The 114,762-nt window shown below is 62.2% G+C and carries 101 protein-coding genes, 2 tRNA genes and 2 riboswitches (1 of these 105 cut by a window edge); of the genes, 54 read left to right on the top strand and 49 right to left on the bottom strand.

All coding sequences use genetic code 11. The features are described from left to right. The first annotated feature begins 405 nt into the window (after nt 1–405). The 7 genes from SM766_RS10110 (at nt 406) to SM766_RS10080 (ending at nt 7,861) form a co-directional block, all read left to right on the top strand. The gene (locus tag SM766_RS10110) at nt 406–861 is read left to right on the top strand and encodes a CopD family protein (protein ID WP_368947690.1); all 456 of its coding nucleotides are present in this window, start codon (nt 406–408) and stop codon (nt 859–861) included. A 197-nt stretch (nt 862–1,058) separates the two neighbouring features. Next, nucleotides 1,059–2,330: a transcription termination factor Rho gene (gene rho / locus SM766_RS10105; protein ID WP_065272000.1), complete on the top strand. Its 1,272-nt coding sequence runs from the start codon at nt 1,059–1,061 to the stop codon at nt 2,328–2,330. 31 nt (nt 2,331–2,361) lie between these two features. Further along, on the top strand, nt 2,362–3,648 hold the full coding sequence (mnmE, locus tag SM766_RS10100) for a tRNA uridine-5-carboxymethylaminomethyl(34) synthesis GTPase MnmE (RefSeq protein ID WP_368947689.1): 1,287 nt from the start codon (nt 2,362–2,364) through the stop codon (nt 3,646–3,648). A 12-nt stretch (nt 3,649–3,660) separates the two neighbouring features. Beyond that, the gene (mnmG, locus tag SM766_RS10095) at nt 3,661–5,535 is read left to right on the top strand and encodes a tRNA uridine-5-carboxymethylaminomethyl(34) synthesis enzyme MnmG (protein ID WP_368947688.1); all 1,875 of its coding nucleotides are present in this window, start codon (nt 3,661–3,663) and stop codon (nt 5,533–5,535) included. Continuing rightward, entirely contained in the window at nt 5,532–6,149 is a 618-nt protein-coding gene (gene rsmG / locus SM766_RS10090) for a 16S rRNA (guanine(527)-N(7))-methyltransferase RsmG (RefSeq protein ID WP_368947687.1), read from the top strand. The genes mnmG and rsmG overlap by 4 nt, the downstream gene beginning before the upstream one ends. Continuing rightward, nucleotides 6,142–6,951, top strand: coding sequence for a ParA family protein (locus SM766_RS10085; protein WP_274829989.1), 810 nt, complete (start codon nt 6,142–6,144; stop codon nt 6,949–6,951). Before rsmG ends, SM766_RS10085 begins: the two co-directional genes overlap by 8 nt. 13 nt (nt 6,952–6,964) lie before the next feature. Then, nucleotides 6,965–7,861, top strand: a complete 897-nt coding sequence (locus tag SM766_RS10080; RefSeq protein ID WP_065271997.1) for a ParB/RepB/Spo0J family partition protein — start codon at nt 6,965–6,967, stop codon at nt 7,859–7,861. Here the strand turns inward: SM766_RS10080 and SM766_RS10075 are convergent. Genes SM766_RS10075 through rph form a run of 4 tightly spaced genes read right to left on the bottom strand, consistent with a single transcriptional unit; the run spans nt 7,851 to nt 10,696 of the window. Continuing rightward, nucleotides 7,851–8,204, bottom strand: a complete 354-nt coding sequence (locus SM766_RS10075; RefSeq protein WP_274867859.1) for a YbaN family protein — start codon at nt 8,202–8,204, stop codon at nt 7,851–7,853. The two genes, SM766_RS10080 and SM766_RS10075, sit on opposite strands and share 11 nt — an antisense overlap. Nucleotides 8,205–8,208: 4 nt before the next feature. After that, nucleotides 8,209–9,363 carry a radical SAM family heme chaperone HemW gene (gene hemW, locus SM766_RS10070; RefSeq protein ID WP_368947711.1) on the bottom strand — a complete coding sequence of 385 codons (1,155 nt, stop codon included), beginning with the start codon at nt 9,361–9,363 and terminating at the stop codon, nt 8,209–8,211. An 8-nt stretch (nt 9,364–9,371) separates the two neighbouring features. After that, nucleotides 9,372–9,986, bottom strand: a complete 615-nt coding sequence (gene rdgB / locus SM766_RS10065; RefSeq protein ID WP_368947686.1) for an RdgB/HAM1 family non-canonical purine NTP pyrophosphatase — start codon at nt 9,984–9,986, stop codon at nt 9,372–9,374. Continuing rightward, the gene (gene rph, locus SM766_RS10060) at nt 9,983–10,696 is read right to left on the bottom strand and encodes a ribonuclease PH (protein ID WP_065271994.1); all 714 of its coding nucleotides are present in this window, start codon (nt 10,694–10,696) and stop codon (nt 9,983–9,985) included. Before rph ends, rdgB begins: the two co-directional genes overlap by 4 nt. Nucleotides 10,697–10,839: 143 nt before the next feature. Here rph and hrcA point away from each other — a divergent pair, with 143 nt between their 5' ends. Both hrcA and SM766_RS10050 read left to right on the top strand, forming a co-directional pair. Next, nucleotides 10,840–11,904 (top strand): heat-inducible transcriptional repressor HrcA, encoded by a 1,065-nt coding sequence (gene hrcA / locus SM766_RS10055; RefSeq protein ID WP_065271993.1) that lies wholly within the window; start codon nt 10,840–10,842, stop codon nt 11,902–11,904. 9 nt (nt 11,905–11,913) lie between these two features. Beyond that, nucleotides 11,914–12,474, top strand: coding sequence for a nucleotide exchange factor GrpE (locus tag SM766_RS10050; RefSeq protein ID WP_065271992.1), 561 nt, complete (start codon nt 11,914–11,916; stop codon nt 12,472–12,474). A gap of 101 nt (nt 12,475–12,575) precedes the next feature. Here the strand turns inward: SM766_RS10050 and mutS are convergent, their stop codons facing one another. Both mutS and SM766_RS10040 read right to left on the bottom strand, forming a co-directional pair. Continuing rightward, nucleotides 12,576–15,209 (bottom strand): DNA mismatch repair protein MutS, encoded by a 2,634-nt coding sequence (gene mutS / locus SM766_RS10045; protein WP_368947685.1) that lies wholly within the window; start codon nt 15,207–15,209, stop codon nt 12,576–12,578. A gap of 112 nt (nt 15,210–15,321) precedes the next feature. Further along, complete coding sequence (locus SM766_RS10040) at nt 15,322–16,143, bottom strand: flagellin N-terminal helical domain-containing protein (protein ID WP_065273645.1); 822 nt, start codon at nt 16,141–16,143, stop codon at nt 15,322–15,324. A gap of 324 nt (nt 16,144–16,467) precedes the next feature. On the opposite strand from SM766_RS10040, the gene SM766_RS10035 reads away from it, so the two are divergent. The 3 genes from SM766_RS10035 (at nt 16,468) to SM766_RS10025 (ending at nt 22,094) form a co-directional block, all read left to right on the top strand. Continuing rightward, entirely contained in the window at nt 16,468–18,723 is a 2,256-nt protein-coding gene (locus SM766_RS10035) for an NADP-dependent malic enzyme (protein ID WP_274833181.1), read from the top strand. A 9-nt stretch (nt 18,724–18,732) separates the two neighbouring features. After that, nucleotides 18,733–19,605, top strand: coding sequence for a ribokinase (locus tag SM766_RS10030; RefSeq protein WP_368947684.1), 873 nt, complete (start codon nt 18,733–18,735; stop codon nt 19,603–19,605). A gap of 305 nt (nt 19,606–19,910) precedes the next feature. Beyond that, nucleotides 19,911–22,094, top strand: coding sequence for a methyl-accepting chemotaxis protein (locus tag SM766_RS10025; RefSeq protein WP_368947683.1), 2,184 nt, complete (start codon nt 19,911–19,913; stop codon nt 22,092–22,094). A gap of 113 nt (nt 22,095–22,207) precedes the next feature. Here the strand turns inward: SM766_RS10025 and SM766_RS10020 are convergent. Then, nucleotides 22,208–22,294 (bottom strand) — tRNA-Leu (locus SM766_RS10020). A 242-nt stretch (nt 22,295–22,536) separates the two neighbouring features. Between SM766_RS10020 and SM766_RS10015 the strand changes: the two genes are divergently transcribed. Continuing rightward, nucleotides 22,537–23,526 carry a complex I NDUFA9 subunit family protein gene (locus SM766_RS10015; RefSeq protein WP_368947682.1) on the top strand — a complete coding sequence of 330 codons (990 nt, stop codon included), beginning with the start codon at nt 22,537–22,539 and terminating at the stop codon, nt 23,524–23,526. A gap of 87 nt (nt 23,527–23,613) precedes the next feature. Here SM766_RS10015 and SM766_RS10010 read toward each other — a convergent pair whose 3' ends face one another. Further along, complete coding sequence (locus tag SM766_RS10010) at nt 23,614–24,417, bottom strand: undecaprenyl-diphosphate phosphatase (RefSeq protein ID WP_368947681.1); 804 nt, start codon at nt 24,415–24,417, stop codon at nt 23,614–23,616. 238 nt (nt 24,418–24,655) lie between these two features. On the opposite strand from SM766_RS10010, the gene SM766_RS10005 reads away from it, so the two are divergent. The 5 genes from SM766_RS10005 to queG all read left to right on the top strand — a co-directional run bounded on the left by SM766_RS10005 (nt 24,656) and on the right by queG (nt 33,553). Then, complete coding sequence (locus tag SM766_RS10005; protein ID WP_065271985.1) at nt 24,656–26,095, top strand: NAD(P)-dependent oxidoreductase; 1,440 nt, start codon at nt 24,656–24,658, stop codon at nt 26,093–26,095. A 75-nt stretch (nt 26,096–26,170) separates the two neighbouring features. After that, complete coding sequence (gltB, locus tag SM766_RS10000; RefSeq protein WP_368947680.1) at nt 26,171–30,703, top strand: glutamate synthase large subunit; 4,533 nt, start codon at nt 26,171–26,173, stop codon at nt 30,701–30,703. A 311-nt stretch (nt 30,704–31,014) separates the two neighbouring features. Further along, a complete protein-coding gene (gene mtgA, locus SM766_RS09995) occupies nt 31,015–31,749 on the top strand; it encodes a monofunctional biosynthetic peptidoglycan transglycosylase (RefSeq protein ID WP_368947679.1) in 735 nt (244 codons plus the stop codon). A gap of 64 nt (nt 31,750–31,813) precedes the next feature. Next, nucleotides 31,814–32,479, top strand: a complete 666-nt coding sequence (fzlA, locus tag SM766_RS09990) for an FtsZ-binding protein FzlA (RefSeq protein ID WP_065271982.1) — start codon at nt 31,814–31,816, stop codon at nt 32,477–32,479. A 21-nt stretch (nt 32,480–32,500) separates the two neighbouring features. Next, the gene (gene queG, locus SM766_RS09985; RefSeq protein ID WP_368947678.1) at nt 32,501–33,553 is read left to right on the top strand and encodes a tRNA epoxyqueuosine(34) reductase QueG; all 1,053 of its coding nucleotides are present in this window, start codon (nt 32,501–32,503) and stop codon (nt 33,551–33,553) included. A 109-nt stretch (nt 33,554–33,662) separates the two neighbouring features. On the opposite strand, the gene SM766_RS09980 is transcribed toward queG, so the two are convergent. The 3 genes from SM766_RS09980 to SM766_RS09970 all read right to left on the bottom strand — a co-directional run bounded on the left by SM766_RS09980 (nt 33,663) and on the right by SM766_RS09970 (nt 38,016). Beyond that, nucleotides 33,663–34,463 (bottom strand): carnitinyl-CoA dehydratase, encoded by an 801-nt coding sequence (locus tag SM766_RS09980; RefSeq protein WP_065271980.1) that lies wholly within the window; start codon nt 34,461–34,463, stop codon nt 33,663–33,665. Then, nucleotides 34,460–36,499 (bottom strand): acetate--CoA ligase family protein, encoded by a 2,040-nt coding sequence (locus SM766_RS09975; RefSeq protein WP_368947677.1) that lies wholly within the window; start codon nt 36,497–36,499, stop codon nt 34,460–34,462. Before SM766_RS09975 ends, SM766_RS09980 begins: the two co-directional genes overlap by 4 nt. 353 nt (nt 36,500–36,852) lie before the next feature. Then, entirely contained in the window at nt 36,853–38,016 is a 1,164-nt protein-coding gene (locus SM766_RS09970; protein ID WP_065271978.1) for an acyl-CoA dehydrogenase family protein, read from the bottom strand. 78 nt (nt 38,017–38,094) lie between these two features. Between SM766_RS09970 and SM766_RS09965 the strand changes: the two genes are divergently transcribed. Next, the gene (locus tag SM766_RS09965) at nt 38,095–39,033 is read left to right on the top strand and encodes a GlxA family transcriptional regulator (RefSeq protein ID WP_065273644.1); all 939 of its coding nucleotides are present in this window, start codon (nt 38,095–38,097) and stop codon (nt 39,031–39,033) included. A gap of 3 nt (nt 39,034–39,036) precedes the next feature. Here the strand turns inward: SM766_RS09965 and SM766_RS09960 are convergent, their stop codons facing one another. Both SM766_RS09960 and SM766_RS09955 read right to left on the bottom strand, forming a co-directional pair. Further along, on the bottom strand, nt 39,037–40,236 hold the full coding sequence (locus SM766_RS09960; protein ID WP_368947676.1) for a hypothetical protein: 1,200 nt from the start codon (nt 40,234–40,236) through the stop codon (nt 39,037–39,039). A gap of 43 nt (nt 40,237–40,279) precedes the next feature. Continuing rightward, nucleotides 40,280–41,050: a class II aldolase and adducin N-terminal domain-containing protein gene (locus SM766_RS09955; protein ID WP_368947675.1), complete on the bottom strand. Its 771-nt coding sequence runs from the start codon at nt 41,048–41,050 to the stop codon at nt 40,280–40,282. Nucleotides 41,051–41,232: 182 nt separating this feature from the next. Between SM766_RS09955 and ade the strand changes: the two genes are divergently transcribed. The 4 genes from ade to SM766_RS09935 all read left to right on the top strand — a co-directional run bounded on the left by ade (nt 41,233) and on the right by SM766_RS09935 (nt 45,997). After that, entirely contained in the window at nt 41,233–43,035 is a 1,803-nt protein-coding gene (gene ade / locus SM766_RS09950) for an adenine deaminase (protein WP_368947674.1), read from the top strand. Beyond that, nucleotides 43,032–44,498: an AMP nucleosidase gene (locus SM766_RS09945; RefSeq protein WP_368947673.1), complete on the top strand. Its 1,467-nt coding sequence runs from the start codon at nt 43,032–43,034 to the stop codon at nt 44,496–44,498. Before ade ends, SM766_RS09945 begins: the two co-directional genes overlap by 4 nt. Before the next feature lie 142 nt (nt 44,499–44,640). After that, nucleotides 44,641–44,934, top strand: a complete 294-nt coding sequence (locus SM766_RS09940; protein ID WP_065271973.1) for an HU family DNA-binding protein — start codon at nt 44,641–44,643, stop codon at nt 44,932–44,934. 163 nt (nt 44,935–45,097) lie between these two features. Continuing rightward, nucleotides 45,098–45,997, top strand: coding sequence for a DMT family transporter (locus SM766_RS09935; RefSeq protein ID WP_274835180.1), 900 nt, complete (start codon nt 45,098–45,100; stop codon nt 45,995–45,997). A 7-nt stretch (nt 45,998–46,004) separates the two neighbouring features. Here the strand turns inward: SM766_RS09935 and SM766_RS09930 are convergent, their stop codons facing one another. Next, nucleotides 46,005–46,529, bottom strand: coding sequence for a glutathione peroxidase (locus SM766_RS09930; protein WP_490363353.1), 525 nt, complete (start codon nt 46,527–46,529; stop codon nt 46,005–46,007). Nucleotides 46,530–46,692: 163 nt separating this feature from the next. Between SM766_RS09930 and msrB the strand changes: the two genes are divergently transcribed. Both msrB and msrA read left to right on the top strand, forming a co-directional pair. Beyond that, on the top strand, nt 46,693–47,142 hold the full coding sequence (gene msrB / locus SM766_RS09925) for a peptide-methionine (R)-S-oxide reductase MsrB (protein WP_065271970.1): 450 nt from the start codon (nt 46,693–46,695) through the stop codon (nt 47,140–47,142). Continuing rightward, nucleotides 47,139–47,654, top strand: coding sequence for a peptide-methionine (S)-S-oxide reductase MsrA (gene msrA, locus SM766_RS09920; RefSeq protein WP_274835181.1), 516 nt, complete (start codon nt 47,139–47,141; stop codon nt 47,652–47,654). Before msrB ends, msrA begins: the two co-directional genes overlap by 4 nt. Before the next feature lie 75 nt (nt 47,655–47,729). Here the strand turns inward: msrA and SM766_RS09915 are convergent, their stop codons facing one another. After that, on the bottom strand, nt 47,730–49,736 hold the full coding sequence (locus tag SM766_RS09915; protein ID WP_368947709.1) for a hydantoinase/oxoprolinase N-terminal domain-containing protein: 2,007 nt from the start codon (nt 49,734–49,736) through the stop codon (nt 47,730–47,732). 125 nt (nt 49,737–49,861) lie between these two features. Between SM766_RS09915 and SM766_RS09910 the strand changes: the two genes are divergently transcribed. Next, nucleotides 49,862–50,749, top strand: coding sequence for an SDR family oxidoreductase (locus SM766_RS09910; RefSeq protein ID WP_368947672.1), 888 nt, complete (start codon nt 49,862–49,864; stop codon nt 50,747–50,749). A 78-nt stretch (nt 50,750–50,827) separates the two neighbouring features. Here the strand turns inward: SM766_RS09910 and dxs are convergent, their stop codons facing one another. The 5 genes from dxs to SM766_RS09885 all read right to left on the bottom strand — a co-directional run bounded on the left by dxs (nt 50,828) and on the right by SM766_RS09885 (nt 55,297). Beyond that, nucleotides 50,828–52,756 carry a 1-deoxy-D-xylulose-5-phosphate synthase gene (gene dxs, locus SM766_RS09905; protein WP_368947671.1) on the bottom strand — a complete coding sequence of 643 codons (1,929 nt, stop codon included), beginning with the start codon at nt 52,754–52,756 and terminating at the stop codon, nt 50,828–50,830. Nucleotides 52,757–52,795: 39 nt separating this feature from the next. After that, nucleotides 52,796–53,680, bottom strand: coding sequence for a polyprenyl synthetase family protein (locus tag SM766_RS09900; protein WP_490363352.1), 885 nt, complete (start codon nt 53,678–53,680; stop codon nt 52,796–52,798). Nucleotides 53,681–53,684: 4 nt separating this feature from the next. After that, nucleotides 53,685–53,933 carry an exodeoxyribonuclease VII small subunit gene (locus SM766_RS09895; protein WP_368947670.1) on the bottom strand — a complete coding sequence of 83 codons (249 nt, stop codon included), beginning with the start codon at nt 53,931–53,933 and terminating at the stop codon, nt 53,685–53,687. Between the two features lie 153 nt (nt 53,934–54,086). Next, entirely contained in the window at nt 54,087–54,788 is a 702-nt protein-coding gene (locus SM766_RS09890) for a response regulator (RefSeq protein ID WP_065271966.1), read from the bottom strand. Next, the gene (locus tag SM766_RS09885; RefSeq protein WP_065271965.1) at nt 54,785–55,297 is read right to left on the bottom strand and encodes a MarR family winged helix-turn-helix transcriptional regulator; all 513 of its coding nucleotides are present in this window, start codon (nt 55,295–55,297) and stop codon (nt 54,785–54,787) included. The genes SM766_RS09890 and SM766_RS09885 overlap by 4 nt, the downstream gene beginning before the upstream one ends. A 161-nt stretch (nt 55,298–55,458) precedes the next feature. Between SM766_RS09885 and SM766_RS09880 the strand changes: the two genes are divergently transcribed. Beyond that, the gene (locus tag SM766_RS09880; RefSeq protein WP_065271964.1) at nt 55,459–56,325 is read left to right on the top strand and encodes a branched-chain amino acid aminotransferase; all 867 of its coding nucleotides are present in this window, start codon (nt 55,459–55,461) and stop codon (nt 56,323–56,325) included. A gap of 101 nt (nt 56,326–56,426) precedes the next feature. On the opposite strand, the gene SM766_RS09875 is transcribed toward SM766_RS09880, so the two are convergent. Next, nucleotides 56,427–56,855, bottom strand: coding sequence for an organic hydroperoxide resistance protein (locus tag SM766_RS09875; RefSeq protein WP_368947669.1), 429 nt, complete (start codon nt 56,853–56,855; stop codon nt 56,427–56,429). Nucleotides 56,856–56,970: 115 nt separating this feature from the next. Here SM766_RS09875 and SM766_RS09870 point away from each other — a divergent pair, with 115 nt between their 5' ends. Both SM766_RS09870 and SM766_RS09865 read left to right on the top strand, forming a co-directional pair. Then, nucleotides 56,971–57,402, top strand: a complete 432-nt coding sequence (locus SM766_RS09870) for a MarR family winged helix-turn-helix transcriptional regulator (protein WP_065271962.1) — start codon at nt 56,971–56,973, stop codon at nt 57,400–57,402. A gap of 139 nt (nt 57,403–57,541) precedes the next feature. Further along, nucleotides 57,542–59,107 carry an alkaline phosphatase D family protein gene (locus tag SM766_RS09865; RefSeq protein WP_368947668.1) on the top strand — a complete coding sequence of 522 codons (1,566 nt, stop codon included), beginning with the start codon at nt 57,542–57,544 and terminating at the stop codon, nt 59,105–59,107. A 106-nt stretch (nt 59,108–59,213) separates the two neighbouring features. Here SM766_RS09865 and SM766_RS09860 read toward each other — a convergent pair whose 3' ends face one another. After that, nucleotides 59,214–59,717, bottom strand: coding sequence for a GNAT family N-acetyltransferase (locus SM766_RS09860; protein ID WP_368947667.1), 504 nt, complete (start codon nt 59,715–59,717; stop codon nt 59,214–59,216). Between the two features lie 91 nt (nt 59,718–59,808). Then, complete coding sequence (locus tag SM766_RS09855; RefSeq protein WP_368947666.1) at nt 59,809–60,750, bottom strand: DMT family transporter; 942 nt, start codon at nt 60,748–60,750, stop codon at nt 59,809–59,811. A gap of 129 nt (nt 60,751–60,879) precedes the next feature. On the opposite strand from SM766_RS09855, the gene SM766_RS09850 reads away from it, so the two are divergent. Next, nucleotides 60,880–61,446, top strand: coding sequence for a hypothetical protein (locus tag SM766_RS09850; protein WP_368947665.1), 567 nt, complete (start codon nt 60,880–60,882; stop codon nt 61,444–61,446). A 132-nt stretch (nt 61,447–61,578) separates the two neighbouring features. Next, a complete protein-coding gene (locus SM766_RS09845) occupies nt 61,579–63,081 on the top strand; it encodes a malonate--CoA ligase (protein ID WP_368947664.1) in 1,503 nt (500 codons plus the stop codon). 87 nt (nt 63,082–63,168) lie between these two features. Here SM766_RS09845 and SM766_RS09840 read toward each other — a convergent pair whose 3' ends face one another. Then, nucleotides 63,169–63,795: a cation efflux transmembrane domain-containing protein gene (locus tag SM766_RS09840; RefSeq protein WP_368947663.1), complete on the bottom strand. Its 627-nt coding sequence runs from the start codon at nt 63,793–63,795 to the stop codon at nt 63,169–63,171. A 73-nt stretch (nt 63,796–63,868) separates the two neighbouring features. Here SM766_RS09840 and SM766_RS09835 point away from each other — a divergent pair, with 73 nt between their 5' ends. Beyond that, nucleotides 63,869–64,303 carry a MerR family transcriptional regulator gene (locus tag SM766_RS09835; RefSeq protein ID WP_368947662.1) on the top strand — a complete coding sequence of 145 codons (435 nt, stop codon included), beginning with the start codon at nt 63,869–63,871 and terminating at the stop codon, nt 64,301–64,303. Between the two features lie 3 nt (nt 64,304–64,306). On the opposite strand, the gene SM766_RS09830 is transcribed toward SM766_RS09835, so the two are convergent. After that, on the bottom strand, nt 64,307–65,341 hold the full coding sequence (locus tag SM766_RS09830) for an ACP S-malonyltransferase (RefSeq protein ID WP_368947661.1): 1,035 nt from the start codon (nt 65,339–65,341) through the stop codon (nt 64,307–64,309). Further along, nucleotides 65,338–67,527, bottom strand: a complete 2,190-nt coding sequence (locus SM766_RS09825) for a dehydrogenase E1 component subunit alpha/beta (RefSeq protein WP_368947660.1) — start codon at nt 67,525–67,527, stop codon at nt 65,338–65,340. The genes SM766_RS09830 and SM766_RS09825 overlap by 4 nt, the downstream gene beginning before the upstream one ends. A 351-nt stretch (nt 67,528–67,878) precedes the next feature. Here SM766_RS09825 and SM766_RS09820 point away from each other — a divergent pair, with 351 nt between their 5' ends. From SM766_RS09820 to SM766_RS09795, 6 genes are all read left to right on the top strand, one after another. Further along, a complete protein-coding gene (locus SM766_RS09820) occupies nt 67,879–68,895 on the top strand; it encodes an efflux RND transporter periplasmic adaptor subunit (protein ID WP_082996059.1) in 1,017 nt (338 codons plus the stop codon). Next, entirely contained in the window at nt 68,892–72,164 is a 3,273-nt protein-coding gene (locus SM766_RS09815) for an efflux RND transporter permease subunit (RefSeq protein ID WP_368947659.1), read from the top strand. The genes SM766_RS09820 and SM766_RS09815 overlap by 4 nt, the downstream gene beginning before the upstream one ends. A gap of 169 nt (nt 72,165–72,333) precedes the next feature. Further along, entirely contained in the window at nt 72,334–74,085 is a 1,752-nt protein-coding gene (gene acsA / locus SM766_RS09810) for an acetate--CoA ligase (RefSeq protein ID WP_368947658.1), read from the top strand. Continuing rightward, complete coding sequence (pdhA, locus tag SM766_RS09805) at nt 74,082–76,085, top strand: pyruvate dehydrogenase (acetyl-transferring) E1 component subunit alpha (protein WP_368947657.1); 2,004 nt, start codon at nt 74,082–74,084, stop codon at nt 76,083–76,085. Before acsA ends, pdhA begins: the two co-directional genes overlap by 4 nt. Beyond that, the gene (locus tag SM766_RS09800) at nt 76,082–77,245 is read left to right on the top strand and encodes a dihydrolipoamide acetyltransferase family protein (RefSeq protein WP_368947656.1); all 1,164 of its coding nucleotides are present in this window, start codon (nt 76,082–76,084) and stop codon (nt 77,243–77,245) included. The genes pdhA and SM766_RS09800 overlap by 4 nt, the downstream gene beginning before the upstream one ends. Beyond that, on the top strand, nt 77,242–77,487 hold the full coding sequence (locus tag SM766_RS09795; RefSeq protein ID WP_368947655.1) for an acyl carrier protein: 246 nt from the start codon (nt 77,242–77,244) through the stop codon (nt 77,485–77,487). The genes SM766_RS09800 and SM766_RS09795 overlap by 4 nt, the downstream gene beginning before the upstream one ends. Here SM766_RS09795 and SM766_RS09790 read toward each other — a convergent pair whose 3' ends face one another. The 3 genes from SM766_RS09790 to SM766_RS09780 form a co-directional block, all read right to left on the bottom strand. Further along, a complete protein-coding gene (locus tag SM766_RS09790) occupies nt 77,488–78,225 on the bottom strand; it encodes a TSUP family transporter (protein WP_368947654.1) in 738 nt (245 codons plus the stop codon). Next, nucleotides 78,212–80,956: a cation-translocating P-type ATPase gene (locus SM766_RS09785; protein ID WP_368947653.1), complete on the bottom strand. Its 2,745-nt coding sequence runs from the start codon at nt 80,954–80,956 to the stop codon at nt 78,212–78,214. The genes SM766_RS09790 and SM766_RS09785 overlap by 14 nt, the downstream gene beginning before the upstream one ends. Nucleotides 80,957–81,026: 70 nt before the next feature. Then, the gene (locus tag SM766_RS09780; protein ID WP_065271946.1) at nt 81,027–81,464 is read right to left on the bottom strand and encodes a hypothetical protein; all 438 of its coding nucleotides are present in this window, start codon (nt 81,462–81,464) and stop codon (nt 81,027–81,029) included. A 207-nt stretch (nt 81,465–81,671) separates the two neighbouring features. Between SM766_RS09780 and atpD the strand changes: the two genes are divergently transcribed. From atpD to SM766_RS09740, 8 genes are read left to right on the top strand one after another with little or no spacing between them, the layout of a single operon-like run. Next, nucleotides 81,672–83,072 carry a F0F1 ATP synthase subunit beta gene (atpD, locus tag SM766_RS09775; protein ID WP_368947652.1) on the top strand — a complete coding sequence of 467 codons (1,401 nt, stop codon included), beginning with the start codon at nt 81,672–81,674 and terminating at the stop codon, nt 83,070–83,072. Further along, nucleotides 83,062–83,451: a F0F1 ATP synthase subunit epsilon gene (locus tag SM766_RS09770; RefSeq protein ID WP_368947651.1), complete on the top strand. Its 390-nt coding sequence runs from the start codon at nt 83,062–83,064 to the stop codon at nt 83,449–83,451. Before atpD ends, SM766_RS09770 begins: the two co-directional genes overlap by 11 nt. Further along, complete coding sequence (locus SM766_RS09765) at nt 83,448–83,741, top strand: AtpZ/AtpI family protein (RefSeq protein WP_347510547.1); 294 nt, start codon at nt 83,448–83,450, stop codon at nt 83,739–83,741. The genes SM766_RS09770 and SM766_RS09765 overlap by 4 nt, the downstream gene beginning before the upstream one ends. Nucleotides 83,742–83,760: 19 nt before the next feature. Then, a complete protein-coding gene (locus SM766_RS09760) occupies nt 83,761–84,498 on the top strand; it encodes a F0F1 ATP synthase subunit A (protein WP_368947650.1) in 738 nt (245 codons plus the stop codon). A gap of 2 nt (nt 84,499–84,500) precedes the next feature. Beyond that, entirely contained in the window at nt 84,501–84,791 is a 291-nt protein-coding gene (locus SM766_RS09755; RefSeq protein WP_065271941.1) for a F0F1 ATP synthase subunit C, read from the top strand. A gap of 4 nt (nt 84,792–84,795) precedes the next feature. Continuing rightward, nucleotides 84,796–85,578: a F0F1 ATP synthase subunit B family protein gene (locus tag SM766_RS09750; protein WP_368947649.1), complete on the top strand. Its 783-nt coding sequence runs from the start codon at nt 84,796–84,798 to the stop codon at nt 85,576–85,578. Beyond that, nucleotides 85,544–87,184 carry a F0F1 ATP synthase subunit alpha gene (locus tag SM766_RS09745; RefSeq protein ID WP_368947648.1) on the top strand — a complete coding sequence of 547 codons (1,641 nt, stop codon included), beginning with the start codon at nt 85,544–85,546 and terminating at the stop codon, nt 87,182–87,184. Before SM766_RS09750 ends, SM766_RS09745 begins: the two co-directional genes overlap by 35 nt. Further along, on the top strand, nt 87,171–88,052 hold the full coding sequence (locus SM766_RS09740; protein WP_368947647.1) for a F0F1 ATP synthase subunit gamma: 882 nt from the start codon (nt 87,171–87,173) through the stop codon (nt 88,050–88,052). Before SM766_RS09745 ends, SM766_RS09740 begins: the two co-directional genes overlap by 14 nt. 39 nt (nt 88,053–88,091) lie before the next feature. Here the strand turns inward: SM766_RS09740 and SM766_RS09735 are convergent, their stop codons facing one another. From SM766_RS09735 to SM766_RS09685, 11 genes are all read right to left on the bottom strand, one after another. Beyond that, nucleotides 88,092–89,030 carry an acetamidase/formamidase family protein gene (locus SM766_RS09735; protein WP_274835203.1) on the bottom strand — a complete coding sequence of 313 codons (939 nt, stop codon included), beginning with the start codon at nt 89,028–89,030 and terminating at the stop codon, nt 88,092–88,094. A 42-nt stretch (nt 89,031–89,072) separates the two neighbouring features. Then, nucleotides 89,073–89,813, bottom strand: a complete 741-nt coding sequence (locus SM766_RS09730) for a FadR/GntR family transcriptional regulator (RefSeq protein WP_065273639.1) — start codon at nt 89,811–89,813, stop codon at nt 89,073–89,075. 96 nt (nt 89,814–89,909) lie between these two features. After that, a complete protein-coding gene (locus SM766_RS09725; protein ID WP_368947646.1) occupies nt 89,910–90,656 on the bottom strand; it encodes a DUF1028 domain-containing protein in 747 nt (248 codons plus the stop codon). Next, nucleotides 90,653–92,443, bottom strand: coding sequence for a gamma-glutamyltransferase family protein (locus tag SM766_RS09720; protein WP_368947645.1), 1,791 nt, complete (start codon nt 92,441–92,443; stop codon nt 90,653–90,655). Before SM766_RS09720 ends, SM766_RS09725 begins: the two co-directional genes overlap by 4 nt. Before the next feature lie 17 nt (nt 92,444–92,460). Further along, nucleotides 92,461–93,342: an ABC transporter permease gene (locus SM766_RS09715; protein ID WP_065271934.1), complete on the bottom strand. Its 882-nt coding sequence runs from the start codon at nt 93,340–93,342 to the stop codon at nt 92,461–92,463. A 1-nt stretch (nt 93,343) separates the two neighbouring features. After that, nucleotides 93,344–94,288, bottom strand: a complete 945-nt coding sequence (locus SM766_RS09710; protein WP_065271933.1) for an ABC transporter permease — start codon at nt 94,286–94,288, stop codon at nt 93,344–93,346. Nucleotides 94,289–94,376: 88 nt separating this feature from the next. Then, complete coding sequence (locus SM766_RS09705; protein ID WP_274833136.1) at nt 94,377–95,903, bottom strand: ABC transporter substrate-binding protein; 1,527 nt, start codon at nt 95,901–95,903, stop codon at nt 94,377–94,379. Between the two features lie 66 nt (nt 95,904–95,969). Next, nucleotides 95,970–97,064, bottom strand: coding sequence for an ABC transporter ATP-binding protein (locus SM766_RS09700; RefSeq protein ID WP_274835207.1), 1,095 nt, complete (start codon nt 97,062–97,064; stop codon nt 95,970–95,972). After that, nucleotides 97,061–98,077, bottom strand: coding sequence for an ABC transporter ATP-binding protein (locus SM766_RS09695; protein WP_274833134.1), 1,017 nt, complete (start codon nt 98,075–98,077; stop codon nt 97,061–97,063). The genes SM766_RS09700 and SM766_RS09695 overlap by 4 nt, the downstream gene beginning before the upstream one ends. Before the next feature lie 342 nt (nt 98,078–98,419). Next, nucleotides 98,420–99,616, bottom strand: a complete 1,197-nt coding sequence (locus SM766_RS09690) for a class I SAM-dependent methyltransferase (protein WP_368947644.1) — start codon at nt 99,614–99,616, stop codon at nt 98,420–98,422. 283 nt (nt 99,617–99,899) lie between these two features. Next, nucleotides 99,900–99,975, bottom strand: a tRNA-Lys gene (locus SM766_RS09685). Nucleotides 99,976–100,163: 188 nt separating this feature from the next. On the opposite strand from SM766_RS09685, the gene dapF reads away from it, so the two are divergent. Both dapF and mtaB read left to right on the top strand, forming a co-directional pair. Next, entirely contained in the window at nt 100,164–101,006 is an 843-nt protein-coding gene (gene dapF / locus SM766_RS09680; RefSeq protein WP_368947643.1) for a diaminopimelate epimerase, read from the top strand. Next, a complete protein-coding gene (gene mtaB, locus SM766_RS09675; protein ID WP_368947642.1) occupies nt 101,003–102,265 on the top strand; it encodes a tRNA (N(6)-L-threonylcarbamoyladenosine(37)-C(2))-methylthiotransferase MtaB in 1,263 nt (420 codons plus the stop codon). The genes dapF and mtaB overlap by 4 nt, the downstream gene beginning before the upstream one ends. A gap of 30 nt (nt 102,266–102,295) precedes the next feature. On the opposite strand, the gene SM766_RS09670 is transcribed toward mtaB, so the two are convergent. From SM766_RS09670 to SM766_RS09650, 5 genes are all read right to left on the bottom strand, one after another. After that, on the bottom strand, nt 102,296–102,718 hold the full coding sequence (locus tag SM766_RS09670) for a GFA family protein (RefSeq protein WP_368947641.1): 423 nt from the start codon (nt 102,716–102,718) through the stop codon (nt 102,296–102,298). Nucleotides 102,719–102,816: 98 nt separating this feature from the next. Then, entirely contained in the window at nt 102,817–103,608 is a 792-nt protein-coding gene (locus SM766_RS09665) for a cytochrome c1 (RefSeq protein ID WP_065271915.1), read from the bottom strand. 19 nt (nt 103,609–103,627) lie between these two features. Next, nucleotides 103,628–104,959, bottom strand: a complete 1,332-nt coding sequence (gene petB, locus SM766_RS09660) for a cytochrome b (protein WP_368947640.1) — start codon at nt 104,957–104,959, stop codon at nt 103,628–103,630. 11 nt (nt 104,960–104,970) lie between these two features. Further along, a complete protein-coding gene (petA, locus tag SM766_RS09655; RefSeq protein ID WP_065271913.1) occupies nt 104,971–105,531 on the bottom strand; it encodes a ubiquinol-cytochrome c reductase iron-sulfur subunit in 561 nt (186 codons plus the stop codon). A 214-nt stretch (nt 105,532–105,745) separates the two neighbouring features. Beyond that, entirely contained in the window at nt 105,746–106,348 is a 603-nt protein-coding gene (locus SM766_RS09650; protein ID WP_065271912.1) for a glutathione S-transferase, read from the bottom strand. Nucleotides 106,349–106,521: 173 nt separating this feature from the next. Here SM766_RS09650 and SM766_RS09645 point away from each other — a divergent pair, with 173 nt between their 5' ends. The 3 genes from SM766_RS09645 (at nt 106,522) to SM766_RS09635 (ending at nt 108,353) form a co-directional block, all read left to right on the top strand. Then, the gene (locus SM766_RS09645) at nt 106,522–106,941 is read left to right on the top strand and encodes a DUF7282 domain-containing protein (protein WP_368947639.1); all 420 of its coding nucleotides are present in this window, start codon (nt 106,522–106,524) and stop codon (nt 106,939–106,941) included. A 147-nt stretch (nt 106,942–107,088) separates the two neighbouring features. After that, a complete protein-coding gene (locus SM766_RS09640) occupies nt 107,089–107,643 on the top strand; it encodes a sigma-70 family RNA polymerase sigma factor (protein ID WP_368947638.1) in 555 nt (184 codons plus the stop codon). Beyond that, nucleotides 107,628–108,353: an anti-sigma factor gene (locus tag SM766_RS09635; RefSeq protein ID WP_368947637.1), complete on the top strand. Its 726-nt coding sequence runs from the start codon at nt 107,628–107,630 to the stop codon at nt 108,351–108,353. Before SM766_RS09640 ends, SM766_RS09635 begins: the two co-directional genes overlap by 16 nt. A gap of 34 nt (nt 108,354–108,387) precedes the next feature. Here the strand turns inward: SM766_RS09635 and SM766_RS09630 are convergent, their stop codons facing one another. Then, nucleotides 108,388–108,996: an FMN-binding negative transcriptional regulator gene (locus SM766_RS09630; protein WP_368947636.1), complete on the bottom strand. Its 609-nt coding sequence runs from the start codon at nt 108,994–108,996 to the stop codon at nt 108,388–108,390. Nucleotides 108,997–109,054: 58 nt separating this feature from the next. After that, a riboswitch (FMN riboswitch) is annotated at nt 109,055–109,313 on the top strand. An 82-nt stretch (nt 109,314–109,395) separates the two neighbouring features. Between SM766_RS09630 and SM766_RS09625 the strand changes: the two genes are divergently transcribed. After that, nucleotides 109,396–109,845, top strand: a complete 450-nt coding sequence (locus tag SM766_RS09625; RefSeq protein WP_065271908.1) for a 6,7-dimethyl-8-ribityllumazine synthase — start codon at nt 109,396–109,398, stop codon at nt 109,843–109,845. 122 nt (nt 109,846–109,967) lie between these two features. On the opposite strand, the gene SM766_RS09620 is transcribed toward SM766_RS09625, so the two are convergent. From SM766_RS09620 to thiB, 3 genes are read right to left on the bottom strand one after another with little or no spacing between them, the layout of a single operon-like run. Continuing rightward, nucleotides 109,968–110,660 carry a thiamine ABC transporter ATP-binding protein gene (locus SM766_RS09620; RefSeq protein ID WP_368947635.1) on the bottom strand — a complete coding sequence of 231 codons (693 nt, stop codon included), beginning with the start codon at nt 110,658–110,660 and terminating at the stop codon, nt 109,968–109,970. Next, entirely contained in the window at nt 110,647–112,203 is a 1,557-nt protein-coding gene (locus SM766_RS09615) for an ABC transporter permease family protein (protein ID WP_368947634.1), read from the bottom strand. Before SM766_RS09615 ends, SM766_RS09620 begins: the two co-directional genes overlap by 14 nt. Continuing rightward, nucleotides 112,179–113,156, bottom strand: coding sequence for a thiamine ABC transporter substrate binding subunit (gene thiB / locus SM766_RS09610; RefSeq protein WP_368947633.1), 978 nt, complete (start codon nt 113,154–113,156; stop codon nt 112,179–112,181). Before thiB ends, SM766_RS09615 begins: the two co-directional genes overlap by 25 nt. Nucleotides 113,157–113,200: 44 nt before the next feature. Then, nucleotides 113,201–113,297, bottom strand: a riboswitch (TPP riboswitch). Between the two features lie 180 nt (nt 113,298–113,477). On the opposite strand from thiB, the gene aroC reads away from it, so the two are divergent. Both aroC and SM766_RS09600 read left to right on the top strand, forming a co-directional pair. Then, nucleotides 113,478–114,581: a chorismate synthase gene (gene aroC, locus SM766_RS09605; protein WP_274829928.1), complete on the top strand. Its 1,104-nt coding sequence runs from the start codon at nt 113,478–113,480 to the stop codon at nt 114,579–114,581. 13 nt (nt 114,582–114,594) lie between these two features. Next, nucleotides 114,595–114,762 carry the beginning of an AEC family transporter gene (locus SM766_RS09600; RefSeq protein WP_368947632.1) on the top strand. Its footprint extends 777 nt past the window's final position, so the window shows 168 of its 945 coding nt (coding positions 1–168); the start codon lies at nt 114,595–114,597; its stop codon lies beyond the right edge, outside the window.

Raw genomic sequence — 114,762 nt, 5'->3', positions numbered from 1 at the left:
CCCGTGGGAAAGCGGTTCGGAAGTTAAGGACGTTTTGTATGGTTTTCCCCGGTTTTGGCAAGCCCACAGGCAAAGCCCGGATTCCATCCCAGTTTCACCCGAATCCATCCCGCGTGGATTGGGATAACTTCAAACCCGGGGATATCCCAGAACTTCACAATCGATCCCTTAGTTATCCCCACGATACTCAAGGTTAAGGATCACTTAACGATCCATAAAACAAAGGCTGTTAAGGATTCTTATACCCTTTCAAGCCGCCAGCTGGTGGAATCTTGTCCACGCTGGGGATAAGGGAAGGAAGCACTCAGTAATCCACGGAAAACAGGGGGCCCTACAAAAACATCATCCTTTAAAACTTTCTTATTTATTTTAGGGTGACCCAAACGAACGGCGGAGAAGACACGCATGGACCTGACAGACTGGATGTACACCCTGTACCCCTATGCAAAGTCGCTCCATATCATGGCCGTCCTCAGCTGGATGGCGGGTCTCTTTTATCTCCCACGTCTGTTCGTGTATCACGTGGAGCACGCTGAGAAGGTGCCACAGACGGGTCCGGTGTTCCTGACCATGGAACAGAAGCTCATGAAGGTGATCATGCGCCCTGCGATGCACACCGCCTGGCTCGCCGGCCTGTTCATCGTCTTCACACCGGGTATGATCGATTGGTCCTACATCTGGCCCTGGACCAAGGGCGCCTGTGTAATCGGTATGACGCTGTTTCACACCTGGCTTGTCTGGCGCATCAAGGATTTCGAAGCCGGGCGGAACCGCCTGACGGGAAGACAGTTCAGGATGGCAAACGAAGTGCCGACGCTCCTGATGGTGGTCATCGTCATATCGGTCATTTTCAAGTTCTAAGGCCGATCTTACGCCCCTGACAGGGTCGGGCGTGCCACAGTTGTCAGCATTGCCTCAGGCGGCCTCTGAGGCGGTATTTGACTCATCGTGGACATGCCCCTATGTATGGCCCTCAACGGGCCCGTCCGGGCATTCGTGTCTTCCGATTTGATAATGACACCTCTCCCCGATGCCGGGGACGCAAAGGCTGTATGTAGATGACCGTCCAATCCCTGAATCTTTCCGATCTGAAAGCCAAAAGCCCCAAGGACCTTTTGTCCATGGCCGAAGATCTGGAGATCGAAAACGCCTCGACCATGCGCAAGGGCGAGATGATGTTCCAGATCTTGCGTGAACGCGCAGATGAAGGATGGGACATTGCCGGCGACGGCGTTCTGGAAGTTCTGCAAGACGGATTTGGTTTCCTGCGCTCGCCCGAAGCGAACTACCTGCCCGGTCCCGATGATATCTACGTCTCGCCCGACATGATTCGTCAGTATTCTCTGCGCACTGGCGATACCGTCGAAGGGCAGATCAAGGCGCCACTGGAAAATGAACGCTATTTCGCGCTGACCAACGTCACCAAGATCAACTTTGAAGATCCTGAAAAGGCCCGTCACAAGATCGCGTTCGACAACCTGACGCCGCTGTACCCGGATGAGCGGCTGAAAATGGAGGTCGAAGATCCCACGATCAAGGATAAATCCGCCCGTGTGATCGACCTGGTCGCGCCCATCGGTAAGGGTCAGCGCTCCCTGATCGTGGCGCCGCCGCGGACTGGTAAGACCGTGATTTTGCAGAACATTGCGAACTCGATTGAGAAGAACCATCCGGAATGCTACCTGATCGTTCTGCTGATTGACGAACGCCCGGAAGAGGTCACCGACATGCAGCGTTCGGTCAAGGGTGAGGTCGTTTCCTCCACCTTTGACGAGCCGGCAACGCGCCACGTGGCAGTGTCGGAAATGGTCATCGAAAAGGCCAAGCGTCTGGTTGAGCATAAACGAGATGTTGTGATTCTTTTGGACTCGATCACAAGACTTGGTAGGGCCTTTAACACCGTGGTTCCGTCCTCGGGTAAGGTTTTGACCGGCGGTGTCGACGCCAACGCCCTGCAGCGGCCGAAACGCTTCTTCGGTGCTGCCCGGAACATCGAAGAAGGCGGATCGCTGACCATTATCGCAACCGCGCTGATCGATACCGGCAGCCGAATGGACGAGGTCATCTTCGAAGAATTCAAAGGCACCGGTAACTCCGAACTGGTCCTGGATCGTAAAATTGCTGACAAACGCGTCTTCCCGGCGATCGACATTCTCAAGTCGGGCACCCGGAAGGAAGACCTGCTTGTCGACAAGGGGGATCTGGCTAAGACCTTTGTTTTGCGGCGAATTCTCAACCCGATGGGTACCACGGACGCCATTGAATTCCTGCTGTCGAAACTGAAACAAACCAAATCCAACTCTGAATTCTTCGATTCGATGAACACCTAGGACCCGGCGGCTCAGGAAAGGACGGCCACACATGGATACGATCTTTGCGTTGGCCTCTGCTCAGGGGAAGGCCGGGGTATCGGTTATTCGTGTCTCTGGCCCACAGGCGCTGGAGGCGATGAACGCGCTTTGCGTAACTGCGGTGCCGGTTCCTGGACGGGGACTGCGGGTGCTGACGGATGCGGCAGGTGATCCTCTGGATGAGGCGCTGGTGCTGAGTTTCGCCGCACCGCATAGCTTTACCGGTGAAAATGTCGTTGAATTTCAGGTGCATGGCAGTATGGCAGTGGTTTCTGCTGTGTTGGATGCGCTTGGCGAAATCGACGGATTGCGGCAGGCAGAACCGGGTGAGTTCACGCGTCGCGCCCTGGAGAACGGACAGCTGGATCTGGCGCAGGTCGAGGGTCTTGCCGATCTGATCGATGCCGAAACTGAGGCGCAGCGCAAACAGGCCCAGGTAGTGCTGTCTGGGGCAATTGGGCAACTGGCCGAACGGTGGCGGAGCGATCTGATCCGGGCAGCCTCTTTGATCGAAGTCACCATTGATTTCGCGGATGAAGAGGTTCCGGTGGATGTTACGCCCGAGGTATCGAGCCTCCTCGCAGGCGTTCAAAAGGATTTGGAAACCGAGGTCGCTGGCGTCAAAATCGCCGAACGCATCCGCTCTGGGTTTGAGGTGGCCATCGTTGGTGCTCCAAACGTCGGGAAATCGACACTTCTGAATGCACTTGCGGGACGTGAGGCAGCCATTACGTCGGAATACGCTGGCACCACGCGGGATATTATCGAGGTGAAGATGGATCTCGCTGGCCTTCCGGTCACGCTTCTCGACACAGCCGGCCTGCGCGATACCGAGGATCACGTCGAAAGCATTGGTATTGCCTTGGCGCGGAAGAGGGCCGAGAATGCTGATATCCGTGTGTTTCTGGCAGAAGCTAGCGAAACGCCTGACGTGGAAATGCAGGACGGAGATATTCGCCTGCTGCCAAAAGCGGATGCTCGGGATGATGCGGAAGATGCAATTTCCGGGAAAACGGGGCAGGGGATCGATAGGCTAGTTGAGCACATTGCGACGGTTTTGAAGTCGCGCTCGGCTCATCCAGGGATCTCCACCCGTAATCGCCACAGGGAGGCTTTGTCTTCCGCGTTGAAGAGCTTACATCAGGCGCAATCGGTTCTCGAGTTGGGACCGGAGCATTATGATCTTGCTGCTGAGGATATGCGGTCAGCAATCCGATCGCTTGAACTGTTGGTTGGACGTGTCGGAGTTGAAAATCTCCTGGATGAGATTTTCTCGAGCTTCTGCCTTGGAAAATGAGGAGTGTTTCACGTGAAACATTCAGCCTATGACGTTGTTGTAATCGGCGGTGGTCACGCCGGCACCGAAGCTGCTCATGCGGCGGCTCGGATGGGTGTAAACACCGCCCTGATCACGTTAAAACGCGAAGGCATCGGCGTGATGTCCTGTAACCCGGCTATTGGCGGTTTGGGCAAAGGCCACCTCGTGCGGGAAATTGACGCTCTTGACGGCGTCATGGGGCGTGTTGCCGATCTTGCCGGCATTCAGTTCCGACTCCTGAATCGGCGGAAGGGACCAGCCGTCCAGGGCCCTCGCGCCCAGTCCGACCGAGCAATCTATCGTCGGGAGATGCTCAAGCTTACCGAACAGCAGGACTGTCTCGATATTATCGAAGGAGAAGCGACCGACTTCATCATGTCCGGCCAATCGGTAACGGGCGTCGTCTTGGCCGATGGATCTCAAATCCGGGCGAAGGCTGTCATTCTCACCTCTGGCACGTTCCTGCGCGGTGTCATTCATATTGGCGATGTGTCGCGACCCGGTGGTCGTATGGGCGATAAACCGTCGGTCAGCCTGGCAGAACGTCTCGATAGCTTTGAATTACCGTTGGGACGCCTCAAGACCGGTACGCCGCCTCGGTTGGACGGAACAACGATTCGTTGGGATGAATTGGAATCGCAGCCCGGGGATGATGATCCAACGTTCTTTTCCTTTGCAACCACGCAGGTGACCGCAAAACAGGTGTCCTGCGGGATTACGCACACCAACGAAAAGACGCATGAGATCATTCGGGAAAACCTTGAACGATCTGCTATGTACGGCGGTCATATCGAAGGGGTCGGACCGCGGTATTGCCCGTCGATTGAAGACAAGGTCGTCAGGTTCGCTGATAAAACATCGCACCAAATCTTTTTGGAACCAGAGGGCGTCGACGATAACACCGTTTATCCAAACGGGATTTCGACGAGCCTGCCGGTGGATGTGCAAGAGGACTACGTGCATTCGATCTTTGGCCTGGAAGACGCCAAGATCATTCAACCCGGATATGCCATTGAGTACGATTACATTGATCCGCGGGCGCTAACACTGGGTTTGGAACTCAAGGAAGTTCCCGGCTTGTTCTTGGCTGGACAAATTAACGGTACAACCGGATACGAAGAGGCCGCTGCACAGGGCCTGGTCGCAGGCCTCAATGCAGCTCGGCGGAGCAGGGAGGAGGACCCGATTGTCTTTGGTCGCTCCGGCAGCTACATTGGGGTTATGGTCGATGACCTGACCACGAATGGCGTGACGGAACCCTACCGGATGTTCACTTCCCGTGCGGAATTCCGTTTGTCCCTCCGGGCCGACAATGCGGATCAACGGCTGACGCCTCTGGCGATTGAGGTTGGCTGCGCGGGGCGGGCCCGCAAAGAAATGTTCCAAAAGAAGATGGAGCGCCTGGATGCTGCGCGAGGTGTTCTGACTGAGTCGGTGTTCACTCCAAAACAGGTTTCCGAGGCTGGTATCCGCGTAAATCAGGATGGCAATAAACGGACCGGCTTGGATGTCCTGGCGTTTCCTGATGTGTCGTTCGAAGATCTTTTTCCTTTGCTGCCTGAACTCGCGAACAGCGATGCTACAACACGACGTCAGTTGGAGCGTGACGCGCTTTATGCAAATTACATCGACCGGCAGGAGCGAGAGATCGCAGCGCTAAAGCGGGATGAGAGCTATCTGATCCCGAGGGATTTTGAATACGTCGGGATCGAAGGTCTTTCCAACGAGTTGCAACAAAAACTGGAGCGAGCCCGGCCTGAAAACCTGGCGCAGGCAGCACGTCTGGATGGGATGACGCCGGCTGCACTGGCCCTGCTTTTGGCAAGGTTGCGGAAGAGTTCCACCCAACGGAGCCGTACTGCATGACAACCGAAGCTTTGTTGGAACGGCTGAATGTTTCACGTGAAACACTCGACCGGCTGAAAATATTCGAACAAGTTTTGCTAAAATGGAATCCGAAGATCAACCTAGTTTCCCGGAACAGCCTGGATGACCTTTGGACCCGTCATATCATCGATTCGGTCCAGGTTTTCCGATGTGTTTCTCCGCCAAACCACTGGGTTGATATGGGAAGTGGCGGCGGCCTTCCAGGTGTTATCGTCGCCATTATGGCGGCAGAGGAATCTCCGAATACCAAGGTTACGCTGATCGAATCGGATCAACGAAAGTCGGCCTTCCTGCGTACCGCGGCACGGGAGTGCGGGGCGAAACTTACCGTAATTTCAAAGCGAATAGAGCAGGCGGACCCGCAAAATGCGGATGTTCTGTCTGCGCGGGCGCTTGCGGATCTGTCGCTCCTACTGGAATTTGCTGAACGTCACCTCAGCCCGACAGGCATCGCCTTGTTCCCAAAAGGTGCAAACTGGAAAAAAGAAGTGGATAACGCGCGGCAACGATGGCGATTCGATTTCGAACCGATTACAAGTTTAACTGAACCCGACGCGGTCGTACTGAAAATAGAGGGAGTTGCTCGTGTCTGACTTATCCCGCCCGGATGGGCCACGTATCATCGCGGTTGCTAATCAAAAGGGTGGAGTAGGTAAGACAACGACGGCAATAAACCTCGCTGCGGCCCTGGTCGAAGGCGGATTGCGCGTCCTCGTCGTTGATCTGGACCCGCAGGGGAATGCATCCACTGGCTTGGGAATTGAGGCCGATGATCGGGATTACACCACTTACGATCTTTTGGTTGATGATGCGCCGCTGTCCGAGGTTATTCGGGCAACTGAGATCGAGGATCTCTGCGTTATTCCGGCGACGGTGGATCTGAGTTCCGCCGATATCGAACTGGTTTCCAACGAAAAACGCAGCTTCCTATTGCATGACGCCCTGCGACAGACGGCGATGGACGAATACGAATGGGATTACATCCTGATCGATTGCCCGCCTTCGCTGAACCTGCTTACGGTGAATGCGATGGTCGCCGCGCATTCGGTTCTTATCCCGCTGCAAAGTGAGTTCTTCGCGCTCGAGGGGGTATCGCAGCTAATGCTGACGATTCGTGAGGTACGGCAGGCGGCAAACCCGGATTTGAGGATCGAGGGTGTAGTGCTGACGATGTACGACCGTCGCAATAATCTGTCGCAACAGGTTGAACAGGATGCGCGCGACAACCTGGGTGAGCTGGTCTTCCGGACTGTGATTCCCCGGAACGTACGGGTGAGCGAGGCGCCGTCCTATGCGTTGCCGGTCCTGAACTACGATACGAACTCGCTGGGGGCGCGGGCGTACCGGGCACTGGCAGAAGAAATAGTCGCCAATCATCAAAGACTGGCAGCATAAAGGGGAGGGCACCATGACAGAAAAAAAGAACAAACCTCGCGGATTGGGACGTGGATTGTCGGCGCTGATGGCCGATGTGAACCCGGAACCCGTTAGCACCCAAGCCGAAGCACCCCGCAATGCCGAAGTATTGGTGCCAATCGAGAAGGTTACCGCCAACCCTGATCAGCCCCGTCGGCAGTTTCTTCAAGAAGATCTGGATGACCTGACGGCCTCTATCAAGGAAAAGGGCGTCTTGCAGCCGCTGATCGTGCGTCCGCGCGATGGCGGCATGTACGAGATCGTGGCTGGTGAACGCCGCTGGCGGGCCGCGCAGGCGGCGCAGTTGCATGAGGTTCCGGTTCTAATCCGGGACTATGACGACGTTGAAATGCTCGAAGTCGCCATCATCGAAAACATTCAGCGGTCAGACCTGAATGCGATGGAAGAGGCGCAAAGCTATAAGCAGTTGATGGAAAAGTTCGGCCACACCCAGGAAAAAATGGCTGAGGCGTTGGGCAAGAGCCGTAGCCATATTGCCAACCTTGTGCGGCTTCTTCACCTACCTTCCGACGTGCAACAGCTTGTTCAGGAACGGAAATTGTCCGCCGGCCACGCGCGGGCGCTGATTACGTCAGACCATGCATCGGAACTGGCCAAGAAGATCGTCAAAGGCGGGCTGTCCGTCCGCGCGACCGAGAATCTGGTGAAAAAGGATGCGGCGGGTACCACTACCAACTCTTCTCCGAAAAAACCGCGCAAAGAGGTGGAAAAGGACGCGGATACCCGCGCGCTTGAAGGCGATCTGTCAGCGATGTTGCGGATGAAGGTATCGATTGATCATATCGCGGGCGGGGAAAGCGGTTCGGTGACGATCAGCTATGAGACGCTTGATCAGTTGGATGAGCTTTGCAATCTGCTCAGCCGCTAGGGCGCGACCAGATAAAGGTCAGCACGCCTGACAAAACCACCGCCTGAATAATCAGGATGTGGGAGGGGGCGCCCAGCATCAGAGACAACAGAAAGACGGCGGCAATCGATCCGGTTGCCGCCTTTTTTGCGGTTGGTCGGATGGCGCCGTTTTCGCGCCAATCCAGGATCATTGGCCCGAAGATGTTGTGAGAGATGATCCAGTCGTGCAGCCGCTCCGAAGAGTTTGCGAAAAAGAATGTTGCCAGAAGCAAGAAGGGCACGGTGGGGAGCAGGGGAAGGATAACCCCGACGATTGCCAATGCTACGCAACAAATCCCTAGTCCGGCGTAGATATAGCGCATTGGGTCAGTCCACCAAGAGATCGCGAAGGATCGCGTTGAGCACCGCACGGCCTTTGTCAGTCGCATGCAGTCTTTGTCCTGAGATAGAGATCATTCCCATCTTCTCAAGGTCCTGCAGCTTTTCATTTCTCAGCGGCGTGCCAGAGAGTTGTGCGTAGCGCTCCATATCCAGCCCTTCCCGCAGGCGCATACCCATCATCAGACATTCGACAGCGGCATCCTCGCGCTCCAGGGCTTCCCGCAGGTTTTCGCCAGAACCTTTGGAAACCGCCTCCAGCCAGGCGCCGGGGGCGCGGTGGGTTTCGGTGGCATAGCGGGCGCCATCCAGCGTGATACGACCATGGGCGCCGGGGCCGATGCCCACATAGTCGCCGTAGCGCCAGTAAACCAGGTTGTGGCGGCTCTCCGCGCCGGGAACCGCATGGTTGGAGACCTCATAGGCGGGCATGCCATGGGCGGCGCAGATGTCCTGTGTCAGCTGGTACATGTCGGCGGCGCTGTCATCGCTGGGCAGGTCCCGCAGCTTGCCCCGGGCATAGCGGTCGCCAAAGGCGGTGCCTTCTTCGATCGTCAGCTGATAGAGCGACAGGTGGTCGATGGACATCGACAGCGCCTCGGTCAGCTCGGCCTGCCAGTCCTGCGGGGTCTGACCTTGCCGGGCATAGATCAGGTCGAAACTGACGCGGTCAAAACAATTGCGCGCAATGTCAAAGGCGGCCTTGGCCTCGGCCACGGAATGGATACGGCCAAGGCGGCGCAGGTCGGCGTCGTTTAACGCCTGAATGCCCATCGAGATCCGGTTCACTCCTGCGTCGCGATAGCCTGCAAACCGGCCAGCCTCGACCGATCCGGGGTTCGCCTCGAGCGAGATTTCGATGTCATTGGCAAAGGGCCAGATATCCCGCGCGGCCTCGATCACGGCGGCAACGGTGTCGGGATGCATCAGTGAAGGGGTGCCGCCACCAAAGAAGATCGAATTCAACACCCGACCCTGAAGTTGCTCGGACACACGTGCCAGCTCGGATTGATAGGCTTTGACCCAGACGCTTTGGTCGATATTTGCGGTGACGTGGCTGTTGAAATCGCAATAGGGGCATTTGGCCTGACAAAAGGGCCAGTGCACATAGAGGCCAAAGCCCCCATTGCGCCAGTCATCCACGGGATGGGTCATTCCCCGAAACACCCTTTGATGAACTTTGCCACGGCGTTTGCCCGATGGCTGATCTTGTTCTTTTCCCAGCGATCCATCTCGGCAAAGGTCACGTCAAAGCCATCAGGTATGAACATCGGATCATAGCCAAAACCAGCCTCGCCGCGGATTGGCCAGATCAGATGACCGGGGGCAATACCTTCGAAAACCTCGTCATGGCCATCGGGCCAGGCCAGAACCAGCGTGCAGCGGAACTGCGCGGTACGCGGGTGGGGGGCGTTCTTGGCTTCCAGCTCGTTATGGGCGCGGGTCATGGCCATCATGAAGTCGCGGCCATTGCCGGTTTCCGCCCAGTCTGCGGTATAGACGCCCGGCGCCCCACCTAGGGCGTCGATGGTGATCCCGGAATCATCCGACAGGGCAGGGAGCCCGGTCGCCTTGGCCGCGGCATGCGCCTTGATCCGGGCGTTGCCGACAAAGGTGTCCTCGGTTTCCTCAGGTTCTGGCAGATCCATTTCGGCGGCGCCGACAACGGAGACGCCAAAGGGCTTGAGGAGATGCGCCATCTCCTCAAGCTTGCCTTTGTTATGCGTGGCGATCAACAGCCGATCGCCTTCAAACTTCCGGCTCATGCGCAGGCTGCCTTTTGCATTTCTGCCAGTTCGGCGGTGCCTTTTGCGGCCAGATCCATCAAGGAATTCATTTGCTCGCGCGAGAACATCGATCCTTCGGCGGACATCTGCACTTCGATCAGTTTGCCGGATCCGGTCATGATGAAGTTGCCATCGACGCCGGCTTCGGAATCTTCAGGGTAGTCCAGATCCAGAACCGGCTGCCCGGCATAGATCCCGCAGGATACGGCTGCCACCGGATCGACCAGCGGGTCGATGCTGACATCGCCGGCCTTCATCAGTTTGTTGACTGCCAGACGCAGGGCTACCCAGCCACCGGTGATCGAGGCGCAGCGGGTGCCGCCGTCGGCTTGCAGCACGTCACAGTCGATGCTGATCTGGCGTTCACCCAGGGCCACGCGGTCCACGCCGGCGCGCAGGGCACGGCCGATCAGGCGCTGGATTTCGACGGTACGGCCGCCTTGCTTGCCAGCCGAGGCTTCGCGGCGCATCCGGGTGTTGGTCGCGCGGGGCAGCATGCCGTATTCCGCAGTCACCCAGCCAAGGCCGGATCCCTTGATAAAGGGCGGCACGCGGTCTTCGATGGTGGCGGTGCACAGAACATGGGTGTCACCCGCCTTGATCAGGCATGATCCCTCGGCATGTTTGGTGAATCCGGTTTCGATGGAAATCGGGCGCATCTCGTTCAATTGTCGTCCAGAGGGTCGCATGAGTAATCCTTTTTTTGCTGGCCTTCGGATAGCCCTGCCTGCGCGCGGTATGCAAGCATGATTGACCTTTGCGTGTGGGCCTCTTTAATGGCAATCCGGAAAAGCCTTCCTATCTATGTAGCGTGTAACCGCTGAAAATGCTCATGACAGACGCAAACAATATCCTGAAAGACATGAACGACCGGTCGCGGGATGTGTTCCGGGCGGTCGTGGAATCCTATCTGGAAAGCGGCGATCCCGTCGGCAGCCGTACCCTGACCCGGTCGCTGAGCGAAAAGGTCAGCGCGGCGACGGTGCGCAACGTGATGCAGGATCTGGAGTTTCTGGGCCTGCTCGACAGCCCGCATGTCAGCGCCGGACGGGTGCCGACGCAGCTGGGTCTGCGGATGTTCGTCGATGGCCTACTGGAGGTCGAGGATCTGAAGGCGCAGGACCGCGAAAAGATCGATGCCACCCTGGGTCGCAATTCCGGCGATGTGAGCGGTATGCTCGACCGTGTCGGGGCGGCGCTTTCCGGGGTGACGCAGGGTGCCTCGCTGGTCCTGACACCGAAGCATGAAGCCGAGATCCGCCATATCGAATTCGTCTCGCTGGGTCATGACCGAGCGATGGTGGTGCTGGTGTTTTCCGATGGTCACGTGGAAAATCGGCTGTTCACCCCGCCGCCGGGGCAGACGCCCAGTTCGATGCGCGAGGCGGCCAATTTCCTGAATGCCCTCGTCGAAGGGCGCACGCTGAGTGACGTGCGCCTCGACATGCAGGAAGAGATCGCCACCCGGCGGCAGGAGATCGACAACCTGGCGCATCAGCTGATCGAAAGCGGTCTGGCCGCCTGGGAAGAAGACGGCAGCGACCAGGCGCGTCTGATCGTGCGGGGACGCGCGAATCTGCTGGCGGATAATGGCGTCACAGAAGAACTGGATCTGATCCGCAGCCTGTTCGACGACCTGGAGCGCAAGCAGGATATTGCCGAATTCCTGGAACTCACCGAAGAGGGCGAGGGCGTGCGCATTTTTATTGGCTCGGAGAACAAACTTTTCTCACTTTCGGGTTCCTCTTTGGTGGTGTCTCCTTATATGAACGCGGATCGAAAGGTGATTGGCGCGGTGGGGGTGATTGGCCCGACCCGCCTGAACTACGGACGGATTGTGCCCATCGTGGACTATACGGCGCAACTGGTCGGCAAATTGCTGTCAGACCGGAGTTAGAGGTGAAAAATGGCAGAGCCCAAGAACGACGATTTTCTCGACGATATCGCAAATGCCGAAGCAGAAGAGCTGGCGGCACAGACCGAAGAATTTGATGACGCGGCGCTGGAGCTGGATGCCCTGCGGGCGGAACGTGATGAGCTGAAGGACCGGTTCATGCGCGCTCTGGCGGATGCCGAGAATTCGCGCAAGCGGGGCGACAAGGCCCGCCGCGAAGCCGAGCAATATGGTGGCTCGAAGCTGGCCCGTGACATGCTGCCGGTGTTCGACAACATGAAGCGCGCGGTTGAATCGGTAACCGACGAACAGAAAGAGGCGGCCTCGGCCCTGATCGAAGGTGTTGAGCTGACCATGCGGGCGCTGCTGGGCGTGTTTGAAAAGCACGGCATCCGCGTTGTCTCGCCTGCGGTTGGCGATAAGTTCGACCCGCAGGTGCACGAAGCCATGTTCGAAGCTCCGGTGCCCGGCACCAAGGCAGGCGAAATTATTCAGGTTTCCGCCGAAGGTTTCATGCTGCACGACCGCCTGCTGCGGCCGGCGCAGGTCGGGGTCTCCTCGACACCAGCATAAGGCTGCCGGGGTTATTGGTGTAAATCGCCTCGGACCCTGCATTCAGAATTGAAAAAGGCGGCCCTTGCGGGTCGCCTTTTTGCATTAATACAGCTTTGCATTTACGCAGTGGTGTCTTTCAGACGGTAGAGCGCCTCCAGCGCCTCGCGCGGGGTCATATCGTCGGGGTGGATACTTTCCAGCAATTCCTCGACCGGTGACGGACCTGCTGCGGGTTTGGGTTCCGGCGGCGGGGCAGCAGCAAAGAGCGGCAGATCGTCGATCTGGATCTTTGCACCAGCGCCTTCGCGGCTGCCTTGTTCCAGCATATCCAGCACATCGCGTGCCCGTGCCACAACCGAAGCTGGCAGGCCGGCAAGCTGCGCCACCTGCACCCCGTAGGAGCGGTCGGCGGCGCCTTTCTTGACCTCGTGCAGGAAGATCACCTCGCCTTCCCATTCCTTGACGGTGACGGTGGCGTTTTCGACGCCCTCCAGCTTACCGGCCAGTTGGGTCATCTCGTGATAGTGGGTCGCAAACAGGGCGCGGGCCCGGTTCACCTCGTGCAGGTGTTCCAGCGTGGCCCAGGCGATGGACAGCCCATCATAGGTCGCGGTGCCGCGCCCGATTTCATCGAGGATCACCAGAGCACGGTCATCGGCCTGGTTCAGGATTGCGGCGGTTTCCACCATTTCAACCATGAAGGTCGAGCGTCCGCGCGCCAGATCGTCCGAGGCGCCGACACGGCTGAACAGCTGGCTGATCAATCCTATATGCGCGGCTTCGGCGGGAACATAGCTGCCCATCTGCGCCAACAGCGCGATCAGCGCGTTCTGGCGCAGGAAGGTCGATTTACCGGCCATGTTGGGACCGGTCAGCAACCAGATCGCGGCGCCATCCCCAGCCGACAGATCGCAATCATTGGCCACAAAGGTATCGCCGCCCTGTTGCCGCAGCGCCTGTTCCACCACCGGATGGCGCCCACCCTCCACGTGAAACGCGCGGGAAGCGTCCACCTTGGGCCGGGTCCAGTTTTCGCCGCGCGCCAGATCGGCCAATGCGGTGATCAGATCCAGCTCTGCCAACCCTTTGGCAGCGGTATTGAGTCGCGCAGCGGTGTCCAGAATGGCGGTGGAAAGCCTGTCATAGAGCCGTTTTTCGATCTCCAGCGCCCGGTTTCCTGCGTTCAGGATCCGGGTTTCGATCTCGCTCAGCTCCACCGTGGTGAAACGCACCTGATTTGCGGTGGTTTGACGGTGGATATAAGTCTCGGACAGCGGCGCCGATAGCATCTTTTCCGCGTGGGTCGCGGTGGTTTCGATAAAATAGCCCAGCACGTTGTTGTGCTTGATCTTCAGCGAGGTGATGCCGGTGTGCTCCGCATACTTCTGCTGCATCCCGGCAATAATCGAGCGTCCCTCATCGCGCAGGGTGCGCGCCTCATCCAGTTCGGGATCATAGCCGGTCGCGATGAACCCGCCGTCACGGGCCAGCAGCGGCGGATCGGCCACCAGCGCGGCATCCAGCAGCGACAGAAGATCGTCAAAGCCAAGGAGATCGCGCACGGCGCCGCTGATCAGTTCAGGAAGATCCTGTCCTTCGCACATCTGGGCGATGGTTTCGGCCTGCACCAGCCCGTTGCGGATGGCGGCAAGATCACGCGGACCACCGCGTTCCAGCGCAAGGCGCGACAGGGCGCGGTCCAGATCCGGCGTCTTGCGCAGCGCCACGCGGATATCCTGCGAAAGCTGCGTCGCCTCGACCGCGAAATCCAGTGCCGCCAATCGCGCGCTGATCACATCCAGCGTGCGCGAAGGGCTGGCCATGCGCTGTTCCAAAAGACGCGCACCACCGGGGGTGACGGTCCGGTCCACCACCGACAACAGCGATCCGGCGCGCCCGCCCGACAGGGAGCGGGTCAGTTCAAGACTGGCGCGGGTCGAGGCGTCGATCTGCACCACGCGATCCTGCGCCTCCTGTACCGGCGGCTGCAACAGCGGCAGTTTGCCCTTCTGCGTAATCTCCAGATAGTCGATCAGCGCACCCATGGCCGAAACCTCGGCGCGGGTGAAGGTACCGAACCCATCCAGCGCACCGACGTTGAACAGGGTACAGATGCGTTTTTCTGCGGCGGTGCTGTCAAAACTCGCCTTGCCCAGCGGGGTGAGCGGGATCTTGTATTCATCTGCCAGCGGGCGGGTCGCATCAAAAGGCGCACCATCGGCGACGATCAGTTCCGAGGGTGCCAGTCGCGCCAGTTCCGGCGACAGGCGCACGCGGGCGATGGGCATCACGTGAAACGCCCCGGTGGAAATATCCGCCCAGGCCAGCGCCGCCTCGTCCCGGAGCTCGGAATAGGAAACCAGGAAGTTGTGGCGCCGTGCTTCGAGCAGTGAATCCTCGGTCAGCGTGCCGGGGGTTACCAGCCGCACCACATCCCGTTTCACCACGGATTTGGAGCCGCGTTTCTTGGCTTCGGCCGGGCTTTCCAGCTGTTCGCCTACCGCGACGCGGAACCCCTTGCGGATCAGGGTCAGCAGATACCCTTCGGCGGCATGCACGGGAACGCCGCACATGGGAATATCCTCGCCGTCGTGTTTGCCCCGTTTGGTCAGGGCGATGTCCAGCGCCTCGGCGGCATTGACCGCGTCGTCAAAGAACATCTCGTAGAAATCGCCCATCCGATAAAAAAGCAACGCATCGGGATGCGCTGCTTTGATCTCAAGATATTGCGCCATCATGGGCGTAACGGTCATGCGAGCTCCCCCGGGGTTATTTGCCCGACATTTACAATGCGGACGGTCCAAGGAAAACCCGATTACCCGGATTTGCAATCTGTTGCGCAGACCCGGGGAGGGGGCCTGTTGATCAGAACAGCACGCCGATCGATTGCGGGCTGTAGTTCGCAATCGACAAAGAGGTGGTACCCAGCTGTTTTTGCACATCAAGCGCAACCAGCCGCGCCGCGGATTCCTCGATATTGGCATCCACCAGGGCGCCGATCCCCTTTTTTGTGGCATCAGCAAGGTTCTGCACGGTCTTGTTCTCTTCTGCCAGTCCATTGGCCGAGGCCCCAAGTGCAGCGGCACCTTCGATGGCAAAGCGCAGGAAACCGGTAATCTCGCTCAGCGCGGTTTGGGCGCTTGCCTGATCCGTGACCTGGGTGCGGTTGTTGATATCGAACAACGGGTCGCTTTCGAAATCGACACCATCCACTGTCAGCAACGACAGGTCTGCTCCGGTTGGAATACTAAGGCCGGTTGCGCCATTGCCGTCCACATTTGTGGCCAGCAGGTTGGCACCGTTGAACTGGGAGGAAGAAATGATCGAATTGATTTCCTCCGTCTTCTGGGCCAGCTGCGCTTCGATCTTGGAATAGTCAACAAGGCCGCTGCTTGCCGTAAGTGCCAGTTCCTTCATTTCGATGACAGCTTCGGAAATCCGTTCCGCACCAGCCGAGGCGACGGCGACGGTGGACTCACCCAGCGACAGCGCATCAGAGGTTGCCCGCAGCCCGGAGACATCGGCCTCCATGATCTGGGAAATCGCCCAAAGCGCGGCGTTGTCTTTGGCGGTATTCACCTCTTTTCCGGTTGCGACCTCGTTCTGGACGGTTTCCAGCTGCTGTGTCGTCCCTCCCAGCAGGTGTAGCGCCGTGGCAGCGCCGGTGTTGGAGTTGATACTGGTCATATCGTGCATCCCAAATTTACCCTGCCCGCCGGTATTGCGGCGGCGGGTGTGACTTTTTCAGAAATGGTCGTATGCCGTTCTGACATGTGCTGTTCTGGCGCCGGTTTGCGGCCTTATAGCCACGCGTCACACAGAAGCTGTTAAGCATTATTAACGGAATGTAGCACGGATCGGTCGAGATTGTGGCGAAAAGCTGACGGAATCTATCAAGTTTTATTTGAAATATTATTGCTTTTTAGGGGTCGTTTTCTTTCCGGATCGGATTGAGAGGGACGCAGGGCTGGGATAAGACTGTGCCCGATTAGGAGAGGACACCTACAGCCCATGCCCAAAGCGAAGATCACAAACGAAGAGGCGCTTGCCTTCCATCTGGAGCCGACACCCGGCAAATGGGAAATCAATGCGACCGTCCCGATGACCACGCAGCGGGATCTCTCCCTGGCCTATTCCCCCGGTGTTGCGGTGCCATGCGAAGCGATCGCGGCGAACCCGGAAACCGCCTATGATTATACCAACAAGGGCAACCTGGTGGCTGTCATCTCCAACGGGACGGCGGTTTTGGGGCTTGGAAACCTGGGCGCGCTGGGATCGAAACCGGTGATGGAGGGGAAGTCTGTCCTGTTCAAACGCTTTGCCGATGTGAACTCGATCGACATTGAGCTCGACACCGAAGATCCGGACAAGTTCATCGACGCGGTCAAGCTGATGGGCCCGACCTTTGGCGGCATCAACCTTGAAGACATAAAGGCGCCCGAGTGTTTCATCATCGAGCAGCGCCTGAAGGAAGAGATGGATATCCCCGTCTTCCATGACGACCAACACGGCACCGCCGTGATCTGTGCGGCGGGCCTGATCAATGCGCTGCATATCTCGGGCAAAAAGATCGAAGACGTAAAAATCGTGCTGAACGGCGCGGGCGCGGCGGGCATCGCCTGTATCGAGCTGCTGAAATCCATGGGCGCGCGGCACGACAATTGCATCGTCTGTGACACCAAGGGTGTGATTTATCAGGGCCGTACCGAAGGTATGAACCAGTGGAAGTCGGCCCATGCGGTCAAGACTGAGCTGCGGACGCTTGAGGAAGCAATGGAAGGCGCCGATGTCTTTCTTGGCGTGTCGGTCAAAGGCGCGGTGACGCAGGAGATGGTTGCCTCCATGGCCGACAACCCTGTGATCTTTGCCATGGCAAACCCGGATCCCGAAATCACCCCGGAAGAGGCGCATGAGGTCCGCGTCGATGCCATCGTCGCCACCGGCCGCTCGGACTATCCCAACCAGGTGAACAACGTTCTGGGCTTTCCCTACTTGTTCCGCGGCGCGCTGGACATCAACGCCCGCGCCATCAACGACGAGATGAAGATCGCTTGTGCCCATGCGCTGGCCGCGCTGGCGCGCGAGGATGTGCCGGATGAGGTGGCGCTGGCCTATGGCAAATCGCTGAGTTTTGGTCGCGATTACATCATACCGACACCGTTTGATCCGCGTCTGATCCACCGGATTCCGCCAGCTGTGGCCAAGGCGGGCATGGATACTGGTGCCGCGCGTCGTCCCATCATCGACATGGAAGCCTATGAGATCAGCCTGAAAAGCCGGATGGACCCGACGGCCTCGATCCTGCGCGGCCTCAACGCCCGCGCGCGTTCTGCTCAGTCGCGGATGATCTTTGCCGAGGGCGACGATCCCCGGGTGCTGCGCGCTGCCGTTACCTATCAGCGGTCCGGCTTTGGCAAGGCGCTGGTTGTTGGCCGTGCCGATGATGTGAAGGCCAAGCTGGAAGCGGCCGGCCTTGGCGATGCGGTACGCGAGCTGGAGGTGGTCAATGCCGCCAATACCCAGCATTTCGACACCTACAAGGATTTCCTGTTCAACCGCCTGCAACGCAAGGGCTTCGACCGTAAGGACATCCACCGTCTGGTGGGACGTGACCGGCACGTCTTCTCGGCGCTGATGCTGGCGCATGGGCATGGCGATGGTCTGGTCACCGGTGCCACCCGCAAATCCGCGCATGTTCTGGATCAGATCAACCACGTCTTTGATGCCGATGCCAAACACGGCGCGGCCGGCGTGACCGCGTTGCTGCATAAGGGCCGGATCGTGCTGATTGGCGATACGCTGGTGCATGAATGGCCGGATGAGAACGATCTGGCGACGATTGCCGAACGCGCTGCTGGTGTGGCCCGGCACATGGGGCTGGATCCCCGCGTGGCCTTTGTCAGCTTCTCGACCTTTGGTTATCCGGTGTCCGAGCGGGCGGAAAAGATGCATATCGCCCCGGGTGTTCTGGACAAGCGCGGCGTCGATTTCGAATACGAAGGCGAAATGACCGTGGATGTGGCGCTGAATGCCAAGGCGCAGGAGAATTACCCGTTCCAGCGTCTATCGGGCCCCGCGAACATTCTGATCGTGCCTGCCCGGCACTCGGCCTCCATCTCGGTCAAGCTGATGCAGGAAATGGGCGGTGCCACCGTGGTTGGCCCGATCCTGGCGGGCGTGGATAAGCCGATCCAAATCTGCTCGACCACCTCGACCGCTAATGACGTGCTGAACATGGCGGTTCTGGCTGCCTGCAACATCGGCTAGGCGGCAACGATGGCAATCTGGAACCTGGGCTCGATCAACGCTGACATGGTCTACGCGCTGCCGCATCTACCGGTGGCGGGTGAGACATTGGCAGCCTCGGGTCTGGACCAGTTTCTGGGCGGCAAGGGGGCCAATATGTCGGTCGCCGCCGCCCGGGCCGGTAGCCACGTCTGCCACATCGGTGCTGTCGGCGCTGATGGCAGATGGGCGGTGGACCGCCTGCTGGAGTACGGCGTCGACACCCGCCATATCGCGCAGATCGACACGCCCACGGGCCATGCAATCATTGCTGTGGATCAGGACGGCGAAAACCAGATCATCCTGTTTCCCGGAGCCAACCGCGCGATCAGCCCGGATCAGATCGGTCAGGCCCTGTCGGCTGCCTCTGCCGGGGATATTCTGGTGATGCAGAACGAGACCAACCTGCAGGTCCATGCGGCGCGGATGGGCCGTGATCTGGGGCTGCGCGTGGCCTATGCGGCAGCGCCTTTTGACGCGGCAGCGGTTGCAGCGGTCTTGCCGTATCTGGATCTTTTGTTCCTGAATGCGGTCGAGGCGCGTCAATTGCAGGATGCAACCGGCAATCCGCCCGAGGCGCTGGGCGTTGAAGATGTGATCGTTACCCTTGGGGCAGAGGGCGCGCGCCATTTCCATGGCACCACAGGCGCGGTGCAGGATATTCCAGCCTTGCCGGTCACGCCGGTCGATACCACCGGGGCAGGAGACACCTTTACCGGTTATGTCCTTGCCGGTCTGGATCGCGGAATGCCGATGGCGCAGGCCATGGCGCAAGCCTCCCGCGCGGCGGCCCTGATGGTGACTCGCCATGGCACCGCCGATGTCATTCCCGATCTGAAAGAGGTTCAGGACAGTCGGCTTTGATGCCTCCCCGGACCCGCACTGGGCCTGCCGAATGGGTAGAATTCTAACGCCAGCCGATCCGGTTTCTCTTGTTATTCTCGGTGATTTAATCGGGCGATATTCCGGTCAGCTTATGCGTCCGGGATCTGTCCGCCCATGGTTCTGAAATCGTAACTTATTCGAATAAATGCTAAATATGGAGCCAAGGTTCAGGCGGTTTCCCAATACCCGTAGGTGCGAAAAGATCAACATGTCGTGATTTAAGTATGCAAATTCTTAAGCCTCTTCGCGCTAGGAAAAGACTCTGTTGATAGGAGTTTTTAACGATGTCCCTCAGAATGCGGATTGTTGTTGCGCTGTTGGTCAGTTCTTTGGTTGCGATCGCGATTGTCACTGTGCCTTTGTTCATGGGCCTGGGGACAGTCTCGGATGAGGGAACACTCCGCGAGCTGCGTCAGTTCGAGGCCCGTGTCAGTTCCGAGATCGAAGGGCGCCAGCGACTCGCCCTGACCACGGCTCAGACCGTGGCTGCCATGTCGGACGTGCAGCGCGCCGTGGCAGAGCAGGACCGAGACACGCTTGACCGGATTTTCGCCCAAAACTTCAAAGGACTGGCAACGACTGCCGGGATCGCTCAGTTCCAGTTTCACACTCCAGAGGCGCTGTCTCTGTTCCGGGTGCACAAGCCCGAGAAGTTTGGCGATGACCTATCCGGGTTCCGCCATTCCGTTGTTGCCGCGAACAAGACGCAGGCGCCAGTTTCGGGCCTTGAACGGGGACGCGCGGGCATCGGTATCCGCGGTATCGCCCCGATCAGCCATGATGGCAGCCACGTGGGCAGCGTGGAAATCGGCCTCAAATTCGACAGCGCCCTGGTTCAAAGCCTGACCGAAGGAGGCGATTCCGCGCTTGAAATCTACCTTTTGCCAGACAGCGATATCAGTTCGTTCTCCAGCACTGGCGAAGAGATCCGCCGACTGACCGGAAGTTACGACGGTCCCGCCCTTCTGGATGCGGCTGCCATTGCAGGTTTTGTGAAAGGCGAGGCGGCAGAGACGTCGGATTATGACCTTGGCGGCCATGCCTATGCGGGCAGCCCGTTTGAAATCCGCGATTTCTCCGGAAATCTGGTTGCCGTGGGCAATGCGCTTGTCCCCTTGGATGCGATCACGGCGATCACCAATACGATCCGCAACACCGGTATCGGCGCGGCCATCGTGGCGATGGTTCTGGCCGGCGCCATGGCGCTGGGTCTGGGGAAATGGCTGTGTGGTCTCCTGAACCGGATCAGCAACCGGATGATTTCCCTGTCTGAGGGCAATCTGAACATCGAGATGACAGGCCTGCCAGACAAAGGCGAAATCGGCGACATGGCCCGCAGTCTGGGCGTCTTCCATGCAGCCCTGGTCCGCCAGCGTGAGATGGAGCAGACTCAAAAGGCACATAGCGAAAATCAGGCCAAGGTCGTTGCCAGCCTCGGCGCGCGGCTGTCGGAACTCTCAAGCGGTGATCTGACAACCCGCATCTCCGACCGGTTCCCCGAGGATTACGAACAGCTGCGTCTGGATTTCAACCGGACCGTCGAAAATCTGAACGGCACGGTGACGAAAGTGGTGGAATCCGCCTCCAGCATCCGCAGCGGCGCGACCGAGATCAGCCAGTCTTCGGATGATCTGTCACACCGCACCGAGAGCCAGGCCGCAACGCTCGAAGAAACCGCCGCAGCGCTGGACGAGCTGACGGCGTCGGTCAAATCCGCTGCCGACGGCGCCCGCAGCGTTGAAAACATCATGAATGAGGCCAAGAAAGAGGCCGAGAACAGTGGTGTCGTGGTGCAAAGTGCAGTCTCGGCAATGACCGAGATCGAGCAATCCTCGACCCATATCGCCCAGATCATCAGTGTCATCGACGACATCGCTTTCCAGACCAACCTTCTGGCCCTGAACGCGGGGGTCGAGGCCGCCCGTGCAGGCGAAGCAGGCCGAGGCTTTGCCGTGGTTGCCTCCGAAGTGCGGGCTTTGGCACAGCGGTCCTCCGATGCGGCGATGGAAATCAAGACGCTGATCGGCGATAGCTCAAGACAGGTGGAACGTGGTGTGGATCTGGTTGGCAAGGCCGGCGAGGCCCTGCAGAACATTGTCGAGCGGGTGAACCATATCTCTGGTCTGGTCACCGATATCGCCGAAGGCGCTGTGGAGCAATCCACGGGCCTTGGTGAGATCAACACCGGCGTGGTGCAGCTGGATCAGGTGACTCAGCAGAACGCAGCCATGGTGGAAGAGGCCACCGCAGCAGGGCACATGCTGAACAGTGACGCCACCAAGCTGGCCGAGCTGGTTGCTCATTTCAAAATCGCAGCCGGTGGTAATATCACGGCAATGCCCAACACCCCTGAAGCAGCGCCAAGCATGCCAACGGCCCATGGGGATGCGGACTGGGACTTCAGCGACGCGACACCTGCCGCTGCCACGGATGGCAACGCCGCCATCGACAAGTGGCAGGATTTCTAAAGCCGGAAGCAGGGCTGAATAGCAGTCTGAGCTAAGAACAAGACATCACTCAAGGGCGCCCTGTGGGGCGTCTTTGAACATCTGAAACTGTAGGGGGTTCCGACAAAGGATTATGGTGCCCAGGAGAGGACTCGAACCTCCACGTCCATACGGACACTAGCACCTGAAGCTAGCGCGTCTACCAATTCCGCCACCTGGGCAGGTGTCGTGCAGCGGCGTATACGCACCGGCGGCGGGAGCGTCAAACGGATTTTTGCATCGGGTGGCAATTTGCAGCCGGATTCAGGGCCCCGCGGCCGGGACCCCGTGAAGGCCGGGGCCGGTGGCGGCGGTAAAGCCAGCGATTTATCATGAAACTGTGGGTCCGGACACGATTTTGCGCCTTGTTTGAAACCCGCTGGCCCGGTAGATCGGGTCAAGAGCTAACTGCAGGAGCCAAAAGATGTCCAAACTGGTCACGATCTATGGCGGATCTGGTTTTGTCGGTCGATACATTGCGCGCCGGATGGCCAAGGAAGGCTGGCGGGTCCGGGTCGCCGTGCGCCGCCCGAACGAGGCGATGCATGTAAAACCCTACGGTGTCCCTGGTCAGGTTGAGCCTGTCTTCTGCAACATCCGCGACGATGCCTCTGTCGCGGCGGTGATGCAGGGCGCGGATGCGGTTGTGAACTGCGTCGGCGTTCTGAACGAGCTGGGCAAGAATACCTTTGATGCCGTCCAGGCCGAAGGCGCGGGCCGCATCGCACGGATCGCTGCCGAACAGGGTGTCCAGCAGCTGGTACATATCTCTGCCCTTGGCGCCGATGCCGAAAGCGATAGCGACTATGCCCGCAGCAAGGCCGCAGGCGAAGCCGCCGTTCAGGAGGCTTTCCCGGCTGCAGTGATCCTGCGCCCCTCGATCATCTTTGGTACCGAAGATCAGTTCTTCAACCGTTTCGCCTCGATGACGCGGATGTCGCCCGTGCTGCCGATTGCCTGCGGCAAGACCCTGTTCCAGCCGGTCTATGTGGATGATGTGGCGCGCGCCGCCGTGGCCGGAGTTCTGGGTCAGGCCGAGCCGGGCATCTACGAGCTGGGCGGGCCGGAAGTGAAGAGCTTTGCCGCGCTGATGCAGGAGATGCTGTCGGTCATCCATCGCCGTCGTCTGGTGCTGTCGCTGCCGCGTTTCGTTGCCGGTATCGTGGCCTTCGGGTTTGACGTGCTTCAGGCCGCCAGCTTCCAGCTGATCGAGAACAAGGTGCTGACCCGCGACCAGCTGAAGAACCTGCGCCGCGACAATGTGGTATCTGAGGGCGCCAAAGGGTTCGCGGATCTGGGGATCAAGCCGGAACTGATGGGGCCAATCCTTCCGGATTACCTGTGGAAATTCCGTCCCTCCGGGCAATACGACGTGATGACCGCTTCGGCCCGCAACCTGAAGGGCGACGCCTGATCGCATTGGCGGCAGGTCCATATAAGATCATGAAGCGCGGTCCATCTGGTGCCGCGCTTTTTCTTTGTCTGATCGGCCAGAGGGATCTCAGCTATAAGCGACGATCAGCAGCACAACGCCGAGAACCACCCGGTAGATCACATAGGGGGTGAAGCTGACCGATCTCAGCAGCCGCATCATCAGGCTAAGGGCTGCAAGGGCCGAGACCAGCGCCAGCACGGCGGCGATGGCGGCGTCGCGCATCAGGGCGGTGTTGGCCTCAACCGCGACTTCGGCGCCGAGCAGCACCCCCGAAGCGATAATGGTCGGGATCGACATCAGCATGGCGATCCGTGCGCCTTCCGTGCGGGTATAGCCCAACTGCCGGGCACCGGTGATGGTGATGCCGGACCGCGAGGTGCCGGGGATCAGCGCGATCATCTGCCACAGCCCCATGATCAGCGCATCACGCAGGCCCCAGTCTTGTGCAGATTTCAAACTCGCGCCCTTTTGGTCAGCCACATAAAGGACGATGCCAAAGATCAGCATGGTCCAGCCGATGACAGCGGTGGAGCGCAGCGCGTCGCTGAAGCCGGTGAAATGCAGGGCGGCGCCAAAGAGGACGGTGGGGATGGTTGCGACGATCAGCCCCAGCGCCAGTCGGGCACCTTCGGTGTCTACATGTCCGCAGGCCAGACGCGGCAACCCAATCAGGCCGGTGCGCACATCCTGCCAGAAATAGATCACCACTGCCGCCAGCGTGCCGACGTGAACGGCCACGTCGATCACCTGCCCCTGATCGTCCAGCCCGGTCAGCGCAGGCAGCAGAATCAGGTGCCCGGAGGAGGAAATCGGCAGGAATTCGGTGATGCCCTGAATGAGGGCGACCAGGACGAGTTGAAAGAGAGGCATGGCCGGGCGCTCCTGTATCGGACCGGAGGGGTCCTAAGCGGTCAATTTTCTTTAGTAAATTTGCGCCCGGATGGGAAGCGCAGCACTTAGGTCCGATTCGGATCTAAAATCACTGTACTTTTTTGCCCCAGCGGGTATCAGAAAGCGAGAACTGACAAAATAGGTCAGTACAGTTGACTTTTAATCCGCCGCGCTTCGATCTATGACGACCGGAGCAAGCTAAAAATGGAGTCCCCCCGTGGCCAAGCAACCAATGCTCAAATTCGTGCAGATTGAACGCGACATGCCCGAGAAGCGGACCGCGGAAGCGCGCAAGGAAGATTTCGACGAAATCTATGCGGAGTTCGCCCAGGCGAAGGCAGAAGAGCAGGCCAGCCGCTGCAGCCAGTGTGGCGTGCCCTATTGCCAGTCCCATTGTCCGCTGCACAACAACATCCCCGACTGGCTGCGTCTGACCGCGACCGGCCGTCTGGAAGAAGCCTATGCCACCAGCCAGGCGACCAATACATTCCCGGAAATCTGCGGCCGCATCTGCCCGCAGGACCGCCTGTGCGAAGGCAACTGTGTCATCGAGCAATCCGGCCATGGCACGGTCACCATCGGCGCGGTGGAGAAATACATCACCGACACCGCCTGGGAAAACGGCTGGGTCAAACCCTTTGCACCGCTGCATGAGCGTAGCGAAAGCGTTGGCATCATCGGTGCCGGCCCCGGTGGTCTGGCGGCGGCGGACATGCTGCGCCGCGCGGGCGTGCAGGTCACCATCTATGACCGCTATGACCGGGCCGGCGGGCTGCTGACCTACGGCATTCCCGGCTTCAAGCTGGAAAAAGACGTGGTGATGCGCCGCAACAAACTGCTCGAAGACAGCGGTGTTACATTCGTGATGAACTGCAACGTGGGCGAGGACATCTCCTTTGCTGATCTCCGGGCCAAGCATGACGCGGTGATCATTGCCACCGGCGTCTATAAATCCCGCGATCTGGCCATGCCGGGCAGCGGCGCGGCGGGCATCGTCAAGGCGATCGACTTCCTGACCGTCTCCAACAAGCGTAGCTTTGGCGACACGGTTGCCGAATTCGACAGCGGTGAGCTGAATGCCGAAGGCAAGAAGGTCGTCGTGATCGGCGGCGGTGATACCGCGATGGACTGCGTGCGGACCTCGATCCGCGAAGGCGCGACATCGGTGAAATGTCTCTACCGCCGCGACCGTGCCAACATGCCCGGTTCGCAGCGCGAAGTGCAGAACGCCGAGGAAGAAGGCGTCGTCTTCGAATGGCTGTCGGCGCCCAAGGGATTTGCCGATGCGGATGGCAAGGTGACCGGCGTGATGGTGCAGAAGATGCGCCTGGGTGCCCCCGATGCCACCGGCCGTCAGGCCCCCGAGGTGATCGAAGGTGCCGACTATGTCGAAGAGGCCGATCTTGTGATCAAGGCGCTGGGCTTTGAACCCGAAGATCTCCCCACCCTCTGGGGCCAGCCCGAATTGCCGGTCACCCGCTGGGGCACCGTCAAGGCCGAGTTCAAATCCGGCGCAACCGATCTGCCCGGGGTCTATGCCGTGGGCGACATCGTGCGCGGGGCGAGCCTGGTGGTCTGGGCCATCAAGGATGGCCGTGACTGCGCCGAGGCGATCCTGGAGCGGTTCAACGCAAAGGCAGCCGTCGCAGCTGAATAAACAAAGACTTCGGTCCCACGCGGATGCGCGCCCCTGAAACAGGCGAGGCGCCCCCGCCAGGCAAAGGAAAATGACATGACGAAATATGATGCAGAATGGGTCCGCGCCGAAGAAGCCAAGCGCAAGTGGATGGCAGAAAACGGTCTCTATTCCGAGGAAGAAGAGCATTCTTCCTGCGGTGTGGGTCTGGTCGTCTCGCAGGATGGCAGTGCCAGCCGCAAGGTGGTCGAAGCCGGTATCAACGCGCTGAAGGCGATCTGGCACCGCGGTGCGGTCGATGCCGATGGCAAGACCGGCGATGGTGCGGGCATCCACGTGCAGATCCCGGTTCCTTTCTTCTATGACCAGATCAAGCGCACCGGCCACGAGCCGCACACCGATCAGCTGATCGCGGTTGGTCAGGTCTTCCTGCCGCGTACCGATTTCGGCGCTCAGGAAACCTGCCGGACCATCGTGGAAACCGAAGTTCTGCGCATGGGCTATTACATCTATGGCTGGCGCCACGTGCCTGTCGATGTTACCTGCCTGGGTGAAAAGGCTAACGCCACCCGCCCCGAGATCGAGCAGATCCTGATCTCCAACTCCAAGGGCGTGGACGAAGACACCTTTGAGCGGGAACTCTACGTGATCCGCCGCCGGATTGAGAAAGCAGCAGCTGCTGCCGGGATCGGTGGTCTTTATATCGCGTCGCTGTCCTGCCGGTCGATCATCTACAAGGGCATGATGCTCGCCGAACAGGTTGCGGTTTTCTATCCCGACCTGATGGACGAACGCTTTGAATCTGCCTTTGCGATCTATCACCAGCGCTATTCCACCAATACCTTCCCGCAGTGGTGGCTGGCACAGCCGTTCCGCATGCTGGCCCACAATGGTGAGATCAACACCCTGAAGGGCAACGTCAACTGGATGAAGAGCCACGAGATCCGCATGGCCTCCTCCACCTTTGGCGACTACGCCGAGGACATCAAACCGATCATCGCGGGCGGCTCTTCCGACTCGGCGGCGCTGGATTCGGTGTTTGAGGTTCTGGTGCGCGCGGGCCGCTCCGCCCCCATGGCGAAAACCATGCTGGTACCCGAAAGCTGGTCGAAACAGGCGGTCGAACTGCCCGAAGCCTGGCGCGACATGTATTCCTACTGCAACTCCGTGATGGAGCCCTGGGATGGCCCAGCCGCGCTGGCGATGACAGATGGTCGCTGGGTCTGCGCCGGTCTGGACCGTAACGGCCTGCGCCCGATGCGCTATGTCGTCACTGGCGATGGTCTGGTGATCGCGGGGTCCGAAGCGGGCATGGTTCCGATCGATGAAGCCAACGTGGTGGAAAAGGGCGCGCTTGGCCCCGGTCAGATGCTGGCCGTGGACATGAAAAAGGGCAAGCTGTTCCACGACACCGAGATCAAGGACAAGCTGGCCGCCGCACTGCCGTTCGGCGAGTGGGTTGAAAAGATCAACGATCTGGACGAGTCGCTTGCCACGGTGACGGAAAAGCCGCTGTTCCAGGGTGAAGAACTGCGCCGCCGCCAGATTGCTGCCGGTTACACCATCGAAGAACTGGAGCAGATCCTTGCGCCGATGGCTGAGGACGGCAAGGAAACCCTCGCCTCGATGGGCGATGACACCCCGTCGGCAGTTCTGTCCAAGAAATACCGCCCGCTGTCGCATTTCTTCCGTCAGAACTTCAGCCAGGTGACCAACCCGCCGATCGACTCCCTGCGTGAATACCGGGTTATGTCGCTGAAAACGCGGTTCGGGAACCTCAAGAACGTTCTGGATGAGGACAGCAGCCAGACCGAGATCTTCGTTCTGGAAAGCCCCTTTGTCGGCAACGCCCAGTGGGACAAGCTGATGGAGAGCCTCAACGCGCCGCTGGTCGAGATCGACTGTACCTTCGTGGCAGGCAAAGGCTCGCTGAATGCGGCGCTCCAGCGCATTCGCGCCGAGGCTGAAGAGGCAGTGCGCTCCGGCTCTGGCCATATCGTTCTGACCGACCAGCATTCGAATGCGGATAAGGTTGCAATGCCGATGATCCTGGCGACCTCCGCCGTGCATTCGCATCTGACCCGCAAGGGTCTGCGGACCTTCTGTTCGCTGAACGTGCGTTCGGCCGAGTGTATCGACCCGCATTACTTTGCGGTGCTGATCGGTTGTGGCGCCACCGTGGTGAACGCATATCTGGCCGAGGATTCGCTGGCAGACCGTATCGAGCGCGGCCTGCTGGACGGTAGCCTGACCGAGAACGTCAGCCGCTACCGCGAAGCCATCGATCAGGGCCTTTTGAAGATCATGGCCAAGATGGGCATCTCGGTGATCTCCTCTTACCGCGGGGGGCTCAACTTCGAGGCCGTCGGCCTGTCCCGTGCCATGTGCGCCGAATACTTCCCGGGCATGACCAGCCGGATTTCCGGCATCGGTGTGTCGGGTATCCAGGTCAAGGCTGAGGAAATCCACGGCACCGCATGGGCAGAGCAGCAGAACGTCCTGCCAATCGGTGGCTTCTACAAGGCGCGTAAATCGGGCGAGACTCATGCTTGGGAAGCCAGCTCGATGCACATGCTGCAGATGGCCTGCAACAAGGCGTCCTACGAGATGTGGAAGCAGTATTCGGCCAAGATGCAAAGCAATCCGCCGATCCATCTGCGCGACCTTCTGGACATCAAGCCGCTGGGCAAGCCGGTGCCGCTGGAGGAAGTGGAAAGCATTACCGCGATCCGTAAACGCTTTGTGACGCCGGGCATGTCGCTGGGGGCGCTGTCGCCCGAGGCGCATAAGACGCTGAACGTCGCAATGAACCGCATCGGCGCCAAATCGGACTCCGGTGAGGGTGGCGAGGATCCGGCACACTTCGTGCCTGAGCCCAATGGCGACAACCCGTCGGCCAAGATCAAACAGGTGGCTTCGGGCCGTTTCGGTGTCACCGCCGAATACCTGAACCAGTGTGAAGAGCTGGAGATCAAGGTCGCTCAGGGCGCCAAGCCGGGTGAAGGTGGTCAGCTGCCGGGGATGAAGGTTACCGACCTGATTGCCCGCCTGCGCCATTCGACCAAGGGCGTGACGCTGATTTCGCCGCCGCCGCACCACGATATCTACTCGATCGAGGATCTGGCGCAGCTGATCTATGACCTGAAACAGATCAACCCGCGCTGCAAGGTGACGGTGAAACTCGTGGCTTCCTCTGGTGTTGGCACCATTGCTGCTGGCGTTGCCAAGGCGAAGGCCGACATCATCCTGATCTCGGGCGCCAATGGCGGCACCGGTGCTTCGCCTGCGACCTCGATCAAATTCGCGGGTCTGCCCTGGGAAATGGGTCTGACCGAAGCGCATCAGGTGCTGGCGATGAACAACCTGCGGGGCCGCGTGACTCTGCGCACCGATGGTGGTCTGCGCACCGGGCGTGACATCGTCATGGCCGCGATGATGGGCGCCGAGGAATACGGCATCGGCACCGCCGCGCTGATCGCCATGGGCTGCATCATGGTGCGTCAGTGCCAGTCGAACACCTGCCCGGTGGGCGTCTGCACCCAGGACGAAAGCCTGCGTGACAAGTTCACCGGCAACGCCGACAAGGTGGTGAACCTGATCACCTTCTACGCGCAGGAAGTGCGGGAAATCCTCGCTTCCATCGGTGCGCGCAGCCTGGATGAAGTGGTTGGCCGTGCGGATCTGCTGGCGCAGGTCTCCCGCGGGTCGGCGCATCTCGATGATCTCGACCTCAACCCGCTGCTGATCACCGTCGATGGCTCTGCCAGCATCGTCTACAACCGCGACAAGGACCGCAACGCGGTGCCGGATACGCTGGACGCGGAAATCGTGCGCGATGCGGCGCGGTTCCTGCAGGATGGCGAAAAGATGCAGCTGTCCTATGCGGTGCAGAACACCCACCGCACCGTGGGTACCCGCACGTCGAGCCACATCGTGCGCAACTTCGGCATGCGCAATTCCTTCCAGCCCAACCACCTGACGGTGAAGCTGCAAGGCTCGGCCGGTCAGTCCCTGGGGGCCTTTGCGGCGCCGGGTCTGAAACTGGAAGTGTCCGGTGATGCCAACGACTATGTCGGCAAGGGCCTGTCGGGTGGCATGATCGTTGTGCGTCCTCCGATGGCCTCGCCGCTGGTGGCAAGCGACAACACCATCGTTGGCAACACCGTGCTTTATGGCGCTACGGACGGTTACCTGTTCGCAGCGGGCCGCGCGGGCGAGCGTTTCGGGGTCCGCAACTCGGGCGCGAAGGTGGTGATCGAGGGCTGCGGCTCCAACGGTTGTGAGTATATGACCGGCGGTGTTGCGGTCATCCTAGGCACCATCGGCGCCAACTTTGGTGCGGGCATGACCGGGGGTATGGCATATCTCTATGACCCCGAGGGTAAGGCCGAGACCATGATGAACATGGAATCTCTGGTTACCTGCCCGGTCACCGTGGCGCATTGGGAAGCGCAGCTGAAAGGCCTGATCGAGCGTCATCTTGAGGAAACCGGAAGCCGCAAGGCCGCGGAGATCCTGCAACACTGGGACATCGAGAAGGGTAATTTCCTGCAGGTTTGCCCCAAGGAAATGCTGAACAAGCTGGCGCATCCGATCTCGGAAGAGCAGGCTGCCGTTCCCGCCGAATAAGCCGGACGAAAACAGTGCTATCAAATTGTCCCGCAGGCGACCCGCCTGCGGGGCTTTTTCTTTTTGGGGAGTCTCTCCGAGTCACCCGAGCAGCAAGCCCCGGTGCCCGCATCGCCTGATGCCCTGCCTGTCCCGGGACAGGGACGGTTCAAGCAGAATGACGGTTTCCCCGCCTGCGGCGCGGAGCCTCCGCAATTCTGCCTGAGCCGTCCCTTTGTCCCGTGCCCGTTTTGGGCATGCGATGAGGGCTCCGGAGCAGCAGGCGGATTTCACGGTGGCAGCCACGGGTGGCTCTGCCGTATAGAGGGGGTATGGCGAAGGCAGCGAAGAAAAAGCCGGGCCCGCGCAGTGCGTCTTTGCTGCGCCGGATGACCTGGCCCTTGAGGTGGGTGCGCAAATGGGTTCTTAGAGCCTTTTTTGCGGCTGCCCTGCTGGCTGTGGCGTTGGTGGCGCTCTATTCGGTGGTGAACCCGCCGATTACTCATACGATCTGGAGCGAACAGCGCAGGCTGGGTGAGGTGGATCGGGAATGGGTCCCGTTTGACCATATCGCACCGGTCATGGCGCGCTCCGTCGTAGCGGCGGAAGATGCGCGGTATTGCCAGCATTGGGGTATTGATGTCACTGCGATCCGTGCGGCACTGGCTGAGGGCGGTCAGCGTGGCGGGTCGACGATTTCCCAGCAGGTGGTGAAGAACGTGTTCCTCTGGCAGGGGCGCAGCTGGCTCCGCAAGGCGCTGGAAACACTGATGACCCCGCTGGTCGAGGCGATCTGGAGCAAGCGGCGCATTCTGGAGGTCTATCTGAACGTCGCGGAGATGGACGAAGGCGTCTTTGGCGTCGAGGCGGCGGCGCGGCAGTATTTCGGCGTCGGCCCTGATGCTTTGTCCGCGCGTCAGGCGGCCCTGATCGCGGCGGTGCTGCCGGATCCCAAGGGCAGATCGGCGTCGCGGCCGTCGAAATTCGTCCGTCAGCGGGCGGCGCAGATCCGGGATGGGGCGGCCACCATCCGCGCAGATGGAAGATCAGCCTGTTTCGAGGATTGAAACTTTTGCCACAAGCGGGCATTGCTGGTTCTATCCCGCACGCTTCAGGAGACTCCACCCGCCAATGGCACGCCTGTATCATGTCCCGCTCTCACCGTTTTGTCGCAAGGTCCGCTTGTCGCTGGCGGAAAAGAAGATCGAGGTCGAACTGGTCGAAGAACGCTATTGGGAGAAAGATCCCGATTTCCTGCGGCGCAACCCGGCGGCCAAGGTTCCGGTGGTGCGTCTTGATGGCAAGATGATGTCGGAAAGCGCGGCGATCTGCGAGTATCTGGAAGAAAGCCGCCCCGAGCCGTCGCTGATGCCATCCGATCCCGATGGCCGCTATGAGGTGCGCCGTCTGGTCAGCTGGTTCGATGACAAGTTCCACCACGAGGTGACCTCGAAACTGCTGTATGAGCGGGTCAACAAGAAGGTCACCGGCGAAGGCTATCCGGACAGTCGCAACGTCAAGGCCGGCGCCCGGGCGATAAAATATCATCTGGATTACATGGCCTGGCTGCTGGATCACCGGCGCTGGCTGGCGGGGGACAGTATGACGCTGGCGGATTTTGCCGCCGCCGCGCATCTGTCATCGCTCGATTATATCTCCGATGTGGATTGGAACCGCTCTGCCGCCGTGAAGGATTGGTATGCCAAGATCAAGTCGCGCCCGGCATTCCGGTCGATCCTGGCTGATCAGATCCCCGGCTTCCGGCCGCCGCCGCATTATGCCGACCTCGATTTTTGATCTGCGCCTGCCGGTGTTGGCATGAGCGCTGCCCTGAAGGAAAAGCTGATCCGCCAGGCGCTGGACGAAGGGTTCGTCGCCTGCCGGATCTGCCGCCCGGGGGATGTGCCCGAGGTGCCAGCGCGGCTGCAGGCCTTTCTGGAGGCGGGGTATCACGGGCAGATGGGCTGGATGGCGGAGCGTAGCCATTGGCGCGGTGACCCGGCGCAGCTGTGGCCCGAGGCGAAATCGGTGATCATGCTCGCCGAAAGCTATACCCCCGACGAAGACCCAATGGCGGTTGTGGGCCAGCCTGACCGGGGCGCGGTCTCGGTCTATGCGCGCGGCAAGGATTACCATGATCTGGTCAAGAAACGCCTGAAACGTCTGGCCCGCTGGCTGATTGCCGAGGCGGAGAAGGCGGGCAATCCTGCCGAGGTGAAGGTTTTTGTCGATACTGCGCCGGTGCCGGAAAAGCCGCTGGGGCAGGCGGCCGGGCTGGGCTGGCAAGGTAAACATACCAATCTGGTCAGCCGGGACTGGGGCAACTGGGCCTTCATAGGCTCTGTTTTCACCACGCTGGAGCTGCCGGTCGATGCGCCAGAGCGGGATCATTGCGGGTCTTGCCGATCCTGTCTTGCGGCCTGTCCGACAGATGCCTTTCCCGCACCCTACCAATTGGATGCGCGGCGCTGCATTTCCTATCTGACGATCGAGTACAAAGGCCCGATCGACGAAGAGCTGCGCGGCAAGATGGGCAACCGGATCTATGGCTGTGACGATTGTCTCGCCGCCTGTCCGTGGAATAAATTCGCGGTTGCAGCCAGCGACATGCGTTATGCCGCCCGCGAAGGGCTCAGTGCGCCGCGTCTGGCTGATCTGGCGGCGCTGGACGATACGGCGTTCCGGGCGATGTTCTCGGGCTCGCCGATCAAGCGGATCGGGCGGGATCGGTTTGTGCGCAATGTTCTATATGCCATCGGCAATTCGGGCGACCCCGCCCTTGGCCCGGTGGCGGCGCGGCTGACCGAGGATCCGGATCCCGTGGTTGCCGATGCCGCGCGCTGGGCGGTGGAGCGCATCAAAGACACTTAAAGCTTTTCACGCCTGTCGCGCCAGCGGCAGGCACGCGTCCGCCCGCTCGGGCAGACGCTTAGCGACGTGTCTCAGGCGATCGATCGTTTCAGGCTAGGCCTGAAAAGCTTTAGCGGCCTTTCCAGACCGGATCGCGTTTTTCGGCAAAGGCGCGGGCGCCTTCCATCTGGTCTTCGCTGTCATAGAGCACATCGACCGAGCGCAATTGCCGCTGGGTGATCCGGTTCATCGCGTCCTGGAACTTGGAATCTTCGGCATCGCGCACGATTTCCTTGATCGCCGCATAGACCAGCGGCGGTCCCGAGGCGAGCAGCCGGGCCAGCTCCCAGGCGCGGTCCATCAACTGATCGGCGGCGACGATTTCATTCACCAGACCCCAACGGTTCGCCTCTTCCGCGTCGAACCAGCGCCCGGTGAGCAAAAGCTCCATGGCGATGTGATAGGGGATGCGTTTGGGCAGTTTGATCGAGGCCGCATCGGCCACTGTTCCCGAGCGGATTTCCGGCAGGGCAAAGGTGGCGTGATCGGCAGCAAGGATCATGTCTGCCGACAGCGCCAGTTCCAGCCCGCCGCCGCAGGCAATGCCGTTCACGGCTGCGATCACCGGCTTGTTCATCTCGCGCATTTCCTGCAGGCCGCCGAAGCCGCCAACGCCGTAATTGCCATCGACGGCATCACCATCCGCGGCAGCCTTCAGGTCCCAGCCGGGGCAGAAGAACTTGTCACCGCCACCTGTCACGATGGCGACGCGCAATTCGGGATCATCGCGGAATTCGCGGAACACCTCGCCCATGACAACGCTGGTCTTCAGGTCGATGGCGTTGGCCTTTGGTCGGTCCAGTGTCACCTCAAGGATGGCGCCTTCGCGGCGGGTTTTGACGGGGCTCTGTGCGGTATCTGTGTCGGTCATCTCATCCAGTCCTTTCTGCGCATCAGCGCATCCGCCGCGATGGCATCATCGGCGGTACAAATCAGCGGGTTGATCTCAATCTCTTCCAGTCCTTCGGCGTGGTCCAGCACATAAGAGCCGACCGCGCGAACGGCGCGCAGGATGGCCGAGCGGTCGGCGGCGGGTCTGCCTCGGTAGCCGTCGAGCACCCGGGCGATCCGCAGGGAGCTGAGCGCAGCCTCGATGGCAGTGTCGCTGGCGGGCAGCAGAAGTGAGACGCTGTCCTGCATCAATTCGGTCAGGGTGCCACCGGCGGCCAGGGTCAGGACAAAGCCATGTGCTGGATCCTTCACCACGCCGATCAGCAGTTCGGCCACCGCATCCGTGATCATTTCTTCGACCAGGAAGGAGGAGGCAGGCATCTGCTCTGCGGCCGCGCTTACGGCGCCGCCGGACATCAGGTTCAGAACCACGGCGCCCGCCTCGGTCTTGTGGGCAACGCCTTCACCTTTGAGCGCTACCGGGTAACCAATGTCGGCTGCGCTGGCGCGCGCCGCGCCCGGTGTTTTTGCGCGATGGGATTTCGGGATACGCAGTCCGTAATCCGCAAGGCGCCGCTTGGCTTCGGCCTCGGGGATCAGATCGGGATCCACCGTCGGCGTGGGCAGCAACAGCGGCTCGGCAGCGGGCAGGCGGGATCCTGCGGCAGCTTCGCAGGCGATGATCGCTTCGCGCAATCCGCAGAAGGGCACCACGCCTGCCGCCATCAGCTGCGCCGCGACTTCTTCGGGCAGCAGTTCGGGCAGGGAGGCTACCATCCCCACATTGGCGCCGGTCTGCTGGCGGGCGCCAATCGCGGCCTCAATCGCGCAGTCCCAGTCCGCGGCCGAGCAGCGATCGGGACGCGGGAAATCGACGATCAGTAGGGTTATCGCCAGCGATGGGTCCATCATCGCGGAAAAGGCGCGGGTCATCGCATCGACGTCGCGCCAGATATAGGTGTGGTAATCCAGCGGGTTGGCCAGTGCCACCATCGGTCCCAGCGCCGCGCGCAGGTTGGTCGTCTGGCGCTCGTTCAGCGGCGGAAAGACCACATCAAGGTCATCGGCCGTATCCGCCGCCAGACTGGCCTCGCCGCCAGAACAGCTGATCGAGGCGATCCGGTTTGAGGCGAGAGGCCCGGTGACGTGCAGCAGTTTCAGCGTCTCAAGGAAAGAAGAGAGATCATCGAGTCGCGCAATGCCAAGGCGGGCGAGCAGCGCCGCAGCCCCTGCATCCCCCCCGGCGACCGATGCGGTATGGGAGACGGTCGCTGCCTGGGCCTCGGCTGATTTTCCAACCTTGAGGGCAACAATGGGTTTGCCCAGCTCCCGGGCACGTTGGGCGAGGGCCTCGAAGGCCCGCAGATCGCCAAAGCCTTCGATATGCAGACCAAGGGCCGTCACCCGGTCGTCTTCCAGCAGGGCGGCGCCAATGTCGGCGATGCCGGATTGCGCCTGATTGCCCGCTGTCACCACATATGCAAGGGGCAGACCGCGCTGCTGCATGGTGAGGTTGATGGCGATGTTCGAACTTTGGGTAACGATGGCCACGCCGCTATCAACCGGTTGCCCGCCATGCTGGTCCGGCCACAAAAGCGCGCCATCCAGATAGTTGATGAACCCATAGCAGTTCGGGCCAAGGATCGGCATCTCGGCCGCGGCCTCCAGCAGCCGGGCCTGCAGGTCGGCGCCTTCGGCATCCTCGGCCTGAGCCTCGAGGAACCCGGAGGCGAAACAGACCGCGCCGCCGGCATTCCGGGCGGCAAGGTCGGCGACGATATCCACAGTGGAAAAGCGGTTCACACCGATGAAACTGGCGTCCGGTGCAGCGGGCAAATCCGCAACGGAGGCATAGGCGGGCAGACCTGCGATCTCTTCGGCCTTGGGGTGAACCGGCCAGATCCGGCCAGCGAATCCCATCGACCGGCATTGCTCAACCACCAGCCGACACCAGTCGCCGCCGCCAATGACGGCGATTGTTTCGGGCCGCAACAGTCGTGACAGGCGCGGAGTCATGCTGAAACTCCATGCAAACTGAAAAAATTTGGGCCAAGGGCGGATTTATAGCCGCGCTGATAACGTTTCATTAACGAAATGATCCCTTTATGGTTGTGCGGATTGAGTAGGGATGCTTTAGACCGCGATTTCAGAACGCCCCCCGGTTCCTTTTGGGTCCGGGGGGTTGTCGTTTTTGAACTGCCTTTTTTCCCGGGAGATCGCTGCACTTTGGTTGCACAGGAACCCGACGGTATCAGGTCTGCGACAGAGGCGTACCGTAAACAGGTCGCGAAATCTGACCCAAATCCGGTGCTCATCCAATGAGTGAAAAACGGCCGGTAGCAGGGAAATATGGTCTTCACGACCGGGGGTTACCCGCCCAGAGGACGCAGCAACTCCCGGCTGATGATGTGGCGCTGGATTTCGCTGGTGCCTTCCCAGATCCGTTCAACCCGGGCATCGCGCCAGATACGCTCAAGCGGCAGCTCGTCCATCAGGCCCATGCCGCCGTGAATCTGGATCGCCTCATCCGCGACCATGGCCAGCATTTCAGTCGCTTTCAGTTTCGCCATGGACATGTCGCTTTCGGTGACGCTGCCCTGATCGAATTTCCAGCCTGCTTCCCAGGTCAGAAGGTTTGCTGCCTTCAGCTCGGTCGCCATATCCGCCAGTTTGAAGGACACGCCCTGGAATTTCCCGATCTGCTGGCCGAATTGCTTGCGCTCCGCGGAGTATTCCACCGCGTGCTGCAAGGCGCGTTCAGCGCGGCCCAGGCAGGTGGCAGCAACCTGAAGTCGCGTTGCACCCAGCCAAGTGTTGGCGACCTCGAAACCCTTGTCCACCTCGCCCAGGATGGCGGATTTCGGCAGGCGGCAATCGTCGAATTCCAGCACCGCGTTGGTATAGCCGCGGTGGCTGACATTGCGGTAGCCGTCGCGCACGCTGAAGCCCGGCGTGCCCTTGTCGACGAAAAAGGCGGTGATCTTCTTCTTCGGCCCGCGCGGGGTATCCTCTTCGCCCGTGGCCATGAAGACGATGGCGAAATCGGCAATATCGGCGTGGCTGATGAAATGCTTGGTGCCGTTAAGGATGTAATCATCGCCATCTGCCCGCGCCGTGGCGGTCATGCCGCGCAGATCGGACCCGGCGCCCGGCTCTGTCATTGCCAGGCAATCCCATTTTTCACCCTTCATGCAGGGGTAGAGGTACTTTTCCTTCTGCTCATCCGTGCCGGCCAGCAGGATGTTCGACGGGCGCGCAACGCAGGTCCAGTGCAGCGCGTAGTTGGCGCGACCCAGTTCCTTTTCGTACATCAGCCAGCTGAGCGTATCGAGCCCGGCGCCACCCACCTCTTCGGGCATGTTGGCGGCATAAAGACCCGCTTCCATCGCCTTGGCCTGCAGCTCCTTGATCAGCTCCATCGGCAGATGACCGCTGCGCTCCACCTCAAGCTCATGCGGGTACAGCTCTTTTTCGACAAAGGCGCGGGTGGTGTCGACGATCATCGACTGTTCTTCGGTCATCCCAAACTGCATCTGCGGAATCCTTCTTGTTCGCTTGTCCGGGAGACTACGCGGAGTATAGGTAGGTTTCATGCGCAAATGGAGAAAATCATGCAAAGTTGGGTGAAAGATCGCGCCGCACCGCAGCAGGTGGATGTGCTGCTGTTTGATGATTTCTCGGGTCACTGTTTGGCCAATACAGTCGAGCCCATGCGCGCGGCCAATACGCTGGCCGGGCGGCAGATCTACGATTGGCGCTTTTTGACGCTGGAGGGCGGCACGGCGGTGTCTTCGGCGGGGATGGAGGTCAACGCGCACGGGCGGCTCGCTGAATACGGCGGCGACATGCTGATCGCCATGCCCAGCTATCACTACAGGCCATTGGCCACCGATAAGGCGCTGCGCGGGCTGCGGGCGGCGGCGCGGCGCTACGCGGTGATGGCGGGGTTTGATGCCGGGGCCTGGCTGCTGGCCTCTGCGGGTCTTCTGGACGGGCACCGGGCCACCATCCACTGGGAAGAGTTGCAGGGTTTCACCGAGGCCTTCCCCTCGGTCGATGCGCAGCGGCTGCGTTATGTGCGGGACGGGGATCGGGTCACCTGTTCCGGCGCGCTGGCTGCCTTCGAGCTGATGCTGGATCTGATCGCGGAACGCCACGGCCAAGCGCTGCGGCTGGAGCTTGCGGCGCTGTTCATGAGCCCGGAGGCCACTGGCGGTCAGGTCATCCCACTGGCCCGCAGCCGGTCGTTGGTGCGGGCCATCGACTTGATGCAGGCGAATCTGGAGATGCCGTTGCCCATCGGAGAGGTCGCCCGCCGGGTGGGCCGCAGTCAAAAGGATCTGGAGGCGCGGATGAAGGCGGAACTGGGCGCGCCGCCGCAAGCGGTCTATCGCAGGCTGCGGCTGATACAGGCGCGCAAACTGGTGCTGGAAACCACGCTCAGCGTGGCCGAGATTTCCCTGCGCTGCGGCTATGAGGATCCCAGCGCCATGACACGTGCCTTCCGGCAGGAGTTCGGCAGTACCCCGCGCCAGATGCGCCGGGGGTAGGGGTTAGGGGGCAGCCTGCCGGGCAGTGATCCACAGGTTTAGCCGCCAGATCCCCCAGGCCAGCGGAACCGCCGCCAGCCCGCCGATCACATAGGCCAGCGGTTCATCGGCAAAGCTCTCGAACAGCTGGGTATAGGCGTGGATGCCGCCAAAGGTCAGCGACGCATTGAACAGACCGCGTTCATTGCGCATCGCCGCCCAGACCACCATGCCCGCCAGCGCCAGTGCCCAGAGGATGGAATAGAGATTGGCCGACAGCTCCAGCGCAGTGTCCCGGAACGCGGTGCGCGCCGCATTGAAGCTGTCCCAGTCCTGATGGACGCTGCCGTAATAGCGTCCCGGCCCCCAGATGGTTTCGCCCACGAAATCCCCCCAGAGCGAACCGACCAGCGCACAGAGGTTGGCCACCACAAAGGCCAGCATGACAAGAATGCGCAGATGCCGCGCAATGCGTTCCGGCTGGCTGCGGGCGAGCCACAGGCACAGGGCGATCAGCGCAGACATCTGCAGAATCGATAGGGTAGGTTCCGGGGAATAGAACACGTAGGCGGCGTGGAAATAGGCGCTGCCCGTTTCCAGCGCCTGAGCAAAAGGCGCCAGAGCAAAGGCGGTGACCAGCCGCACGTCGATCAGCGCGCCGATCCCCGCCAGCAGCGCCGCATAATACAGCATTTCAAAGTTACGCAGCGGAGAACCGATATCGTGCTGCCTGCTCAGCGCTTCGATCCCGATGATATGGACGGCCAGCGCCATCAGGATCAGTGCCCCTAGCACGAAATGCGACGATAGCCCGCCGCGCCAGTACCGCAGGGAAAGAACTGCCAGCAGCAAACCACCCACAGGCCACAGGACCCAGCCCGCGATCTCTTCGTAATTGTCCATCAGTTCCAGCGTGGCGCCACCGATCAGCATGCCTGCGCCGATCAGCGTGGCAGCATTGCCGAACATGTGGAACATCTCGCCCCCCCGGGCCAGGATCGCCAGCCCGGTGAGGGTCATCAACAGGCCCGCAATCGCCACCGGCAGCGGGTCGGCCAGCCAGAAGATGAAGCCGCCCGTCGCCGCGAGGATCCCAAGGCACAGGATCACGTTGACCCCGAGGGTGATCATCGCTTCGCGGGCGCGGCTTTCGATGATGCGGGCCTGATCGGCGGTGATCACGCCCTCTGCCGTCAGACGGGTGGTATCGGCAATCGCATGCATCGGGCAGCCCTCATCAACAACTCATGCGGGGACAGGCCCCGCCTCAGCTTGCGTAAGTTGACCCCTCGCTGTCCAGTACCGCCTTGATCTCGCGCATGTGCGCTTCGGCCTGACCGGGATAGGCGTCCAGCTCGGCAGCGGTCTTTTCGGCGACTTCGTCCGACAGATAGCGCAGCGGCTGGCCGGTCTGCAGGGCGCGGATATAGGTCTCGGCCGCGCGTTCGAAATAGTAGAGCCGGTTGAAGGTATCGCCGGGCGTGTCGCCGATCACCAGAACCCCATGGTTGCCCATGATCATCACCTTCTTCTTGGGATCGGTGAGCATGGCGGCGCAGCGGGCGCCTTCATCCTCGAAGGCAAGACCGCCATAGCCATCGTCGATCACGTAACGGTCGTAGAAGGTCGCGGTATTCTGGTCGATGGCAGGCAGGTTGCTGTCGGCGAGAGAGGCCAGAACCGTGGCAAAGATCGAATGCACATGCATCACGCAGCGCGCGTGCGGGCACAGGCGGTGGATCGAGCCATGCAGCCCCCAGGCGGTGGGATCGGGGGCATCGGGCCGGTTCATCGTGGCCGGATCATCCGCATCCAGCAGCAACAGGTTCGAGGCGGTGATGCGGGTGAAATGCATCTGGTTGGCATTCATCAGGAACCGCGTGCCTTCGGGGTTCACCGCGAGGCTGAAATGGTTCGCCACCCCTTCGTGCATATTGAGCCGCTCGGTCCAGCGGAAGGTCGCTGCAAGGTCCACCCGCTCCTGCCAGTGTTCTATATTCTGCCGGTCGACATCGGGGCGCAGATCCGTGACGGTCATGGGAACCTCTTCATATATCCAAGTTAGAGCCTGTTTCAGGGCTCATTGATCATCCTGCCCCAGCCTCCTCCGCCGACAGGGAAGTGGCAAGGGGGATTTTTCGCTTTGTGCAGAAGGTGATCCTTTGATGACAGGATGCCTTCGGCCCTTGCACTTGTGAGCGCAATCAGAACAATTGGCGCATGACACAGACCGCATTTCCCAGCTGGCCCGATTCCGCCCCGAAACTGATCGAAGTCGCCGCAGGCCGCGCGCCCGCAGATACGGTGATCCGTCAGGGCAGATGGGTGAATGTCCACACCCGTGAAGTGCTGGACGGGCACGACATCGCCATCGTCGCAGGGCGCATCGCCTATGTGGGGCCGGACGCCTCTTACTGCACCGGACCGGAGACAGAGGTGATCGAGGCCAACGGCCGCTATATGATTCCCGGCCTGTGCGATGCCCATATGCATATCGAATCCGGCATGTTGACCCCGGCGGAATTTGCCCGCGCGGTGATCCCGCATGGCACCACCTCGATGTTCACCGACCCGCATGAGATCGCCAATGTTCTGGGCCTTGATGGCGTGCGTATGATGTATGACGAGGCGCTGATGCAGCCGGTCAATATCTTCACCCAGATGCCCAGCTGCGCGCCTTCGGCGCCGGGGCTGGAAACCACTGGATATGAGATCACCGCCGAAGACGTGGCCGAGGCGATGACATGGCCCGGCATCATCGGTCTGGGTGAGATGATGAACTTCCCCGGCGTCGCCAACGCCGATCCCAAGATGCTGGCGGAAATCGCCGCCACCCAACGGGCAGGTAAAACAGTAGGCGGGCATTATGCCTCTCCCGACCTGGGACCGGATTTCGCGGCCTATGTGGCCGGTGGCCCGGCGGATGATCATGAAGGCACCTGCGAAGCGGACGCTATCGCCCGGGTCCGTCAGGGTATGCGGTCAATGATGCGGCTGGGCTCGGCCTGGTATGACGTCGAAAGCCAGATCACCGCTGTGACGGAAAAGGGCCTCGACCCGCGCAACTTCATCCTTTGCACCGATGACTGCCATTCCGGCACGCTGGTGCACGATGGCCATATGAACCGGGTGGTGCGCCACGCCATCGCCTGCGGCTGCGATCCGGTGATTGCTGTGCAGATGGCAACCATCAACACGGCGACGCACTTTGGGCTGGAGCGCGAGCTTGGCTCAATCACCCCTGGGCGGCGCGCGGATGTGATCCTGACCTCGGACCTGCGCGAATTGCCCATCGAACTGGTGATCGCGCGCGGGCAGATCGTGGCAGAAAACGGCTCTATTACTGTTGAATGCCCGCACTATGACTGGCCAGAGAGCGCCACGGGTACCGTGCATCTGGGCCACGCGCTGTCGGCGGGTGATTTTGAACTGAAGGCGCCGGAGGGGGCGAACTCGGTTACCGCCAATGTGATCGGCGTGGTAGAGAACCAGGCCCCGACCAAGGCGCTGAAGGCGGAATTGCCAGTGGTTGACGGGTTGGTCGAAGGCACCGGCGAGGTCTGCCAGATCGCGTTGGTCGAACGCCATCAGGCCACCGGCGGCGTCACCAATGCCTTCGTCTCGGGCTTTGGTTATCAGGGGGCCATGGCGATGGCTTCGACCGTGGCGCATGACAGCCACCACATGATCGTGGTGGGCACCGACCGGGAGCAGATGTCGCTGGCCGCAAATCGCTTGGCCGAGGTTGGCGGCGGTATCACCCTGTTCCGCGACGGAGAGGAGCTGGCGCTGGTCGAATTGCCCATCGCGGGCCTGATGTCCAGCAGCCCCGCGACCGAGGTTGCCGCCAAGGCGCAAAAGATGGTCGAGGCGATGGAGGCCTGTGGCTGCAAGCTGAACAACGCCTATATGCAGCATTCGCTATTGGCGCTGGTGGTAATTCCAGAGCTGCGGATTTCAGATCTGGGGCTGGTGGATGTGCGCACATTCAAGAAAATCCCCGTGTTAGAGCCGATTTCATGACCACCATCCGCTTGCCTAAACACCCAGCCCCCGAGACATTCACCGACGCCGCCGAGGCTGTGGAGCGGCTGGAGCTGCTTTACCGGCAGTCCACGGAGTTCCTCTGCAACGCTTTCATGGCGGTGATGTCTGGAAATGCGCCGCAGGATCAGCGTATCCGCGCCTTCTATCCTGAAATCCGTTTTACCACCTCTTCCTTTGCGCAGGTGGATTCGCGGCTCAGCTTTGGCCATGTGTCGATGCCGGGAACCTATGCCACCACGGTGACGCGCCCGGACCTGTTCCGCAATTACCTGATCCAGCAGATCGGCCTGTTGATCAAGAACCACGGACAGCCAGTGGTCATCGGTGCTTCGGAAACGCCGATCCCGGTGCATTTCGCCGTGGCCTCGCGTCAGGATCTGACGGTGCCACAGGACGGCGCCGCCGGGTTTACCCTGCGCGATGTGTTTGACGTGCCGGATCTGTCCACGACGAATGATGACATCGTCAACGGCACTCATCAGCCCGCCAATGGCAGCGGCCCCCTGTCGCTGTTCACTGCGCAGCGTGTCGATTATTCGCTGGCGCGGCTGGCCCATTACACGGCAACCGATCCGTCCCATTTCCAGAACCACGTGTTGTTCACCAACTACCAGTTCTACGTCGCCGAGTTCGAAGCCTATGCGCGCGCGCAGCTGGGCGATCCGGCCTCGGGCTACAGCAGTTTTGTCAGTACCGGCGATCATGAGATCACCGATGCAGATGCCGACATTCCAGCCATCGCCAAACTGCCGCAGATGCCGACCTACCATCTGAAACGGGCGGATGGCAGCGGCATCACGCTGGTTAATATCGGCGTTGGCCCGTCCAATGCCAAAACCGCCACCGATCATATCGCGGTGCTGAGGCCGCATGCCTGGCTAATGGTGGGCCATTGTGCGGGGCTCAGGAACACGCAGGCGCTGGGCGATTTCGTTCTGGCCCATGCGTATCTGCGTGAGGATCACGTGCTGGATGATGACCTGCCTGTCTGGACCCCGATCCCGGCGCTGGCGGAAATCCAGATCGCACTGGAACAGGCCGTGGCCGAGGTGACCGAGTTCGAAGGCTACGATCTGAAGCGGATCATGCGCACCGGCACCGTCGCCACCATCGACAATCGCAACTGGGAACTGCGCGACCAGTCCGGCCCGGTGCAGCGGCTCAGCCAGTCGCGCGCCATCGCGCTGGATATGGAAAGCGCGACAATCGCCGCAAATGGCTATCGCTTCCGGGTTCCCTATGGCACATTGCTCTGTGTCTCGGATAAGCCGCTGCATGGCGAGCTGAAGCTGCCCGGCATGGCGTCGGACTTCTATCAGACCCAGGTTGCGCGCCATTTGCAGATCGGAATTCGGGCAATGGAGCAGCTGCGCGGCATGCCATTGGAGCGGCTTCACAGCCGAAAACTGCGCTCTTTTGATGAAACGGCCTTCCTCTGAGGCTAGTTTTCCCCAAATTTCTGCGGAAATTCGCTTGTTTTCACGATCTTTGCTATCGCTACGCGTTGTGTTACCGCACAACATAACGATAATGTCACGCAATGAGGCCCCACAGTTCGGGCAGTTTTAAGGAGAGCTAAGAATGTCCAAACCGATGACCAAAACCCAGCTTGTCGCAGCGCTGGCTGAGGAAATGGGCAGCGATAAGAAAGCAGCTGGTGCCGCTCTGGACGCCGTCTGCGCGCTGATCACGCGTGAAGTTTCCAACGGCGGCGCCGTGACCCTGCCCGGTGTCGGAAAGATCTATTGCCGCGAGCGCCCCGAGCGCGAAGTGCGCAACCCTGCCACTGGCGAAAAGTTCATGAAAGAAGCCGACAAGGTTGTCAAAATGACCATCGCCAAGGCTCTGAAAGACAGCGTCAACGAAGACGCATAAGTCTCGGACCGGATCCTTTGGATCTGACAGGAATTTGGGTCGCCCTCGGGCGGCCCTTTCTTTTTGGGCGCAAGGAACCGGGATGTCTCACTCTGATGTGAGCGGGCCTTGCGCCCCGGCGCCATTTGCGGGACTGTCCGGGCAATTCAGGGGAGGATCAGCTTTGGATATTCGTGCAATCGCCATGGGGCTGACCTTTGCCCTGATGTGGTCCTCGGCTTTCACCTCGGCGCGGATCATCGTCGTGGATGCTTCACCCCTGTTTTCTCTGGCGGTGCGGTTCCTCATCTCGGGCCTGATCGGAATTTCTATCGCGCTGGCTATGGGACAGACGTGGCGGCTGACCCGTGGTCAGTGGCGCGCGACCATCATTTTCGGGATTTGTCAGAATGCGCTGTATCTGGGGCTGAACTTTGTCGCCATGCAGACGATCGAAGCGTCGCTGGCGGCGATCATCGCCTCGACCATGCCGCTGCTGGTAGCACTGGCCTCCTGGTTGGTGTTCCGGGAACGTCTGAAACCCCTGGGCATTGTCGGCCTTCTGGCCGGTGTTGTCGGCGTTGCCCTGATCATGGGCACCCGGATCAGCGCCGGGGTCGATCTGTTCGGCATGGCGCTTTGCGGTGTCGGCGTTCTGGCCCTGACCCTGGCAACCCTGGCCCTGCGCGGGGCCACATCGGGCGGCAATTTCATGATGGTAGTCGGGTTGCAGATGCTGATCGGATCGGCCTGCCTGTTCATCGCGGCGCCGCTGTTCGAGGATATCTTTGTAAATCCGACCCTGCCGCTGGCACTGGCCTTTGCCTATACAACGCTGGTGCCGGGGCTTGCCGCGACCTTTATCTGGGTGCTGCTGCTGAACCGCATTGGCGCGGTGCGGGCGGCCACCTTCCACTTTCTGAACCCGGTCTTCGGGGTGGCGATCGCCAGCCTTCTTTTGGGTGAAAAACTGGGGCCGCTGGATATTGTCGGGGTGCTGATTGTCACCGGCGGTATTCTGGCGGTGCAATTGTCCCGTCAGCCGGGCAGAGCGGCCAAAGTCGCAGCGAAACCCGCAGAATAGATTTCTGTTATCGCCGCAGGTTGGCTTCGACGGCGCCGGTGATCTGCCCCGACAGAGGCCGCGTGATGGAACCCCAGGTGCCCGCAACCGTGCCATCGGCGGCGATCAGGATCTTGTTGAAGTTCCAGCCCGGCTCAAATCCGGTTTCCGCCCGCACCGCCCGGAAGAACGGATGCGCCCCATCGCCCCGCACCGGGGTGATATCGGTCATCGGCAGGGTCAGATCATAGTTCAGGGCGCAGAATTCCTTGACCTCTTCGGCGCTGGACAATTCCTGTTTGAAATCATTCGACGGCACGGCCAGCACCACTAGGCCGCGGTCCTTGTATCGGTCATAGAGCGTTTGCAGCCCGTCGTATTGCTTGGTGAAGCCGCAGCGCGAGGCGGTGTTCACCACCAGAACCGGCTGCCCCCGGAAGGATGATATCTCGATTTTACCGCCATCGATGGAGGCAAAGACGCCCCCGACTGGTGCCGCCTGCACCATCTGCCCCACCATTAACAGCGCCGCCAATACCCACATTCGAACCATTTTACTCTCCACCGTTGTTATCAGGGCTACGGATCGGGCACCGGTTTGGATCATTCCGGGATGCCCCGCTGCCGCACAAGACCGCGAGATGGGCAATAATCGCTTTGCATTTTCGTCGCAGCGGCCCATGTACTGACTCACCACGATTTGCCGGAGACCCGACATGACGCGATACACCAAAGATCCAGATGCCATTGCCGCCCTGTCAGACGAAGAATACTATGTCACGCAGAAATCCGGCACCGAGCGCCCCGGCACGGGCAAGCTGCTGCACAACAAGGCGCCAGGCATCTATGTGGATATCGTCTCGGGGGAGCCGCTGTTTGCCTCGTCCGACAAATATGAATCCGGCTGCGGCTGGCCCAGTTTCACCAAGCCCATCGAACCGGCGCATGTGGCCGAGCTGGAAGACCGCTCGCTGGGCATGATCCGTACCGAGGTCCGCTCGGCTCATGGCGACAGCCATCTGGGCCACGTGTTCCCGGATGGCCCGCTGGACCGGGGTGGCCTGCGCTATTGCATCAACTCGGCGTCACTGCGCTTCGTTCCTCTCGACGAGATGGAGGCCGAAGGCTATGGCGACTATATCGACCAAGTGGAGGATAACAGATGAGCAATCCTGAACGTGCCGTCCTGGCCGGCGGTTGTTTCTGGGGCATGCAGGACCTGATCCGCAAACGCCCCGGGGTGATCAAGACCCGCGTCGGCTATACCGGCGGCGATGTCCCCAACGCCACCTACCGCGATCACGGAACCCACGCCGAAGGGATCGAGATCCTGTTTGATCCGGAAAAGACCTCTTACCGGGAGCTGCTGGAATTCTTCTTTCAGATCCACGACCCGACCACGGTCAACCGGCAAGGCAATGACATCGGGATGAGCTACCGCTCAGCCATCTACTATGTGGACGAGGCGCAAAAGGCCGTGGCCGAAGATACCATTGCCGATGTGAATGCCTCGGGCATCTGGCCTGGCAAGGTGGTGACCGAACTGGAACCCGTCGGTGATTTCTGGGAGGCAGAGCCTGAGCACCAGGACTATCTAGAGCGTCTGCCGAATGGCTATACCTGCCATTTCCCGCGCCCCGACTGGGTGCTGCCGAAACGGGCCGATGCTGCGGAATAGAGCCTGATATCATCGGAATATAAGGTGCTAAACCCGTCCTTGCTGCCGCAGGGGCGGGTTCTTTATTTCTGGGTATCAGCCCAGTGCCACACGCGGACGGCCGCTGGCCTCGGCGGTGATGAAGGCTTCGACGAAGACCACGCGCGCCTCGACCTGGGCGGTGCGGATGTCCCGTTCCACATGCACATGGATATCCTCGGCCCCTGCCGCGCGGGCCTCTTTCTCTGCCTCTTGGCTCAGATGGGTTTCAAGCAAGGCCAGCGCGTCCTCAGAGGCGCTGAAATCCTGCGGCCCATCCTCCAGATGCACGCGGAATTTCCCCTCGGCAGGGGAAGTCACGGTGCCGCTGCGACGCAGGGTGACACGACCGACGACGGCGCCGATGGCATTGGCGACGCCCGCATGTTCGGGCAGGATCATCCGGCAATGCAGGCGCTCCCCCACCGCCGGGTAGTAACTGGGGGCCGAGGCCCCAAGCCCCACCACATCCACGTTCAGTGCCGCGCTGAGCGACAGCATGCCCCGGTGATTTTCCAATCCCCTGCGCAGTAGGACATGGCGGGCCAGCTGATCCGCGGGCAGTCCGAATGTGTCGCCTTCTTCGGCAAAAACAGTCTCTAACAAAGCCAATGATGTCTGTTCTGTCAGCTGGTCGATGATCATACGGGCCAGGGTTTCGGCATCGGGGGCCAGTGGGTCGCCGCTGCCGATGCGGCGGCGGGCAAAGATGGTCAGCGCCTTTTCCGCGGCTGCGCTGTCCCAATCGTTCAGGCGGCCCAGTACATGGGAGGCATCCGACGGGGTGGCGTCGGCCAACTGCACCAACCCGCGATCCACCAACCGGTTCAGGGCGCCTTGCTCCATCCGGGTGCGCAGCACGGCGCCAAGGGGATGCACGTCGGTGCCGATCCGCTCCAGCAGGGCCGCCTCCCGCTCACCGAGGCCGCTTGTCGGCTGACCCGGGATCGCCCGGACAAATCTGCCGTCGTGTTCCCCGACAACCGTTGCGTTGACCTGCCGGTCCAGCGCCGCATGCACCACCTCCGGCGCCTGATGGGCGATCAGAGAGACCGGGACCACCCGGCGCGGACCCAGGGTCACCCCGCCGTTCAACCCTTCGCTTTGGATATGGACCTGGCTGTCGCCGCCCAGACCGGTGGTGCGCATGGCGACGGCCTCTACCATGGTTCGGTAATCTCCGACCCGCGCCCCGGCCGGATCTATGGCCGGTTTTCCGCCCCGGATCAGCGCCACGTCGGTGGTGGTGCCGCCGATATCGCTGACCAGCGCGGTGTCGACCCCGGTCATCCAGCGGGCGCCAACGATCGAGGCTGCCGGGCCGCTGAGGATGGTTTCGATGGGGCGTTCCCGCGCCTGTTCTGCCGACATCAGGGCGCCATCGCCGCGCACGACCAACATCGGCGCCGTGATCCCGAGGTCCGCCAATGTGTGCTGTGCCCGCCCGATCAGCCGGTCGATCATCCCGATCAGCCGCGCGTTCAGCACCGCTGTCAGCGCCCGTTTCGGCCCGTTGAGTTTTGCCGATAGCTGGTGCGAACAGGTGACTGGCGCGCCGGTTGCTTCGGTGATGATCCGGGCGGCCTCCAGCTCATGCGCGGGGTTACGGGTGGCAAAGACACCAGCAACGGCATAGCCGCTCACCCCCGACGATTCAGTCTCTAAAAAGGCCATTAGCGCGTCTGTATCCAACGGCGCAGCCTCGCTGCCCGCATGAGTATGACCGCCCGCCAGCACCAGCGCCGGATCGCCTTTCAGCGCATCGCGCAACCCGTGACGTTCCAGATCTTCGGGGGCAAAGCCGATATAGATCAGTGCCACCCGCCCGCCTTGCCCTTCGACCAGCGCATTGGTGGCGAGCGTCGTCGACAGTGCTGCCATCGAGACATCCTGCGCCGCAACGCCGGATTGCGCCAGCACCGCCCGTACCGCACCACCGACGCCAATGGCCAGATCGTGGCGGGTGGTCAGAGATTTTGCCGATGCGATCACCTCTTCCTCGTCGCGGATCAGCACCGCATCCGTATAGGTCCCGCCCGTATCCACACCGAGTAGCAGCGCCATCGCCTGATCCTTTTCCGTTCGCTGCCCCCGGTTTAGCGCCGTTTTCGCCCCGGTCCATCCCGTTTGCGTCATCGCGGGTATTTCCGCCCTTGCCGGGCGGCTCTCTGCGACGCATCTATTGGGGCATGACAAAAACACTTCTCTGTATCGGATATGGCTACTCGGCCCGGGCACTGGCGCGGCGAATGCTGGCGCGGGGCTGGCGGGTGATCGGCACCACGCGGGATCTGGATGAGGCGCAGCCGGATGAGGGCGTGGAGCTGCTGCAATGGCCCGGCGCATCGATTCCGCTCGATGGCGTCACCCATGTACTCTCCTCGGTTGGTCCGAATGAGGGCGGCGATCCGGTGATGGAGGCGCTGCGGGACGAACTGGCGGCACGCGCGGCGTCCGGACAATTCGACTGGGTCGGTTATCTCTCCACCACCGCCGTCTATGGCGATCAGGGCGGCGCCTGGGTGGATGAGGACACGCCCGTTGCCCCCTCCAGCCGTCGCGGCAACTGGCGCGCGCAGGCCGAGGCGGCATGGCAGGCGATCCCTGATCTGCCGCTGCATATCTTTCGTCTGGCAGGCATCTATGGCCCCGGTCGCGGCCCCTTTGCCAAGCTGATGGCGGGCAAGGCGCGGCGCATCGTGAAGCCGGGACAGGTGTTTTCCCGCATCCACGTGGAGGATATCGCGACGGTGCTGGAGGCCTCGATCGACCGACCCAACCCAGGTGCGATCTACAATGTCTGCGATGATGAACCCGCTCCGCCGCAGGATGTGCTTGGTTACGGCGCGGAGCTGCTGGGCCTGCCGGTGCCTGCCGAAGTGCCGTTCGAGGAGGCCGGAATGACCCCGATGGCGCGCAGTTTCTACGGTGAGAACAAGCGCGTTCGGAATACCCGCATCAAGGAAGAACTGGGCGTGAGGCTGGCCTATCCCGATTACCGCACAGGCCTGCGCGCGGTGAAATTGGCTGAGGATCTGGAAAGCTACACGCCCCCGGCGGATCCGCCAGCCTTGTAGTACGACCAATCGGCCTGGGCGCTTGCGGCCCGGCCTGCGCCTGCCTCCCCTGGCAGTCCCAGGCCTATTGGCCTGCTATCAGGCCCGCTTTTCCCCAATCGTCGCGATACCCAGAACCTCCAGCACCTTGGCTTCTATCTGCGGGGCGTTCATGGCGGCCACGTCGTACATATCTGCGGGGCTGGCCTGATCTATGAAAGTATCGGGCAACACCATCGAGCGGAACTTCAGGCCGGTATCGAAAACGCCTTCCTCGGCGAGGAGCTGCGCAACGTGGCTGCCGAAACCGCCCACTGCGCCTTCCTCGATGGTGATCAGCGCCTCGTGACCTTCGGCCAGCTGCAGGATCATCTCGCGGTCCAAGGGTTTGGCGAACCGCGCATCCGCGATAGTGGGCGTGATCCCCTTGGCAGACAGGGACTCGGCCGCCTTTTTCACCTCACCCAGACGGGTACCGAAAGACAGGATCGCAACGCGGGCGCCGGTCTGGATCATCCGGCCCTTACCGATCTCCAGAACTTCGGCCTCTTCGGGCATATCGACACCTTCGCCCTCTCCGCGCGGATAGCGGAAGGCGATGGGGCCGTCGTCATGGGCGGCGGCGGTGGCGACCATGTGTTTCAGTTCGGCCTCGTCGGCGGCGGCCATCACCACCATGCCGGGCAGGTTGGCCATATAGGCGATGTCGAAGCTGCCTGCGTGGGTGGCGCCATCGGCGCCCACCAGACCAGCGCGGTCGATGGCGAAACGCACCGGCAGGCGCTGGATTGCCACATCGTGCACCACCTGATCATAGCCACGTTGCAGGAAGGTGGAATACATCGCGCAGAAGGGCTTCATGCCCCCGGCAGCCAGTGCGGCGGCAAAGGTGACGCCATGCTGTTCTGCAATGCCGACGTCAAAGGTACGCGAGGGGTAGCGTTCGGCCATCAGCCCCAGGCCGGTGCCATCGGGCATGGCAGCGGTCACTGCGCAGATCTTGTCGTCCTTCGCGGCCAGCTTCACCAACTCGTCGCCAAAGACCGAGGTATAGGACGGCGCGTTCGACGGCGGCTTGTTCTGCTTGCCGGTGATCACGTCAAAGGTCGCCGTGGCGTGGCCTTTGTCATCGGCGCGCTCGGCGGGGGCGTATCCCTTGCCCTTTTTCGTCAGCACATGGATCAGGATCGGTCCCGAGGCGCGCGCCTTGACCGTGCGCAGCACCGGCAAAAGCTGGTCCATGTCGTGCCCATCGATGGGTCCGAGGTAGGAAAAGCCTAAGGATTCAAACAGGGTGCCGCCGACGGCCATGCCCTTCAGCATGTCCTTGGCGCGTTTGGCACCTTCGCGGAAGGGTTCCGGCAGCAAGGAGGCGGCGCCCTTGGCCACGGCCTTCAGCTCCTGAAAGGGTTCTTCGGCGTAAAGGCGCGACAGGTAGGACGACAGCGCGCCCACCGGCGGGGCAATCGACATTTCATTGTCGTTGAGGATCACGATCAGCCGCTTGCCCAGATGGCCGGCGTTGTTCATCGCCTCGAAGGCCATGCCAGCCGACATGGCGCCATCGCCGATCACCGCGATGGCATCACCCAGCCCTTCGGGCACGTTGCCCCCCAGATCGCGGGCGACAGCGAACCCCAGCGCCGCGCTGATCGAGGTGGAGCTATGGGCGGCACCAAAGGGGTCGTAGGGAGATTCGACGCGTTTGGTGAAACCGGACAGCCCGTCTTTCTTGCGCAGGGTGCGGATGCGGTCGCGGCGCCCGGTCAGGATCTTGTGCGGATAGCACTGGTGGGAGACATCCCAGATCACCTTGTCGCGCGGCGTGTCGAACACCGCGTGCAGCGCCACTGTCAGTTCCACCACGCCAAGGCCTGCGCCCAGGTGGCCGCCGGTTTCGGAAACGGCCGAAACGGTCTCCTGGCGCAGCTCGTCCGCGACCTGCGTCAGCTGGCGGTCGCTGAGGCCTTTCAGATCCGCCGGGCGGGCAATCTGATCCAGTAGCGGGGTATGGGGCCTCTCAGACATGGCTCCTCCTCGGGAGTGGCGCAGCAAATGGTGCGCAGGTTAGCTATCGCGCGCAATAACGAAGCGGGCGGCGTCCTTCAAGATTGCAGCCTCTTCCCCATAGGGAGAAAGCGCGGCACAGGCGGCGCCGCACAGCTCTTCTGCGCGGGCTTTTGCCGGTTCCAGCCCCAGCAGGGAGACAAAGGTGGCCTTGCCAGCGGTTTCGTCCTTGCGCAGGGCCTTACCGACCTTGCTGGCATCGCCTTCAACATCCAAGATGTCGTCAGCGATCTGAAAAGCAAGCCCTAGCGCCGAGGCGTAGGCCTGCAAAGGCCCGGTATCCGCGCCGGCCAGAACCGCACCGGCGGTGGCGGACCATTCGATCAGGCAACCGGTCTTGCGGGCTTGCAGCCGGGTGATTTCGTCAAGTGTCAGCGGCGTGCCTGCGGTTTCCGCGGCGATGTCCATCATCTGCCCCGAAACCATGCCATCCTTGCCTGCCGATTGCGCCAGCGCCCGGATCAGCACCAGCGCCTGCGGGCCGATGTGATCGGCAGCTAACAGTTCAAAGGCGAATGTCTGCAAGGCATCCCCGGCGAGCGTCGCCGTGGCCTCGTCCCATTTGCGGTGCAGGGTCGGCTGGCCCCGGCGCAGGTCGTCATCGTCCATGCAGGGCAGATCGTCATGCACGAGCGAATAGGCGTGCACGCATTCGATGGCCAGCGCCGCATCCAGCGCGGCGGTTGCATCGACACCATGCAAGCGGGCGCTTTCCAGCACCAGAAATCCGCGCAGCATCTTGCCGCCGACCATGGCATAGCGCATGGCATCGTGCAGCCGGTCGGTGCCGCTCAGCCGCATGTCCATATGGGCGGTGATCCGGGTCTGGGCATCCAGCAGCGCCGCCTGAAAGGCGCGCGTGTCCGCCTGCATCTCCGTGGTCATGCCCTCAGCCCGCATCCAGCGGCTGGGTGCCGGTCGGGGTGCCACTTGCATCCAGTGTGATGGCGGCGACCTTTTCCTCGGCGCGCTTCAGCTCGTCCTCGCAGCGTTTCTTCAGCGCCGCGCCGCGTTCGTACAGCGCGATCGAGGCATCCAGCGCCACATCGCCGCGTTCCAGCTGATCCACCACGCGTTCCAGCTCGTGCATGGCCTGTTCAAAGCTCATCTCTTCGACGGGGGTCTGGGTCTCGGTCATCTGGCTGCCTCTGTCAGTTCTTCCACATGCGCCCGGGCGGAGACGGGCAGGGCGTTCAGATCATATCTGCACGTCAAAGTCGAGGTGTGAGAGCGGCATAAACGCGCCGTGGAAAGGCGGCAGCTTTACCGGTCTGGGGCGGGGCCGGGGAGCTCAGTCCGGCGCCAGCATATAGCCCGCACCGCGGACGGTTTGCAGGTATTGCGGTTGTTTCGGGTTGGGTTCGATCTTGCGGCGCAGGCGGGTGATCTGCACGTCCACGGCGCGTTCTTGCGCCTGGCCCCGGTCGCGGCCCAAATCCTCGACCAGTTTTGCCCGGCTGATCGGCTCTCCGGGCTGGGCGGAAAATATCTTCATCAACTGGCTTTCGGTGCCGGTGAGGCGGATCAGATCGTCCCCCTGCCACATCTCGCCCCGTTCGATGTCATAGCGGATAGCGCCGAGGTGTAGAACCTTGGGAATGCTGTCCTCGGCCACGGTATCGGGCATCCGCCGCAGGATCGCGTTGACGCGCAGCAGCAGCTCCTTGGGCTCAAACGGTTTGGAGAGGTAATCATCGGCCCCGGCCTCAAGCCCGGCGATACGGTCATCGGTCTCGCCCTTGGCGGTCAGCAGCAGGATTGGCGTGGTCATGGTTTCGCGCAAAGCGCGGGTCAGGCTGACACCATCCTCGCCCGGCATCATCACATCCATGATGATCAGATCGAAATCGAGCCCGGCCAGCAGACGCCGGGCATGGGCGCCATCGCGCGCGGCGGTCACAAGGAACCCGGCCCGCATCAGGAACTTCTTCAACAGGCTGCGGATGCGCTCATCATCATCCACGATCATCAGATGTGCGTCGTTGGTGCTCATGATCCGGTTTCCCGCAGCTTGGCATAGACCCGGCGCATATCCGCATCCATCATCGCCTCCAGCACCTTCTTGAAGCCCTGTACCGCCTCGGGGCCGGCTTCTTTATAGGCGCTGCGCATGCGGGCGCGCTGGGCATCGGACAGTGCCGTTTCCAGGGCCACGCCCTTTTCGGTGAGGTAAAGATGCCGTTCCCGCTTGTCGGCGGTGCCGACCCTGCTTTCGACCAGCCCGTCTTCGATCAGGGTGCGCAGTACCCGGTTCAGCGATTGCTTGGTGACGCCCAGAATGGTCAGCAGGTTGTTGACCGTTGTGCCCGGCGCCCGGTTGATAAAGTGGATCGCTCGGTGATGCGCCCGGCCATAGGCCATTTCGGCGAGGATCCGGTCGGGATCTGCGGTAAAACCCCGGTAGGCAAAGAACACCGCCTCGATCCCCTGGCGGAGCTGTTCGTCCGTCAGAAACAACAGGCTTTCGCCGCCAAAACCCTGTCCTGAACGCCCTTCCGGCATGGCTGTCCCCTCCACTGCTCTCACAGGCAGTTTAAGTCAGCGTTATTGACATTCCAAGGGTGAAGATGTATCGAATCGCAGCTTTGGCGCAACAATATGTCCGCTCCGGTCATTTCGAGCGCAACTTATGAAAACATCGATGGATTTAGTGGAGGTGCGGCATGGCCGGATATGATGACCGTGACGGATTGATCTGGATGGACGGGGAGATGGTCGAATGGCGGGATGCCAAGGTGCATATCCTGACCCATGCGATGCATTATGCGTCTTCCGTTTTCGAGGGCGAGCGCGCCTATAACGGTAAGATCTTCAAGAGCCGCGAACACTCCGAGCGCCTGATTGCCTCGGCCGAGGCGCTGGACATGCCGATGCCCTATACCGTGGATCAGATCGAAGCCGCCAAGGAAGAGACCCTGAAGGCCTCGGGTCTGACCGATGCCTATGTGCGGGCGCTGGTCTGGCGCGGCGCCGGTGAGGACATGGGCGTGGCCTCGGCCAAGAACCCGGTGCGGATGGCGGTCGCCGTCTGGGGCTGGGGCGCCTACTACGGCGACGCCAAGATGCAGGGGGCCAAGCTGGACATCGCAGAGTGGAAACGCCCGAGCCCGGAAACCATCCCGGTACACGCCAAGGCGGCCGGCCTCTACATGATCTGCACCATCTCCAAGCACAAGGCCGAGGCCAAGGGCTGCTCGGATGCGCTGTTCATGGATTACCGCGGCTACGTGGCCGAGGCGACCGGCGCCAATATCTTCTTCGTGAAGGATGGCGAAGTGCATACGCCGCTGCCCGATTGTTTCCTCAACGGTCTCACCCGTCAGACCGTGATCGGCATGCTGAAGGACCGTGGCATCACCGTGCATGAGCGCCACATCATGCCTGAGGAAATGGAAGGCTTTGAACAGTGCTGGCTGACCGGCACCGCTGCCGAGGTCACCCCGGTGGGCGAGATCGGCCCCTATAAGTTCGAAGTCGGCGCGCTGACCCGCGAGATCGCCGAGGCCTATGAGGCGCTGGTGCGCAGCTGATCCGTCAGATCTGTTGCTAAGATGCAAAAGCGCGGACCGATTGGCCCGCGCTTTTTCTGTTTCAGCTCCTGCGGTGCAGTGGGCGCCCGGTGGCGGGCGGGTCAAACCACCTCGGTTGTGACTTCGATATTGCCGCGGGTGGCGTTGGAATAGGGGCAGATGGCGTGGCCCGCATCGGCGATGCGCTGGGCCTCGGCTTTGTCCACACCGGGCATGGAGACCTTGAGGTTCACCGAGAGGCCAAAGCCGCCTTCGGCGCGCGGACCGATACCAACCGCGGCATCGACCGAGACATCGTCGGGCACCTTGGCCAGGGATGTGTCCTGCGTCGTGGCGAATTTCATCGCACCGATATAGCAGGCCGCATATCCGGCGGCGAAAAGCTGTTCCGGGTTGCTGCCTTTGCCGCCGCCGCCCATTTCGCGGGGCGGATCCAGGTCGAAATGAACCTCGCTGCCGTGGATGCTGGCCTTGCCGTCGCGGCCGCCGGTTGCAGTGGCGCCTGCGGTGTAGATCGGGGTGATGGACATGTTGCCTCCTTTTTTTGAATCGTGTACGATTATGTCGTGTGCGATATAAATAGAGGCTTCGGGCCGAAAATCAACCGCTTGCGATTAAAGCGTGCGCGACATAAATCATGAAGACATGGACCGGACCCTGAAAATTGACGATCTTCTGTGCTTCTCGCTCTATTCGGCGAACCACGCGCTGACGCGGCTGTACCGTCCCCTGCTGGCGCCCTTGGGCCTGACCTATCCGCAGTATCTGGTGCTGGTGGCCCTGTGGGAGCAGGACGAACAGAAGGTCAGAGATCTGGGCAAGCGGCTGGATCTGGAAACCAATACGCTGACGCCGCTGCTGAAGCGGATGGAAAGCGCAGGCTACCTGACCCGCCGCCGCAATCCCGAGGATGAGCGCAGCCTGATCGTGTCCCTGACCGACAAGGGGCAGGCCCTGCAGGCCGAGGCGCAGGAAATTTCCACCTGCGTCATCGAGGCGATGGGCGGCGATCTGAATGAGCTGATCGAATTGCGCGACCGGGTCAATGCCCTGCGTGCGCGGCTGGACTCCGCCTGACCTGGCCAGCCCGTCCTTTCACCGCGCGGGCAGGGGGTCACAAAACGTTCGTCAAAGTTTCATTTTGAGCACGGAAAGATTTTACATTGGCGCGGTCTGTCTGGCGCCACCTATCCAATGTAACAGACAGGGGAATCTCATGTCTTCTCATCGCTTTATGCGCCCCAGCCGCCGGGCTTTCCTGGCGGGCGGTACCGCTTTTGCTGCCTCCCTGGCGGCGCCCTCGATTTCGCGTGCTTCGGCACGCCCGGTCTTTACTCACGGCGTTCAGTCCGGCGACGTGGACACCATGTCCGGCATGATCTGGACCCGCACCGACCGCCCCGCGCGGGTGATGATGGAAGTCTCCACCACCGAAAGCTTTGCCAATGCGCGTCAACTGGCGCCGCTGACCGCAGGCCCCAGCAACGATTTCGCCGTCAAGCGCATGGTTGATGGCCTGCCGTCGGATCAGGATATCTTCTACCGTTTTGTGGCTGCGGATCTGAACGATCTGCAGGCGACATCGGACCCCATCGTTGGTCAGTTCCGCACCGCGCCGACCGCGCGCCGCGATGTGCGTTTTGCCTGGTCGGGCGACACCGCCGGTCAGGGCTGGGGCATCGATGACGAAGGCATGCGCACCTATGCGACCATGGCCCAGCACCGCCCCGATTTCTTCATCCACTCGGGCGATACCATCTATGCCGATGGCCCGATGCAGGACGAGGTCGAAAAGGACGGTCAGCTGATCTGGAAGAACGCCACCCTGATCGACGAAAAGCGCAAAGTCGCCGAGACCCTGGACGAATTCCGCGGCCAGTGGAAATACAACATGATGGACGAGCACGTGCGCGAAATGAACGCCCTGTGCCCGACCTTCTTCCAGTGGGACGACCACGAAGTTGTCAACAACTGGTCCGACGCCAAGGATCTGAGCGGCGACGACCGTTACACCGAGAAGAACGTGCACGTGCTGGCGGCCCGCTCGGCCAAGGCCTTCCACGAGATGACCCCGATCAGCTATACGCCCGCCGAGCCGGGCCGGGTCTACCGCAAGATCGGCTACGGCCCGATGCTGGACGTCTTCTTCCTCGATCTGCGCAGCTATCGCGCGGGCAACAGCCTGGGTCTGCAGGAAAACCCTGCGGATGAGGCAACCACGCTTCTGGGCGCCGAGCAGATCGCATGGCTCAAGCGTGAGCTGGTGAACTCCTCCGCGACCTGGAAGGTCATCGCCTGCGACATGCCCATCGGTCTGGTCGTACGCGACGGTGAGCGGGTCGAGGCGATCTCGAACGGTGAAGATGGCAGCGCCAAGGGCCGCGAATTCGAAATCGCTGACCTGCTGCGCTTCATCAAGACCGCCAAGATCGACAACACCGTCTGGTTCACTGCCGATGTGCACTACACTGCGGCGCATTACTATAACCCGGACAAGGCCGCCTTCCAGGATTTCGAACCTTTCTGGGAGTTCGTCTCAGGCCCGCTGCACGCCGGTACCTTTGGTCCGAACGCGCTGGACGGCACCTTTGGCCCCGAAGTGAAGTTCGTGAAGGCCCCGACCGAGGAGCAGGGCGCCAACCTGCCGCCCTCGATGGGTCTGCAGTTCTTCGGTCTGGTGGACATCGACGGCGCCACCCAGCAGATGACCGTGCGCCTGATGGACCGCGCCGATCAGGAGTTGTGGAAGATCACCCTGGATCCCAAGGGCGCCAGCATCTGATCTGACTGCCTGTCAGGACTGAACGCAGTCACAGAGCCAGTGGCCCGGGGCATTGTCCCGGGCCAACGTCGTTGTTCTGCCGCCTGGTAAGGGACTGTAGCGCGCTTTAGTTCTGAGGGGTTTCGAGGCGGAATTTCAGGAAGCGGGTGCCATCGTAGTCGATCTCTTCCAGGAACCGTGCGCCCATCCGGGACAGGGCACCCAGCGATTTGCGCGAGGGCGGCAACAGGAAGGTGACATAGGGAATGCGCGCATTATGCCGCGCAAACTCCAGCAGGTGCCGTGAGATGCGCGGCCCAAGGCCAAAGCAGTCTGGCCGCAGAACCAGCCCGAGATCCCATTCCTCCCCTTCCTTTTCAAATCCGCCCCATCCGACATAGGCGCCATCAGCCAGAAACGCCCAATGGCCCAACCCGTCTTGCTGCCAGCGTGCCTCTTTCATCTCAACGAATTGGCGCACCATCGCGGCATCCCAGCCTTCGGTCATCAAGGGCAGATGCGTCGCCACACGGGGATCGGACATATGCGCCAGGATCTGCTCGGGCGGTACGTCGGTCAGACGCGCCAGCTTGATTGCGGGCGGGGGGAAACTGGGGGATGTCTCGGTCAAGGCGGCGGTCCGTAGAGGGTATCGTCAATCCCGGCATAGTGGCGCCATGCAGGGCGTCCGGGCCAATCACATTGCCGTGGCTGCCTTGCCCTTATCCCCCCTTGGGATCGGTGACCGCGCGCGCCTTGCCGCGTTCCAGCCCCAAGCGGCTTTCGCGCCAGATCACCAGCCCATTGCCCGCGATTACCAGCGTCGCACCGGCCAGCATGACAAAGGTCGGCAGCTCGTCGAACCAGAAATAGCCAAGCAGAATCGCAAAGACCATCGAGACATAATCATAGGGCGCCAGCATAGATGCGGGCGCAAAGCGATAAGAAGAGGTCACGAGGATCTGCGCGATGCCGCCAACAAGGCCAGCCCCGATCAGCATCGCCAGAACCTCTCCGCTGGGCATGACCCAGCCAAAGGGCAGCGTCAGCAGCGACAGCGCGGATGCGGTCAGTGAGAAATAGAATACGATGGCAGCGGTAGGCTCAGTCATCACCATGCGGCGCACGTGGATCTGCACGAACCCCCGCGCGATGGTTGCGCCCAGCACCAGAAGCGCGCCCAGGGTGGCCCCGTCCGCCAGATCCGCACCAGAGCCAAGCCGTGGCCAGATCATGATCATTACCCCGACAAGGCCGATGGCTACCGCCGAGATCCGCACCATACGGATCGTCTCACCAAGGAAAATCGCCGCCAGGATCAGCGTGAAGATCGGGGTGGCATAGCCGATGGCCGTCACCTCGGGCAGCGGCAAGAGGCCAAGGCCAAGGAATGTCATCCCCATCGCCGAGGTGCCCACCAACCCGCGCCAGACGTGTACCATCGGGTTCTTCGTCTTCAGCCCGTCGCGCAGATCGCCGCGCAGGGCCAGCCAGACCACGATCACCGGGATGGCAAAGAAGGAACGGAAGAACACCGCCTCACCTGTCGGAACCTCTTCTGATACCGCCTTGATCAAGGCCGACAGCATGGTGAACAGACCGATGGCGGCGACTTTCAGCAGGATTGCCAGAATCGGTCGATGCGATGTTAAGGGTTTTGTCATGGCCGGGAACCTGCGCCTGTGGGCGGCAAAGATCAAGGAGATGTCTGCAAATTGTGTTGGGCGGTGATGGGGACATGTCTGTAATTCAGTATCTTGAATAATCGAGCCTTCTGGACCAACCTCAAAACTATGAAGAAAAAAGTGCGGACGATCATTTTGGCCCTGATGAGTGTCTTTCTGTTGCCTTCCGTTGGCTCCGCAGAAGACAATGACGCATCAGAGTTCCTTATCTTCGGGATGCCACTGAGCCAACAAGTCGAAAAAATGAGCGCGCCTGAGTTTCGTCGATACCAGACGGCTCTGGCCAAATTTCAACATGTCGATAGTTGCGTTGCGGATACTGAAGGCGAACCACGGTACGGTTCTTCTCTGATGCGCTGGAACCATCTAAACACACTGGAGAAAGTGAATGTCTGTGTTTTCCTATTGGCCGCAGAACTGAACAATCCCGAACAAATGGCCAACTGGTTCAACCTGAATGGTTTCAAAGCGACATTGATTGAAAACAAGTCGAGCTCTATGAGGTTCTACAATCGCGACGGTGATGGTGTTCTGGTGAGCGCCGGTGCTCCAATAAGCGGGCCAATTAGAGTCGGGTTTTTGGACCGATTGCTCGCCCATAGTGTTTCGGTCGGAGTTACTTTTTCTTCTGATGGTGAGCCGCTGAACGTCAACACAACCATCACCAGAAAATAGCACTTTCTTCGAAAAGGGTGTCACTTAGGGCCCAAACCGGACCGACACGGTTCGCAGACCCGGCCGGGATCAATGGCTTGATTTTCCGCCCTGCTCTGGCGCAGATAACCGCGTTGATGAAGGAGCCAGCCGATGTATGATGCCAACCACCTGATTTCCCGGCTGCGCGCCGCCTCTCTGAACCATGAGACCCGCAATTTTGCGACTTTCCCGGCGCGCGCCAGCATGACATTCGGCGAATTGTTTGCAGGCGCCGAGCGCAACGCGGCAGCGCTGGTGGCGATGGGGGTTCAGCCCGGTGACCGGGTTGCGGTGCAGGTGGAAAAGACCATCGAGGCGATCCAGCTTTACCTTGGCACGGTGATGGCCGGGGGCGTCTTTCTGCCGCTCAACACCGCTTATACCACGCCCGAGGTGGCTTATTTTCTGGGCGATGCCAGCCCCCGCGTGGTGGTCTGCGATCCCGCCCGCGAAGATGACATTGCCGAAATCGCAGGCGACGCCCGCGTGGTGACGCTGGATGGCAAGGGTCTGGGCAGCCTCACCGATGCCGTGGTGGGGCGTGGCGGCTTTGATCCGGTGCCGCGCGGACCGGATGATCTGGCGGCGATCCTCTATACCTCGGGCACCACCGGGCGCTCCAAGGGGGCGATGCTGAGTCATGAGAACCTCGCCTCGAACTCCCTGATGCTGCGTGACTACTGGCAGTTCACCGATCAGGATGTGCTGATCCACGCGCTGCCGATCTTTCACACCCACGGGCTGTTCGTGGCCACCAATGTGGCGCTACTGGCGGGCGCGCGGCTGGTGTTCCTCAAGGGCTTCAACGCAGACGAGATCCTCGACGCCATGCCACGCGCCACGGCGCTGATGGGGGTGCCGACCTTCTACACGCGCCTGCTGGCGGATCCGCGCCTGACGCGCGAACGCGCCGAGAACATGCGCCTGTTCATTTCCGGCTCGGCGCCTTTGTTGGTGGACACGCATGAGGAATGGGAGGCCCGCACCGGCCACCGCATCCTGGAACGCTATGGCATGACTGAAACCAATATGAGCACGTCGAACCCCTATGACGGCGAACGTCGCGCAGGCACCGTGGGCTTTCCCCTGCCGGGGGTCGAGGCGCGGATCATGGCGGATGGCAAAGAGGTGCCGCAGGGCGAGACCGGCGTCCTTCATGTGCGCGGGGCCAATGTGTTTCAGGGCTACTGGCAGATGCCGGAAAAGACCGCCGAGGAACTGCTGCCTGATGGCTGGTTCATCACCGGCGACATGGCCCGCATGGACGAAGACGGCTATGTCACCATCGTCGGCCGGGAAAAGGATCTGGTGATCACCGGAGGTTTCAACGTCTACCCGAAAGAAGTGGAAAGCCTGATCGATGATCTCTCCGGCGTCTTGGAAAGCGCGGTGATCGGCGTGCCGCATCCCGATTTCGGCGAGGCTGTGGTGGCCGTGGTTGTCCCCACGGGCGAAGGCACCAGCCCCGAGGCAGTCAAGGCCGCACTTTCGGGGCATCTGGCGAAGTTCAAGCAGCCCAAAGAGGTGATCCTGCTCGAAGCCCTGCCACGCAACACCATGGGCAAGGTGCAGAAAAAGGCCCTGCGCGAAGACTACGCCGGGCTGTTTGCCTGAGTTTCGCCCGGCCGATAGGTCGGGCTGCGCCTGCCTGCCCCCCGGCAGGCGCATATGCGCCTCCCCAGGCAGGCACCGCCCTTGTCTTTAGTGTTGATGCGCCAGATCCTCGCGGCGTTCCTGAATGGCCTGCACAAGTATCTGCCAGGCGGAATTCAGGAACAGCCCGGCCATGATCCCGGCAACGATCAGGTCCGGCCAGCCGGTGGCCGTCCCCCAGACCCCCAGCGCCGCGATCATCACTGCCACATTGCCGATGGCATCGTTGCGTGAACACAGCCAAACCGAGCGCACATTGGCATCCCCGTCCTTATAGGCCGCCAGCAAGAGGACCGAGGTCACATTGGCCGACAGTGCCATGAACCCGATGACGCCCATGACTTCGGCCTGGGGCACGCCCAGCACAAAAACGTGGTAGAGGGTCGATCCGAACACCCACATCCCCATCAACAAGAGGCTGATCCCCTTGGCCAGCGCCGCCAGCGCGCGGGTGCGCAGGCTGGCACCGATGACCGCCAGCGAAATCCCGTAGGTGAGCGCATCGCCGAGGAAATCCAGCGCGTCCGCCTTCAGCGCCTGACTGCCCGCCATCTGGCCTGCGCCCATCTCGACCGCGAACATGCCCGCGTTGATCGCGATCACGACCCAGAGGCGCCGTTTATAGGCGGCCGAAACCCCGTCGAACCGCGCTTCATGCCCGCAACATCCTGCCATTACCCTTGTCCTTTGTTCCGATTCGAGGTCAACCTAATGGCTCTAGTCACTAGAGGTTCAAGAGGGGTCCGCGATGTTTTCCATCGGCGCGCTGTCCAAGGCCACCGGGGTCAAGGTGCCCACCATCCGCTACTACGAGGAGATCGGCCTGTTGCCGCCTGCCGGTCGCAACGCGGGCAACCAGCGCCGCTATGGGCAGGAGGGGCTGGAGGCGCTGGGCTTTATCAAACACGCCCGCGACCTTGGCTTTGCGCTAGAGGATATCAAGGTGCTGATGGCGCTGGACGGGGAGCTGGGCGAAGATTGCGCCGAGGCCAACCGCATCGCCCGCGCGCAGCTTGATCAGGTGCGCGCCCGCATTGCACGGTTGCAGCAACTGGCGAGCGAGTTGGAACGTATTTCCCATCTGTGTGACGGAGGCAATGGCGGTCACTGCAAGGTGCTGACGGCGCTTGGCGATCATAGCCAATGCGCCGCCGATCACAGGCCTGTTCGCAGGGCTGATTAGACCCTAACCGGTGACAATCGCGCGCTGCGCGTCATCGCCCATCGAGATCAAGGAGGGCGCCTTGGCCTGCTGCGCCTTAAAGGCGGCCTTGCCATTCATGCCTTGCCAGCCCGTATGCACCAGCGACTGCGCCACCGCGCCGCCCAGCGTGGTGCCTGGGCCGGTGACGATGAAGAGATCCGGCGCAAACTCCAGCGCCGCATTCTGCACCGCACGGGTGAAATCATAAGGCTCCACCACCTGATGGCCGAGCGTGTAATCCCACAGCGCCTGCGTATCGGTGGCGCCGGGCCACCAGACATGACCGCGCCCGTCGATCAGCGGCACCTTGGGCTGGCTGAACATGCCTGCGGCCAGACGTTTGCGCCCCTCGGCAGCGACGGGGGCTTGAAGGGAGGTATGGAAGGCCGCGTGATTGGCCAGGCGCATGGGGAACCGCTCCTCAACCACCGGCACGGCAGCCTCAAAGGCTGACAGGCCCGCCTCGTTCCCGGCCAAGACCAGCATACCGCCCAGATCAATGGACAGTGCCAGGTCGTGAACCGCGCGAGCGTTGATCTCGGCCACGATCGCAAGCAGCTCGGCCTTGCGGGCGGGATCGTTCTGCCAGTCAGCGCCTGCGAAAGGATAGACCAGCTGCCCGCCGATCAATTGCTCCTGCATCAGCGTGCCCATGGTGTTGACCACGGTAAAGCCATCCTCGGCGCTGAGCGCCCCGGCGGCGGCCAGGGCAATGTACCAGCCCATGGAATTGCCAGTGACCGCGACAACCTCGATATCCTTCGCCAGAGACTGCGCATCTGCCAGCGAAGCAGCATAGATCAGCGGCGATGCGATATCTCCGCGGGAATATTTCGAGACCGAGAACCGGGTGGCCCCGTCCAGCGTGGTGACCTCTTCCTGTCCTGCGGCGCGGCGCTGGGCGTCAAAGCCCGCAAATAGCGCAGCCTTGTCGCCGTGGTGGCGGTGCAGGTAGCCGAGTTCGGGTTTGTTGTAGGTACCCCGCCCGGGGCAGATCAGTACGGCCTTGCGGGTCATTTTGCACCTCCGGTCAGATCAAGGGCGGCGGCCAGAATGCTATCCTTGGACGGCAGAGTGGCCGCATAGGCGGGCCCGGTCGCGATAAAGCAATCCCCCGCCGCATGGCGGGCGAGCGACGTGACGCCGTTTTCGGTGAACAGCGCCATCAACCCCTCGGACTGGCTGCCGGTGGTGCGGCATTCATCGACGATCAGCACGTGTTTACAGCCTTTGGTGGCCTCCAGCAGCGCCTCGGCCGGTAGCGGCGCCAGCCAGCGCAGATCGATGATCCGGGTCTTGATGCCTTTGGCTTCCAGTTCGGCCTTGGCCTGTGTCGAAAGATACCGCCCGTTGCCATAGGTCACGATGGCCAGATCGGTGCCATCGCCGTCGATGCCGACCTCTCCTAGTGCGATCCGCTGATCCGGGGCAGGGTAGCTCCGCATCCAGCCGCCGTCCTTGGTCTCATGCAGGTCGCGCATGGGATAAAGTGCGATAGGCTCGACAAAGACCACGACCCGCTGCTCCTCGCGGGCAAGGCGAACTGCTTCGCGCATCATCATCGCGGCCTCGGCCCCGTCCGAGGGGCAGGCGATCACGATCCCCGGGATGTCGCGCAGCACGGCCAAGGAGTTGTCGTTGTGGAAATGCCCGCCAAAGCCCTTTTGATAGCCAAGCCCGGCAATGCGCAGCACCATCGGGTTCGAGAACTGCCCGTTCGAGAAGAACGGCAGCGTCGCCGCCTCGCCGCGGATCTGATCCTCGGCGTTATGCAGATAGGCAAGGAACTGGATCTCTGGCATCGGCAGGAAGCCGTTGTGGCCCATGCCGATGGCCAGCCCAAGGATGGATTGTTCATCCAAGAGCGTATCGATCATCCGGTCCGGGCCGAACCGCTGGTGCAGCTTCTGCGTTACGCCATAGACGCCGCCCTTGCGGCCCACGTCCTCGCCCATCATGACGATTTCGCCATGCTCCAGCATCAGATCGGTCAGCGCCCAGTTGATCAGGCGGGACATCGGCTGCGGCTCGTCCATGGCGCGCATGTCGCTGCCAAAGGTCTCGGCGCGTTTTTCCGGTGGCACGCCATTGGTCGGCGCGCAGACCCGCGCGGGCGGGATCAGGCTGGCGGCCACATCGGCGCCGGTTTTCAGATGCGGGCGGGTGACGACCTCGGTCCGGATGCGGTCCACGCGGTCGCAGGTGTCGTTATAGATCTTCAACGCCTCCTGCGGCTCCAGCGCGCCTGCCTCGGCCAGAAGGCGCACGGAATGCAGCAGCGGATCGTTCGCCTCATCGGCTTCAACCTCGGCCTTTGCCAGATAGGTGGTGGGCACATCGGCGCCCGCATGGCCATAAAGACGCACGGTGCGCAGGTGCAGGAAGGCGGGTTTGCGCCGCGTCCGCACGTATTCGGCCGCTTCCAGCGCGGTGGCGTAGGCCTCGTAAAGATCCAGCCCGTCGGTCTTGAAATACTTGATGCCGGGCCGCCCTGCCATCGAGGATTCGATCCAGCCGGTCGGCGTCTTGGTGGAAATACCGATCCCGTTATCCTCGCACACGAACAGAAGCGGCAGCGGGATCGACTGCACGGAGGTCCAGCCCGCCGTGTTGATCGCGCCCTGCGCGGTAGAGTGGTTGGCCGAGGCATCGCCAAAGGAACACATGACGATGCTGTCATCGGCCAGCAGCTGGTGTTCCGGGCGATGGCGCCGGGCCGCACCCACTGAATAGGCGGCACCGACCGCCTTGGGCAGATGGCTGGCGATGGTGGAGGTCTGCGGCGGGATCATCAGTGCCTTGGAGCCCAGAACCTTGTGCCGTCCGCCCGAGGTGGGATCCTCGGAAGAACAGGCAAAGGACAGCAGCATGTCCCAGGCGATGCGCTGCCCCGGCACCTGGTCGGCGCGGGCAATCTGGAAGGCGGCGTCGCGGTAATGGAGGAAGGCCATGTCATCGGCGCGGAGGGCACGGGCGACGGCGGCCATGCCTTCGTGGCCGGAGGAGCCGATGGTATAGAACCCCTCACCGGCCTTCTGCATGGCGCGGCTGGTCAGATCCAGCGCCCGGCTCAGCACCTGGGCGCGGTAGACCGCGACGGCTGTTTCTGGGGCAAGCCCGCTGCGCGGTGAAGCTCCGGCTGGCAACTGTCCGGCTGCAACCCGGTCCAGAAAATTCTGATGCACGATCTGGGCGCGATCCATCTGATGTCCTCATGTCAGTGTCCGGTTGGGGTTATCCTCCAGATGGGGGCGGATTTCCAATGAGTATGCAAGCTCAATTCATGACGCAATGGAATGATTGGACGCATGTCAAAGGCGATTTGGAAAGGATCAAGCTTGGGTTTCAACGGGGGAACGCCCCCGGACCGGCCCCACCAGGGCGCAATTGTCGAGGTTTCCACGATCAAAAGCTTTGTTTTTCATGCAACCTTTGGGATGGTTGGTTGAGCTAGGTCAAAGCCCGATACATTTCGCCCTGCGAATGTGTCGGCCAAAGCTTTCGGTGCGGAACCAGTCATGTTGCGCGACCCCAAGCCCTGAAGAGGAACGAATATGCGCTTTTCGCCCCGAGCCTTGCCGCTCCGAATTTCATCACTGCGTGCCTTGCTGCCGGTGATCTGCCTGCTGGCCTCAAACGGGGTCCATGCGCAGGCTTTTGATGTTGAGATGACCGAGGTCTCTGACTGGCGGCCTGTATTCGGCAAGGTCGAAAGCGTGAAACGCGCCCTTGCCCGCGCCCGCCTGTCCGGCAACCTGTACGAGCTGAGCGCGGAGGAAGGCGACAGCGTCGCAAGCGGCGAGACCCTGGCGCGGATCGTCGATGAAAAGCTGGCGCTTGAGATCGCCGGGGTCGAGGCCGGCATCCGGGCGCTGGAGGCGCAGATCGCCCTTGCGCGGATCGATTTGACCCGCGCTCTGGAATTGCGCGAGCGGGGCGCTTCGCCCAAGACGGCGGTGGATCAGGCGCAGACGGCGCTGAACGTGGCCGAGGAAAATCTGGCCGCCCAGCAGGCCCAGCGGGATCTGTTGCAGGCGCGTCAGGCCGAGGGGATCGTGCTGGCGCCCGAAGCGGGGCGGATCCTCAGCGTTCCGGTGGTGGATGGCATGTTCGTCAATCCCGGCGAAACCATCGCCACCATCGCCACCGAGAATTTCGTGCTGCGCACCGAATTGCCGGAACGCCACGCCCGCTATCTGGAAACCGGTGAAACCGTGCGCATTCTGGCGCGCGGCGCGCTGACCAACACCGAGGTACAGAGCGACGGACGCGTCGCCAAGATCTATCCCGAGCTGGTGGCCGGTCAGGTCGTGGTCGATGTGGAGGCCGAGGGGCTGGGCGATTTCTTTGTCGGGGAACGGGTGCGGCTGCTGATCGCCACCGGCCAGCGCCCCGCCATCGTGGTGCCCGAAGGGTATCTGCAGCAGCGCCATGGCGTCACCTTTGCCCGGCTCGACAGCGATGCCGAAGTGGTGGTGCAGCCTGGCGTGCGTGTCGATGGCGGGATCGAGGTTCTGGCGGGGCTGAAGCCCGGCGACCGGCTGACCCCCTATGAGGCGGCGCAGCAATGAGCACGACACCCAACACCGACGCGCGCACCGATGACGGGGCCGGGGAATCGCTGGGCATTGCGGGTTCCATTTCACGCGCCTTTATCAACTCTCCGCTGACACCGCTGCTGCTGATTGCGGCTCTGATCCTGGGGTTTGTGGCCCTGCTTCTGCTGCCACGCGAGGAAGAGCCGCAGATCTCGGTGCCCATGGTGGATGTCTTCATCCAGGCCAACGGGTTGGCCGCCGATGACGCGGTGGAGCTTGTCGCCAAGCCGATCGAGGCACTTCTGCAGCGCCTGCCCGGCGTCGAACATGTCTACAGCCAGAGCTTTGACGACCGTATCATGGCCACCGCCCGGTTCGAGGTGGGCGTTCCCGAGGATGACGCAATCCTCCGCGTTCATTCCGAAATCCGAGCCAATTTCGACCAACTGCCCATCGGCATCCCGGAGCCCCTGATCATCGGGCGCGGGGTCAACGACGTCGCCATTCTGGTGCTGTCACTCGCCCCGCGCACGGATCTGCCGCGCGATGAGGCAGAGCGTTGGGACAGGGCAAATCTGGGCGAAGTCGCCTCGCAGCTGATGTCGGAACTGTCCAAGGCCGAGGATGTGGGCCGCACCTATATCGTCGGTGACAGCCGCACCGAAATCCGGGTGGAGCCGGACACGGCGGCGCTTGCCCTTTATGGTGTCACGCTGGAGCAATTGGCCGAGAAGGTGCGCAATGCCAACCGCTCCGAGCTGTTGGGCCGGGTGCGCCAGACCGGTGCCTCCCGCGATTTGCTGAGCGGGCAGAGCCTGGTTGGCCAGCCCGATCTCGGCCTTTTGCTGGTCACCACCCGTGACGGGCGCCCGGTCTACGTCAAGGACGTCGCCCGCGTCAGCATTGCGCCCGCCGATGCGGACAACCGCGCCTGGACCCTGCACCCTGGAGAGGCCACACCACGACCGGCGGTTTCGCTCGCCTTTGCCAAACGCGAAGGCGCCAATGCGGTCAACGTGGCCAAGGAGCTGCTGCAGCGGCTGGAGATTGCCGAACGCGATTTCCTGCCCGATGCGCTTGAGGTTGAGGTCACCCGCAACTACGGTGAGACGGCGCAGAAGAAATCGGACGAGCTGTTCTCGCACCTTGCGGGGGCCAGCGTGTCGATCTTCCTGATGATCGTGGTCTTCATCGGCTGGCGTGAGGGGGTGGTGACGCTGATCATCATTCCCGCCACCATCCTGATGACCTTTGCCGCCTCCTACCTGATGGGGTTCACCATCAACCGGGTGTCGCTCTTCGCGCTGATCTTCTCGATCGGGATCCTGGTCGATGACGCCATCGTGGTGGTGGAAAACATTGCCCGCCATTGGCGGCTGGATCCCAATGGCGACAAGACCAAGGTCGCCCTGCGCGGGGTAGCCGAGGTGGGCAATCCGACCATCATCGCCACGCTCACCATCGTTTTTGCCTTGCTGCCGATGCTGTTTGTCTCCGGCATGATGGGCCCCTACATGAGCCCCATTCCCACCAATGCCTCGGCGGCGATGATCCTCAGCTTTTTCGTGGCGGTGATCTTTGCACCCTGGATCATGCTGCGGCTTCAGCGGCGGAAACCGGGCGCTGTTGCGGCTCATGGGGCAGAGGATGGTCACGGCGAGGATTCCCGCATGGCCCGCATCTATCGCGCCATTGCCCGGCCCTTGCTGGCCAGCCGCAGCGGCGCGGCCATTTTCCTGATCCTCGTCTTTGTGGCCACCGGGGCCTCGGTCACCCTGTTCGGTACCCAGTCGGTGGTCGTGAAACTTCTGCCCTTTGATGACAAATCCGAAGTGCAGGTGATTGTCGACCTGCAGGAAGGCGCGACGCTGGAAGACACCGAGCGCGCCCTGTTTGCACTGTCGCAGGCGGCTGCCGAAATCCCCGAGATCGAAAGCATCCAGGCCTATGCAGGCACTGCTGCGCCGTTCAACTTCAACGGCCTCGTGCGGCATTACTTCGTGCGGCAGAACCCGGAACTGGGCGATTTACAGATCAACCTGGCCGACTCCGAAGAGCGTGACCGCCAAAGCCACGCCATCGCGCTGGACCTGCGCGCGCGGCTGGCCGAGGTGGATCTGCCCGCAGGCACATCGGTCAAGGTGGTCGAGGTGCCGCCCGGACCGCCGGTTCTGGCGACGCTGCTGGCTGAGGTCTATGGCCCCGATCCCGAAACCCGCCGCGAGGTGGCCACCGGCCTGCGCGAGATCTTTACGGACGTGGATTTCATAGTCGATGTGGACGACAGTTTCGGTCACCCGCCCGAACGGCTGCGGATCGAGATCGATCAGGCCAGCCTTGATTTTCACGGGGTGGAGCAAAGCGCGGTCTATGACACGCTGTCGCTGCTGTTCCATGGCACCACTGTTGGTTATTCCCAGCGCGGCGGCGGGGTGCGGCCTATCCCGATCAGTCTGAAGCTGAGCGAGGAGCGCCGTCAGGTCACCGAAGCGCTGCTTGCGACACCCTTGCCCGCCCGTGGTCCCGCCGGCATCGGTGAGGGCAACGTGGAACTGGGCGAGGTGGTACGCGTCTCGGTCGAGCAAGGCTCATGGCCGGTGTTCCGCAAGAACGGGCTGGATCTGGAGATGGTCACCGCCGATCTGGCGGGCCGGTTCGAAGCGCCGATTTACGGCATGATCGCGGTGCAGGAGGAGATCGACGCCCGCGATTGGCCCGAGGGGATGAAGCCCGAGGTCACCCTTTACGGTCAGCCGATGGATGAAAGCAATCCGATCCTTTTGTGGGATGGCGAGTGGGAGGTCACCTATGTCACCTTCCGCGATATGGGTGCGGCCTTTGGTGCGGCGCTCATCGGGATCTATTTCCTGATCGTTGGCCAGTTCCGCAGCTTCAAGCTACCGCTGGTGATCATGACGCCGATCCCGCTGACTCTGATCGGGATCACCCTGGGCCACTGGGCGATGGATGCGCCCTTCACGGCGACATCGATGATCGGTTTCATCAGCCTTGCCGGGATCATCGTGCGGAACTCGATCCTTTTGGTGGATTTCATCCGCCGCGAACAGGACAACGGGCGATCATTGCATGATGCGCTGCTGGCGGCGGGGGGCGTGCGGTTCCTGCCGATCTTCCTGACGGCGATCACCGCGATGTCGGGCGCGGCCTTTATCCTGGTCGATCCGATTTTCCAGGGGCTGGGGATTTCACTGCTGTTCGGGCTGGCGACCTCTACCGCGCTGACGTTGCTGGTCATCCCGGCGATCTACTGGGCGTTCCGCGGCGGTCGCGACACGGCATAGTGCATCGGCTCGGCGGGGTTTGCTCCGCCGGGCCGCTATCGCCGGGCGTTCCCAAGCGGCAGGAAAAGCGCCGCGCTTTGATCCTGATCATCTGCGCGGGCTGCTTTGCCACCTATGATTGTCAAAGACGCGCCCCGGCGTGGCGCGGCAAGCGGAGGGGAGGATCACCATGGTGACAGCGCCGATCACAAAACCGGCCAGCGTCAGGGCCGCTGCCAATATGACCGATTACGATACCCTCTGCGCCGGGTTTTCCTGGGACGACGCGCAGGCGCTGATCGATGGGCTGTCCGATGGTAGGATGAACATCGCGCATGAAGCCGTGGACCGCCACGTGGCATCCGGCCATGGGGAGCAGCTGGCGCTGCGCTGGATTTCGAAATCGGGCTCGCAGCAGGATTTTACCTACGCCGCGCTACAGACGGAAACCAACCGCTTCGCCAATATGCTGCGCAGTCAGGGACTGCAAAAGGGCGATCGGGTCTATGCCTTGCTGGGGCGGGTGCCGGAGCTATACATCGCCGCCCTTGGCACGCTGAAGGCAGGTTGCACCTTCTGTCCGCTGTTTTCGGCATTCGGTCCCGAGCCGATCCGCTCGCGGATGGAGATCGGCGGTGCCAATGCGCTGATCACCACCGCGCGGCTTTATAAGCGCAAAGTGAAAGCCCTGCGCCCGGATCTGCCGGATCTGCGGAAGGTCTTTGTCATTGATGAGGCGGCAGAGGATACCCTGCCGCTGACCGACCTGATGGCGGATGCCTCAGAGGAGTTCACCACCGAAGCCATGAATCCCGAGGACACTGCCCTTTTGCATTTTACGTCGGGCACCACGGGCAAGCCAAAGGGCGTCGTGCATGTGCATCAGGCGGTGGTCGCCCACAACTGGACCGGGCGCATCGCGCTGGATCTGCGGGCGGGCGATACCTATTGGTGCACCGCCGATCCGGGCTGGGTTACCGGCACGTCCTACGGGATCGTCGCGCCCCTGACCAACCGCGTTTCGATGATCGTGGACGAGGCCGAATTCGACGTCGCCCGCTGGTATGACATTCTGGAACGCGAGGGCGTCAACGTCTGGTACACCGCGCCAACGGCCATCCGCATGCTGATGAAGGCTGGCACTGAGGCGCTTCAGGGGCGTGATTTCCCGGACCTGCGGTTCATGGCCAGCGTCGGCGAGCCGCTGAACCCCGAGGCGGTGATCTGGGGAAACGCGGCCTTTGGTCAGCCGTTCCACGACAATTGGTGGCAAACCGAAACCGGCGGGATCATGATCGCTAATTATGCCGCGATGGATGTGAAACCCGGCTCAATGGGAAGGCCGCTGCCGGGGATCGAGGCGGGAATCGTCGAAATGGACCCGGAAGGAGACTCTCTGCGCGCCCTGAACGAGCCGCAGGCCATGGGAGAACTAGCCCTGCGTCCCCGCTGGCCATCGATGATGCGTGGCTACCTGCATGAACAGGCGCGCTATGACAAATGCTTCCGCGATGGCTGGTACCTGACCGGGGACCTCGCGATGCGCGATGCGGACGGGTATTTCTGGTTCGTGGGCCGCGCCGATGACCTGATCAAAAGCGCCGGGCATCTGATCGGCCCATTTGAGGTCGAAAGCGCTCTGATGGAGCACGAGGCCGTTGCCGAGGTCGGCGTCATCGGCATTCCCGATGAAACCGCGGGTGAGCTGGTGAAGGCCTATGTGGCGCTGAAACCGGGGTATGAGCCGGATGAGGATCTGCGGCTTGATCTGCTGGGGCACGCCCGCAAACGGCTGGGGCCTGCGGTCGCCCCGAAAGAGATCGCCTTTCGCAAGAACCTACCCAAGACCCGCAGCGGCAAGATCATGCGCCGCCTTCTGAAGGCGCGCGAACTGGGCCTGCCTGAAGGCGATATCTCAACCCTGGAAAGCGACGAGACATGAGCATCGACCATGTGAAACCCCGCCTAGACCACGCCCATGTCCGCGAGCTGCTGAAGGCGATGATCCGCATCCGCCATTTCGAGGACAAATGCGCCGAACTCTACTCCCGCGAAAAAATCCGTGGGTTCCTGCATCTCTATGATGGGGAGGAAGCGGTTGCGGCGGGCATCATCCCGTTGCTCAGCCCGCAGGACCGGGTGGTCGCCACCTACCGCGAACACGGTCATGCGCTGATGCGCGGGGTGCCCATGGGCCGCGTCCTGGCGGAAATGTACGGCAAGGCTGAAGGCTGCGCCGGGGGGCGGGGCGGTTCGATGCACATGTTCAGCCGCGATCACAATTTCTACGGCGGCAATGCCATCGTCGGCGGTGGCTTGCCTCTGGGCGCTGGCCTTGCGCTGGCCGACCGGATGCAAGGGGCCGAGGCCGTCACCGCCTGTTTCTTTGGCGAGGGCGCGGTGGCCGAAGGGGAGTTCCACGAAAGCCTGAACCTTGCCGCGCTCTGGAATCTGCCGGTTTTGTTCGTTTGTGAAAACAACGGCTATGCCATGGGCACGGCGCTGGACCGCTCGGAATCGCAGACCGACATTCACGGCAAGGCGGCCAGCTATGGCATCGACAGCCACGTGGTCGACGGCATGGATATCGTCGCCGTTGAAGGCGCTGCGCGGAAGGCTCTGAAGGCCATCGCTGACACCGGCAAGCCGCAATTTCTGGAATGCCGCACTTACCGTTTCCGCGCGCATTCCATGTTCGATGCCCAGCTTTACCGCCCCAAGGAGGAGGTCGCCGACTGGCGCGCCAAGGGGCCAATCGTCCGGTTCCAGACCTGGGCCGAGGAAAATCATCTGCTGCGCGCGGGCGAAGTGGATGACATCACCGCGGAGGTTGACGCCGAGATTGCCGAGGCCGTCGCCTTTGCCGAAAGTGGCACAGAGGAGCCGGTGGCGGACCTCGCCAAATATGTAATGTCGCCTGATCGGCCCGCGCCGCCCGAGGTCGCGCCGCCCGGAAAACCTGTCACCACCACCTACCGCGCCGCAGTGCGCGCGAGCATCATCGATGCCATGACCCGCGATCCCCGTGTCTTCCTGATGGGAGAGGACGTTGGCCGTTACGGTGGCTGCTATGCGGTCTCCAAGGGGCTGCTCGATCAGTTCGGTGAGGACCGCATCCGCGATACACCGCTGTCGGAATCCGGGTTCACCGGTGCCGGGATTGGCGCTGCCATTGCCGGGATGCGGCCCATTGTCGAGGTGATGACGGTCAACTTCTCGCTGCTGGCGCTGGACCAGATCCTCAACACCGCCGCCACCTTCCGCCATATGTCGAACAACCAGTTCGGGGTGCCGGTGGTGATCCGCATGGCCACCGGCGCGGGGCGGCAGCTGGCGGCGCAGCATTCGCATTCACTCGAAGGCTGGTACGCCCATATCCCCGGCCTGCGGGTGCTGGCGCCTGCAACTTTGGAGGACGCGCGTGGCATGCTCTGGACCGCGCTTGAGGATCCTGACCCGGTGCTGATCTTTGAAAACGTCATGCTTTATAACCGCGAGGGGGAGCTGGCCGAAAACGCTGGTTCCGTGGATATCGACCGCGCCGTGGTCCGGCGGGCGGGCACGGATATTTCGCTGATCACCTATGGCGGATCCCTGTTCAAGACGCTGGAGGCGGCCGAGGCGCTGGCGCAGGAAGGCATCGACGCGGAGGTGATCGACCTGCGCTCGCTGCGGCCCCTGGACCGGGAGACGATCCTGTCCTCGGTGCGCAAGACCCGCCGCGCTGTGATGGTGGATGAGGGTTGGAAGAGCGGGAGCCTGGCCGCTGAGATTGGCATGATCCTGGCGGGAGAGGCCTTTTGGGATCTGGACGCCCCCTTGGCCCGGGTGTGTAGCGCCGAGGTGCCGATCCCCTATGCGGGGCATCTGGAACAGGCGGCGATCCCGCAGGTGGCGGAGATCCTCGCCACCGCCCGCCGGGTGATGGGGGCGACCCCATGAGCGATTTCCTCATGCCCTCGCTTGGGGCGGATATGGAGGCGGGCACCCTGATGGAACAGGTGGTGGCCGTGGGCCAACCCGTCACGCACGGCGATATCATCGCCGTGGTGGAAACCCAGAAAGGCGCCATTGAGATAGAGTGCTACGAGACCGGAACGGTGACGGAATGGCTGGTCGGCATCGGGGAGAGCGTGCCCGTAGGAACGCCGCTGGCACGGATCGATACCGGGGAGGCAGCAGATGGGCAGACTGTAGAACCTGCGCCTGTGCCAGAGCCTGAAAAGCCCAAACCCCGGGCGGTCGCAGAGCCTCCGCAACCGGCACCATCTGTTCCCACCGGTACACGCATTGTCGCTTCTCCAGCGGCACGACGCTTGGCGGCCGAAAAGGGTGTGGACCTCAGTGCACTCTCGGTGCCATCCGGCCAGCCGATCCGCCACGCAGATGTCGCCGCCCATATCACGGCAGGCGGCAAGACTGCGCCGCAGGACACCGGCCTCAGCGCCATGCGGCAGGCGATTGCCGCCGCGATGTCGCGCTCCAAACGGGAAATTCCGCATTTCTACCTCACCCATCAGGTGGATCTGACCACGCTTGATGACTTCATCACTGAGATGAACGAAACCCGCGCGCCCGAGGACCGTGTGCTACCGCCGGTGTTCTACCTGTGCGCCATGGCGCGGGCGCTGAAGAAATACCCCGAGTTCAATGGCCATTTCGAAGGTGGCACCTTCACCCCAGCCAAGGAGGCCCATATAGGTCTTGCCATCGCCCTGCGCGGTGGCGGGCTGGTGGCGCCTGCGCTGTTCGATGTGGCCGCGCAGGAGCGCGACGGGCTTATGGCGCAGATGCGCGATCTGATCGGGCGGGTGCGCGCGGGCCGCTTCAAGGCGCGCGAATTGTCGGATGCCACCATCACCCTTACCAGTCTGGGTGACCGCGGCATCGACGGGCTGTTTGGGGTGATCTACCCACCACAGGTGGCCATCGTCGGCATCGGTACGCCCGCGCTGCGCCCCTGGGTGGTGGACGGCAAGGTGGTGCCGCGCCAGATCGCAACCCTGACACTGGCCGCAGACCACCGCGTCAGCGATGGCCATCGCGGCGCGCTGTTCCTGCGCGCCATCGACCGATTTCTACAGGAGCCCGAAACCCTATGACCCGCACCGAGATAGAACAGGCCCTTGGCGAAGAGCTGGCCCGGATTGCGCCGGATATCCCGCTGGACGACATCGACAGCAGCGCCGATCTGCGGGATGAGTTCGACATCGATTCAATCGATTTCCTGAACCTCGTCACCGCGCTGGGCAAACGGTTCGCTCTGGAGATGCCCGAAGCGGATTATCCCCAGATGGACAGCTTCGATCATCTGGTGGAGTATCTCTCCGCCAGGGGGTCCTGACTAAAGCAGCGCCCGGCCCAAGCCGATAAGACACAGCGCCAGAAGCAGCCACAGCACGATGCGGCGAAAACGCCTGTCGTGGCTTCCATAGCGGGCAAAACAGATTGAGCCCAGCCACAGGCCGATGAACAGCAGGGGCAGGGCGGCTGCGATATGCCAAAGGATCTGCCCGCTGTAATGACCGGATACCGTCAGAAGCGCGCCAGCCCAGAGATCAGTGAAGAAGAAATAGGCGATCATTGTCGCCCGCATGGCCCGTGAACTGATCGCGGTTGTGGTGAAGAACAGGCCCAGCACCAGCCCGCTCATTGCAGTGGCGCCATTGACCACACCGGCAATGAAGCCGGCGAGGGACAGAACCATGGCGGTTGGAACTGTGGGCCGGATGGGCCGCAGCAGCAGCGTCAGAACCGCGCCGATGATCAAGACGTGCACGCCGATCCGCATCGCCTGATCCGGTACATGGTCCAGCAGTGCCACCCCGATCGGATTGCCGATCAACCCGGCCAGCAGCAGATAGACAAGGGCGCGGCGCTCCACATCCCTCAGCACGCTGCGTGATTGTCCCAGCGATGCGATGATCTCAAGCGCGATGGACATCGGCGCGATCTGGCTGGCAGGCAGCCAGAAGATCAGCCCTGCCATCAGGACAGTCGAAAAACCGAACCCCGAATAACCACGCAGAAAGGCCGCTGTGAAAACCACGGATCCGGCCAGAAGCAGATCAACCGCGTTCAACGTCGCGCCCCCGAAGGCTGGCCCGGCCTGACGGCTGCGTTCCTTGCTCGCGGTCATGTTCCGGTGTGAGGTTGAACAAAAGCAGGATTTGCCCGGCAATCAACGGCACCAGGCTGAGCGCTGCAGCCAGACCCAATCCCGGCAGGCCGGGGTCGGGAAGATCCAGCAGCGCCGACAGCGACGGCAGCCACAACGCCAGTGCCAACAGACCAGCACACAGGGCCAGCGCTGCCCAAATGTATGGGTTCCCCGTCACGTCGTTGACCAGTTGCCGCCCGCTGTCTCCCCGCACATTGAAGACATTCCACAGCTGCGCCAGGGCCAGTGTCACGAAGGCCACCGTGATCGCCTGCCCGGTCTCAAGCCGTAGCCAGTAGAGCGCCAGAGCAAACCCCGACAGTGTCGCGCCGGTGATCAGCAGGCTGAGAACACCGATCAACGCCCATTCCGGCCGTCCGGCGATGGGTTCTTTTGGATCACGGGGCGGCCGGGACATGATCGCTCTGTCTCCTTTGCCCAGCCCCAGTGCAAAGGCCGGGAATACATCGGTCACGAGGTTCAGGAACAGGATCTGCAAGGGCAGAAGCGGTGCGGGCAGACCGGCGCCGACGGCGATGCCGACAACCAGCACCTCGCTGACGTTGCAGGACATCAGGTAGACGACGAATTTGCGGATATTGTCAAAGATCACCCGCCCCTGCCACATGGCCTCAATCAGGGTGCCGAAGGCATCGTCTTTCAGCACCACATCGGCCGCCTCGCGCGCGACCTGTGTACCGCGTTTACCCATGGCGATGCCGATGTCCGATTTCTTCAGCGCCGGGGCATCGTTGACGCCATCGCCGGTCATGGCAACCACATGCCCGGCCTGCTGGAACAGGCGCACAAGCGTCAGTTTCGTTTCCGGCGCCACACGGGCAAAGACATCTGCCGCCAGCACCCTGTCACGCAAGGCGAAATCCGCTGTATCAGGGTCGAAATCCCGCAGGTCATCGCCTTCGATCACCGTGAGGTCGCCCAGAGTTAAGCCGGCGTCCCGCGCAATTGTTGCCGCGGTGTCTGCATGATCGCCGGTGATCATCGCGACCCGCACCCCGGCCGCTAGGCTGGCGCGGATCGCATCGGGCACATCAGCGCGCAGCGGGTCAAGGAAACACACCAACCCCACCAGCGTCAGGCCCTGATAGGGATTTTCGTCGGGTATTTCGGAGTGTTTGATTGCCAGCGCCAGCAGCCGCAACCCCTCGCGCGCGGCGGCGCTTTGCCGGGCTGCCCATTCCTGCCGCGCTGGGCCATCCAGCGGCGCCGGACCATCCGGCAGCAAGTGAGTGTCGCAGGCTTCGATCACCGCTTCGGGCGCGCCTTTGATGGCGTAGATGAACCCGCCCCGGTCCCCGTCCGCGGCGCGGTTGACGCTGGCCATCATCTTATGCTCGGGGTCAAAGGCGTGTTCGGCCACCTGGGGAAAATCCCGCTCAAGCTTCGCGCGGGTCATCGCGGCTGCTTGGGCGGCGTGCAGCAGTGCGACCTCCATTGGCTCACCGCTGGCGCTGTCTCCGGTGGCCGGATTGCCGGTTTCGGCATTGTTGCACAGCACCCCGATCCGCAGCGCCAGATCGAAGCGGTCGTCAGCCGGTGCGGCGGCATTTTTCGCGGGCCGGACCTCGGCGCCTTCGAACAGGTAGCGCACCGCCGCCATTTTGTTCTCTGTCAGTGTGCCGGTCTTATCAGTGAGGATCAGCGTCGTTGCCCCCAGAGTTTCTACCGAGGACAACCGGGTGATCAACGCATTGTGCGCCGCCATGCGCCACATGCCGCGCGCCAGACAGAGGGTGGCGACGATCGGCAGGCCTTCGGGCACCGCCGCCACCGCCAGCGCCGTGCCGGTGCGGATCATGTCGATCAGCGCGTGACCACGCAGAACGCCCGCTGCGATCATCAACGCGGCCAGAGCCAGCGTCAGCCAGACCAGCCGGTGGCCGAGCCTGTCCAGCCGCCGCTCCAGTGGCGATATCTCGGCCTCGGCGGTTTCTGTCAGGGCACTGATCTGGCCGATTTCGGTTGTCATCCCGGTGGCCACGACGATGGCCTCTCCGGCGCCGCGGGTGATCGCGGTCCCCTTGAACACCATGTTGTGACGGTCCGGGATCCCGGCCTCCGGGGCGACCGGGTCGATACTCTTGGAAACGGGCAGGGATTCCCCAGTCAGGATCGATTCATCGCTTTGCAGGTTCGAGGCCTGAAGCAGACGGAGATCGGCGGTGACGATGTCTCCGGCATCGAGGATCACGATATCTCCCGGAACCAGTGCGCGGGCATCGATCCGGCGCACTCTGCCGTCGCGGCGCACCAGCGTCCTGACTTCGGCAATGCGCAGCAATGCCTCCATCGAGCGGACCGCGCGCAATTCGGTGAAAAACCCGATGGCGCCGTTGAACAGGATCACCACCAGGATCGCCAGACCTTCTGGAATGTCACCGAAAGCAAAGGACAGCCCGGCTGCCATGGCCAGCAGCCAGATGATGATGCTGCGGAACTGATGCACCAGAAGCAGCAGCGCGCTTTGCGGCTTTTGTGCCCGCAGCTGGTTTCTGCCGTGGCGGGCGCGGCGGGCGGCAACTTCGGCGGCGTTCAGGCCGCGGGTCGGATTGCAGGCCAGCGCCGCAGCGACATCCGCTGCAGGCAGGGCGAAAGGCAAGGCGTCTGGTGCTGTGCCCGTCACCGGTGCCATATCACTCTCCGTCACGCGGTGCGGGACAACCTGGAAACTGCCCATCCGGAAATGTCAGGTGGCGGCCGGGTCACACCGGAATTGCGTGGCCGTGCTCTGCATCCTCCACCGCAGCGGAGACCGAATCCAGCGTTTCCTTGTTGGCGCTGACTTCACCGGCGGTGACATACTCTGCACTGCGGGTGCAGAAATCGACCCATTCCTGGACGTCTTCGGCCACCCGCTCGGCGGATTGCATCTGCCAGTCGTGCAGCACCTTGGCCGCCGCACCCGGATCGACCGGAGCAGTGCCGAACAGCTCTGCCGTGGCCTGCAATGCGGTGCGGGCCGCCGTGTGGCGGCGGTCGAACCAGTGTTTTGAAAATTGTTCGGCCTCTTGCAGGATCTTTTCCTGGACTTCCCAGAATTGATGCGCCTGCGGGCCCAGCAGAGGATTGGCGGAAAACAGAGCCTGCGCCGCCTGATCAAAGCCGCCGGAGGTTTTCGATTCAGATTGAGTTTTGGCCATGGGACACCTTTGGTTGTGCGTCATAAGACAAACACCGGGTGCAGCGGATCCGCTCCGCCCGGGTGCGGAAATCATAGGCAGAATAGTCTGATTCCCGTGTCATTGAATTGACTCCAATCAAGGTGAATGCGCCGATGGGTCATAATATCAGCACCAAACGCCTGTTTCTGATAGGCTTGCAGCACAGGTGCAACAAAAGGATCCGACGTGTCCGACAGCGCATCCATTGGCCATATCACTGCCATTGAGGGCAGCATCGCCGATGTCCGGTTCGCAGCAGAGCTGCCTGCAATCGGCACTCGTCTGGTCACCCTGTCCGATCCCGCGATCACCATCGAGGTCGCCAGCCTGCCGGGGCGGGAGACCGCGCGCGGGCTGATCCTGAACCCCAACACGGAGCTGCGCCTTGGCATGCCGGTGCGCAACACCGGTCTGCCGCTCTCGGTGCCGGTGGGGCCTGCCCTGCTTGGACGCATGGTCAACCTGTTCGGCGATCCCATTGACGGACGCCCGCTGCCCGGTGACATGCCGCGCCGATCGATCCATGGCACGCCGGTGCCGCTGTCCCGGCGCCGGGCCGAGGGTGAGTTGTTTGAGACGGGGATCAAGGCGATTGACCTGCTCAGCCCGCTGGAACGCGGCGGCAAGGCGGGGCTGTTCGGCGGTGCAGGCGTTGGCAAGACCGTTCTGATCACCGAGATGATCCACAATATGGTCGCCGAATACGAGGGCATCAGCCTGTTCTGTGGCATCGGGGAACGCTGCCGCGAAGCCGAGGAATTGCATCGCGACATGGAGGAGGCCGGGGTGCTGGACCGCACCGTCATGGTCTTTGGCCAGATGAACGAAACCCCCGGCGTGCGGTTCCGCGTCGGCCATGCGGCCCTGACCATTGCCGAGTATTTCCGCGACGATCTGAACCGCGATGTTCTGGTGCTGATCGACAATATTTACCGTTTCGTGCAGGCCGGCTCCGAGGTTTCGGGCCTTCTGGGGCGGATCCCGTCGCGGGTGGGTTATCAGCCGACGCTGGGCACCGAGCTGGCTGATCTGGAAGAGCGGATCTGCTCCACCAGCCGGGGCAGCATGACCTCGATTCAGGCGGTCTACGTGCCGGCCGATGATTTCACCGACCCGGCGGCGACGCATACGTTTTCGCACCTGTCAGCCTCGATCACCCTGTCGCGCAAGAAGGCCTCCGAAGGGCTGTATCCCGCCATCGACCCGCTGAAATCCTTTTCCCGGATGCTGACGCCGGGGGTTGTCAGCACCCGCCACTACATGATCGCCAGCGCGGTGCGCAACACGCTGGCCGAGTACGAGGATCTCAAGGATATCATCGCGATGCTGGGGCTGGAGGAGCTTTCGGAAACGGACCGCGCCACCGTGCGCCGCGCCCGGCAGATCGAACGGTTTCTGACACAGCCATTCTTTTCCACCGAAAAGATGACCGGCATACCGGGGCGTTTCGTGCCGCTGAGCGACACGCTGACCTCCTGTGAGCGCATCCTGAACGATGAATTCCGCGACCATCCCGAAAGCGCCTTTTACATGATCGGAACCGTGGCGGATCTGAAGCCGAAAGAAGGGGCGGGACATGCAGCTTAAGATCCTCCTTCCTGACCGGCTGTGCCTCGACCTGGAGGTCGTGCGTATCGTGGCCGAAGGCCCGGATGGCGCATTCGGGATGCTGCCGCACCATATCGATTATGTCTCACAGCTGGCCCCGGGTATCCTGACCTACGAGGAGACGGGCGGCCAGGTGCGCTATGCTGGGATCCATTCCGGAACACTGGTGAAGGTCGGGGATGAGGTGCTGGTCTCCACCTCCGGCGCGGTGCTGGGCGATGATCTGCAGACGGTGCAACAGCGGGCGCAGGCCGATTTCCGCGCCGCCGAGCAAAACGAACGTGCCGCCCGCGCAGCCTTGGCTCGGCTGGAGGCACAGATCGTGCGCCGGTTCCTGGAACTGGAGCAGGCGCTATGAACGGCGAACGGCCCGACGCAGAGGAGGCGGAAGAGATCGTCCGCAAGGCCCGTCGGAAACAGGCGGCACAAAAACACCCGCAGCGCAGCGCGCTTTATGGGCTGGGGATGTTCGGTCTTGTCGGCTGGTCAGTTGCGGTGCCGGTGGTTCTGGGCGTCGCGCTGGGCGTCTGGATCGATGGACGCGTCCAGTCGCACCGGTCCTGGACGCTGATCCTGCTTTTGGCTGGTGCGGCGCTGGGTTGTCTCAACGCCTGGTACTGGGTGCAGCGCGAAGGGGGTGATGAATGACACAGGCGGAGACACCGTGATGCAGATCAGTCCCGATCAATGGATATTGGCCGAATGGCACGGGTTACAGCTGACCGCCACCGTGGCGTTCACTTGGCTGGTGATGGCGCTGCTGGCCGCCGGGTCCTGGCTGGTCACCTCGCGCCTGTCGACGGGCGATAAGGTCTCCCGCTGGCAGGTCATGCTGGAGGTCATCGTTACCGCCATCCGCGACCAAATTTCCGAGATTAGCGGCGGTGACGGCGCGCGCTATCTGCCCTTTATCGGAACCCTGTTCCTGTTCATCGCTGCCGCCAACCTGCTGTCGGTGGTGCCCGGCTATGTGCCGCCTACCGGCTCCCTCTCCACCACTGCGGCGCTGGCCATCGCGGTGCTGGTGGCAGTGCCCGCCTTTTCCATCGCTCGGCAGGGGATCGGCGGTTACCTGAAGACCTATGTGCGGCCCAGCCCCATCATGCTGCCCTTCAATCTGGTGTCAGAGGCATCGCGGACCGTTGCCCTGGCCGTGCGCCTATACGGCAATGTCATGAGCGGCACGATCATCGTCGGCATCCTGATCAGCGTGGCGCCGTTCTTCTTCCCGGTGGTCATGCAGGTTCTGGGCCTGCTGACCGGCCTGATCCAGGCTTATATCTTTGCCGTTCTGGCGATGGTCTACATCGCCTCGGGCGCCCGCAGCAGCCGATCGCCGTCGTCTGATGCCGACGCCTTCCCTGCCAACCAAACCGGTCACAGCCAAACACGAAAGGAACCCTGATCATGGACGCTTCCGTCTGGATCGCCATCGCCTCGATTGTCACGGCGGGGCTGACCATCACCATCGGTGCCATCGCCCCCGCGCTGGCCGAAGGCCGGGCCGCGGCGCAGGCGCTGCAGTCCCTTGCACAGCAGCCGGACGCCGCCCCGACGATCACCCGCACCCTGTTCGTCAGTCTTGCGATGATCGAATCCACCGCGATCTACTGTTTCGTGGTGGCGATGATTCTGCTGTTTGCCAACCCATTCGTGGACATCGCTGCCCTGACTGCGGCGCTCCCGGGCGGAGGATGATCCGGTGCAGATCGACTGGCTGACCGTCGCGGCGCAACTGGTGAACTTCCTCGTTCTGATCTGGTTGTTGAAACGCTTTCTCTACGGGCCTGTGACCAAGGCAATGGCCGAGCGGGAACAACGGATCGCCGAGCGGCTTGGCGATGCGCGCCGCGTGCGTGAAGAGGCTGTCACCGAAGCCGAAGCGCTGCGGGCCGAGCGGCAGGCGCTGGACAGCCATAGGGAGGCCGAGATGGCAAAGGCCCGCGCCGCAGCCGAGGCGTTGCGCCAAGAGCTGGAGGCCGATCTGCGCGAAGACATGGAGCAGAAACGTGTGGCCTGGCTGGACCATTTGCAGGAGGACCGCACTGAAATCGTGCTGGAGATGCAAAAGCGCACAGCCGCCCACGTGGGGCAGGCGCTGCGCCGTGTTCTGGCGGATTTCGCCGGGGCCGATCTGGCGGAGCAGATGGCGGCAGAGTTCGCCCGGCAATTGTCCTCGCTCGACCTTGAGGAGCGCAGGCGGCTGGAACGGGCAGCGGAAGGCATGCCGGGGGCGGCGCTGGTGGAATGCAGCATGGAGCTGCCAAGCGCGGCGCGGCGTCACCTGACCCGCGCCATCCACGACGAAATCGCAGAGGGTATCAAGGTGGATTATGCCACCGCCGGGGATGTTGCCTTTGGCATCCGTCTGACGCTGGGCCATCAGGTGCTGGACTGGTCGGCAGGGCGCTATCTGGACCGGCTGGGCCTGCTGATCGAAGAAAGCCTGGATGCCGTGGCAAGCGAGGCTGCCGATGCCGCATGACGGGCAGAACGGCGGGCGCAATGACAAGCGCACAGACGGGCAGGGCATGGCGGGCCGGATTGCCGCAGGGCTGGTCGACCGGATGGACCGGATCCTTGCCGAAACCGCCCCAGTGGCCGAAATCACCGATGTTGCCCGGGTGCTGTCTGTTGGCAATGGCATTGCGCGGATCACCGGGTTTCCCGACCTCAGGGCGGATGAGCTGGTGGTCTTTGCCGGTGGGCAGACCGGTATCGCATCCAGCTTGGCCACCGACCGTATCGGGGTAATTGTACTGGGTGACAGCGTCGGCATCCGCCCCGGTGACAAGGTGCACCGCACACGCCGCGTCGTTGACACACCGGTTGGTGCCGCGCTGCTGGGGCGGGTTGTCGATGCGATGGGGCAGCCCATTGATGGTGCTGGACCGCTGCAGTGCCGCGACCGCGCCCCCATCGAACGTGCGGCCCCGCCCATCATGCACCGCGCCCCGGTCAGCGTACCGCTGCAGACCGGGATCAAGGCGATCGATGCCGCCGTGCCCATCGGGCGTGGTCAGCGCGAGTTGATCGTCGGTGATCGGCAATCCGGCAAGACGGCCATCGCCGTCGATACCATCCTGAACCAGCGCGACACCGGGGTGATCTCGATCTATTGCGCCATCGGGCAGCGGGCCTCGGCGGTGGCGCGGGTGATCGATAGCCTGCGCAAGGGCGGCGCACTGGAGCGGACCATCGTCGTGGTGGCCGGCGGAGAGGACGCGCCGGGGTTGCAGTTCATCGCGCCTTATGCGGCCACTGCCATGGCTGAACATTTCATGGACGAAGGGCGTGATGTGCTGATCGTCTATGACGATCTGACCCGCCATGCCCGCGCCTATCGCGAGCTGTCGCTTCTGTTGCGCCGCCCGCCCGGCCGCGAGGCCTATCCCGGTGACATTTTCTATATTCATTCGCGACTGCTGGAACGCGCCACCCCGCTGCGCGAAGAACACGGTGGCGGTTCGCTGACTGCTCTGCCGGTGATCGAAACCCAGGCGCAGAATATTTCCGCCTTTATCCCCACCAACCTTATTTCCATCACGGACGGGCAGATCTACCTGTCGCCCTCGCTGTTCGAAAAGGGCAGGCTGCCGGCCATCGACATCGGCACCTCGGTCAGCCGCGTTGGCGGCAAGGCGCAATTGCCTGCCTTTCGCGCTGTGGCGGGGGATCTGAGGCTCTATTACGCGCAATTCGAAGAGCTGGAGACCTTTGCCCGCTTTGGCACCCAGATCGATGCCGAGACACGGCAGCGGCTGGACCGGGGGCTGCGGGTGCGGGAAATCCTGAAGCAGCGTGAACATCACCTGCTTGAGGTGGCGGACCAGATCGCGGCGCTTCTGGCCGCGACCGAAGGGTTGTTCGATGCCATTCCCGCCGACAGGGTCAGCGATGCGGGACTGCATGCGGCTCGGGCCGCCCGCCGGACCTGTCCCGAGATCTGCGATGCCATCGAGGGCGGCGCGCCGCTGGACCCGGCGCAGCGGGCGGCCCTGATCACGGCGATGCAGGCGGCGCTGACCGGGTTCTATCCCGATGATCCGCATTCGCCGCGGCGCGAAGGAGTGGGTGATGCAGACGCTTGAGGCGCTTTCGGCGCGGATGCACACCACCGCCGAGATCCATTCCATCGTACGCACCATGAAAAGTCTCTCTTCGGTCAGTATCCGCCAGTACGAACGCGCCGCTGCGGCGATGCTGGAGTATGAACGCACGGTGGATCTTGGGTTGCGGGCTGTGCTGCGTGATCAGTCTCTGCAGACGCAGGCGGGGTCACCCGCAGAGGTGGCGCCGGGATCGGCGCTGATCGTCATCGGCTCTGACCGGGGGCTGTGCGGGCGGTTCAACGACCGGATTGGCGGTCGCGCGGTCGCGCGGCTCTTGGAGGAGAGCGATTGCCGCCTCTGCGTGCTGGGCCAGCGGGTGGCGGCGCATATGGAGGCAGAAGGGCATATGCCCGATGCGCTGTTTGCGCTGCCCGGATCGGCCGCCGGTCTGACGGCCACGGTGCATGCGGTTGCGGTGGAAATCGACCGTTGGACCGAAGCGGGCGTCGGGACAGTCTCGCTTTTGTTCAACCGCCGCGCCGGGGCTTCATTGGCGGTGCCGACCGAGTGGCCGCTGCTGCCGGTGCCGCGCGGGGATCTCGATGCGCTGGCACGCAAACCCTGGCCAGCGCGCAGCCTGCCGACCTACCGCATGGCGCCGACCAAGCTGTTCTCCTGGCTGATCGGGCAGCGGATCTTTGTGCAGATCTATCGCGCGCTTGCCGAATCCCTGGCCAGCGAACACGCCGCGCGTCTGGCTGCCATGCGCCGGGCGGAGGGCAATATCAGCGACCACCGCGAAGAGCTGATGGATGCCTATCGCCAGAAACGGCAGGAGGAAATCACCCGCGAGCTGCTGGATATCATTTCAGGCTTCGAGGCGGTGGATCAGGGTGATCCAGCCTGACAGTCCTCTGTCGGCGCGGCGGACTGGATACAGGCGCCGTTACGGGCGTTGCAGCTGGCTTTTCGGCATCATCATATGCACGCCTTTTTCGCGGTTCACCGTCTGGGTGATGCGCAGATCCGCAGCGAGACTGCAGAGCATATAGGCGTCTTCCCGGCTGATCCCCAATCGCGCCTCGGTCACGGCAATCATGTCCCGCAGGGCCATTTCGGCGCAGACATCCAGATCGGGATGCATGCCCATGGTGATGTGATGCGATGGCGTTTCTGCTTGTGGGTAGTCCAGCGACAGGTCCCTGCGCAGGGTCAGGCGGAAATGCCCGCGCAACGCTGTTTCGATGGCGGTGACGCAGACCTCGCCATCGCCCTGCGCGGCATGACCATCGCCACAGGAAAACAGCGCGCCCGGTGCCAGAACCGGCAGGTACAGGGTGGTGCCCGCGATCAGTTCCTTGTTGTCGATATTGCCGCCATGGCGACGCGGCTCGATGGTGGAGATCCGCCCCCATTCCGGCGGCGGCGCCACCCCCATGACCCCAAAGAACGGCGCCAGCGGCAGATCGGTGCCCCAGGGCAGGTGGGCGAGTTGCCGCTCGGCGTCCAGCGGCAGGATGGTGCGCTGGCGTTTGGGAAATTCCAGCGGCAGGGTCCCGGCCAGCGGCCGGATCATGTTGTAGCCCCAGTCCTGCCGTAGCGAGATATCGAGGATATCGACTTGCAGTACATCGCCCGGCTGGGCGCCACGCACCTCGACCGGGCCGGTCAGGATATGGCCCGGCATGCCCGGCAGACCGGCGGCGTGAATTTCCAGCAATTCCGGCGGCACGTGAAAACCATCTCCGGGCAACATGTCGGGGCCACCCGAGACGGTGTCGATGATGACCTCTTCGCCGCTGTCGATGGACAGGGCAGGCGGATGGGCCGCGTCGAAAAAGCCCCAGTGGCAGCTCTGCACCGATGCGGGAAGGGTGGATGTCATGATGCGTCTCCTGCCGGTTCCGTTGTGATCTGTACGCCGCTGTTACTTGCCGGTGTCAATGTCGAACAGTTCGGTCTCCCAGCTGTCGTCGCCGGGGTCCATTTCGCTCCGCAGCGCGTCAAAGCGGGTGGTCAGATGTTCGCGCATGGCGGTGCGGGCCACATCACTGTCGCCGGTGGCAATCGCCTCGATGATGGTCACGTGCTCGCAATGCGACACTTCCAGCGACGGGCCGCTTCGGGCACGGGCGCGGATGCGGATCCATTCCGGGTTCTCGCGGATCCGGTCAAGCAGGGCAAAGGAGGTCAGCAAGGGCCGGTTGCGGGCGCATTGGGCGATCAGCCGGTGAAAGGCGCCATCCCAAAGTTCGATCGCCTCCGGACCGTTGGATTCAAACTGCCGCTGGGCCAGACGGCGCAGGCGCATCAGCTCATCCGGCTGCATCCGTTTGGCACACAGCGCGGCAAGCTCCGGCTCGATACACAGGCGCGCTTCCATCACTTGTAGCGCGTTGGTCTCCCCGGCGATCTTGGCCGCGAGGTCTCCGGTCGGATCGGCGGGCTGTCCGGCAAAGGTGCCCTTGCCCTGTTTGCGCCAGACCAGCCCCTGTTCTTCCAGACTGTCGAGGGCCAGACGCACCGCCCTGCGGCTGACGTCGAACTGTTCCGACAGCACCCGTTCGGTGGGCAGTTTTCCGTCCGCGGCGAGGCTCCCCGATTTGATCAGGGCCAGAACCTTTTGTTTGATCGGCTCGATAGACGAGCTGCGGGAGTGTGATGACATGACAGACTTTTTCTCAGACAGGGTCTGCATATTGAAGCAAAAAATGGCGCAAAGGGTAAAAACAACAGCGCCCGGGGCATACCGGGCGCTGTTTGATCAATAATCGACGGCCTGCGATTTGCTGGGGCGTCCTTCTGCGATGCGGCGGGCCTCTGCCGCGGCGATATCGGCGTCGATGCCTTCGCGGGTGGGCAGGCCAGAGAACCGCTCGGCCGTGGGCATGCCCTTGGAGAAATGCACATAGCGTTCCTGCGCGACCTCCCAGAGGCGGGCCAGCTCACCCAGGGGGTCCGCGTGGTCATCGGCCCGGATGTCGAGCCAGGCATGCTCCTGTCCGCGATGGATCACCAGTCCGGCGGCCTGACGGCCCCGTTTGTCGCCACCTGCGGCCTCCCCGGCTTGCATGGCCACGATCAGACGCTCGGCAAAGGGCAGATCCGCGTTGTCCTTGTAGGCCGCCGAGGTTGCCTCGATCACCTCGGAGCCGGTCAGCATATTGCCCGCCACCGAATGATCCTCGGCCAAGAGGTGCCCGGCCCAGTCGACGCAATCGGCGCCGGTATGGGCCACAAAGCGACCTTCGGCATCCATCATATGGGCCTGGCGGATCGCCTGCCCCTGATCGCGAAGGGCGAAATCGGCGAGCACCGCCTGGGCGCTTTCACCGGCGGCCATGCGCCTGCGCCCCTCGGTGCCCCAAACCGGATTGCAGAAGGCCTGCGACGCCACGGCGACAGTCGGCCCGACAAAGGGCACCACCGCGCCGCAGGCGAAGAACCGGGAGGCGACGATCACAGCGATCGCGCCATCCTCGGGGTTCTTGGCAATCAGCGACCAGGTCATCGGCCGACCGCATAGGCCTGCATCAGGCGCGGGGTCGCCGCCGCGCGCAGTATGCCGTCCGGTTCGCGCAGGGCAGCGGTCAGCCGACCGACGGTCCAGGGATCCGCCACCGCGACGTTGTGACCCCGGGCGCGCAGATCGGCGATCACCGCCTCGCCAAAGTTCGGCTCGACCATCATTTCGGCGGTGCGCACTTCGCGTGGGAAGAAGGATCCCTGGAAGTGCATGGAATGGAACAGCGGCGCATCCATGCATTGCTGCAGTTCCATGCCGAAATGCACGAAACGCAGGAACCAGATGAGCTGCCACTGGTCCTGCTGGTCACCGCCGGGGGTGCCAAAGACCATCTGCACACCGTCTTTTTCCGCATAGCTGGGGGTCAGGGTGGTGCGGGGGCGGCGGCCCGGCGCCAGCGAGGTCGGCAGACCGTCCTCCAGCCAGAACATCTGGGCGCGGGAGTTGAGCGGGAAGCCGAGGCCCGGAATGACCGGGGAGCTTTGCAGCCAGCCGCCTGAAGGGGTTGCGGCGACCATGTTGCCCCAGCGGTCGATCACGTCGAGATGCACGGTATCGCCGCGCTTTTCGGTGAGGTGCGACATGGTCGGCTCCTGCGCCGCCACCTGGCCGACGTTGAAGTCCCGCGCCGCGCGCTCGATATAGGCGTCGGCGAGATGTTCGAAGCCCGGCACCCGCCCCGGGCGCTGCTCGGTCGAGGCCTTGTCGGTGATCAGCTTGCGGCGCTCGGCGTTGTATTCCTCGCTGAGGAGGTACTCCATCGGGATCTCGGACTGGGCAGGGTCGCCGTAATAGGCCTCGCGGTCGGCATAGGCGAGCTTCATCGCTTCGGTCACGGTGTGCACGAACTCGGCGCCGAAGGGATCCATCGCGCCAAGGTCAAAGCCTTTGAGGATGGCAAGGCCCTGCAGCAGCACCGGTCCCTGGCTCCAGGCGTGGGTCTTGTGCACGGTCCAGCCTTCGTATTCGTAAGACAGGGTGTCCTCATAGGTGGCACGCCAGTCCTTCAGGTCCTCGGGCGCCAGCACCGCGCTGTGTTTCTCGTCCGAGACATCCATCACATGGGCGTCTTTCAGATAGTCAAAGATCGCCTCGGCCACGAACCCTTCGCGCCATTCGGCGCGGGCGGCGTCGATCTGGGCGGCTCGGTCCTCACCTGCGGCTTCGCCTGCTTCGGCCAGACGTTCATAGGTGCGCGCCAGATCTGGATTCTTGAACAGGGCGTTGGGTTTCGGCGCTTCGCCACCCGGGGCCCAGACAGCAGCCGAGGTCGGCCATTCGGTTTCAAAGAATTCCTGCAGACCGGCAATGGTATTGGCCACACGCGGCAGCACCGGATGGCCATTGCGAGCATAGCCGATCACCGGTTCCAGCACCTCGCGCAGCGACATGGTGCCGTGGTCGCGCAGCATCATCATCCAGCCGTCAAAGGCGCCGGGAACAACGGTTGCGAGCAGACCCGAGCCGGGGATCAGGGTCAGCCCCTGTTCGGTGTAGGCTTCGATGGTCGCCGCCTTGGGCGCCACGCCCTGTGCACAGACCACCTTGGTTTCGCCGGTTTCCGCCTTGTGGAAGATCGCGGGCATATCGCCGGCCGGACCGTTCAGATGTGGTTCGACCACCTGCAGGACCAGCGCGGTTGCGACGGCGGCGTCAAATGCGTTGCCGCCCTTTTCCAGAATGCTCATGCCGACGGTCGAGGCAATCCAATGGGTCGAGGTTGCGACCCCGAAGGTGCCCCGGATTTCGGGCCGTGTTGTAAAATCGGACATCTATGTCTCCGTTTGGTCTAGTGCTCGCGGGGGTCCAGCGCATCGCGCAGACCATCGCCAAGAAGGTTGAAGCCCAGCACCACGAGAAAAATCGAGATGCCCGGCCACATGGCCATCCAGGGGGCTTGATTGAGGAAATTCTTCGCCGTGTTCAGCATCGACCCCCAGCTTGGCGCGGGCGCCTGCTGGCCAAGGCCGAGGAAGGACAGCGAGGCCTCGGCGATGATCGCCGTGGCAATGGTCAGCGTTGCCTGCACCAGGATCGGCGGCAGCACGTTGGGCAGGATATAGCGGCGCAGGATCTTGGGCGTCGGCAGGCCGATGGCCAGGGCGCTGTCCACGTAGTCTTCGGAGCGCACGGTCAGCACCTGCCCGCGGGTCAGGCGGATGAAGATCGGCGTGGCCGAGATCCCGATGGCGATCATCGCATTGGTCAACGACGGACCAAGAAAGGCCGCCAGCGCAATCGCCAGGATCAGGAAGGGAGCCGCCAGCAGGGCTTCGGTGCAGCGCGAGATCACCGCATCGGTCCAGCCGCCGAAATAGCCGGCCAGAATGCCGAGTGGCACGCCAAGGGCGAGCGCAATCCCGACCGAGACCACACCGGCCAGAAGCGAGGCCTGCGCCCCCCAGATCAGGCGGGACAGCACATCGCGGCCAATCTCATCCGTGCCCATCCAATGGGCGGCCGAGGGCGCCTTGCGCACGGCGCCCCAGTCGGTGGCGGCGGGATCAGGGATCGGCAGCACGGGGGCCAGGAGGGCGATCGCCACGAAGAAGGCCACCAGAATGCCGCCGAACAAGGCGCTGCGGTGAGAGCGGAATTTCTTCCAGACGCGGTTCTTGCCGTCGCTGATTGCATCCTGCTCGGGGGTGAAGGGGGCTGTTGCTTCGGTCATCTTATTGCCCTCTCAGCCGTGGATTGAGGATAAAATACAGCGCATCGGCCAGAAGGTTCATAAAGATAAAGCCAACCGCGGTCACCAGAACGATACCCTGCACCACCGCATAGTCGCGGTTGAACACCGCATCGACGACCATCTTGCCAAAGCCGGGAATGGTGAAGATCTGCTCGGTCAGGACGGCGCCAGCCACCAGTTCACCGAACAGCAGCGCGGTCAGGGTGACAATCGGGGTCAGCGCGTTGCGGAAGGCGTGTTTCAGAACAACGCGGCGTTCGGTCAGCCCCTTGGCGCGGGCGGTGCGGACATAATCGGCGCTGAGCACGCCCAGCATGGCCGAGCGGGTGTGCCGCATCATCGTGGCGGCAAGGGCGGTGCCCAGCACGAAGGCGGGCATCAGCATGGTGCGGATCGACTGGGCGAAATCCTCGGACAGGGGCACATAGCCGGATGCGGGCAGCAGCTGCCATTTCACCGACACCAGCAGGATCAGCATGATGCCAAGCCAGAAGTTGGGGATCGACAGGCCCGAGAGGGCCACCACATTGGCCAGGTAATCGGTCAGCGTACCCTTGCGGTAGGCCGACAGGATGCCCGCAGGCACGCCGATCGTCAGGGCAAAGATCATCGACATCGCCGCCAGTTGCAGCGTCACCGGCAGTTTCTGCATCATCAGCTCGGTGACCGGCTGGTTGGTGCGCAGCGAAATCCCGAGGTCTCCCTGCAGGGCATTGGTGATCCATGTGAAATACTGCACGATGATGGGATCGTTCAGGCGGTATTTCTCGCGCAGCAGCTCCAGTACCTCGGGGTCGCGCTCTTCTCCGGCCAGCACCAGAAGCGGATCCCCCGGCAGCAGCTTTTGCAGGGCGAAGACAAAGATCGAGATCAGTATGATCGTGGGCACCGCGATCAGGATGCGGCGCATGAGGAACAGGAACATCGGGCAGACCTGACGGATTGGCTGCGACCCCGAAGGGCCAGAAGATCTGCGCCGCCCGCGCGCAGGGCGGGGCGGCGCAGGGTGGGTATCACTCGTTCCAGGTGACGCCTTCGAGGCGGATCATCCCGTCCGGATAGGCGGTGAAGCCTTCCAGATTGGTGTTATGCGCCCAGATCCAGGTCTGGTGGTAGAGGTAGACAATCGGCGATTCCTCGACCAGCACGTCGCGCGCGGCATCATAGGACGCCTTGCGGGCCTCGGTGCTGGAAGCAACGCGGGCCGCGTTCAGCGCCTCGTCCACGGCAGGGTTGGAGTATTTGCTGTCGTTGAGGCCACCGTTCGTGGTCATGAACTGGTGGATGTTGCCATCGGGATCGACCCGGCCGGACCAGCCGATCTGGCTGGCGGTGTAGTCACCGGCGGATTGATCGGCCAGCAGGGTGGCGAACTCTTTCGAGACGATCTTCACGTCGATGCCTGCTTCGGCGGCCATGGCCTGAACTACCTGCATCAGCTGCAGCGGAACGGTGGTGTTGGGGACCTGAACTTCAAGCTCCAGACCATCGGGATACCCGGCTTCGGCCAGCAGTTCCTTGGCCTTGGCTACATCGCGGCCCGGAACCGGGTAGTCGGCGTCATACCAGGGCGAGGTCGGCGGATAGGGCTGGTTGCCAGCGGCAAAGGCGCCTTCAAAGACCACCTGGTTGATCGCGTTGCGGTCGATGGCATAGCTGAACGCCTGACGCAGGCGCGCGTCGTTGCCCCAGGGATTGTCGCCCTTTTCACCGTTGTTCAGGTTGAAGGTAATGCCCTGATAGCCCAGCGAAACCGCGTCGGCGACAGCGATATTCGCATCTGCATTGGCCTGTGCCAGGTCGGTGGCGGCCAGACGCTCCAGCATGTCGATATCACCCGACTGCAGGTTGGCCAGACGCACGGTGGTGTCCGGGATCGGCAGGAAGGTCACGCTGTCAAAGGCGATCTTGTCGGCGTTCCAGTAGTCCGGGAACCGCTTCAGGACGATCTTGTCCTGGGCGACACGCTCTTCAAAGCTGAACGGGCCGGAGCAGACCGGGTTGAGGCCGAAATCCACGCCTGCTGCCGCAGCGGCGGTGGGCGACATCATCATGCCGGCACGGTCGGCCAGCTGCGCCAGAAGCGTGGCATCGGGGCCTTTGAGGTTCAGCTTGATCTCATACTCGCCGGTCACTTCGGTCGAGGTGATGGAGGACAGCTCGGACTTGCGGCGTGATTCATCGAGGGTCTTGGAGCGTTCGATATTCGCGGCCACGGCCTCTGCGTTGAAGGGGGTGCCGTCGTGGAACACCACGCCCTCGCGCAGCTGCATGGTGACGGTCATGCCATCCTCGGACACCTGCCATGCGGTGGCCAGCTGCGGGATGATTTCCAGATCCGGGGTGATGTCGACCAGCTTGTCGCAGAGCGAGGCATAGACGATGCGGCCCACGAAGGTGCGCGACTGATCCGGGTCGAGCACGTCGGCGTCCGATTGCAGGCCGATGCGCAGATCCTTGGCGCTGGCGCCGGTGGTCATCATCCCCAATGCGGTGGCGCCGAGAAGGGCAGCCATCAGGGTGGGTTTCAAGTGTTTCATCGTCTTGGTCCTCTCTGTCGGGTCTTGCTTTTGGTTACGGTTGGTTCTGGGGGTGTTCTGATGGGATTATTCCGGCGTCAGCGGGGTGACCTTGGCGCCTTCGATGGCGGCGCGGTACAGGGCAAACCGTTCTTCGGCAGCGGCGGAATGGGGGGCCTGCTGCGGCGCACCGGCCGGAGCGTCGATCTCCTGCCAGTGGTGGCAGGCCACCTGATGTGATGCGCCCTCAACAGTCGAAAGATCCGGCACCGTGGTTTTGCAATCCGGCCGCGCAAAGGGGCAGCGGGTGTGAAACCGGCAGCCGGGCGGCGGTGCAGCGGGGCTGGGCATCTCGCCAGTCAGCGTCGTGATGCGGTCCTCGCCCTCGGCGCGGGGCGCCGGGATCGAGGCCAGCAAAGCCTGGGTGTAAGGATGGCGCGGGGCACTGAAGACCTCTTCGGCGGTGCCCATTTCCACGATACGGCCCAGATACATGACGGCGACACGGTCGCTCATGTGGCGGATCACGCCCAGATCATGGGCAATGACGACCAGCGTTACCCCGAGTTCGCGGCTGAGATCACCCAGAAGGTTGATCACCTGCGCCTGTACCGAGACATCCAGCGCCGAGACTGGCTCATCCCCGATGACCAGTTTCGGCCCGGTGATCAGGGCGCGGGCAATACCGATCCGCTGCCGCTGCCCGCCAGAGAATTCATGCGGATAGCGGCCCGCGTGTTCTGCGGGCAGGCCGACCTTCTGCATGATGTCGGCCACCTTGGCGCGGCGTTCGGCGGCGCTCAGCTCGGGGGCGTGGACTTCCAACGGTTCGGCAATCAGCTTGCCCACGGTCATGCGCGGGTTGAGCGAGGAAAACGGATCCTGAAAGATGAACTGCATATCGCGGCGCAGCCGGGTCAGATCCGGTCCGGCGGCATGGCTGATATCCTTGCCGTCAAAGACGACCTCCCCCGACGTGGGCTCCAGCAGCCGCATCAGCAACCGCGCGAGGGTGGATTTGCCGCAACCGGATTCGCCGACGATGGCAAAGGTCTCGCCGCGCTTCACCTCAAGCGAGATCCCGTCGACCGCCTGCACCACCGGGGATTTCTTCAGAAAGCCGCCGCCGCCGAAATGTTTGGTCAGCGCGTCGGTGCGGAGAATCATGTCCTTGCTGCTCATGCCTGCACCGCCACATGGGTTTCCAGAGGGGCGAAATGGCAGGCGACGCTGTGATCGTCTGCAAGCGTTCTGAGATCGGGCCGCGTGCTGCAGGCGGCAGCGGCAAAAGCGCAGCGCGAGCGGAACCGGCAGCCTTCGGGCATGTTGCGGATCGCCGGAACCGAACCGGGCACCGTGGCCAGACGTTCGCCGGGGCGATCAAGGCGCGGCATCGCGCTCATCAGGCCGATGGTATAGGGATGCTGGGGATTGGCGAAAATTTCCTTGGTGGAGCCCTGTTCGACCACTTCCCCGCCGTACATGACGGCAACGCTATCGGCCACTTCGCCAACGACCCCCAGATCATGGGTGATCATGATGGTGCCCATGCCGGTGTCGCGACGCAGATCGCAGATCAGATCAAGGATCTGCGCCTGAATGGTCACATCAAGCGCGGTGGTGGGTTCATCGGCAATCAGCAGCTGCGGATCATTGGCCAGCGCCATGGCGATCATCACCCGCTGGCGCATACCACCGGACAATTGGTACGGATATTCGCCAAGCCGTTGACGTGGCGCGGGAATGCCGACCTTCTCTAGCATCTGATGGGCGCGTTCCATTGCCTCGGCCCGGGTGCCACCCTGATGCTGCAGCACGGTTTCTGCGATCTGGTCGCCAACCGTGAAGGACGGGTTGAGCGAGGTCATCGGTTCCTGAAAGATCATCGCGATCTGATTGCCACGTTGATCGGCGGGCAGGTTTTCCTGACGCAGATCGTAGGATTTCCCAAGGAAATCGAGATTTCCGGACAGAACTTCTGAGGATCCTTTGGGCAATAGCCCCATGATCGACATTGCGGTTACGCTTTTACCGCAACCCGATTCGCCGACGATACACAGGATTTCACCGGGGGAAACTTTCAGGCTCATACCGTTGACGGTGGCCTTCTCCTGGCCACGAAACCGCAGTGTAAAGTCTTCGAGGCGCAGAATATCCGCCGGTTCTGCATCTGTCTGAATCTGCCCTGTTGGCATATGCGGCCTCCCCGGCCTTTGGATTGGTCTGGATCATTTGTACCAATTCACTATTGGTTCAAATTGGGCAGCTGTCAACGCCCTCGATATCATCCAGGCGGACCACCGGGAAAATCTGACGAAAATTTAGGCAGGCGGGAAGGAAGGGGTGTGCCGAAGGTTCAGGCGCAGCGGGCGCGCTCAGCTTTGGCGGGTGGCGGAAAGGGTTGTTTTTCAGCGGGCAACGCACGGACGCCTCGTTGAAAAAGGGAGAGCTGAAAACGCCGGACGCAGCGGCAGGCCCGCGGCGTGATCGCGCTCACGCCGCTCCCGATGCTGGGAATACGCCTTTGGGATCTGTCGCTAGTGATTGAGAACTGTGATTTCCACGTCGCCACAGCCCAGGTCGCTGATGTGCTGGCGAATCTCGGCCTCGTAATTGGGGTTCATGATAATGATGGTCCGCACCCCCTGATCGCGCGCCGCTTCGGGCGGGAGGATCGGAGTGGCGGTTATCGGCATGAAACAGCCTTGCTTTGCAGTGTTGAGATCAATGGCGAAGTCAATCGGCGCGTCCTCTGCGCTGTTGAAAAGCAGGGAAAAGGTCACGCCCTTGGAGGCCGCACCCCAAAGCGCGATGGGCCCCACCTTGCGCCGGGTCTCAAGATAGCCTTGCCACTGAGACCTGATTTGATTGGTCTCGGATACATACCGTTTGGCCGCAGCATCGTCGATTGCCGACAGGATGGGGTCGGATGCCTCCTGTGACGGCATCATCCTGGCCGAAATCCACATGTACTGATCATCATAGACGGGCGCGACCTCACAGGCCAAGCCACGGCGGGCCAGAAGCGTTGCAACGGATCTTGGCGTGTAGATTGAGCAATGCTCGTAGAAGAAGTCCTGAAAGGCCAGGTTGCGCAGAATCCAATCGGCGTCCGGCGTTTCCAGGAAAAGGCTCCGCTCCGGCGTCATTGACGCTGCCAGCGCCTCGGCAAAGGCCTGAACATCGTTGATATGCTCGATCGTGTGGCGTGAGCAGATGACATTGGCCTCTGCGGGAATTTTATCGATCTGATCGGGGGTGAACATGACCCGGTGGACCACGGCGCCGTCAGGCAAGTTGTCATCGCCCGTGAACGAAGGGTCAAATCCGGTCAGCGAGGCAACACGGCCTTTTCCACGCGCGTGAAGCAGGGCCATGAAATCGCCCTCGCCACAGCCGATTTCAACATAGTGAATGGGCTGATCTTCGGGCACCGAGGCGAGAATTCGGTCGGCCATGGCATCAAGGTGGGCCAGGTAATAGGGTGATGCGGTGACGTCGTTGTTGTATCCTGCATCATAGGAAATATGGGACGGGTCAAACTCATCGTTCCAGACGAAACCACAGGCAGCGCAGCGCAGGATATGCAGCGCCCCGGTCGGAAATGTTCGCGCGGCATCCGGGGTTTCCAGGGCGACGTTCTGAAGCGAGGGGACCTGCGGGCGGCGCTCAATCGTCAGATTCCCAAGTGCATTCTCGCAAACCGGGCAGGAGGAAATTGAAGCCTTCGTCATTCAGATTGACCCTTCTAGTCACTTTTTGTGCCCGAGTCCTGCCACAAGAGGATTAAGGAAAGCTTTGAGGTCCGCATGGCTTGTGCCTTGGGCGAAGGTTGGAGGGGGGGGCTGTTGTGAAGAGGGAATCACGCCGAACTTCTGCGTCTGGATTGGGCAGTTGCGGGCAAGCGTGCGCAGGCGTGGTGATCGTTCGGGAATGGTTTGCGTCCGGGAAAAACGGAGCATTCGCACCGATGTATCTATCGGTGTGTGATCAGTGATTTGAGTGTCTTGAAGAAAGTGGTGAGCCGTGCAGGATTCGAACCTGCGACCCACTGATTAAAAGTCAGTTGCTCTACCAACTGAGCTAACGGCCCACTATCTTTGTGCTGTCTAAGCGAAATACTCCCGAAGGATCAAGCGCTTAATTCGCGTCGGTGTCGCTTGGCTTGGTCATCCATGCTGTCCCGATAGGCGGCGTATCTAGGGGGAGTACGGCGGGGGGTCAACCCCTTTTTTCAAGATTATTGGCACAAGGCTGGATTCATCTTTGCACGAGGTCTATATGCCCGCCATGAGCATGACAGAAAACATCGGTTTCCCCTTCATGAAGATGCACGGGCTGGGCAACGACTTTGTCGTTGTGGATGCGCGTGTGCAGGATATCGCGATCACGCCCGCGCTGGCGCAGGGAATCGCACACCGGCAGTTCGGTGTCGGGTTCGATCAACTCGCCGTGATCTCGAATGGTGCAGGCGATGCGCATCTGACCTTCTACAATGCGGATGGCTCGACCTCGGCGGCCTGTGGCAATGCCACCCGGTGCATTGCCCGCCATCTGATGCTTGAGACCGGCAAGGATGCGCTGCACCTGACCACCGACCGCGGTGATCTTTATGCGCGCGATGCGGGCGAGGGCCTGACTTCGGTCAATATGGGCCAGCCGCAGTTGGACTGGCAGGAGATCCCGCTGGCCGAGGAGATGGACACGCTGGAGCTGCCGATCGAGGGCGGGCCGACGGCCACCGGCATGGGCAATCCGCATTGCACCTTCTTTGTCGAGGACGCCGATCTGATCCCGCTGGCGGAGTTTGGCCCGCGCTATGAACATCATCCGCTCTACCCCGAACGCACCAACGTGCAGGTGGCCCATATTGTCGGCCCCGATCACATCCGTATGCGGGTGTGGGAGCGCGGTGTGGGCGTGACTCTGGCCTCTGGCTCCTCCTCCTGCGCCACAGCGGTTGCAGCGGCTCGCAGGGGGCTCACAGGGCGCCGGGTGCGCATTGACCTGGATGGGGGTACCCTGTGGATCGACTGGCGCGAGGATGGTGTCTGGATGACCGGTCCGACAATGCATGTCTTCAGCGGCACCTTCACCGCTGAATTTCTGGATTCGCTGCGATGACAGCGCCCAAGTTCACCACGCTGGGCTGCCGCCTCAACGCCTATGAAACCGAGGCGATGAAGGAATTGTCCCGCGCGGCGGGGCTGGAGGATGCCGTGGTGGTAAACACCTGCGCGGTGACGGCCGAGGCGGTGCGCAAGGCGCGCCAGGAAATCCGTCGCCTGCGCCGGGAAAACCCGGAGGCGCCGATCATCGTCACCGGCTGCGCCGCCCAGACCGAGCCCGAGACCTTTGCCGCGATGGAAGAGGTTACCCGCGTCATAGGCAATACCGAAAAGATGCAGCCGGACACCTGGGCTGAGATCGCAAAGGGGCCTGATTTCATTGGCGAGACCGAGAAGGTTCAGGTCGATGACATCATGTCGGTTACCGAAACCGCAGGTCACCTGATCGATGGATTCGGCACCCGCTCCCGCGCCTATGTTCAGGTTCAGAACGGCTGCGATCACCGCTGCACCTTCTGCATCATCCCCTATGGCCGCGGAAATTCGCGTTCGGTCCCTGCTGGTGTGGTGGTGGACCAGATCAAGCGGTTGGTGGACAAGGGTTATAACGAGGTGGTCCTGACCGGGGTGGATCTTACCTCCTGGGGTGCGGATCTGCCTGCTGAGCCGAAACTGGGCGATCTGGTGATGCGGATCCTGAAACTGGTGCCGGATCTGCCGCGTCTGCGCATTTCATCCATCGATTCGATTGAGGTGGACGAGAATCTGATGCAGGCTATCGCCACCGAGCCGCGTCTGATGCCGCATCTGCACCTGAGCCTGCAGCATGGCGACGACATGATTCTCAAACGCATGGCCCGGCGCCATCTGCGCGACGATGCCATCCGATTTGCCGAGGAGGCGCGTAAACTGCGCCCCGATATGACCTTTGGTGCCGATATCATTGCCGGTTTTCCGACCGAGAGTGAGGCGCATTTCGAAAACTCGCTGAAGCTGGTGACGGATTGCGATCTGACCTGGCTGCATGTCTTTCCCTACTCGAAACGGGAAGGCACGCCTGCGGCGAAAATCCCGAAGCAGGTGGATGGCAAGCTGATCAAAGACCGCGCTGCCCGTCTGCGCGCCGCAGGCGATGCGCAGGTTCAGAAACACCTTGCTGCGCAGGTAGGGCGCACGCATCGGATCCTGATGGAAAACCCCCATATGGGCCGCACAGAGCAGTTCACTGAGGTGACCTTCGAAGCGGCGCAGGATGAGGGGCAGATCGTGACTGCGGTGATCACAGGCGCCTCCAAGGGCCAGCTGACTGCCTGAATCGGCCCTCCCTGCGCTTCTGCGCGGGGATCAGCGTTCGGGCTTCCAGCCCGGTTGGCCTGCAAAGGAGAGCACGTCAGGGCCGAGTTGGTCCCAATGCGGCCGGTCGCGTGCAAATACGACGACTTCGATCTCCAGACCCTCCGCATCGTCCATCGTGCCAAGCGACAGGGTCAGGTGATCGGGGGTGCGGGTGTTCTGTCCGTAGATCGGGCATCCACAGGTACCGCAGAAGGCCTTGGTGACCTCTGAGGCCTTTCCGGACTGGTACCTGAAGGTGCTGACTTCACCGCTGATGGTGACGGCTTCTATCGGGAACATGGCGCCGACTGTGTGACCTGTCCCGCTGATCCTTCGGCATTCCTCGCAATGGCATTGCGCGACAACGCGCGGTTGCCCTGTTGCTACATAGGTGACGGCGCCGCAAAGGCATTTTCCGGTGTATCTGGTCATGGACAGACCCTAGAGGGCATGGCCGATGTCGCAACCACAAAGAAAAACCCCCGCCATTGGCGGGGGTTTTCTGTTTCTGCATCAGGGGAAGACCTGGCTTAGGAGGTCTTCTTGCCCTTGTGGGGCGCCCAGAGGCGTTTGTTGGTCAGGTACAGCAGCACCGACAGAACGGTCAGGATCAGTACGCCGACGAAACCGGCGGTCTGACGGGCCATCATTTTGGGCTCTGCGGTCCACATCAGGAAGGCCGCGACGTCCTGCGCCATGTGGTGCACGTCGTTGGCGTGACCGTCAGCAAATTCCACCTGCTCATCCGACAGCGGCGGCGCCATCGAGATCCAGCCGCCGGGGAAGGCGGTGTTGCCGTAGAAGGTGGTGCCTGCTTCTTCCTTGGTCTCACCGGTGTAACCGTCCAGCAGCGAGGCGATGTATTCGGCACCGCCCATGCCTTTGAACAGCTGGTTCAGACCCGATCCGTAGGGACCGTGGAAACCGGCGCGCGCCTTGGCCATCAGGCTGAGGTCGGGGGCGCCGAGCGAGGTGTTCGCCGGGAAGTGGTCAACCGGTTTTGCGGGGCGGAAATCGTCCAGCTCGGCATCGAACACTTCGAAGTTTTCAGCGGCGTAGGCGCGGACCTGATCCTCGGGCAGGCCGGGGCCGCCTTCGTCGGACAGGGTGCGCAGCGGCACGAACTTCAGACCGTGACAGGCCGAGCAGACCTCGGTGTAGATCTGCAGACCGCGTTGCAGCTGGTTCTGGTCATAGGTGCCAAAGGGGCCCTCGAAAGAGAACTGGAAGTCCTCCACGTGGCCGCTTCCGCCTGCCGCAAAACCTGCGGCAGGAATGAGCGCCAGAGCGAAGGCGGCACCGGTTGCGAGTTTCTTCAACATGGGTAGCTGTCCTTCTAGATTACTCGGCAGGAGTGGCTTCGCCGGATTTCTTGCCATAGTGGGCGTTGAAATCCTCTTCGATGGTGGCCGGCATTGCGGTCGGCTTCTCGATGACACCCAGCAGCGGCAGGATCACCAGGAAGTAGCCGAACCAGTAGGCCGATGCGATCAGCGAGAACGATGCATAGGGCTCTTCTGCGGGCATCGCACCCAGCCACATCAGGGCAAAGAAGTCGATGATCAGCAGGTAGAACCACCACTTGAACATCGGACGGTAGCGACCCGAACGCACGCGGCTGGTGTCCAGCCAGGGCGCCAGAGCCATCACCGCGATGGCACCGAACATGGCCAGCACGCCGAAGAACTTCGCATCGACGATACCGCCGGTGATGAAGGAGGCGATCTGAACCACCCAGACTTCGGAGGTGAAGGCACGCAGGATCGCGTAGAACGGCAGGAAGTACCATTCGGGAACGATGTGTGCAGGCGTCGCCAGCGGGTTGGCTTCGATGTAGTTATCGGGGTGACCCAGGTAGTTCGGCATGAAACCGACGACGGCCCAGAAGATCACCAGAACGATGGCCAGACCCAGGAAATCCTTGATCACGAAGTAGGGCCAGAACGGCAGGGTGTCTTTCTCGGCTTCTTCCTTGGATCCTTTACGGACATCAACACCGGTCGGGTTGTTGTTGCCGGTGGTGTGGAAGGCCCAGATGTGGACGATCACGAGGCCAGCAATCACGAAGGGCAGCAGGTAGTGCAGCGAGAAGAAGCGGTTCAGCGTCGCGTTGCCAACAGCGGGTCCGCCCAGCAGCCAGGTCTGGATCGGCTCACCGATGAAGGGAATGGCGCCAAAGAGGCCGGTGATCACGGTCGCGCCCCAGAAGGACATCTGGCCCCAGGGCAGAACGTAGCCCATGAAACCGGTGCCCATCATCATCAGGAAGATCAGCATGCCGATGATCCAGGTGATTTCGCGGGGCGCCTTGTAGGAGCCGTAGAACAGGCCACGGAAGATGTGGATGTAGACCGCGATGAAGAACAGCGAGGCGCCGTTTGCGTGCAGGTAGCGCAGCATAAAGCCGCCGTTCACGTCACGCATGATGTGCTCGACGCTGGCAAAGGCCAGATCAGCATGCGGAGTGTAATGCATCACCAGCACGATGCCGGTGGCGATTTGCAGCGCCAGGCAGAAGGCCAGAACGATGCCCCAGATCCACCACCAGTTCAGGTTCTTGGGGGTGGGGATCATGATTGTGTCGTAGATCAGACCGACGATGGGCAGGCGGCTGTGCAGCCACTTCTCTGCGCCAGTCTTCGGTTCGTAATGGTCGTGCGGAATACCGGACATGTGGCGTCTCCTTATCCCAGCTTGATGGTTGTGTCGTCGTGGAACTCGGCGACCGGTACGTGCAGGTTCTGCGGGGCGGGGCCTTTGCGGATCCGGCCTGCGGTGTCGTAGTGCGAACCGTGGCAGGGGCAGAACCAGCCGTTGAAGTCACCAGCGCCATCGCCCAGCGGCACACAGCCGAGGTGGGTGCAGACACCCATCATGACCAGCCATTCGCCGGCTTCGTCCATGGTGCGGTTCTCGTCCGATGCGTCGGTGCCCGGCTTGTTCGGGTTTTCCGAGGCCGGATCGATCAGCGCGGACAGCTCAACCGCCCGGGCTTCGTCGATTTCGGCCTGGGTCCGGCGGCGGATGAACACCGGCTTACCAAGGAACATTACGGAAATCTGTGTTCCCACTTCCACGCCGCTGATGTCCACCATGATCGAGGACAGCGCCTTGACGTCAGCAGAGGGGTTCATCTGATTGACCAGGGGCCAGACTGCGGCACCTGCGGTGACTGCCCCGGCGCCGGCAGTGGCGTAGTAGAGGAAATCTCTCCGGGTTCCTTCGTTGTCTTCTGCGTGGGACACGAGGTTTTCTCCAATTCCAGCGCCCGTTTAGGGCAAACATGCGCATACACTGCAAGAAACCCGCAGTGCCTTATCGCGCGTATCTAGCGGGGAGAAGCCCTTTCGTCCAGCCGTGATATACGCGCCGTTGTGTCGCGTGGGCAGTTTCTTTTGACAGACTGTCACAAAAGTCACTGTTGTTTTGACAGGCCCATCCCCGGTCGCAGGCTGCGGTTCAGGCGGCTGGCGGCTGGGTGGCCTGCATCGAGGGACGCGATTCGAATTCCGCGAACCAGTCCGCCAGCGCCTCGTTGCCGTGGCGCCAGTTCGAGGTCGGGTGGCGGAAATCGAGATAGGCGAGGGCGCAGGCGACGGCGATCTGCCCCATGTCCAGCGGTCCTTTCAGATGCGCCATCCAGCGACTGTTGAGCGCCGAGCAGGCCCCCAGCACTTTGCCTAGCTGAGCTTCGATCCAGTCTTCCCAGACCATGCCTTCGGGACGCAGACGCCGTTCATAGGTCATCAGGACCGCTGCATCCATCATGCCATCCGCAGTCGCCTCCAGCACCTTGGTGTCCCAGGAACGCGCATAAAGATTGCTGCCCGCGCGATGGTCCAGATAGGCGCAGATCACCCGGCTGTCATAAAGGGTTGGCCCGCTGGCCCGGGTCAGCGCCGGGATCTTGGCCAGCGGGTTGCTGGCCTTGAGATCGTCGCTGGGGGCGATGGCTGTGGTGTGCACATCGACAATGTCCACATCCTCCAGCTGCTCGGTTTCATGCAGCAGCACCATGACTTTGCGCACAAAGGGCGAGGCGGGCGAGTGAAAGAGTTTCATGATGGACCTCCCAAGGTTTGCCGCCACCCTAGATCGCCAGCGGGACAATACAATGTGAAAAAAATCTGGGGCGCGCTGAAACTTTTTCGCGGCTGCTGCGTGATTTCGGGGTGAACCGACATTGGTTCGCCAATTCGAACGCTTGAAACACATCTCTTGGAAGGAGTTTCACAATGAAATCCGTCATTCTGTCTGCCGCTCTGGTAACCACTGCTACCCTGTCCGCCCCGGTGTTCGCCGGTGGCCATATGAAGCCCATGGTCATGGCCGAGGATCAGTCGGTTGCAAACGGCATGGTCAGCGCCAGCCAGGTTGTGGCGCCCGCAAACGGCTGGCTGGTGGTGCACCGCACCAATGCCGACATGAAGCCGGGTCCGGTTGTGGGTCACGCGCCGCTGCGCAAAGGTGAAACCGCCGATGTCGCCGCCATCCTGACCGAAGAGGTCGCGGCAGGCGACATGCTGATGCTGATGGTCCACGGCGAGGACGGCGGCATGAAGACCGGCATGTTCGAATACACGCTTGGCGCCAAGGAAGACGGCCCGGTCAAGATGGACGGCAACCTGGTGATGACCGTCATCACCGCCAAGTAAAACAGACATTGGCTGACCGCTGGCCAGATGCCTCCTTCTTGGTTGTTAAGACTAAGAACAGAGGCAGGGCACCCGGCGTTCTGCGCCGGGTGTTTTGACTTTCTGTGCGACCTGTCTACCTAGATGGGAAATCAGGGCCGGGCAGATATGACAACACCAGCAGAGATCGAGACGATGATCGCACGAATCGCCCTGCGCGACCGGCGTGCTTTCGCAGCGCTCTATGATGCGACCAGTGCCAAGCTGTTCGGCGTCTGCCTGCGGGTGCTGAAAAACCGCGGCGAGGCCGAAGATACCCTGCAAGAGGTCTTTTTGCGGATCTGGGACAAGGCGGATAGCTATGCGGTGACCGGGCACAGTCCGATGACCTGGCTGATCACCATCGCCCGGAACCTGTCGATTGACCGGCTGCGGGCCCGTCAGGCGCGGATGTCCGGTCAGGGCGACGGCGGCGATCTGCTGGAGCAGGTGCCGGACAGCAGCCCCGGCCCCGAAGCCACTACCATTGCCCGGTCCGAGCAGGCCCGCATGAACACCTGCATGGAGGAATTGCCGCAGGACCGTGCAGAGGCCGTGCGCGGCGCCTATCTGGAAGGAGACAATTACCAGACCCTGGCAGAACGCCATGGCGTTCCGCTGAATACGATGCGTACCTGGCTGCGTCGCAGCCTCCAGAAACTGAAAGAATGTCTGACCCGATGAGCGGCACCGATACCCCTCAGGCAGAGCCTCCCTTCGACGACGAGTTCCTCGCCGCCGAATACGTGCTGCATCTTCTGGATGCCGAGGCACGGCGCAGCTTTGAGGCGCGCCTGGCGGCGGAGCCTGCCCTGCGGGGAGAGGTGCATCGCTGGGAGGCGCATTTTGCCAGCCTTGCCGAAGAGGTGCCCGAGACCGCGCCACCCGCCCGGGTGAAGGCGGCGCTGATGGCGCAGATCGACGCCGCGCCGGAAGGTCCAGAAGGCGTGCGGCGCATCTTCTCGGCCTGGCGCATGGGGCTTGGCGCGCTGGCGGCGGCGCTGGTTCTGGTGGCGGCGCTGGTGCTGGTGCCGATCCTGACGCGCCCGGATTTCTCACCGGCCTATCATGTTGATCTGGCCTCGGCCGATGGCGACCTCTTCGTGGCCGCCGGGCTCGATGCGGAGCAGAACCTGCTGCTGATCCGGCGTGATCAGGGCGCGCCGCGTCCCGGCCGGGCGCTGGAACTGTGGCTGATTGCCGATGGGGCCGAGGCGCCGGTCTCCCTTGGGGTGCTGCCGGATGAGAATGAGATTTTCGTGACCCTGCCTGCGGAGTTGGTGCAGCAGTTTGCCGGGGCGACTCTGGCGATCTCGGACGAACCAGAAGGCGGCTCGCCTACCGGTGCCCCCACCGGCGCGGTTCTGGCCGCTGCCGCCGTCGAGACCCTGTGATTGCTGCCCCGACCCGCGCGGGGCAGTCCGGGGATCAGGGGCGCATCATCCGGGCCAGGTCATCCAGCTCGGCGCCAAAACCGGTGGTGATTTGATCCGCGACCGCCGTGCGGGCGGGCTCAGGCTTGTTCTGACTCAGCTTCCAAGTACCCTCCACCGTTTCGATGCTGAGCCGCACCGGCGCGATCATCCGCATCATCCGTTCCAGCGCCTTCGGCTCCATCTTGTCGCTGTGCCAGGGCGGTTTCGGCAGTAGCCGCGCCTCGTAAAACGCGGATTGCCGGTCCAGAAGGCCCAGCAGTTCATCCTGCGGGCGCTGCTCCAGCCTGCCGGTCAGATGCACAGCCACGTAATTCCACGTCGGCACCTGATCGGCCAGCCCGTACCAATCGGGCGAGACATAGCCATCCGGCCCGCTGACGGCCAGCCGCGCAGCCTGCGGGGTTTTCAGCACCCGGGTGATCGGGTTCGACCGCACCAGATGCAGATCGGCAGAGGTGCCGTCCTCGCTCAGCAAAAATGGAACATGGCTGATCAGCGGCGCCTCCGCCGTGGAAACCGCCAGCACGCCAAAGGCGCGCGTCCGGGCAAAATCGAGATTCTGCGCGCGGTCTGCATCATGATAAATGGGATTGGGGTGCATATTGATCTCCTGACGTCGCGAACAGACTTGAAACACCGGCCCGCTGTTGGCAAGTTCCGCCTGTTCTCAGGGCGGGGCGAAATTCCCCACCGGCGGTATTCGGGGCGTGTCCCCGTCAGCCCGCGAGCGGCTTTTCGGGGCGTGAACCCACAGCCAATGAGACGAACATCGGTTCCGGTGGCTTGGACAAGCGCGTCCACAGCCCGAAAAGTGGGAACCGGTTTTCGGATCAAGCTGTGGAGCAGTCAGGAAAGTGACAAGCAGATCTGGTGAGAGGCCAGAGCCGACGGTTATAGTCCGGATGGAAGAGAACGTGCGACAGGGACTGCCTTTTTCGGGGCGGGGCTCCTGCCGTTCGTTATCGCCTTGGGTGACGTGTCGAACCTATAGGAGATAACCATGACACACACCCGATATGCATTCATCAAGGCCAATTGGCACGCCGATATCGTCGATCGCGCGCTCGAAGGATTTCAGGAATTGATCCCGGCCGAGCAGATCGACGTCTTTGACGTGCCCGGCGCATTCGAGATGCCGCTGATGGCGCAGGAGCTGGCCAAGACCGGCCAATACGCCGCCGTGGCCTGCGCCGCGCTCGTGGTGGATGGCGGCATCTACCGGCATGATTTCGTTGCGCAGGCGGTCGTGGACGGGCTGATGCGTGCAGGAATGGACACCGGCGTGCCGGTGCTGTCCGTCTCGCTGACCCCGCATCATTTCCAGGAAACCGATCACCACATGGCGATCTACCGCGACCATTTCGTTCAGAAGGGCCGCGAGGCGGCGCAGGCTGCGCTGATGATCACCAAGACGCGGGAACAAGCAAAGGGCTTGGCGCAGGCTGCGTAAACCTTCGTATTTGTGACCAACAGCCTGCCGCTTCAGCGGCAGGCACGCGTCCGCCCGCCCCCACGGCGGGCACGTTCCGCTTCCACCTCGGTCGGACGCTGAACTGCCCTTCTGAAAACAAACTACCCCAGATAAGCCTTCAAGGCAGGCGGCGGGTTGTCCAAAAGATCCGCCGTTGGCCGGGGCGGATGAGCCTGCCCCTCGGCCACCAGCACCACCTGATCGGCAATGCGCCGGGCGTCGCCGGGGTCATGGCTCACCATCAACAGCGTTGCGCCGCTCTCCGTTGCCAGTTCCGCCACCAGATCCAGCATCTCGGCCTTCAAGGCAGGACCCAGTGCCGCGAAGGGCTCGTCCAGCAGCAGGATATCCCGGCCCTGCACCAGCATCCGCGCCAGCGCGACACGGCTTTGCTGTCCGCCGGACAGGGCGGCAGGTTTGCGTGTCTCCATGCCTGAAAGGCCGACTCGCTCCAGCGCCTGCGCGACGCGGGCGTGTTCGGCATCGCTCAGTCGCAGGTTCGGCTGCAGGCCCAGCCCGACGTTCTGCGCTGCGGTCAGATGGGGAAACAGATTGCCATCCTGAAACAGCATGGCGACCGGACGCTTACCGGGCAATTGATCGCTTATATCGCTCTTTCCCCAGAAGATCCGCCCGCCGGAGAGGGGAAGAAACCCGGCGACGGCCTCGATGAGGGTGGTCTTGCCCGCGCCGGATGGGCCGATGACCGCAACTCGCGCGCCGGGGGAGATCGCGAAATCAGCAGTCAGGATAAAGCCGCCATTGTCGATGCGGATATGTTCAAGCTTCAGCATGCCAGCGTCCTCCCCGGTCCAGGATCCAGAAGGCCCCCATAGACAGGCACAGCAGCACCAGCGCCGCGCCCGCTGCCGCCTGCATCTGGTAGGCGCCCATCAGCCGGTAGACCTGCAAGGGCAGGGTGGCGACCTCGGGATCGGCAAATAGGGCAATGACCCCAAGGTCCCCCATCGACAGCGCCGCCGCCAGCCCGGCGGCAAATCCGATCTGCGCCCGCATACGCGGCAGGACCACCCACAGGATAAAGGGTCGCCCGGTCATATCAAGAGAGAGCGCCAGCCGCCGGTGCCGGGTGATGACATCGCGGGCCGCCGGGATCAGGATCCGCATGGCAAAGGGCAGCGCCATCACCGCATTGACCAGCGCCGTCACTGGCAGCGCCAGCGCAAAGGGGCTGGCCACAGGATAGATCAGGATGAACAGCCCGGTGCCGATCACCAGCGGAGAAGCGGCAAGTCCCAGAAGCCCGGCGATCTCCATCGGCAGCGGGCGCCCCAGCGCCGCCGCCAGCGCCATCGGCAGGGCCAGCGCCAGCAGGATCAGGGTGCTGGCGCCTGCCACCAGGATTGAGGCCCCCGCGGCCTGCCAGACCGAGGCGGGCAGCGACAGCACTCCCGGCAGCCCCGACAGTACCACCGCCAGCAGCGGCAGGAGCAGGAACAGGGCGGCAAAGAGGATCCAGAAGCCATCAAAGCCGCGCGCCATGGCGCCGCGCCCGTCCCAGCGGCGCAGCATTCGGTCAAGCCCGCTGCCGAACCCTTCGCCCACCGGGGCGCGCAGGGCGATCATGGCCGCCAGCGCGGTCAGCAGCAATTGCACCGCCGACAACAGCGCCGCGCGGCCCAGATCGAAATCGAAACTGAAGGCCTGATAGATCGCCAGTTCAATGGTGGTGGCGCGCGGGCCACCGCCCAGCGTCAGCGCCACGGCAAAGCTGGAGAGGCAAATGGCAAAAACAACAGCCAAGGCGCCGGGTATGACGCGGGCCAGCATCGGTGCCTCCAAAAGCTGCCACATGGCGCGCGCGTCTGCGTCCAGTTGCGCGGCCAGACGAAAACGTTCGGCGGGGATCTCCTGCCAGCCTTGCAGGATCAGCCGCGTCGCCAGCGGCAGGTTGAAAAAGACATGGGCCAGCACAACACCGTGCAGACCATAGATGCTGAGGGGTTCAAGTCCGAACAGTTCCAGCGCATCGCTGACCCAGCCCGCGCGGCCAAAGACCGCGAGCAGGCCAAGGATGGCAACAATCACCGGCAGGATGAAGGGTGCGCCCAAAAGGGCGATCAGCAGGCTGCGCCCGGCAAAGCGTCGCCGTGCCAGCGCGCGGGCCACAGGCACCGCAAGGGCGACGCTGAACAGGGCAGAAAGGCTCGCCTGCACCAGCGTGAACCGCACCGCCGCCCAATCGGCGGTGACCAGCCCGCGCCCGGGTTCGGCGCGCAAGGCGACCGCTGCCAACGTGCCAAGGATCAGCGCCGCCACCAGCAGGGCGGCGCCATATCCCGCAGCCGGGCTTAGCGGCTGAGCGCGCCGCGCCATTCGTCCAGCGCCGCATCACGCACAGCCGCAGCCTGATCGGCGGGCAGCAGCAGCGATTTCTCCGGGGTGATCAGTGTCTCAAATCCCTTGGGCAGACCGTCTTCGGGTGTCACCGCCGGATACATCCAGTTGGTGGTGGGGATGACGGACTGAAAGGCATCCGAGACCATGAACTGAAGGAACTGATCGGCCAGCTCGGGCTGATCGCTGGCGGCGAGTTTGCCGGCGACCTCGACCTGCATGTAATGGCCTTCGTCAAACGAGGCGGCCGCCTTGCTGGCGTCTTCCTCGGCGATCAGGTGATAGGCGGGCGAGGTGGTGTAGGACAGCACCATGTCGGCCTCGCCCTCAAGGAACATGCCATAGGCCTCGGACCAGCCCTTGGTGACGGTGACGATATTGTCGGCAAGACCTTCCCAGATCGCCGGGGCTTCATCCCCGTAAGCGGCCTTTACCCACATCAACAGGCCCAGACCGGGGGTGGAGGAGCGCGGATCCTGGATCACGATCCGGGTGTCGCTGGCGGCCAGCGATTTGAAATCGCCCGGCACATCGGCATCCGCATTGTGGACAAAGGCGAAATAGCCCCAGTCATAAGGAACAAAGGTCGCATCTTCCCAGGCGATGGGCAGATCGAACTCGGCGCTGACGGAATGATCCGCAAACAGGCCGCTGTCCTTGGCGGCGGCGGTGAGGTTGGTATCCAGCCCCAGCACCACATCGGCATCGGAACGGTTGCCTTCCAGCTTGATCCGCGCCAGCAGCGCGGCGCCATCGCCCGCGCCGACCAGTTTCAGATCGCAGCCGCAGACCTCTTCAAAGGCCTTCTCGACCGCAGGGCCGGGGCCCCAGTCCGAGACAAAGCTGTCGTAGGTGTAAACGGTCAATTCGGGCGTCTCGGCGAATGCCGCCGATGCGCCGAGCAGTCCCGCTGCAAAAACAGAATACTTCATGGCATCCTCCTTTGCGGCGATGGGCAAGGGTGGTGCCGTTGACGGGTCTTATCCATAACCTTCCCTCCGCCGGTGTTAGCCGGTTCAGGTTCAACGGGTGTGATCTCAGCGCCCTTGTGCGACGCACCCCGAGGTGAGCGGCAACCTAGGGCCCGGGGGCGGCAAAGACAAGGAAAGAGGGCGGCGGCGCGGATGTTTCGCGCGCGAAACAGGTGACCAGCGCCTTGCCGCAGCGTGCGCGGGACAGGCAACGCGGGCGCAATTGCACTTGAGCCACGCCCGCCCCGCCGCTAAGCACGGATCGCAAAGGAGACCGCCCCCATGTCGATGAACAGCTTTGGCCATCTTTTCCGCGTCACCACCTGGGGTGAAAGCCACGGTCCCGCGCTGGGCGCCACCGTCGATGGTTGCCCGCCGAACGTGCCGCTGGAGCCGGAGATGCTGCAACAGTGGCTGGACAAGCGCCGCCCCGGTCAGAACAAGAACATGACCCAGCGCAACGAACCGGATGCGGTGAAGATCCTGTCGGGCGTCTTTGAAGGAAAATCCACCGGCACGCCGATCCAGCTGATGATCGAGAACACCGACCAGCGCTCCAAGGATTACGGCGATATCGCCCAGACATTCCGCCCCGGTCATGCCGACATCACCTATTACCAGAAATACGGCAACCGCGATTATCGCGGCGGCGGGCGGTCCTCGGCGCGGGAAACGGCGGCCCGGGTTGCGGCGGGCGGTGTTGCGCGCGAGGCGATCAAGGCGCTGGCGCCGGGGCTTGAGATCAAGGGCTACATGGTCGCCATGGGCGAGATGGGCATCGACCGGGAACGGTTCGATTGGGACGCCATCGATCAGAACGATTTCTGGATCCCCGATGCGGGCGCGGTGAAGGATTGGGAAGACTACCTGCAGGCGCTGCGCAAGGCGCATGATTCCGTCGGCGCGGTGATCGAGGTGGTGGCGCGCGGCGTGCCCGCCGGGATCGGCGCGCCGGTCTATGGCAAGCTGGACACCGATCTGGCGGCGGCGATGATGTCGATCAACGCGGTCAAGGGGGTGGAGATCGGTGAAGGCATGAATGCCGCGCGTCTTAAAGGTTCGGAAAACGCCGATGAGATCTTCATGGGCAACGATGGTCAGCCGGTCTATTCCAGCAACCACGCAGGCGGCATCCTGGGCGGGATTTCCACCGGCCAAGATGTTGTCGTGCGGTTCGCGGTGAAGCCGACCTCGTCGATACTGACGCCGCGCCAGTCGATCCGCAAGGATGGCAGCCCAGCCGAGGTGATCACCAAGGGCCGCCATGACCCCTGTGTCGGTATCCGTGCGGTGCCGGTGGCTGAGGCGATGATGGCCTGTGTGATCCTGGATCACCTGCTGCTGCACCGCGGCCAGATCGGTGAGAACCAGGGGAAGATCGGCTAGGGGCCACAGAGCCATGGGCGCGATCCTGTCGATCACCTTTCCGATCTATGCGGCGCTGGGCCTTGGCTACGGGATCGTCTGGAAAGGCTGGTTCACCCCAGAGGATATGCGCCGGTTCGGGGCCTATGTGCTGAACATCGCCCTGCCGGCGCTGATCTTCTCCGCCGTGGCAGCGCGCAAC

The organism is Pseudophaeobacter sp. A-200-2 (assembly GCF_041008815.1).
GTDB lineage: Bacteria > Pseudomonadota > Alphaproteobacteria > Rhodobacterales > Rhodobacteraceae > Phycobacter > Phycobacter gallaeciensis_A.
This window is presented reverse-complemented; position numbering and strand designations above follow the sequence as displayed.

Excerpts from the sequence above, each read along its gene's own strand:
- SM766_RS09640 (WP_368947638.1), top strand. The coding sequence starts at position 107,089 with ATGACAACACCAGCAGAGATCGAGACGATGATCGCACGAATCGCCCTG.
- SM766_RS09830 (WP_368947661.1), bottom strand. The coding sequence starts at position 65,341 with ATGACCCGCAAGGCCGTACTGATCTGCCCCGGGCGGGGTACCTACAAC.
- rph (WP_065271994.1), bottom strand. The coding sequence starts at position 10,696 with ATGCGACCCTCTGGACGACAATTGAACGAGATGCGCCCGATTTCCATC.
- SM766_RS09625 (WP_065271908.1), top strand. The coding sequence starts at position 109,396 with ATGACACACACCCGATATGCATTCATCAAGGCCAATTGGCACGCCGAT.
- rho (WP_065272000.1), top strand. The coding sequence starts at position 1,059 with ATGACCGTCCAATCCCTGAATCTTTCCGATCTGAAAGCCAAAAGCCCC.
- SM766_RS09965 (WP_065273644.1), top strand. The coding sequence starts at position 38,095 with ATGCAAAGTTGGGTGAAAGATCGCGCCGCACCGCAGCAGGTGGATGTG.
- SM766_RS09770 (WP_368947651.1), top strand. The coding sequence starts at position 83,062 with ATGCAGCTTAAGATCCTCCTTCCTGACCGGCTGTGCCTCGACCTGGAG.
- SM766_RS09780 (WP_065271946.1), bottom strand. The coding sequence starts at position 81,464 with ATGGCCAAAACTCAATCTGAATCGAAAACCTCCGGCGGCTTTGATCAG.
- hrcA (WP_065271993.1), top strand. The coding sequence starts at position 10,840 with ATGACAGACGCAAACAATATCCTGAAAGACATGAACGACCGGTCGCGG.
- SM766_RS09845 (WP_368947664.1), top strand. The coding sequence starts at position 61,579 with ATGTATGATGCCAACCACCTGATTTCCCGGCTGCGCGCCGCCTCTCTG.
- SM766_RS09955 (WP_368947675.1), bottom strand. The coding sequence starts at position 41,050 with ATGACCGTCACGGATCTGCGCCCCGATGTCGACCGGCAGAATATAGAA.
- SM766_RS09700 (WP_274835207.1), bottom strand. The coding sequence starts at position 97,064 with ATGAGCAGCAAGGACATGATTCTCCGCACCGACGCGCTGACCAAACAT.
- SM766_RS09635 (WP_368947637.1), top strand. The coding sequence starts at position 107,628 with ATGTCTGACCCGATGAGCGGCACCGATACCCCTCAGGCAGAGCCTCCC.
- fzlA (WP_065271982.1), top strand. The coding sequence starts at position 31,814 with ATGGCACGCCTGTATCATGTCCCGCTCTCACCGTTTTGTCGCAAGGTC.
- SM766_RS09835 (WP_368947662.1), top strand. The coding sequence starts at position 63,869 with ATGTTTTCCATCGGCGCGCTGTCCAAGGCCACCGGGGTCAAGGTGCCC.
- dxs (WP_368947671.1), bottom strand. The coding sequence starts at position 52,756 with ATGTCTGAGAGGCCCCATACCCCGCTACTGGATCAGATTGCCCGCCCG.
- SM766_RS09865 (WP_368947668.1), top strand. The coding sequence starts at position 57,542 with ATGTCTTCTCATCGCTTTATGCGCCCCAGCCGCCGGGCTTTCCTGGCG.
- SM766_RS09840 (WP_368947663.1), bottom strand. The coding sequence starts at position 63,795 with ATGGCAGGATGTTGCGGGCATGAAGCGCGGTTCGACGGGGTTTCGGCC.
- SM766_RS10050 (WP_065271992.1), top strand. The coding sequence starts at position 11,914 with ATGGCAGAGCCCAAGAACGACGATTTTCTCGACGATATCGCAAATGCC.
- SM766_RS09815 (WP_368947659.1), top strand. The coding sequence starts at position 68,892 with ATGAGCACGACACCCAACACCGACGCGCGCACCGATGACGGGGCCGGG.
- SM766_RS09720 (WP_368947645.1), bottom strand. The coding sequence starts at position 92,443 with ATGTCCGATTTTACAACACGGCCCGAAATCCGGGGCACCTTCGGGGTC.
- SM766_RS09725 (WP_368947646.1), bottom strand. The coding sequence starts at position 90,656 with ATGACCTGGTCGCTGATTGCCAAGAACCCCGAGGATGGCGCGATCGCT.
- SM766_RS10015 (WP_368947682.1), top strand. The coding sequence starts at position 22,537 with ATGTCCAAACTGGTCACGATCTATGGCGGATCTGGTTTTGTCGGTCGA.
- mtgA (WP_368947679.1), top strand. The coding sequence starts at position 31,015 with ATGGCGAAGGCAGCGAAGAAAAAGCCGGGCCCGCGCAGTGCGTCTTTG.
- SM766_RS09945 (WP_368947673.1), top strand. The coding sequence starts at position 43,032 with ATGACCACCATCCGCTTGCCTAAACACCCAGCCCCCGAGACATTCACC.
- SM766_RS09875 (WP_368947669.1), bottom strand. The coding sequence starts at position 56,855 with ATGTCCATCACCCCGATCTACACCGCAGGCGCCACTGCAACCGGCGGC.
- SM766_RS09740 (WP_368947647.1), top strand. The coding sequence starts at position 87,171 with ATGCAGACGCTTGAGGCGCTTTCGGCGCGGATGCACACCACCGCCGAG.
- SM766_RS09795 (WP_368947655.1), top strand. The coding sequence starts at position 77,242 with ATGACCCGCACCGAGATAGAACAGGCCCTTGGCGAAGAGCTGGCCCGG.
- SM766_RS09730 (WP_065273639.1), bottom strand. The coding sequence starts at position 89,813 with ATGTCATCACACTCCCGCAGCTCGTCTATCGAGCCGATCAAACAAAAG.
- SM766_RS09880 (WP_065271964.1), top strand. The coding sequence starts at position 55,459 with ATGGCCGGATATGATGACCGTGACGGATTGATCTGGATGGACGGGGAG.
- SM766_RS10080 (WP_065271997.1), top strand. The coding sequence starts at position 6,965 with ATGACAGAAAAAAAGAACAAACCTCGCGGATTGGGACGTGGATTGTCG.
- mtaB (WP_368947642.1), top strand. The coding sequence starts at position 101,003 with ATGACAGCGCCCAAGTTCACCACGCTGGGCTGCCGCCTCAACGCCTAT.
- SM766_RS09850 (WP_368947665.1), top strand. The coding sequence starts at position 60,880 with ATGAAGAAAAAAGTGCGGACGATCATTTTGGCCCTGATGAGTGTCTTT.
- pdhA (WP_368947657.1), top strand. The coding sequence starts at position 74,082 with ATGAGCATCGACCATGTGAAACCCCGCCTAGACCACGCCCATGTCCGC.
- SM766_RS09870 (WP_065271962.1), top strand. The coding sequence starts at position 56,971 with ATGGACCGGACCCTGAAAATTGACGATCTTCTGTGCTTCTCGCTCTAT.
- SM766_RS09705 (WP_274833136.1), bottom strand. The coding sequence starts at position 95,903 with ATGAAACACTTGAAACCCACCCTGATGGCTGCCCTTCTCGGCGCCACC.
- SM766_RS09615 (WP_368947634.1), bottom strand. The coding sequence starts at position 112,203 with ATGGCGCGGCGCGCTCAGCCGCTAAGCCCGGCTGCGGGATATGGCGCC.
- msrA (WP_274835181.1), top strand. The coding sequence starts at position 47,139 with ATGAGCAATCCTGAACGTGCCGTCCTGGCCGGCGGTTGTTTCTGGGGC.
- SM766_RS09620 (WP_368947635.1), bottom strand. The coding sequence starts at position 110,660 with ATGCTGAAGCTTGAACATATCCGCATCGACAATGGCGGCTTTATCCTG.
- SM766_RS09710 (WP_065271933.1), bottom strand. The coding sequence starts at position 94,288 with ATGTTCCTGTTCCTCATGCGCCGCATCCTGATCGCGGTGCCCACGATC.
- SM766_RS10040 (WP_065273645.1), bottom strand. The coding sequence starts at position 16,143 with ATGACCAGTATCAACTCCAACACCGGCGCTGCCACGGCGCTACACCTG.
- SM766_RS09630 (WP_368947636.1), bottom strand. The coding sequence starts at position 108,996 with ATGCACCCCAATCCCATTTATCATGATGCAGACCGCGCGCAGAATCTC.
- SM766_RS09650 (WP_065271912.1), bottom strand. The coding sequence starts at position 106,348 with ATGAAACTCTTTCACTCGCCCGCCTCGCCCTTTGTGCGCAAAGTCATG.
- SM766_RS09820 (WP_082996059.1), top strand. The coding sequence starts at position 67,879 with ATGCGCTTTTCGCCCCGAGCCTTGCCGCTCCGAATTTCATCACTGCGT.
- msrB (WP_065271970.1), top strand. The coding sequence starts at position 46,693 with ATGACGCGATACACCAAAGATCCAGATGCCATTGCCGCCCTGTCAGAC.
- aroC (WP_274829928.1), top strand. The coding sequence starts at position 113,478 with ATGTCGATGAACAGCTTTGGCCATCTTTTCCGCGTCACCACCTGGGGT.
- gltB (WP_368947680.1), top strand. The coding sequence starts at position 26,171 with ATGACGAAATATGATGCAGAATGGGTCCGCGCCGAAGAAGCCAAGCGC.
- SM766_RS10035 (WP_274833181.1), top strand. The coding sequence starts at position 16,468 with ATGCCCAAAGCGAAGATCACAAACGAAGAGGCGCTTGCCTTCCATCTG.
- SM766_RS09890 (WP_065271966.1), bottom strand. The coding sequence starts at position 54,788 with ATGAGCACCAACGACGCACATCTGATGATCGTGGATGATGATGAGCGC.
- acsA (WP_368947658.1), top strand. The coding sequence starts at position 72,334 with ATGGTGACAGCGCCGATCACAAAACCGGCCAGCGTCAGGGCCGCTGCC.
- SM766_RS09900 (WP_490363352.1), bottom strand. The coding sequence starts at position 53,680 with ATGACCACGGAGATGCAGGCGGACACGCGCGCCTTTCAGGCGGCGCTG.
- SM766_RS09980 (WP_065271980.1), bottom strand. The coding sequence starts at position 34,463 with ATGACCGACACAGATACCGCACAGAGCCCCGTCAAAACCCGCCGCGAA.
- ade (WP_368947674.1), top strand. The coding sequence starts at position 41,233 with ATGACACAGACCGCATTTCCCAGCTGGCCCGATTCCGCCCCGAAACTG.
- SM766_RS10010 (WP_368947681.1), bottom strand. The coding sequence starts at position 24,417 with ATGCCTCTCTTTCAACTCGTCCTGGTCGCCCTCATTCAGGGCATCACC.
- SM766_RS09960 (WP_368947676.1), bottom strand. The coding sequence starts at position 40,236 with ATGCATGCGATTGCCGATACCACCCGTCTGACGGCAGAGGGCGTGATC.
- SM766_RS09745 (WP_368947648.1), top strand. The coding sequence starts at position 85,544 with ATGCCGTGGCAAGCGAGGCTGCCGATGCCGCATGACGGGCAGAACGGC.
- SM766_RS09930 (WP_490363353.1), bottom strand. The coding sequence starts at position 46,529 with ATGGTTCGAATGTGGGTATTGGCGGCGCTGTTAATGGTGGGGCAGATG.
- SM766_RS09690 (WP_368947644.1), bottom strand. The coding sequence starts at position 99,616 with ATGACGAAGGCTTCAATTTCCTCCTGCCCGGTTTGCGAGAATGCACTT.
- SM766_RS09715 (WP_065271934.1), bottom strand. The coding sequence starts at position 93,342 with ATGACCGAAGCAACAGCCCCCTTCACCCCCGAGCAGGATGCAATCAGC.
- SM766_RS09735 (WP_274835203.1), bottom strand. The coding sequence starts at position 89,030 with ATGACATCCACCCTTCCCGCATCGGTGCAGAGCTGCCACTGGGGCTTT.
- SM766_RS09645 (WP_368947639.1), top strand. The coding sequence starts at position 106,522 with ATGAAATCCGTCATTCTGTCTGCCGCTCTGGTAACCACTGCTACCCTG.
- SM766_RS10075 (WP_274867859.1), bottom strand. The coding sequence starts at position 8,204 with ATGCGCTATATCTACGCCGGACTAGGGATTTGTTGCGTAGCATTGGCA.
- rdgB (WP_368947686.1), bottom strand. The coding sequence starts at position 9,986 with ATGAGCCGGAAGTTTGAAGGCGATCGGCTGTTGATCGCCACGCATAAC.
- dapF (WP_368947643.1), top strand. The coding sequence starts at position 100,164 with ATGCCCGCCATGAGCATGACAGAAAACATCGGTTTCCCCTTCATGAAG.
- SM766_RS09915 (WP_368947709.1), bottom strand. The coding sequence starts at position 49,736 with ATGGCGCTGCTACTCGGTGTGGATACGGGCGGGACCTATACGGATGCG.
- queG (WP_368947678.1), top strand. The coding sequence starts at position 32,501 with ATGAGCGCTGCCCTGAAGGAAAAGCTGATCCGCCAGGCGCTGGACGAA.
- SM766_RS09975 (WP_368947677.1), bottom strand. The coding sequence starts at position 36,499 with ATGACTCCGCGCCTGTCACGACTGTTGCGGCCCGAAACAATCGCCGTC.
- SM766_RS09895 (WP_368947670.1), bottom strand. The coding sequence starts at position 53,933 with ATGACCGAGACCCAGACCCCCGTCGAAGAGATGAGCTTTGAACAGGCC.
- SM766_RS10025 (WP_368947683.1), top strand. The coding sequence starts at position 19,911 with ATGTCCCTCAGAATGCGGATTGTTGTTGCGCTGTTGGTCAGTTCTTTG.
- SM766_RS09670 (WP_368947641.1), bottom strand. The coding sequence starts at position 102,718 with ATGACCAGATACACCGGAAAATGCCTTTGCGGCGCCGTCACCTATGTA.
- SM766_RS09825 (WP_368947660.1), bottom strand. The coding sequence starts at position 67,527 with ATGGATCGCGCCCAGATCGTGCATCAGAATTTTCTGGACCGGGTTGCA.
- mutS (WP_368947685.1), bottom strand. The coding sequence starts at position 15,209 with ATGACCGTTACGCCCATGATGGCGCAATATCTTGAGATCAAAGCAGCG.
- SM766_RS09765 (WP_347510547.1), top strand. The coding sequence starts at position 83,448 with ATGAACGGCGAACGGCCCGACGCAGAGGAGGCGGAAGAGATCGTCCGC.
- SM766_RS09800 (WP_368947656.1), top strand. The coding sequence starts at position 76,082 with ATGAGCGATTTCCTCATGCCCTCGCTTGGGGCGGATATGGAGGCGGGC.
- SM766_RS10030 (WP_368947684.1), top strand. The coding sequence starts at position 18,733 with ATGGCAATCTGGAACCTGGGCTCGATCAACGCTGACATGGTCTACGCG.
- SM766_RS09695 (WP_274833134.1), bottom strand. The coding sequence starts at position 98,077 with ATGCCAACAGGGCAGATTCAGACAGATGCAGAACCGGCGGATATTCTG.
- SM766_RS09940 (WP_065271973.1), top strand. The coding sequence starts at position 44,641 with ATGTCCAAACCGATGACCAAAACCCAGCTTGTCGCAGCGCTGGCTGAG.
- SM766_RS09785 (WP_368947653.1), bottom strand. The coding sequence starts at position 80,956 with ATGGCACCGGTGACGGGCACAGCACCAGACGCCTTGCCTTTCGCCCTG.
- SM766_RS09755 (WP_065271941.1), top strand. The coding sequence starts at position 84,501 with ATGGACGCTTCCGTCTGGATCGCCATCGCCTCGATTGTCACGGCGGGG.
- SM766_RS10110 (WP_368947690.1), top strand. The coding sequence starts at position 406 with ATGGACCTGACAGACTGGATGTACACCCTGTACCCCTATGCAAAGTCG.
- thiB (WP_368947633.1), bottom strand. The coding sequence starts at position 113,156 with ATGAAGTATTCTGTTTTTGCAGCGGGACTGCTCGGCGCATCGGCGGCA.
- rsmG (WP_368947687.1), top strand. The coding sequence starts at position 5,532 with ATGACAACCGAAGCTTTGTTGGAACGGCTGAATGTTTCACGTGAAACA.
- SM766_RS09885 (WP_065271965.1), bottom strand. The coding sequence starts at position 55,297 with ATGCCGGAAGGGCGTTCAGGACAGGGTTTTGGCGGCGAAAGCCTGTTG.
- SM766_RS09970 (WP_065271978.1), bottom strand. The coding sequence starts at position 38,016 with ATGCAGTTTGGGATGACCGAAGAACAGTCGATGATCGTCGACACCACC.
- mnmE (WP_368947689.1), top strand. The coding sequence starts at position 2,362 with ATGGATACGATCTTTGCGTTGGCCTCTGCTCAGGGGAAGGCCGGGGTA.
- SM766_RS09760 (WP_368947650.1), top strand. The coding sequence starts at position 83,761 with ATGCAGATCAGTCCCGATCAATGGATATTGGCCGAATGGCACGGGTTA.
- petB (WP_368947640.1), bottom strand. The coding sequence starts at position 104,959 with ATGTCCGGTATTCCGCACGACCATTACGAACCGAAGACTGGCGCAGAG.
- SM766_RS09855 (WP_368947666.1), bottom strand. The coding sequence starts at position 60,750 with ATGACAAAACCCTTAACATCGCATCGACCGATTCTGGCAATCCTGCTG.
- SM766_RS09665 (WP_065271915.1), bottom strand. The coding sequence starts at position 103,608 with ATGTTGAAGAAACTCGCAACCGGTGCCGCCTTCGCTCTGGCGCTCATT.
- SM766_RS09910 (WP_368947672.1), top strand. The coding sequence starts at position 49,862 with ATGACAAAAACACTTCTCTGTATCGGATATGGCTACTCGGCCCGGGCA.